76 protein-coding genes are annotated in these 96223 nt (G+C 68.8%); 38 read left to right on the forward strand and 38 right to left on the reverse strand.

Annotation, left to right across the window (positions count from 1 at the left end):
- Positions 1 to 596: 596 nt before the first annotated feature.
- Complete coding sequence (locus B1729_RS16250; RefSeq protein ID WP_163616844.1) at positions 597 to 2570, reverse strand: hypothetical protein; 1974 nt, start codon at positions 2568 to 2570, stop codon at positions 597 to 599.
- Positions 2551 to 3522 carry a glycosyltransferase gene (locus tag B1729_RS16255; protein ID WP_239539684.1) on the reverse strand — a complete coding sequence of 324 codons (972 nt, stop codon included), beginning with the start codon at positions 3520 to 3522 and terminating at the stop codon, positions 2551 to 2553. The genes B1729_RS16250 and B1729_RS16255 overlap by 20 nt, the downstream gene beginning before the upstream one ends.
- 107 nt (positions 3523 to 3629) lie before the next feature.
- On the opposite strand from B1729_RS16255, the gene B1729_RS16260 reads away from it, so the two are divergent.
- Positions 3630 to 4100 carry a GtrA family protein gene (locus B1729_RS16260; protein WP_204259992.1) on the forward strand — a complete coding sequence of 157 codons (471 nt, stop codon included), beginning with the start codon at positions 3630 to 3632 and terminating at the stop codon, positions 4098 to 4100.
- Between the two features lie 39 nt (positions 4101 to 4139).
- Here B1729_RS16260 and B1729_RS16265 read toward each other — a convergent pair whose 3' ends face one another.
- Positions 4140 to 5543, reverse strand: coding sequence for a bifunctional dTDP-4-dehydrorhamnose 3,5-epimerase family protein/NAD(P)-dependent oxidoreductase (locus B1729_RS16265; protein ID WP_163633824.1), 1404 nt, complete (start codon positions 5541 to 5543; stop codon positions 4140 to 4142).
- Positions 5543 to 6541, reverse strand: coding sequence for a dTDP-glucose 4,6-dehydratase (gene rfbB / locus B1729_RS16270; RefSeq protein ID WP_163616840.1), 999 nt, complete (start codon positions 6539 to 6541; stop codon positions 5543 to 5545). Before rfbB ends, B1729_RS16265 begins: the two co-directional genes overlap by 1 nt.
- A 67-nt stretch (positions 6542 to 6608) precedes the next feature.
- On the opposite strand from rfbB, the gene rfbA reads away from it, so the two are divergent.
- From rfbA to B1729_RS16285, 3 genes are all read left to right on the forward strand, one after another.
- On the forward strand, positions 6609 to 7481 hold the full coding sequence (gene rfbA, locus B1729_RS16275) for a glucose-1-phosphate thymidylyltransferase RfbA (RefSeq protein WP_163616838.1): 873 nt from the start codon (positions 6609 to 6611) through the stop codon (positions 7479 to 7481).
- 105 nt (positions 7482 to 7586) lie between these two features.
- Positions 7587 to 9533: a rhamnan synthesis F family protein gene (locus tag B1729_RS16280; protein ID WP_163616836.1), complete on the forward strand. Its 1947-nt coding sequence runs from the start codon at positions 7587 to 7589 to the stop codon at positions 9531 to 9533.
- Complete coding sequence (locus B1729_RS16285; RefSeq protein ID WP_239525676.1) at positions 9530 to 11458, forward strand: rhamnan synthesis F family protein; 1929 nt, start codon at positions 9530 to 9532, stop codon at positions 11456 to 11458. The genes B1729_RS16280 and B1729_RS16285 overlap by 4 nt, the downstream gene beginning before the upstream one ends.
- Here the strand turns inward: B1729_RS16285 and B1729_RS16290 are convergent.
- Both B1729_RS16290 and B1729_RS16295 read right to left on the reverse strand, forming a co-directional pair.
- Positions 11436 to 12278, reverse strand: a complete 843-nt coding sequence (locus B1729_RS16290) for an NAD-dependent epimerase/dehydratase family protein (RefSeq protein ID WP_163633826.1) — start codon at positions 12276 to 12278, stop codon at positions 11436 to 11438. The genes B1729_RS16285 and B1729_RS16290 overlap by 23 nt on opposite strands.
- Positions 12275 to 13363 (reverse strand): NAD-dependent epimerase/dehydratase family protein, encoded by a 1089-nt coding sequence (locus tag B1729_RS16295; RefSeq protein WP_163633828.1) that lies wholly within the window; start codon positions 13361 to 13363, stop codon positions 12275 to 12277. The genes B1729_RS16290 and B1729_RS16295 overlap by 4 nt, the downstream gene beginning before the upstream one ends.
- 120 nt (positions 13364 to 13483) lie before the next feature.
- Between B1729_RS16295 and B1729_RS16300 the strand changes: the two genes are divergently transcribed.
- Positions 13484 to 14395 carry an ABC transporter permease gene (locus B1729_RS16300; RefSeq protein ID WP_239525674.1) on the forward strand — a complete coding sequence of 304 codons (912 nt, stop codon included), beginning with the start codon at positions 13484 to 13486 and terminating at the stop codon, positions 14393 to 14395.
- Complete coding sequence (locus B1729_RS16305) at positions 14395 to 15603, forward strand: ABC transporter ATP-binding protein (RefSeq protein WP_163616830.1); 1209 nt, start codon at positions 14395 to 14397, stop codon at positions 15601 to 15603. The genes B1729_RS16300 and B1729_RS16305 overlap by 1 nt, the downstream gene beginning before the upstream one ends.
- Before the next feature lie 240 nt (positions 15604 to 15843).
- Here B1729_RS16305 and B1729_RS16310 read toward each other — a convergent pair whose 3' ends face one another.
- A complete protein-coding gene (locus B1729_RS16310; RefSeq protein WP_163633830.1) occupies positions 15844 to 17892 on the reverse strand; it encodes an acyltransferase family protein in 2049 nt (682 codons plus the stop codon).
- 484 nt (positions 17893 to 18376) lie between these two features.
- Here B1729_RS16310 and glf point away from each other — a divergent pair, with 484 nt between their 5' ends.
- From glf to B1729_RS16325, 3 genes are read left to right on the forward strand one after another with little or no spacing between them, the layout of a single operon-like run.
- Positions 18377 to 19513 carry a UDP-galactopyranose mutase gene (glf, locus tag B1729_RS16315; protein ID WP_163616826.1) on the forward strand — a complete coding sequence of 379 codons (1137 nt, stop codon included), beginning with the start codon at positions 18377 to 18379 and terminating at the stop codon, positions 19511 to 19513.
- A 26-nt stretch (positions 19514 to 19539) separates the two neighbouring features.
- Positions 19540 to 21369, forward strand: a complete 1830-nt coding sequence (locus tag B1729_RS16320) for a glycosyltransferase (protein WP_239539688.1) — start codon at positions 19540 to 19542, stop codon at positions 21367 to 21369.
- Positions 21366 to 23375, forward strand: a complete 2010-nt coding sequence (locus B1729_RS16325; protein WP_163633833.1) for a DUF6541 family protein — start codon at positions 21366 to 21368, stop codon at positions 23373 to 23375. Before B1729_RS16320 ends, B1729_RS16325 begins: the two co-directional genes overlap by 4 nt.
- 9 nt (positions 23376 to 23384) lie before the next feature.
- On the opposite strand, the gene B1729_RS16330 is transcribed toward B1729_RS16325, so the two are convergent.
- Positions 23385 to 24818, reverse strand: coding sequence for a glycosyltransferase family 4 protein (locus B1729_RS16330; RefSeq protein ID WP_239525673.1), 1434 nt, complete (start codon positions 24816 to 24818; stop codon positions 23385 to 23387).
- An 81-nt stretch (positions 24819 to 24899) separates the two neighbouring features.
- On the opposite strand from B1729_RS16330, the gene B1729_RS16335 reads away from it, so the two are divergent.
- From B1729_RS16335 to B1729_RS16345, 3 genes are all read left to right on the forward strand, one after another.
- The gene (locus B1729_RS16335; RefSeq protein ID WP_163616820.1) at positions 24900 to 25691 is read left to right on the forward strand and encodes an ABC transporter permease; all 792 of its coding nucleotides are present in this window, start codon (positions 24900 to 24902) and stop codon (positions 25689 to 25691) included.
- Complete coding sequence (locus tag B1729_RS16340) at positions 25691 to 26455, forward strand: ABC transporter ATP-binding protein (RefSeq protein ID WP_163616818.1); 765 nt, start codon at positions 25691 to 25693, stop codon at positions 26453 to 26455. The genes B1729_RS16335 and B1729_RS16340 overlap by 1 nt, the downstream gene beginning before the upstream one ends.
- 156 nt (positions 26456 to 26611) lie before the next feature.
- Positions 26612 to 27559, forward strand: a complete 948-nt coding sequence (locus B1729_RS16345; RefSeq protein WP_163616816.1) for a class I SAM-dependent methyltransferase — start codon at positions 26612 to 26614, stop codon at positions 27557 to 27559.
- 92 nt (positions 27560 to 27651) lie between these two features.
- Here the strand turns inward: B1729_RS16345 and B1729_RS16350 are convergent, their stop codons facing one another.
- The 6 genes from B1729_RS16350 to B1729_RS16375 form a co-directional block, all read right to left on the reverse strand.
- Positions 27652 to 28620, reverse strand: coding sequence for a glycosyltransferase (locus tag B1729_RS16350; protein WP_163633835.1), 969 nt, complete (start codon positions 28618 to 28620; stop codon positions 27652 to 27654).
- Positions 28621 to 28680: 60 nt separating this feature from the next.
- Entirely contained in the window at positions 28681 to 30114 is a 1434-nt protein-coding gene (locus B1729_RS16355) for a bifunctional cytidylyltransferase/SDR family oxidoreductase (protein WP_163633837.1), read from the reverse strand.
- 59 nt (positions 30115 to 30173) lie between these two features.
- The gene (locus B1729_RS16360; protein ID WP_163633839.1) at positions 30174 to 33266 is read right to left on the reverse strand and encodes a CDP-glycerol glycerophosphotransferase family protein; all 3093 of its coding nucleotides are present in this window, start codon (positions 33264 to 33266) and stop codon (positions 30174 to 30176) included.
- Positions 33263 to 35584 carry a CDP-glycerol glycerophosphotransferase family protein gene (locus tag B1729_RS16365; RefSeq protein ID WP_163633841.1) on the reverse strand — a complete coding sequence of 774 codons (2322 nt, stop codon included), beginning with the start codon at positions 35582 to 35584 and terminating at the stop codon, positions 33263 to 33265. The genes B1729_RS16360 and B1729_RS16365 overlap by 4 nt, the downstream gene beginning before the upstream one ends.
- A 136-nt stretch (positions 35585 to 35720) precedes the next feature.
- Positions 35721 to 37064 (reverse strand): O-antigen ligase family protein, encoded by a 1344-nt coding sequence (locus B1729_RS16370; protein ID WP_163633843.1) that lies wholly within the window; start codon positions 37062 to 37064, stop codon positions 35721 to 35723.
- Complete coding sequence (locus B1729_RS16375; protein WP_163633844.1) at positions 37061 to 38533, reverse strand: O-antigen ligase family protein; 1473 nt, start codon at positions 38531 to 38533, stop codon at positions 37061 to 37063. The genes B1729_RS16370 and B1729_RS16375 overlap by 4 nt, the downstream gene beginning before the upstream one ends.
- A 92-nt stretch (positions 38534 to 38625) precedes the next feature.
- On the opposite strand from B1729_RS16375, the gene manA reads away from it, so the two are divergent.
- From manA to B1729_RS16395, 4 genes are all read left to right on the forward strand, one after another.
- Entirely contained in the window at positions 38626 to 39774 is a 1149-nt protein-coding gene (gene manA, locus B1729_RS16380; RefSeq protein ID WP_163633845.1) for a mannose-6-phosphate isomerase, class I, read from the forward strand.
- 182 nt (positions 39775 to 39956) lie between these two features.
- Complete coding sequence (locus tag B1729_RS16385) at positions 39957 to 40283, forward strand: WhiB family transcriptional regulator (protein WP_163616798.1); 327 nt, start codon at positions 39957 to 39959, stop codon at positions 40281 to 40283.
- Positions 40284 to 40369: 86 nt separating this feature from the next.
- Positions 40370 to 43351 carry a glycosyltransferase gene (locus B1729_RS16390; RefSeq protein WP_163633846.1) on the forward strand — a complete coding sequence of 994 codons (2982 nt, stop codon included), beginning with the start codon at positions 40370 to 40372 and terminating at the stop codon, positions 43349 to 43351.
- Complete coding sequence (locus tag B1729_RS16395; protein WP_163633847.1) at positions 43348 to 44787, forward strand: DUF5719 family protein; 1440 nt, start codon at positions 43348 to 43350, stop codon at positions 44785 to 44787. Before B1729_RS16390 ends, B1729_RS16395 begins: the two co-directional genes overlap by 4 nt.
- A 45-nt stretch (positions 44788 to 44832) precedes the next feature.
- Here B1729_RS16395 and B1729_RS16400 read toward each other — a convergent pair whose 3' ends face one another.
- The gene (locus B1729_RS16400) at positions 44833 to 45273 is read right to left on the reverse strand and encodes a metallopeptidase family protein (protein WP_204318952.1); all 441 of its coding nucleotides are present in this window, start codon (positions 45271 to 45273) and stop codon (positions 44833 to 44835) included.
- Positions 45274 to 45540: 267 nt separating this feature from the next.
- Here B1729_RS16400 and B1729_RS16405 point away from each other — a divergent pair, with 267 nt between their 5' ends.
- Both B1729_RS16405 and ahcY read left to right on the forward strand, forming a co-directional pair.
- Positions 45541 to 45747 carry a DUF3499 family protein gene (locus tag B1729_RS16405; protein ID WP_163616793.1) on the forward strand — a complete coding sequence of 69 codons (207 nt, stop codon included), beginning with the start codon at positions 45541 to 45543 and terminating at the stop codon, positions 45745 to 45747.
- 22 nt (positions 45748 to 45769) lie between these two features.
- Positions 45770 to 47269 (forward strand): adenosylhomocysteinase, encoded by a 1500-nt coding sequence (ahcY, locus tag B1729_RS16410; protein ID WP_163633848.1) that lies wholly within the window; start codon positions 45770 to 45772, stop codon positions 47267 to 47269.
- A 38-nt stretch (positions 47270 to 47307) separates the two neighbouring features.
- Here ahcY and B1729_RS16415 read toward each other — a convergent pair whose 3' ends face one another.
- Complete coding sequence (locus B1729_RS16415) at positions 47308 to 48153, reverse strand: RDD family protein (protein WP_163616789.1); 846 nt, start codon at positions 48151 to 48153, stop codon at positions 47308 to 47310.
- Between the two features lie 16 nt (positions 48154 to 48169).
- Here B1729_RS16415 and B1729_RS16420 point away from each other — a divergent pair, with 16 nt between their 5' ends.
- The 3 genes from B1729_RS16420 (at position 48170) to katG (ending at position 52179) form a co-directional block, all read left to right on the forward strand.
- On the forward strand, positions 48170 to 49165 hold the full coding sequence (locus B1729_RS16420) for a stage II sporulation protein M (protein WP_163616788.1): 996 nt from the start codon (positions 48170 to 48172) through the stop codon (positions 49163 to 49165).
- A gap of 174 nt (positions 49166 to 49339) precedes the next feature.
- Positions 49340 to 49822 (forward strand): Fur family transcriptional regulator, encoded by a 483-nt coding sequence (locus B1729_RS16425; RefSeq protein ID WP_163633849.1) that lies wholly within the window; start codon positions 49340 to 49342, stop codon positions 49820 to 49822.
- A 47-nt stretch (positions 49823 to 49869) separates the two neighbouring features.
- Complete coding sequence (gene katG, locus B1729_RS16430) at positions 49870 to 52179, forward strand: catalase/peroxidase HPI (RefSeq protein ID WP_163633850.1); 2310 nt, start codon at positions 49870 to 49872, stop codon at positions 52177 to 52179.
- Positions 52180 to 52260: 81 nt separating this feature from the next.
- Here katG and aqpZ read toward each other — a convergent pair whose 3' ends face one another.
- From aqpZ to B1729_RS16460, 6 genes are all read right to left on the reverse strand, one after another.
- On the reverse strand, positions 52261 to 53058 hold the full coding sequence (gene aqpZ / locus B1729_RS16435) for an aquaporin Z (RefSeq protein ID WP_163633851.1): 798 nt from the start codon (positions 53056 to 53058) through the stop codon (positions 52261 to 52263).
- A 144-nt stretch (positions 53059 to 53202) separates the two neighbouring features.
- Complete coding sequence (locus B1729_RS16440) at positions 53203 to 54507, reverse strand: DUF58 domain-containing protein (protein ID WP_163633852.1); 1305 nt, start codon at positions 54505 to 54507, stop codon at positions 53203 to 53205.
- A 5-nt stretch (positions 54508 to 54512) separates the two neighbouring features.
- On the reverse strand, positions 54513 to 55442 hold the full coding sequence (locus tag B1729_RS16445) for a MoxR family ATPase (RefSeq protein WP_163633881.1): 930 nt from the start codon (positions 55440 to 55442) through the stop codon (positions 54513 to 54515).
- Between the two features lie 95 nt (positions 55443 to 55537).
- Positions 55538 to 56761, reverse strand: coding sequence for a DUF4350 domain-containing protein (locus B1729_RS16450; RefSeq protein ID WP_239539685.1), 1224 nt, complete (start codon positions 56759 to 56761; stop codon positions 55538 to 55540).
- Positions 56758 to 57444 (reverse strand): DUF4129 domain-containing protein, encoded by a 687-nt coding sequence (locus B1729_RS16455; RefSeq protein ID WP_163633853.1) that lies wholly within the window; start codon positions 57442 to 57444, stop codon positions 56758 to 56760. The genes B1729_RS16450 and B1729_RS16455 overlap by 4 nt, the downstream gene beginning before the upstream one ends.
- Positions 57435 to 58928 (reverse strand): glycerophosphoryl diester phosphodiesterase membrane domain-containing protein, encoded by a 1494-nt coding sequence (locus B1729_RS16460; protein WP_204318953.1) that lies wholly within the window; start codon positions 58926 to 58928, stop codon positions 57435 to 57437. The genes B1729_RS16455 and B1729_RS16460 overlap by 10 nt, the downstream gene beginning before the upstream one ends.
- Positions 58929 to 59150: 222 nt before the next feature.
- Here B1729_RS16460 and mtrA point away from each other — a divergent pair, with 222 nt between their 5' ends.
- From mtrA to B1729_RS16490, 6 genes are all read left to right on the forward strand, one after another.
- Positions 59151 to 59831: an MtrAB system response regulator MtrA gene (gene mtrA, locus B1729_RS16465; RefSeq protein WP_163616774.1), complete on the forward strand. Its 681-nt coding sequence runs from the start codon at positions 59151 to 59153 to the stop codon at positions 59829 to 59831.
- 7 nt (positions 59832 to 59838) lie between these two features.
- Positions 59839 to 61569: an MtrAB system histidine kinase MtrB gene (mtrB, locus tag B1729_RS16470; RefSeq protein ID WP_163616772.1), complete on the forward strand. Its 1731-nt coding sequence runs from the start codon at positions 59839 to 59841 to the stop codon at positions 61567 to 61569.
- Positions 61566 to 63275 (forward strand): LpqB family beta-propeller domain-containing protein, encoded by a 1710-nt coding sequence (locus B1729_RS16475; RefSeq protein WP_163633855.1) that lies wholly within the window; start codon positions 61566 to 61568, stop codon positions 63273 to 63275. Before mtrB ends, B1729_RS16475 begins: the two co-directional genes overlap by 4 nt.
- Before the next feature lie 93 nt (positions 63276 to 63368).
- Positions 63369 to 64085 carry a phosphoribosyltransferase family protein gene (locus B1729_RS16480; protein ID WP_163633885.1) on the forward strand — a complete coding sequence of 239 codons (717 nt, stop codon included), beginning with the start codon at positions 63369 to 63371 and terminating at the stop codon, positions 64083 to 64085.
- 120 nt (positions 64086 to 64205) lie between these two features.
- The gene (gene raiA, locus B1729_RS16485; RefSeq protein ID WP_163616768.1) at positions 64206 to 64865 is read left to right on the forward strand and encodes a ribosome-associated translation inhibitor RaiA; all 660 of its coding nucleotides are present in this window, start codon (positions 64206 to 64208) and stop codon (positions 64863 to 64865) included.
- Between the two features lie 163 nt (positions 64866 to 65028).
- Positions 65029 to 66258 (forward strand): amidohydrolase family protein, encoded by a 1230-nt coding sequence (locus tag B1729_RS16490; protein WP_163633856.1) that lies wholly within the window; start codon positions 65029 to 65031, stop codon positions 66256 to 66258.
- A gap of 221 nt (positions 66259 to 66479) precedes the next feature.
- Here B1729_RS16490 and B1729_RS16495 read toward each other — a convergent pair whose 3' ends face one another.
- Complete coding sequence (locus B1729_RS16495; RefSeq protein ID WP_163633857.1) at positions 66480 to 67853, reverse strand: hypothetical protein; 1374 nt, start codon at positions 67851 to 67853, stop codon at positions 66480 to 66482.
- Between the two features lie 211 nt (positions 67854 to 68064).
- Between B1729_RS16495 and B1729_RS16500 the strand changes: the two genes are divergently transcribed.
- Positions 68065 to 68472 (forward strand): hypothetical protein, encoded by a 408-nt coding sequence (locus tag B1729_RS16500; protein WP_163616762.1) that lies wholly within the window; start codon positions 68065 to 68067, stop codon positions 68470 to 68472.
- Between the two features lie 115 nt (positions 68473 to 68587).
- Here the strand turns inward: B1729_RS16500 and B1729_RS16505 are convergent, their stop codons facing one another.
- From B1729_RS16505 to B1729_RS16535, 7 genes are all read right to left on the reverse strand, one after another.
- On the reverse strand, positions 68588 to 70357 hold the full coding sequence (locus B1729_RS16505; RefSeq protein ID WP_163633887.1) for a DEAD/DEAH box helicase: 1770 nt from the start codon (positions 70355 to 70357) through the stop codon (positions 68588 to 68590).
- A 169-nt stretch (positions 70358 to 70526) separates the two neighbouring features.
- On the reverse strand, positions 70527 to 73391 hold the full coding sequence (locus tag B1729_RS16510) for an FtsX-like permease family protein (protein WP_239539686.1): 2865 nt from the start codon (positions 73389 to 73391) through the stop codon (positions 70527 to 70529).
- Between the two features lie 11 nt (positions 73392 to 73402).
- Complete coding sequence (locus B1729_RS16515) at positions 73403 to 74158, reverse strand: ABC transporter ATP-binding protein (protein ID WP_163633858.1); 756 nt, start codon at positions 74156 to 74158, stop codon at positions 73403 to 73405.
- Positions 74155 to 74802 carry a PadR family transcriptional regulator gene (locus B1729_RS16520; RefSeq protein WP_163616758.1) on the reverse strand — a complete coding sequence of 216 codons (648 nt, stop codon included), beginning with the start codon at positions 74800 to 74802 and terminating at the stop codon, positions 74155 to 74157. The genes B1729_RS16515 and B1729_RS16520 overlap by 4 nt, the downstream gene beginning before the upstream one ends.
- A 35-nt stretch (positions 74803 to 74837) precedes the next feature.
- Positions 74838 to 76046, reverse strand: coding sequence for an ABC transporter permease (locus B1729_RS16525; RefSeq protein ID WP_163633859.1), 1209 nt, complete (start codon positions 76044 to 76046; stop codon positions 74838 to 74840).
- Entirely contained in the window at positions 76043 to 76999 is a 957-nt protein-coding gene (locus B1729_RS16530; RefSeq protein WP_239539687.1) for an ABC transporter ATP-binding protein, read from the reverse strand. The genes B1729_RS16525 and B1729_RS16530 overlap by 4 nt, the downstream gene beginning before the upstream one ends.
- The gene (locus B1729_RS16535) at positions 76987 to 77916 is read right to left on the reverse strand and encodes a biotin/lipoyl-binding protein (protein ID WP_163633863.1); all 930 of its coding nucleotides are present in this window, start codon (positions 77914 to 77916) and stop codon (positions 76987 to 76989) included. Before B1729_RS16535 ends, B1729_RS16530 begins: the two co-directional genes overlap by 13 nt.
- Positions 77917 to 78148: 232 nt before the next feature.
- On the opposite strand from B1729_RS16535, the gene secA reads away from it, so the two are divergent.
- The 3 genes from secA (at position 78149) to B1729_RS16550 (ending at position 82932) form a co-directional block, all read left to right on the forward strand.
- Positions 78149 to 80983 carry a preprotein translocase subunit SecA gene (secA, locus tag B1729_RS16540; protein WP_163616750.1) on the forward strand — a complete coding sequence of 945 codons (2835 nt, stop codon included), beginning with the start codon at positions 78149 to 78151 and terminating at the stop codon, positions 80981 to 80983.
- A 251-nt stretch (positions 80984 to 81234) separates the two neighbouring features.
- The gene (locus tag B1729_RS16545; RefSeq protein ID WP_163616749.1) at positions 81235 to 82461 is read left to right on the forward strand and encodes a pyridoxal phosphate-dependent aminotransferase; all 1227 of its coding nucleotides are present in this window, start codon (positions 81235 to 81237) and stop codon (positions 82459 to 82461) included.
- A 114-nt stretch (positions 82462 to 82575) separates the two neighbouring features.
- Positions 82576 to 82932, forward strand: coding sequence for a hypothetical protein (locus tag B1729_RS16550; protein WP_163616747.1), 357 nt, complete (start codon positions 82576 to 82578; stop codon positions 82930 to 82932).
- A gap of 81 nt (positions 82933 to 83013) precedes the next feature.
- On the opposite strand, the gene B1729_RS16555 is transcribed toward B1729_RS16550, so the two are convergent.
- Positions 83014 to 83451, reverse strand: coding sequence for an Rv3235 family protein (locus B1729_RS16555; RefSeq protein ID WP_163616745.1), 438 nt, complete (start codon positions 83449 to 83451; stop codon positions 83014 to 83016).
- Between the two features lie 129 nt (positions 83452 to 83580).
- On the opposite strand from B1729_RS16555, the gene B1729_RS16560 reads away from it, so the two are divergent.
- Positions 83581 to 84189, forward strand: a complete 609-nt coding sequence (locus B1729_RS16560) for a hypothetical protein (protein WP_163633865.1) — start codon at positions 83581 to 83583, stop codon at positions 84187 to 84189.
- Positions 84190 to 84247: 58 nt separating this feature from the next.
- Here the strand turns inward: B1729_RS16560 and B1729_RS16565 are convergent, their stop codons facing one another.
- On the reverse strand, positions 84248 to 84529 hold the full coding sequence (locus tag B1729_RS16565) for a helix-turn-helix domain-containing protein (protein WP_204259989.1): 282 nt from the start codon (positions 84527 to 84529) through the stop codon (positions 84248 to 84250).
- 98 nt (positions 84530 to 84627) lie between these two features.
- Between B1729_RS16565 and B1729_RS16570 the strand changes: the two genes are divergently transcribed.
- The 3 genes from B1729_RS16570 to B1729_RS16580 are packed head-to-tail and all read left to right on the forward strand — an operon-like array spanning position 84628 to position 88078.
- Entirely contained in the window at positions 84628 to 85260 is a 633-nt protein-coding gene (locus B1729_RS16570) for an SAF domain-containing protein (RefSeq protein ID WP_163633867.1), read from the forward strand.
- Positions 85257 to 86570, forward strand: a complete 1314-nt coding sequence (locus B1729_RS16575) for a P-loop NTPase (protein ID WP_163633869.1) — start codon at positions 85257 to 85259, stop codon at positions 86568 to 86570. Before B1729_RS16570 ends, B1729_RS16575 begins: the two co-directional genes overlap by 4 nt.
- Before the next feature lie 23 nt (positions 86571 to 86593).
- A complete protein-coding gene (locus B1729_RS16580; RefSeq protein WP_163633871.1) occupies positions 86594 to 88078 on the forward strand; it encodes a PAS domain-containing sensor histidine kinase in 1485 nt (494 codons plus the stop codon).
- Positions 88079 to 88423: 345 nt separating this feature from the next.
- On the opposite strand, the gene B1729_RS16585 is transcribed toward B1729_RS16580, so the two are convergent.
- Positions 88424 to 88672, reverse strand: coding sequence for a WhiB family transcriptional regulator (locus B1729_RS16585; RefSeq protein ID WP_018171995.1), 249 nt, complete (start codon positions 88670 to 88672; stop codon positions 88424 to 88426).
- 257 nt (positions 88673 to 88929) lie between these two features.
- On the opposite strand from B1729_RS16585, the gene B1729_RS16590 reads away from it, so the two are divergent.
- On the forward strand, positions 88930 to 89349 hold the full coding sequence (locus B1729_RS16590) for a histidine kinase (protein WP_239525667.1): 420 nt from the start codon (positions 88930 to 88932) through the stop codon (positions 89347 to 89349).
- 48 nt (positions 89350 to 89397) lie between these two features.
- Here the strand turns inward: B1729_RS16590 and bcp are convergent, their stop codons facing one another.
- From bcp to aroA, 3 genes are all read right to left on the reverse strand, one after another.
- A complete protein-coding gene (gene bcp / locus B1729_RS16595; protein ID WP_163633873.1) occupies positions 89398 to 89868 on the reverse strand; it encodes a thioredoxin-dependent thiol peroxidase in 471 nt (156 codons plus the stop codon).
- A 78-nt stretch (positions 89869 to 89946) separates the two neighbouring features.
- Positions 89947 to 91008 carry a ribosome small subunit-dependent GTPase A gene (rsgA, locus tag B1729_RS16600; protein ID WP_163616731.1) on the reverse strand — a complete coding sequence of 354 codons (1062 nt, stop codon included), beginning with the start codon at positions 91006 to 91008 and terminating at the stop codon, positions 89947 to 89949.
- A 63-nt stretch (positions 91009 to 91071) separates the two neighbouring features.
- Positions 91072 to 92442: a 3-phosphoshikimate 1-carboxyvinyltransferase gene (gene aroA, locus B1729_RS16605; protein WP_163616729.1), complete on the reverse strand. Its 1371-nt coding sequence runs from the start codon at positions 92440 to 92442 to the stop codon at positions 91072 to 91074.
- A gap of 192 nt (positions 92443 to 92634) precedes the next feature.
- Here aroA and B1729_RS16610 point away from each other — a divergent pair, with 192 nt between their 5' ends.
- Positions 92635 to 93243 carry a sigma-70 family RNA polymerase sigma factor gene (locus B1729_RS16610; RefSeq protein WP_204259993.1) on the forward strand — a complete coding sequence of 203 codons (609 nt, stop codon included), beginning with the start codon at positions 92635 to 92637 and terminating at the stop codon, positions 93241 to 93243.
- Positions 93240 to 93482: a zf-HC2 domain-containing protein gene (locus B1729_RS16615; protein ID WP_163616727.1), complete on the forward strand. Its 243-nt coding sequence runs from the start codon at positions 93240 to 93242 to the stop codon at positions 93480 to 93482. Before B1729_RS16610 ends, B1729_RS16615 begins: the two co-directional genes overlap by 4 nt.
- Before the next feature lie 44 nt (positions 93483 to 93526).
- On the opposite strand, the gene B1729_RS16620 is transcribed toward B1729_RS16615, so the two are convergent.
- Together B1729_RS16620 and B1729_RS16625 are read right to left on the reverse strand one after the other, a co-directional pair.
- Positions 93527 to 94432: a diacylglycerol kinase gene (locus tag B1729_RS16620; RefSeq protein WP_163616725.1), complete on the reverse strand. Its 906-nt coding sequence runs from the start codon at positions 94430 to 94432 to the stop codon at positions 93527 to 93529.
- Positions 94429 to 96096, reverse strand: a complete 1668-nt coding sequence (locus tag B1729_RS16625) for an FAD-binding oxidoreductase (protein WP_163633875.1) — start codon at positions 96094 to 96096, stop codon at positions 94429 to 94431. Before B1729_RS16625 ends, B1729_RS16620 begins: the two co-directional genes overlap by 4 nt.
- Between the last annotated feature and the right edge of the window lie 127 nt (positions 96097 to 96223).

The raw sequence follows: 96223 nt of genomic DNA on the forward strand, positions 1-96223 counted from the left end.
ACTGGTCAGCTGCAACCGGGGCGCATGCCGTGTGGTACGGGATTCTCGCCACCTGGGCAAGCACGGGTTACGAGCGCGGACCACTTCGCTACCCGACATCAGGCGAAGGATGTGGTCTGAGGGGCGGTGGATGCGAGCAGACGTTCCAGGATGGAACGATCTATTGGGCCCCGGAAATAGGATCGTTCGCCGTCCAAGAGCCCATGAGAAGCCGCTATGTGCAGCTCGGTTCGGTCGATAGCAAGCTCGGCTACCCGACGGGAACCCGCGTCTGCGGACTACGAGTGGGCGGCTGCTTCCAACAGTTCGAGAACGGGCGAGTATATTCAGTCGCGGGTCAAAGCCACGCGGTGTGGTTTGGGATGCTCGCGGCTTGGGCGAATGCCGGGTACGAGAACGGGCCCCTCGGCTATCCAATCGGGGAAGAAACCTGTGGATCGACCGAAGTCGGATGTCAGCAGGCGTTTGAGGGTGGTCAGATACTGTGGAGCGCCCGCGACGGCGCGCGAGTCATCCTTCGGTAGGTGCGACGCGGGCGTCAGACAATCCGGAGTGCGCCGACGACGGTAGGACCGATTGCGCGGAGAACCTCCGCGCTACGCGTCGACGCGGTACACCGTGTAGTCGATCCCGCTCCACGTGAACGTGGACAGTTCAGACAGGCACGCATCATCCAGCGGTTCGCTCGATACTGCGTACTGGAACTCAGGCATTCGTGCGGCAACGGTGCAGGGCGAGGCCTTGACCACGACGGTGTCGTTGGCGGGTTGCTCGAACTGGACGCCAGACTCGTCGGTCCATTCGAACGTGACGTGCAGACCTCCGCGATCCCACATCTCTCGGTGAGCGCCGCCCGGATCGAGCCTCTCCCACTGCTGGACGTCCGGGCCGATCTGCTGGCGGGCGCTCAGAGTCGGCGTTCCGGTCGCCATCATGAGTGAGTCCACGTACTGCGAGTTGGAAGCCCACACAGTTCCGTCCTCTCGGCTCGTCGCACCCCATTCCATGAATGCCTCCGCAGATGCACTCGCTCTCAGGTCGCCCAGTCCGACCACTATCGGCGCGGTCGCGAAGGTGAGCGACGCCGCGGCGACGGAGGCGATGGTGATGGACCACCATCGAAGCGGCCAGGCGATGAGGACGAAGATCACGCCACCTGTAATCAATGCGCTGGCCCAGATCATCGCAGACGTCAACCCGGCTATCTGAGCTGTCTGAAGGGAAGATCCGGCATATGCAGAAAGGAACGCCGCAGTGCCGCCGGCGACGAGGGGTACAGCGACTCGTTTCGAAGGCTTCCACTGGCTCATGTAAAGGCAGAAGGCGAGGATCGCGATGTAGCCGACGCCGAGCATCGCGCGGTTGCTGGGAACGCGGTTCACCAGTGGAATCGCCGCTCCGAAGGATCCCCAGCTCAATGTTCCCCAACTCAGCCAGAACAGCCCGGCGGCCACCAGGGGGATGAGTGCCGCGGCGAGAAGTGTTCCCCCTCGCCATCGGCTGGTCGCGAACAACAGAACGACAATTATCAGCAGGACAGTGAACGACGTCGCAATCTCGGACTGATTGAGCGGAAGCACAGTCCCGAGGTCCTCGAGCCAGCCCAGGTTGGTGGCTCCGAACACCATGCCTGCGGTTAGCGCTCCGCCGGTGCTCTTTCGGTCTCCGGGGTAGACGGTCGACAAGCCCGCCGTCACCGCTTCGCGGTTCTCCCAGAACAGGAGGAGAGTCCAGACCAGTCCCGATGCGGCGATCGCCGCGAGACCCCCGAGACGCTGCTTCCACGAGACGTCGCGCCACAGGAGGAAACCGGCGGTGGCGAGCACCACAGGGATCCCGATCACGATCGCGAGTGGCTGATAGTACGTGGGGAAGCGGGCCAGCAGTAGTCCGGCGACGATGATCGCGAGGGCGGCCCTTACCCACCGACGGTCCGAGAGTCGCTGGGCCCCGTAGATCGCAAGCGCGCAGCCGGCGAATATGAACCCAAGCGTGTTGACGGGCCTACCGGACCACCAGACGCTTCCTGGGGCGATGAATATGAGGAAGGCCGCGAAATAACCCCATCGCAAACGGCCAGAGATCTGTCGGAACCAGATCGGCACTCCGATGAAGAGCAGAAGAGTGGGCAGCCACCATTTCGCCGCGAACAGCATCTCGTGCGGGAACCACCCGCCCAGCGCGAGCGCCGTTCCATCGAAGAAGACGACAGCCGATATCGGTCCGCTGGGAAGCTGCGCGAAGAAGTCATTGGAAACGCTGAGGGGGGTGGAGTCCTCGGCGCCGGCGCGGGCGAGCTGACCGAGCCACAGCGGCGATTCTGTGCCCCACTCGTCAGATCGGATGCCTTGCGATGCGCCGATCTGAAGTCCGAGAGGCGCCTCAGGATCCTCTCGAAGTGCGTCGAAACCGATATTCGAGTTCGTGATGCCGAGGAGGACAAGGACGAGATACGCGATCAGAGGGCCGACCCACACCGCCCGGGTCCGTGCGAAGCGACCCCATCTCACCTTGGCGGTGATCAATTCTGTCGTCGCGGATGGAGGTCGCTCAATCGTTGTGTCGGCCATCGGATCCTGCGCCGTTCGCAAAGCATGGAGCCGCGTACAGCAGATAGTTGAGGCGGCTGAACTCACGGCGCGATTTCAGCACGCCATCGAGGATCAAGCCGATCATCCACGCCAGGAAGGCGACGATAACGATGCCGACGGTCAGTATCGCGGTCGGAAGGCGCGGCACGAGTCCCGTCTGGAGGAAATCGAGGACGACGGGGATTCCAACCAGGACACCCAGGAACGCGATGGCCACTCCGGTGAGCCCGTAGAAGAGCATCGGGCGTTCGTGGCGGATGAGTCCGATGATGAGACCCAGGATGCGGAAGCCATCGTGGTACGTCCGCAGCTTGCTCTCGCTTCCCGCCGGACGATCTTTGAAACCGACGGAGACTTCCTTCTGAGGTACGCGCAGGCTCATCGCATGCACGGTCAGTTCGGTCTCGATCTCGAACTCACGCGAGAGGGCCGGAAAGCTCTTCACGAAACGGCGGGAGAAGACCCGGTATCCGCTCAGCATGTCACTCACCGGAGATCCGAAGACACCACTCACAAACCAGTTAAATCCGCGATTGCCGAGTTCGTGGCCAGGGCGATAAGCGCCTGCCTCGGTTTCTCGACGCACGCCGAGCACGTGATCGTACGGGCCTTCCAGCAACGCATCGATCATGTCAGGCAGATCGGCGGTGGCATACGTGTCGTCGCCGTCGATCAGCACGTAGACATCAGCGTCGACGTCGGCGAACGCACGACGAACGACGTTGCCCTTTCCTTTTGTGTATTCGTGTCGGACGATCGCGCCGGCGTTGCGAGCGACGTCGACGGTCTCATCCGTGCTGGCATTGTCGTAGACGTAGATGTCCATATGTGGGACAGCTGCGCGCAGATCCGCGACGACTTTGCCGATGGCGAGGGCTTCATTGTGGCAGGGCACGATGGCAGCAACGCGCATCGCGGGGGCTTCGGGCACGGCTAACGACTCCTTGAACGCGCGGCTCTCTCACGGTGTCCGGCGGCAACCAAGCTATCATGGGGCGGTCGTCGGGTCCGGCACAGGGACGGGCAGAGGAGAGCGAATTGACCAAGGCAGAGCCGGGCGTGTTACGCAAGGGTGGAGCATTCCTTGTCGTCGGCGGACTCGCTTTCGTCGTCGATGCCGCGGTCTTCAACATTCTCGCCTTCGGGTTCACAGGCACGGGGCCGCTGTACGATCTGCCCATCGTTGCGAAGATCATCGCCATCCTGCTGGCGACAGTCGTGACGTACGTCGGCAACCGGTACTGGACGTTCGGCACTCGGCAGCTGACACGCCGCTTCTCGCGATACGCGATCTTCGTCGCGCTCAACATCGCCGCGATCGGGATCCAGGTCGGATGCCTGGCGTTCTCGCGGTATGTACTGGGTCTGGAAGGGCCGGTTGCCGACAACGTCTCCGGGACACTCATCGGACAAGCTCTCGCGACACTGTTCAGATTCTTCACATACGATCGCTGGGTCTTCCCGGACGACCACGGGACAGGCCGGCGGGTAGCGCTCGAGTCAGCGTGACAACCGCTGCCGTGACCGTTGCTGGCGCACGTCGCGCGACTAGCTCGCTCCGAGATACCTCTTCAGCGATTCATCGGCCGAGTGCGAGATGAACCCCGTGCCCTCCAACTTCGTCAGATCGAGAACGCTGTTGCGGGGGCGCGGCGCCACGGGGGTGGCCGCATCCGCGAAATACGTCTCGGTCGTGACGCGATCGACGCTGTTCGGGTCGTGTCCGGTCAGGTCGAATACGCGCCGCGCGATGTCAGCCCAGGTCGTCGGCTCACCGCTCCCAGTCAGGTTGTATGTGCCGTAGGGTGCTCGAGCCTGCAGCAGATGGCGGATGCCGCGAGCAACTTCGTCGGCGAACGTCAGTCGCCCACTCTGGTCGTCGATGACCTTCGGGCTGATGCCACGTTCGGCCAACGAGGCCATCGTGCGCACGAAGTTCTTGCCGTCGCCGATCACCCACGACGTCCGCACGATGTAGTGTCGCGGAACTGTAGCGACGACAGCGTCGCCGGCGGCCTTGGTCTGGCCGTAGACGCTGAGCGGTGAGATCGGATCGTCCTCGCGATAGGGGCGGTCGAGGGATCCATCGAAGACGTAGTCGCTCGAGACGTGCACGAGGGTGATCCCGTTCTCGATAGCGATCCGGGCGAGCGTGGCGACGCCCGAGACATTCGCCGCCCATGCATCGCGGCGCCCGTCAGCGGTCTCGGCGAGGTCGACCTCGGTGTGGGCGGCGGCGTTGATGATGGTGCCGAAATCGCGCCATCGCCATGTTGGTGGCGCGACGAGGTCGAATTCGGCACGAGTCGCGAAGACGACGTTGGAGGATGGGCCGAACTCGGCACGCAATGCGCGGCCGAGCTGGCCGTTCGCTCCGAGCACCAGGGTCTTGCGTGGGGCCATCGGCGTCACGTCTGAGAGACGAGGATGGGCGAGATCCTTGGGTGAGATCTCAACGTCATCGAGGGGGATGGGCCATGCGATGGCGGATGCCTCGTCCGCCAGGTTAAGGAACGTGTAGGTCGCGTCCGGCGACCAGTGGTCGTTCACCAGATAGACGTATGCGGTGTCGGCCTCGAGCGTCTGGTAGGCGTTTCCGACGCCGCGCGGTACGAAGATCGCACGCGAAGGGTCGATCTCGGTCGTGAACACGTTTCCGAAGGTCGGTCCCTCGCGCAGATCGACCCATGCACCGAAGATCTTGCCCGTGGCGACGGAGACCCATTTGTCCCACGGCTCCGCATGGATGCCACGTGTGGTGCCGACGGCGTCATTGAACGAGATGTTGTTCTGGACCGGGAGGAAGTCGGGGAGGCCCGCGGCGACCATCTTCTCCCGCTGCCAGTTCTCCTTGAACCAGCCCCGACTGTCGCCGTGTACGGGAACGTCCCACACGACCAACCCGGGAATCGCCGTCTCGGTTGCATGGAGTGCCTTACCGAAATCGGTCATCACTGACCCTTCGAGGCGTAGAACGCCTCCGTCGAGGCCTTGGCCGGAGCCCACCACTGGTCATGGCTCCGATACCAGTCGATCGTCGCGGCCAGTCCGGCCTCGAAGTCCTGGAAACTGGGCGACCAGCCGAGCTCGGTGCGCAGTCTTGTCGCGTCGATCGCATAGCGCAGATCGTGGCCGGCCCGGTCGCTGACGTGGTCGTAGGCGTCGCGCGGCCTGCCCATCAGTTCGAGGATGAGCTCGACGACCTCTTTGTTGTTCTTCTCGCCGTCGGCGCCGATCAGGTAGGTCTCGCCGATCACACCCTTCTCGAGAATGGTGAGCACCGCCGAAGAGTGGTCGTCGGCGTGAATCCAGTCACGGACGTTCTCGCCTTTGCCGTAGAGCTTCGGTCGCACTCCGGTCAGAACATTCGTTATCTGGCGCGGGATGAACTTCTCGATGTGCTGGTACGGCCCGTAGTTGTTCGAGCAGTTGGAGATCGTCGCGCGCACGCCGAACGAGCGGACCCATGCGCGGACCAGGAGGTCGCTGCCGGCCTTCGTCGACGAGTAGGGGCTCGAGGGGTTGTAGGGGGTCGACTCAGTGAAGCGGGCGGGGTCGTCGATTTCGAGATCGCCGTACACCTCGTCGGTCGAGATGTGGTGGAGTCGCGTTCCATGCCGGCGCGCTGCCTCAAGCAGCGTGTACGTGCCGATGATGTTGGTGTCGAGGAACGGGCGCGGATCGTGGAGCGAGTTGTCGTTGTGCGACTCAGCGGCGTAATGCACCACCGCATCTGCGTCGGTGAACAGTTCGTCGACCAGCGCAGCATCTGCGATGTCCCCTTGGACGAATCTGAGACGGTCGTTGGGGAGCCCGTCGAGCGAAGCTCGATTTCCTGCGTACGTGAGCTTGTCGAGGACTGTCACGTGATCGTCCGTGGAGCCGATCACGTGGTGGACGAAATTGGAGCCGATGAAGCCGGCACCCCCGGTGACGAGGAGTCTGCGCATTAGCCCAGCCTACCGGGAGCACCTCCACCGGTTTGGAGTAGCCGTGAGGATGGCCGAGACTAGAGGAATGCGCGGCATCATTCTCGCCGGGGGCACGGGCTCCCGGTTGCATCCGATCACTCTTGGCGTCTCCAAGCAGCTGGTGCCGGTGTATGACAAGCCGATGATCTACTACCCGTTGTCGACACTGATCCTCGCTGGTATCCGCGACATCCTGGTCATCACCACGCCCCACGACGCGGACCAGTTCGCCAGGGTGCTCGGGGATGGCTCGCGGTTCGGCGTCAACATCACGTACAAACAGCAGCCTTCGCCCGACGGTCTCGCCCAGGCGTTCATTCTGGGCCGCGAGCATATCGGCTCCGACACAGTCGCACTCGTCCTCGGCGACAACATCTTCTACGGCCAGGGCATGGGCACGCGTCTTCGCCAGTACAGCGATCTGAACGGCGGAGTCGTCTTCGGGTACCGAGTCGAGGATGCGACGGCGTATGGCGTTGTCGAATTCGACGCGACGGGCAAGGTCGTATCGCTGGAAGAGAAGCCGGCGGTGCCCAAGAGCCACTACGCGGTCCCCGGCCTGTACTTCTACGACAACCAGGTCATCGACATCGCAGCCAACCTCAAGCCTTCGCCCAGGGGTGAGCTCGAGATCACGGATGTGAACCTGGAGTACCTCGCTCGAGGCGAGCTCAAGGTGCAGCTGCTGCCGCGTGGGACGGCCTGGCTCGACACCGGCACATTCGACTCGCTGAGCGAAGCGACGGAGTTCATCCGAACCGTTGAGAAGCGGCAGGGCCTGTCCATCGGATGCCCCGAGGAAGTGGCATGGCGCATGGGTTTTCTCACCGATGACGAGCTGAGGCGAATCGCCGAGCCGCTGATCAAGAGCGGTTACGGGAAGTACCTCCTGTCGGCTCTCGAACAGGGGCGGAGCTGACCCGCTCGTAGGATGGGAAGAGGCGCTGGTGCGCAGCGGGCGGCATCGCAGATGCTGACTCCGACGGCGAATTGAGGGTGAAAATTGCAGAAAAGCGCAGTCTCGGTGGATGAGCCGATCGTCTACCCTGCGAACGGCAAACGGGTCGTCTTCTATCTGTTCCACGATTCGCGGGGCGATGTCGATGACTACATCGTTCACAAATTGGACGCGCTGAGGCCGCACGTCGAGCACATCTTTGTGGTCGTGAACGGAAAACTCACCGATCTCGGCCGCGAGCGCTTGGCTCCTGTGGCCGATACGGTGTGGCAGCGTGAGAACGTGGGCTTCGATGTCGGCGGCTACAAAGACGCGCTCGAGGAGTTCGGTCAGCGTCGACTGGCCGAATACGACGAACTCATCTTGATGAATTACACGTGGTTCGGCCCTGTTCGTCCCTTCGCGCCAGTCTTCGATCGAATGAACGCATCGGCTGTCGACTTCTGGGGTGTCACGGATCACGCGGAGGAGCCGCCGGATCCGTCAACCGGAAGAGGCGGACTGCACCGTCACTTGCAGACCCACTGGATCTCCGTCCGTCGGCGGATGTTCCTCTCTCAGACGTGGTCTGAATACTGGCGCGACATGCCGAAGATGACGAGCTACGCCGATTCGATTCTGCATCACGAGGCGCGGTTCACACACCACTTCGAGGCACTCGGGTTTCGTTCCGCGGTCGCCTTCTCCTCCGCGGACTACCCATCCGATAACCCCGCGATCTTCAATGCGGACCTGCTGCTCGCAGACGGATGCCCGATTCTGAAGAGGCGACAGTTCTTTCACTATCCGCCGTTCCTCGACAGACATGCAGTAATCGGCCGCTGGACGTTGAAGGAGGCTGAGAAATATGACTACCCAGTCTGGATGATCCTCCGAAATCTCGCGCGCAATGTCGCCCCCCATACGCTCAACGCCGACCTCGCGATGCTCGAAGTCCTTCCTGATGTGGATGTCACCGCTCCGAGCAACGCGCCGATGCGCATCGCGGTCGTGGCGCACGTCGATCACCTGGAACTCGCCCGTGACCTGTTGCGTCGCGTCGCGATGTTCCCGAGTCCCTTCGACCTGTATGTGACCACGACCAATCCTGCATGGCCGAGTGAGATCGAATCGATCCTCGGCGGGATGGACGTGGCCAAGATGGAGACGCACGAGATCCGCGTCATTCCCGTGCGCGGAGGGAACGACATGAGCGCCTTCTTCGTCGGGTGTCGCGACGTGCTCAGTGCGGGAGCTTACGACCTCGTAGCCAAGGTTCGCACGATGCCTTCTTCCCGCAGGACGTCAAACGCCGATCGATATGTGGCGCGACAGCAACTCGAGAGCCTGATGAGTTCATCTGGCTACATCGCGAATCTGCTCGCCCTCTTCACGAGGGAGGTCGGTCTCGGTGTCGTCTTCCCGCCGATGGCGCACATCGGTTTCGATCGGATGGGCCGCGGCTGGGGAGTCGACGGCGCCCAGGCGGTCGAACTCATGAAAGCGCTGAAGATCCGGGTTCCTGCCGATGACGTATCGCCATTGGCGCCGGTCGCAGGGATGTGGGTGGCTCGCCCGGAGGCTCTTCGCTTGATCGCGGATTTCGACTGGTCGTATCAGAGCTACGCCAAGGGCTCTTCGAGCAAGGGCACGAGGCTTGCATACGCTCAAGAACTGATCGTCGTACATGCCGCGGGGGAGCGCGGGTACCACACGCGGACGGTGCTCAATGAGTCGCATGCGTCGATCAGCCACACCTCCCTCGAGTACAAGGTCGATCAGCTGCTCTCCACGACCATCGGTTACCCGCATGATCAGATCCAGTTCCTCCACCGCGCAGGCTGGATGGGCCGAGCAGGCCTGCCGGCCCTGTCTCGGATGTATCTGCGCCTGCATTGGCCACGCACGGCGCGGCTCCTGCTGCCGCTCAACAACGTGACGCGCCGGGCAATTTACATGCTCCGCGCTCTCCGGTCGAGCCCTGAGAATCTGTCACCCGCCGAGAATACGCCTGACGAAGGTTCACGATCTTGACCAACCTGTCCGCTGAGTCCACCAGCCGCGCACGCTTCCCCGAGGGTGGGAAGCGCATCATCATCTATGTCGTGTTCGACCGCCGGGGAGGTGTGGACAGATACATCGTCCACGCGCTGGAAGCTTTGCGTGATAACGCGGATCACATCTTCGTGGTGGTCAACGGCTCGCTGAGTGAAGAGGGGCGATCGAGCCTTGAACCCGTTGCGGATACGATCCTGGTTCGGGAAAACGTGGGTTTCGACATCTGGGGCTACAAGGCCGCACTCGACGCACTCGGCGCTGACCTCGAGCAGTATGACGAGGTCCTGCTCACCAACGACACGTGGTACGGGCCGGTTCGTTCATTCCGCGATCTCTTCGATCGGATGGACGCGGAGGCCGTGGACTTCTGGGGATTGACCGACCATCAGATGGAGAAGGTCAACCCATTCACGAACGTCGGCACGCTTCCCGCGCACATCCAGTCGTACTGGACGGTCGTCCGACGCAACATGTTCCAATCCGACGAGTGGAAGACCTACTGGCGAGACCTCCCTCCTATGGAGGGCTACCTCGACGCGGTTCTCAAGCACGAAACCATCTTCACGGAGCGGTTCGCGAACGCAGGGTTCGCCTGGGTTTCGGCGTTCCCGGAGTCTTCGTACCCGACCAAGAATCCAACTCTGTTCAATTCGGAGATGCTCATCGAAGACGGATGTCCGGTGGTGAAGCGACGCCCGATGTTCCACTTTCCACCCCTTCTGGATCGCAATGCCGTCATCGGACGCTGGACGCTCGAGGCAGTCGAACGCCACGGGTACCCCATGCCGTTGATGCTAGAGAATCTGGCTAAGAACGTCGCGCCGAGGGACTTGAACGCGGACGCGAACCTGCTCGAGGTTCTCCCGGAGGTCGACGTCTCGTATGACCCGACGCGCCCCCTCCGCATCGTTGTCGTCGCTCACATCTTCTACGACGAGATGACGGACGAGATCCTTGATCGAGCCGACACCCTTCCCGGCGCCTATGACCTCGTGGTCACGACGCCGGACTCAGAAAAGGCCGAGGCGATCGCCGACATCATCGGCCGACGCCCGCGCGAAGGCCGTCACGTCGACATCAGGGTGCTCGAGTCCAACGATGGACGTGATCAGAGTGCCTTCCTTGTGGCATGTCGCGACATCATCCTCAGCGATTCCTACGATCTGCTGGTCAAGCTGCACTCGAAGAAGACCGTTCAGGACGGCTTCAACATCGGCCGCCATTTCAAGACCCAGCAGTTCACGAACCTGCTCAACAGCGAGGGCTATACAGCGAATCTCCTCGCCCTGTTCCAGAAGGAGCCCGGCCTCGGTCTCGTCTACCCACCGACGATCCACATCGGGTATCCGACAATGGGTCGCGGGTGGTGGTCGAACAAGCCCGGCTTCGCGGCGTTGTGCGACAGACTCGGGATCCGAGTACCGCTGGACGACATCTCACCGCTTGCGCCGTACGGCTCCATGTATATCGCTCGCCCCGAGGCGCTGCGGTTGATGGTTGCGAATGAGTGGACCTTCCAGGACTTCGCCGGCCCCGACGCGTATCGCGACGGGGGCTTGGCGCACATTCTCGAGCGGATGCCGTCATACGCCGCCGGTGAGCTCGGGTTCCACACGCGCACCGTCTCGACGGCAGAGTACATGTCCATCAGTCACACGGCCTTCGACTTCAACCTGGATCACATCGCGATGACGATTCCCGGCTGGATCGATGAGCAGGTGCTGCTGATCCGTCGCGCAGGCTTCATGGGCGAAGGTCGTCTGAAGAACATCGCGCGCATGTATCTGGCCGTGAATCGACCGGAGCTTGCCCCGAAGCTCGAGCGGCTGATACCCAAGGTCGCGCGCGCGCGACATCTGTTCTGGAAGGCACGGCACCCTAGGACGTGGAGGCGCGGCTGACGATTTCGTTGATCCGCTCGGCGTCGCCCCAAATCGCAGGGGAGTCGTAGGGCCGGTCAGGGAACGCCCCGTATTCGAGTGAGATGTCAAGGCCGCGCTGGGCGATGAACTCCTCGACCTTGTCGGCGAGCGACACGGGAACTCCGGTGCAGCAGTTGACGATCCCCGTCGCATCCGGCGCCCCGAACAGCGCAGCGATCTGCACGCCGAGTTCGCTGACCTCGATGAAGTCGAACTTGTTCGTACCCGTCGTGAAGGGGAAGGTGCGCTTGCCGGCATCCGCCGCATCGAGCACTCGGGCGAAGATCGAGTTGTTCCGGCGGTCATCCCCGAAGATGTAGAAGCAGCGGGCCCACGTGAAGCTCGTCGTCGCCGAGATCGCCTGGGCGAGCGATTTGCGCAGTGCGTCCTTCGCGATGCCGTACTGCGACATCGGTGCTGTCGGGGTCGCCGCGTCGATCGCACCCTCCCAGTACCCGACCTCGTGCATCGTGCCGAGGGCGACGATTCTCGGGACGCCCGCTGCGGCAGCGGCGGTCAGAAGCCGGAAATGCGCCGAGACGTTCATCATGTGCGCGGGCGAGTTGTGTGCGAAGCCGTCCTGCCAGGCGAGGTGCACTATTCCGGAGGCTGTGGGGATATCGGTCGCGAACTCTTCCGAGAGCACGTCGATCTCGAGCACGTCGGCGCGCGGATCGAGTGTGGCGCCCGAGCCCGGGCGCACCACCGCGGTGACGGAATGCCCGCGATCGAGCAACGACTCCACCACGTGCGGACCGAGGTAGCCGCCCGCGCCGGTTACCAGGACCGGGGCGGTCATCTGCCGCCTCCGACCGGCGCCAGTGATGTGTACCAGTGCACGTAGTCGCTGATCCCATCTCTCCACCCGATGCTTGGGCTCCATCCGAGTTCGGTCCGTCCGAGCGTCGTCTCGGTCCACGCGTGCCGGACATCGCCGTCACGATACCTTCCGGTGACCGCGGGTTCGGCACCACCGACGATCGAGCTCACGAGTCGCGCGACCTCGAGGATCGGCGTTGCCTCACCCGACCCGACATCGATGACGCGTGCCGCCCCGGGGCGGGGGTTCTGCATTGCTGTCTCGAACGCCCGCGCGACATCCTCCACATGTACGAAGTCGCGGGTCATGAGTCCGTCCTCGAATACATCGATGGGCTCCCCGCGCCCGGCTATCTGAACGAAGAGCGGCAGAAGACCCGTGTACGGGTTGATCAGCGACTGGCCTGGACCGTACACGTTCTGCAGACGGAGAATGGTGAGCTCGACGTCACGCGATCCGCACCACGCAGACAGCATCGTGTCCTGCGCGTGCTTGGTGGCGCCGTAGATGCTCGTGGGGTGGGCGGGTGTCACACCCGCGACCGAGGGCTGAGGGTCGGCATCCGGAAAATCCCACTGGCCGGCGGCCAGTTGCCGATGGGTGCGCTGGCCTGGGGAGAACAAATCGCCGCTCGATCGGCTGCGCCACAGCCCCTCGCCATAGACCGCGCGACTCGAGGCGATCAGGATGTGCGCGGGGACCGCGTCGTGCTGGGCGAGCCGGTCGAGCATCACCGCCGTGCCACCCACGTTCACCGCAGCGAAACGAGTCGCGTTGTCGAGTGAGAGCCCGGTGTCGGTCTCTGCGACGAGGTGGACGACGATGTCGGGTCGGACATCCTGCAGGAGAGCGGACCATGTTTCGGGCTCGGTGATGTCTGCGATGACGAGTTCGGCGTCCTCCGTCAGCCCGGCCGGGCGGCGGGGACTCGCATGGATGCGAGGATTCAGCGAATCCACAGCGATCCACCGATCGGCGGTGGCCGCGAGCCGCGAGGCCAGTGCGCATCCCACGAAACCGGCGCCTCCAGTGACGAGGACGCTGCCCAAGTGCTGTTCGGGCATGGCACTCCTTGCTGATGACGGGAACGGTTCTCATACGAGCCTATAGGTGGCCGCCGCCGGCTTGCCGACGAGGCATCGGGTACAGTAGGTGAGTTGATCTAAGCGACATGAGTGGGGCCCTTGGGAACTTCGGAACGATTCAGCAGGCTGGCCGCGGCCCCCTTCTCGACTATTGACGCGCGCGGTTTTCGAGCCCGCGGAAGGGGCGGCAAGGTCGGGGAGATCTTCACCCGCCGACAGCTCCTCGGGCTCCTCATCCGGCGTGACCTCCAGGCGCGCTATCGCGATAGCTTCCTCGGGTTCCTTTGGACGCTGATCCGGCCGATCATCCAGTTCCTGATGTACTTCATCGTGCTGGGACAGTTCCTCGGCGCGGCGAAGGGGATCCCCGATTTCGCCATCTATCTCTTCTCCGGTCTCACGCTGTACTCGTTCTTCTCGGACATGGTGTTCGGGTCAACAGCGTCGATCCTCAACAACGCCGGCCTGGTCAAGAAGATCTACCTCCCCCGCGAGGTCTTTCCGTTGGCGAGCGTCGGCGCGGCCGGCTTCATGTTCTTCGTCCAGGTCATCGTGCTCTCTGGCGCGGCGCTCCTGTTCAACGCTCTCCCCTCGCCGATCGAAATGCTGTGGTTCGTCCCCTCCGTGATTCTCATCCTGGTCTGGGGTCTGGCCATCGGCATCCTGCTGTCCGCACTGAACGTCTATCTCCGTGATGTCCAGTACTTGACGGAAGTGGCGATGATGCTGGCCATGTGGGGATCGCCGATCGTCTACTCGTGGACGATGGTGCAGAGCGTGTTCGACAGTTTCGGCCTGCCGGCATGGGCGCTCGAGATCTACATCAACAACCCCGTCACTTTGGGCGTCCTCGGCTTCCATCGCGCATTCTGGGGTGCCGGAACCTCGGCAGATTACCCCGACCACCTCGCCTTGCGGATGCTCATAGCGGGAGTGATCGGGTTGATTGTTCTGGTCGTTTCCCACCGTGCGTTCACGCGCCTGCAGGGCAACTTCGCACAGGAGCTCTAGTGAAGAAGTCGAAAGAGACCGGACCCGAGATCGTCCGGATCACCGGAGTGACAAAGCACTTCCGTGTCCGCAAGGACAACACCCTCAAGGAGCGTGTCGTTCATCTGGGGCGCCGCGGACGAGCGCATCGCGAAGACTTCATCGCCATCGACGATGTGACCCTGGCTGTAAACGCCGGTACCACGGTGGGACTCCTCGGCCCGAACGGCTCCGGCAAGAGCACACTCCTCAAACTGATCGGCGGGATCCTCTCGCCGACGTCCGGCGAGGTCCAGTCACGTGGAAGCGTCGCCGCGCTGCTCGAACTCGGCGCCGGCTTCCACCCTGATCTGAGCGGCCGCGAGAACGTCTACCTGAACGCATCGATCCTCGGTCTGTCCCGAGCTGAGACCGACGCTCAATTCCCGAATATCCTCGAGTTCAGCGGGATCGGCGACTTCATCGACACTCAGGTGAAGTTCTACTCTTCGGGCATGTTCGTCAGGCTCGCGTTCGCGGTTGCCGTGCACACAGACCCCGACATCCTCTTGGTAGACGAAGTGCTGGCGGTCGGCGATGAGGCATTCCAGCGGAAGTGCATGGACCGGATCGCGCAGTTCCGTCAAGAGGGACGGACGATCATCCTCGTGAGTCACTCGGCTGCGCAGGTCGCAGAGCTCTGCGACCGGGGTATCGTTCTCAGCGCGGGCAAAGTGGTCTTCGACGGCGAGGCCAACGACGCCATCGGAGCACTGCGCGACATCCTCGAGGGGCGCCGGGTCGGCGAGGCGCGTCCCGAAGAGACGACGCACACGATCGAGGTGAAGCAGATCGAGCTGCTTGATGAATTCGGGGCTCCCTCCAACTCCATCAGCGAGGGCGACGCCGTGACGATTCGCATTCATGTCGACGCGTTGCACGAAGTCGAGGAGTGGGCCGCGGGCTTCAGCATCGACACGCCCCTGGGCCAGATGGTGCTGGCGTCGAACACGACCTGGTTGGAAGTGACGCTCGCGCCGATCATCGGGGAGGTCGCAGTGGACTTCCACATCGACCAAGCCCATTTCGGTCCCGGGCAGTATTACATCAACGCGAATGTTTCAGGCATCAGCGAGCCGAGCTCGCACTCTTTCATGCAGGGTGCGATGCTGACCGTGCACGGAAGTGACACAACCCAGGGCACTGTCTCGGCAGCGGTGGAAATCCGGGAGGCGACCGACCGAGTATGACCCGGTCCTACCTACTGTGGTGCGGGGAGTGAGCGGCAGTCTCCGCGCCCATAGGCTCCTGCGTTCGCCACGGTGTCGGTTGCTGGCGACGGAGTCGGCTTACGACGCGCTTGCCGCGGAACTGGTCCACCGGATTCGATGCGGTATGCGCCGCCGGAGGAGCGCTGTGCACGCAGAGCTTCGAGTGCGGTCAGCGGGTTTCGATCGGCGCCGGGCCAGCGACGAGGCGAGGCCAGATCACTACCGGCTCGTCGGGGTTACGTGCGCCGCGTCCAGCCTCTCGCCGAGCGGAGTGGCGAGGATCGTGGAAAGGGTGTTCGTCAAGTGGGAACCAGGTGTGTCCTGGTACACGATGGCGTTCCCGAGAACGAGCTTGCAGGCCGAATCATCGCAGAAGATGTCGGTCAGATCGATGAGAGGCACGCCGAGCTCGGCGCTGAGGGCAGGGAGTCCATCCGGGTACACGTCGAGCGCGTCCGCGACGGGAGTCGCGCACTTCGCTGCCGCAGCGGCGGACCCCCCGCTATCGTCAACGCACGCGTGGGAATTCGTGGGGTTGAACGGGATGTCGGCAATCAGCGCCAGCGGAACGCCCGCATCATGCAGGGCGGTGACGTAGGACACCCGAGCGTCTGCCGGTGTCGCAGACATTCTGAATGAGCTGTAGAGGACGAGATCGTAGCCACCGTGCACGATCGAGTCGAGCCATTCAGGGCTGCCCGAGCACGCCTCGCCGCTGCCGTTGTCGCAGTTCATGCCCACATAGGTCGTCAGGCGCCAGCCGCGCTGCTCTGCGAGTGCCTTGAGCCCCGGAATCAGATGTGCGGCGTGGGAGTCGCCGGCGATGGCGACTGAGAAATCGGCGTCCGGACTGCCGTACTGGCATGACGACGGCTCTCCACCGCCCATGTCGAAGCAGTCGTACATCACGGCGAAGTCGAGCTTGCGGTCAGCGACCAAGGGCGTCAGCGGCGCATCCGGCACCGTGGTCGCCGCGACGCTCGGTGCCGGCATTGCCGCCTGCTGGCGCGCTGCCGCGGCCGACGCCTGGTTCATCCCGAAGATCACGGAACCCGTGAGGGCTGTCACGGCCAGCATCCCGACAGCCGCCGGATAGAAAGATCGGCGCACGGTGACACGCCACATGGCCCCGAACCGGAAAGGATCCTCGATGAGGATTTTGCTGACGGCTGCCAGCAGAATCGTCAGCGCGATGATCCCGAGCTTGCTGAATCCGTCAAGCGCTGCGCCGAGTGCGAATGGCGCGACGATGATGAGCGGCCAGTGCCAGAGGTAAATGCCATACGAGATGTCACCGAGGTAGGTAAGTGGGCGCACGCGTGACGTGACGGCAGGCGAGAACAGTCCAGGCACGTTGCCCGCCCAGAGGAAGAGGCACGTTCCCAGTACCGGGACCAGCGCCGCGGTGCCTGGGAACGGCGTCGTCTCGGTGATGAGGAGGGCGGAGCCGAAGATGAGGGCGAGTGACGTCCAGGATGCCACTGTTCGAACCACGATCGCGCGGCGCGGGGGCCCCGTCTCGAAGCCGGCGTTCGGGATGAACGCGAGCAAGCCACCCGCCGCGAACTCCCATGCGCGGGTCGTGGTCGCGAAGTAGGCGAGGCCGGGCTCGGTCGCGGTCAGCCATAGCGACGCAGCGAGAGAGCCGACGAAGACCAAGGCGATGGCGATGAGTCCGAAGAGACGGATTCTGCTGGGCTCCGCGGCGCTGGGGGAGCCGAGCCTGGACCGCCGATCGCGCCCGGTCCTGCGGGCGATGAGGATCGCGACGAGGAGAAGGAGCGGCCAGAAGATGTAGAACTGCTCCTCAGCCGATAGCGACCAGAAGTGCTGCGAGATCACCGGCTGCTGATTCTGCTCGAGGTAGTTCACCGAACTGCTCGCGAGCGACCAGTTCTCGACATAGAAGGCGGAGGCGAGGATGTTGCGCAGGTTTGCGCGCCATTCAGATTGGGGGAGGAAAGCCAGCACCAGCCCGACCGACACAAGGAGGACCACGCTCGCCAGGGGCAGCAAGCGACGGGCGCGGTTTCCCCAGAACGAGAACAGGCGCAATCCGTCGGATTGCGTACTGCTGCGCAGAAGGTGGGAGGAGATCAGATAGCCGGAGATGACGAAGAACACGTCGACCCCCACGAAACCACCGGGCAGGCGGCCGGGCCAGAGGTGGTACACCACGACGATACCGACTGCGACCGCACGCAGTACCTGGATCTCGGGTCGGAAGCCTGACGGGGCCGACTTGCGGCTCTCAGCTCCTGCGCTCACGATCGCGACAGCTGGCTTCCGTCTCGGGGACGACAGAGCGGACTGACGATGCATCCGGTCATCTCGCCTCTCCTGCCCTCGCTTCGCACCACCGAGCGGATCGCGCGGGATCGTTACGTGACGAGTCTACCGGAGGCGGTCCTGAGAGAAGACTCCGGCCGCGGGCGTCAGCGAGGCGTGGGTCTACGACGGTGATGGGTATTATGGAGCGTGCCGAATAGCCCGGCGGCGTGACGATCGGGTGAGCAGCGTGATCGGTGAGGGCGCTCGGATCTGCCAGGAGCTCGACGCGACCGCCAGAGTGTAGGGGACGATCCGTTCATCATGAATCAGGTCTTTATCGCGCGCGATGGACACCTCCCCGAACGCGGATCTTCCGCGTCCAGCGTCATGGGTGCGGATCACGTCAATGACGCTTCGGGGCTGTCGCTGCACGATCATTTTGCAGCCGGCTCAACACCGAGACGACACCGCTAGGGGCTCCATGGATCTGCTCATCGTCGGCTCCGGCCTCTTCGGCCTCACGATCGCGGAGCGCGCCGCGGCATCCGGTCGACAGGTCACGATCGTCGAGCGACGCCACCACCTCGGCGGAAATGCCTATAGCGAAGCCGAGCCGACCACCGGCATCGAGGTGCACCGCTACGGTGCTCACCTGTTCCATACGTCCAACGCGACCGTCTGGGAGTACGTCAACCGCTTCACCGCGTTCACCCGATACGTGCATCGCGTTTACACGACGCACAACGGCGTGGTGTTCCCGATGCCGATCAATCTCGGCACGATCAACCAGTTCTTCCAGGCGGCTCACTCGCCGGATTCGGCGATGGCGCTGGTGAAAGAGCTGGCCGGTGAGTTCGACCCGAAGCGCGCCAAGAATCTCGAGGAGCGCGGCATCGGCCTGATCGGTCGCCCATTGTACGAGGCATTCATCCGCGACTACACGGCGAAGCAGTGGCAGACCGATCCGCGTGCGCTCCCCGCGGACATCATCAGCAGACTGCCGGTGCGGTACAACTACGACAACCGCTACTTCAACGACACCTGGGAAGGCCTGCCCGCCGACGGGTACACCGCGTGGCTCGACCGAATGGCGGACCACCCCCGCATCGACGTGAGGCTCAATGTCGACTTCTTCGACGACAGCCAGCCGCTGAACAAGGCGGCCATCGTCGGACAGCTTCCTGTCGTCTACACCGGCCCGGTCGACCGGTACTTCGACTTCGCTGCCGGCGAGCTGGCCTGGCGAACGCTGGACTTCGAGCAGGAGGTCGTGGCGACGGGCGATTTCCAGGGCACCAGCGTGATGAACTATGCCGACGCCGACGTGCCGTACACGCGGATCCACGAGTTCAAGCACTTCCACCCCGAGCGCGCAGACCGCTACCCAGCAGACCGGACCGTCATCATGCGCGAGTACTCGCGCTTCGCCACGCGCGATGACGAGCCGTACTACCCGGTGAACACGGCGTCGGACCGGAACAGTCTGCTGGCGTACCGAGAGCTGCAGAAGGGCGAGCCGGATGTGCACTTCGGCGGCCGTCTCGGAACGTACCAGTATCTGGATATGCACATGGCGATCGGCTCCGCGCTGTCGATGTGGAACAACCAGCTCGCGTGAGCGCCGAGGATCCCACCCGTCCCGTCGTGGCGCGCGCCGTACTGCCGGTCAGCGATACCACGGAGGTACTTCCGCTCTACTTGGACGGGGAGCTGGACACGGTCGGGTTCGAGATTCTCGGGAGGCATTCCCTGCGTGTCGACGCTGGTCGCACAGTGTCGTTCGGCTCGTACTTCAATGCGTTTCCGGCTTCCTACTGGCGCGCACACACCGGGGTGCGCGAGGTGCGATTGACCGTTCGCACCAGCGGAGCCGGAGGCGTCGTCCGGGTGATGCGATCGGATCCCGATGCCCGGCCGATGCTGGTCGAGGAACGCGGGATCACCGACGTTCGCGAGGAATTGTTCGCTCTCAGTCTTGATGGTTTCGATGACGGCGGATGCTATTGGTTCGACCTCGTAGCCGACGATGACGGACTGCTCTTCGACGGTGCCGACTGGACGGTGGCGGCCAGTCGGCCTGCGGGGACGGCATCCGTAGGTATGGCGACGTTCAACCGGCCCGCCGATTGTCTCTCCCAGCTCGACACGATTGCGCGTGACCCTACGATGCTCGCCGTGCTCGATCGGATCATCGTCGTCGACCAGGGCACTGACCTCGTGACCGCGCAGGCGGGTTTCGAGGACGTCGCGCGCAGCCTGGGCGACCGGTTGGTGCTGGTGCGCCAGGCCAACCTGGGTGGGTCCGGCGGGTTCTCGCGCGCCATGGCTGAGACCCTCGACCGCGGTGAGAGCGACTACGTCCTGCTTCTGGACGATGACGCGATCTGTGAGCCGGAGGCGATCGTGCGGGCCGTGCGGTTCGCCGACTATGCGTCGGCACCCACCATCGTCGGCGGCGGCATGATCCACATCGATGCCCGGACAGTGCTGTACGCGCAGAGCGAGCAGTGGGACACGCGGATCGGGTGGGTCGACCTCAACCGCGCAGACGCCTATGACCATGACTTCGCCCGGACTCCGTTCCGATCGACTCCCTTCGCCCACAGGCTGCATCGCTCCGACTTCAACGGCTGGTGGATGTGCCTCATCCCGGTGGAAGTGCTGCGCGCGCATGGACTATCGCTGCCCCTCTTTCTCAAGGGTGACGATGTCGAGTTCGGGCTGCGGGCCAAGGCCGGAGGAGTGGCGACGGTGAGCGTCCCCGGCATCGCCCTGTGGCATCTGGGGTGGGGCGGCAAGGCGCCGACCCGTACGTGGGAGGCATACTTCCTGCATCGAAACCGTCTGATCGGCGAGCTCTTGCACTCGCCGCAGCGTCGTCCTCATCTCGTCGTCGCGCACTCCTTCTTCGGCGACCTCAAGCCGCTGCTGACACTGCAGTACTCGGCCGTGCGCTTGCGCGCATTGGCCATCCGCGACGTGCTCGACGGGCCGGAGTCGCTGCCACGTCGCCTCGCCACCCGTGCGGGCGAGGTCAGGGCGCTCTGGGCGGGTTTCGCGGACGCGACTACGGTGGACCCCGCCGCCCACGCAGTGGGCACTGGTCGTGTGCGTGCCGTCCCGTCCGGACGGGCGGCTCAAGCGGTTCTGCTGGCAAGGCTCTGGATGCGCCAGCTCCTGGTGCCCGCTGCCGGTTCATCCCGTACTCGTCCCGACGCCCATGTGAAGGCCGACGAACTGAGCTGGTCGACGTTCACCCAGATCGACAGCGCGCTCGTGGACACTCCTGACGGCGCAGCGACGGTGTGGTATCGGCGCAGCCGCGGTGCTACTGTGCGTGCCCTCGGGCGCAGCATCCGCCTGCATGCCCTCCTGTGGTGGCGATGGCCGGCGCTGGCACGTCGGTTCCGAGGCGCCGCCGCGGAACTTTCCTCGCCGCGCCAGTGGGCTGAGATATTCGCGGAGCACTCGTGACGGGTGCTTGGTGGGCCGCCGCGCCCGCGATGCTGGTGAGCGCCGCGATCCTGCTGGTGCCGGGCTTGATCGCCACAGCGCCGCTTCGGCTTGCCTGGGTCGCACGGATCGCGCTGAGTTCCGCTGTCAGCATCGCGTGCATCGGCATCGCAGGGGTTGCCTTCTCGCTGTTCGGGGTCTTCTTCGCCGCCTGGCAGGTGGTCCTCGTAGCGCTGGTGCTTGGGGTCGTAGCCTGGCTGATTCGCGGATGGGTGCCCGACGCCCCGCGCGAGCGCGTGCGCTGGTGGTGGTTGGCCTCGGCGTGGGTGCTCTCCGCGCTCCTCATCGCGGTCGTCGCCTTCTGGGGAGTCGCCTCACCGGAGCAGTTCAGCCAGACGTATGACAACGTGTTCCACCTCGGCGCAATCTCGCACATCCTGGCGGGCGGTGATGCATCCTCGCTCACGCTGCGCACACTCATCGAACCGCAACGTGCGTGGGCGCCGTACCCTTCGGCCTGGCACTCGCTGGTCGCGCTGAATGTTCAGTTGTGTGGCGTGAGCGTTCCGGTCGCCGTCAACGCCACCTGGATCGCCGTCTGTGCCACCGTGTGGCTTCCAGGGGTCGCCTGGTTGGCGCAGCTCATCGCGCGCCCCTTCGAGTCCGGCCGTGTGGCTTTGATCGCGCTGCCGCTCGGAACGGCATTCGGCGCGATGCCGTATGCGCTGCTGTCATGGGGCACTCTCTACCCGACTTTCCTCGCGACTGCCCTGGTGCCCGCGGCGATCGCCATACCAGTCGCGGTGTGGCCGCCGCGATTCCGCGTTCGAGTGGGTCGTGCCGTGCTCGCCGGAGCGGCGGGTCTCGCCGCGGTCCTCGCGGCCATCGTGTTCGCCCAGCCTCGGGTGCTCGCGACCTGGGCCGTGATGATGGCTCCGTTCGTGCTGTACTTCGCCTGGCGTGCGTATCGGCCAGCCTGGCGCGCAGGTGGCCGGCATCGCCGACGCGCGGTCACCGCGCTCGTGGCCGCCGTCGGGGCGCTTGTGGTCGCCGCCGGAGTGGGATTCGCGTATGTGGTCTTCCGCCTCGGATTGTTCGAGCGGCCTCTCGACGATCGCCTCGGCGGTCCGCAGGCCAAAGCCTCCCAATCCGTAGCCGCGGGAATCTCCCAGGTCCTCGGTCAGGCCTGGCCGGCGGGCTCCACCGGTACCATCTCGTTCCCCTCGATTCCGCTTGCGCTCTTCGTCATCGTCGGGATCGTCGCGGTGTGGCGCGGGCGCAGGCTCCGGTGGGCGCTGGTGTCGTATCTCGCGCTCGCGATCCTGTTCGTGATCGCTGCGGGGGCGGACGACGTCTTGACCAAGCTGCTCACGGCGCTCTGGTACAAGGATCGCTACCGGCTGAGCTCCGCCCTTCCCGTGTTCGGCGTCGCGTTCGCTGCCCTCGGCATCCTGGTCTCGGCGCGCTGGCTCGGTCACCGCGCGGTTCGCCGGCGAACCGGGGCGGTCGCCTTCGCCTGGGGGACCGCTCTCGTCTCGGCGCTCACGCTCGTCGTCAGCGGGGGCTCGTCCGCGATCGCGGTGGTCTTCGCGCTTCCTGCGGCCAGCGCTGCGGACGAGGTGGTGTCAGTTCGTCAGATTCAATTCCTTCAGGATGTCGGTCGCATCGTGCCGGCTGACGAGCGGCTGCTGGGCGACCCGTGGGATGGGTCGGCGATGTCCCTGCTCTTCGGGGATCGCGAGCCGGTGTTCCCCCATGTCAACGGGCAGTGGGATCCGCACCGACTCCTGCTCGCGCAGCGCCTGGGCGAGATCGAGACGGTGCCTGAGGTCTGCCAGGCTCTCGACGCACTCCGCGTGCGGTACGTCGTCTACAACCCGCACGAGTTCGGCGGAGGAGATCCGATCGGCAACCAGTTCTTCGCGATCCACGATGCGGTCGGGGCTGGTTTGTTCGAACCGTTGCTGACCGACGGCGAGTCGACGCTGTATCGCATCGATCAGTGTGGTCGGCTGCCGGCCCGGTGAGCCGACGGCTCAGTACTCAGTCGTATCGACGACGTTGTCGAGAAGCCGCCCTCGGCGCTCACTCAACTTCTCGCGGACAAGCCTGAAACCGCCGCGTCTGAGGTAGTACGCGAAAAGCGCCGCATCGCGACGGCGGCCCTTGGGCATCAGGAGAATCCGAGCGAATCGGCTGCCGGCCGCATTGGCGCGACGTTGGGCGAGCTGTGCCCGGTCGGCAGCAGGCTGGGGATCTGCACAGAAATCGATCAACGGCCGGAGCGATTCCTTCCAAAGGAAGCGGCTGCGAAGCGCCTGCGCCCGATCGCGCGCCGCAACGAGAGCGTCGGGTGTCGACAGCAGGTCGAGGATAGCCTCCGCCAGCGCGACGGGATCCGCCGGAGGGACGATGCGTCCCGCGCCCGCGCTCCCGATGATTTCCGCGAACGCGTCGCCGTCACTGGCGACGACCGGGAGGCCAGCCCACAGATAGTCCAGGATTCGGGTGCGGAACGAGAAGCGCGTTTCAGCGTGGAGGACGTGGGCGCTCACTCCGAGGTCGGCATCGAGCAGGTAGTTGACTCTGTCGTCGTAGTCGACCCAGTCGTCGTTGAAGAACACCGATCGTCCGGTCAGGCCGAGCCGCTCGGATGCGGCGATGGTGTCGGCGACCGCCTGCATCTCGGGAACATCGGGGTTGAAGTGGGTTGCGCTAAGGAAGAAGAGCTTGATGTCGGGATGATCTGCCGCGAGCAGACCCATGGCCTCGACGAGCGTCACCGGGTCGAACCAGTTGTAGATGCCGCCCCCCCACAGCAGCACGCGGTCGTTCTCGTGGATTCCCTCTACCACGCCCTTGATCGCGGTACGCGTTCGCTGAGGCGGCTCAGCTGGGAGGCCGAAAGGCGCTATGCCGATCAGAGAGCTGAAGGTCGGGTCGTCCGTATAGGTGAGTGGGTTGAGCCGGCCCATCGACGACAGGCCACCTAGCCACAGGTCGCGCTGGCGTTCTGAGGCACACAGGAAGAAGTCTCCGCGAATGAGTTGCTCGTTGAGCAGTGAGACGGCCTTTTCGATCTCCTCCGCCCACATCGCAGCGTCCTGGTACTTGTTCTGCTCGAGCTGCTCGAGCTGGAACGGGTCATAGAGATCCGCCACGACGATCTTTTCCGACTCACGGACCGATGGGAAGATGCGAAACGCCACCCCCTGAACGACGATGACATCCGCCCACTGCTCGTGCAGCGACATTCCGTGATCGTCGGATTCATGCACGAAATGCAACTCGAACCGGTCGGAAGTTCGTGCGATCCGCTGCCATGAGACGATCCGCACATCGCACAGCTCGCTCAGCTGATCGGCCATGTTCCAGACGCGTATCCCCGGTCCGGCCATCTTCTGTTGGATGGGGTCGCCGGTGAGCAGCAGCACGTGCGGCCGCGCGGCAACTTCACCCGTTTTGGACACGGCAACTCCCATCGTGCAACCAGGAAACCCTAACAGGGCTCGGCGGCTGGGTCGGGACGGCTCAACCTCTAAACTCGTCAGGTGACCACTGCCACCGTCGGGGCTCCCGGCTCGCCCCGGCGCTACCTGCACTCCCTGTGGCTCCTCTCGTCACGCGATCTGCGTGTCCGCTACGCCACGAGTGCGCTGGGCTACCTGTGGTCGGTGCTCGACCCCCTCGTGATGAGCCTCATCTACTGGTTCATCTTTACTCAGGTGTTCGGCCGCGGCGTCGGCGAGGAGCCGTACATCGTGTTCCTGATCTCGGTGCTATTGCCCTGGACGTGGTTCAACGCGGCCGTCACCGACTTCACCAAGGCTTTCAACAAGGACGCCCGACTGGTCCGGTCTACCTCGATCCCGCGAACGATCTGGGTCAACCGGATCGTCCTCAGTAAGGGGATCGAGTTCCTCTTCTCGCTCCCGGTGCTTGTTGGCTTCGCCGTGGTGGGCGGTGCGACCGTCAACTGGGCGATCCTGCTGTTCCCGGTTGCGGTACTGCTCCAGACCGTGCTGCTCGTCGGGCTCGGACTCCTGGTTGCGCCACTGTGCGTGCTGTTCGGCGACCTCGAACGCACGACGCGCCTGATCCTGCGGGCGCTGTTTTACGCCACCCCGATCATCTACGGTGTAAGCGATCTGCCGGGCATCTTCGCCGACCTCGTTGCATTCAACCCGCTCGCCGGGATCTTCACGATGTATCGCGTCGGATTCTTCCCGGATCAGTGGAACACGTTGTCCGTGGTCGTGGGATCCCTCATGTGCTTCGTCTTCCTCGGCCTCGGCATGGTCGTCTTCCGGCGACTCGAGCGCCCCGTGCTGAAGGAGCTGTGATGACCGAGCGAGCTGGGCTGACGGCATCCGATCTGGCAATCGAAGTGCGTGACCTCGGTGTGCGCTTCCGCCGCAACAAGCGGGGTCGTCGCAGCCTGAAGGACCTGTTCGGCGACGCTTCCCGGAGGTCGAAGCCGGGGGAGTTCTGGGCCCTGCGGAACGTCACTTTCAGTGTACGCCCGGGCGAGTCGATCGGGGTCGTCGGGCGTAACGGTCAAGGCAAGAGCACTCTGCTGAAGCTCGTGGCCGGCGTGCTGATGCAGGACGAGGGCACCGTGTCGGTGAACGGCGGCGTCGCGCCCCTCATCGAGATCACCGGCGGGTTCGTCGGTGATCTGAGCGTGCGCGAGAACGTCCGGCTGACGGCGGGACTGCACGGCATGCCGAAAGCCGAGGTGGCGCGGAGGTTCGACGGCATCATCGACTTCGCCGAGCTCGGTGAGTTCCTCGACACTCCGTACAAGCACCTGTCCAACGGCATGAAGGTGCGGCTCGCGTTCTCCGTCGTCTCGCAGTTGCCCGAGCCGATCCTGCTCGTGGATGAGGTGCTCGCGGTGGGCGACAAGGCATTCCGTGAAAAGTGCTACAGGCGCATCGACGAGATCCTGGCCGAGGGGAGGACGCTGTTTTTCGTCAGTCATAACGAACGCGACCTGCGCCGGTTCTGTACCCGCGGTCTCTACCTCGACAAAGGGCAACTCGCGATGGACGCGTCGATCGACGAGGTGCTCGACCGATACGACGCGGACTACTCGGTGGGCTGACCCTCCCAGATTGCGGGCCAGGGCGGCGCGGTGGGGTTGACAACGAGCTCCGGGGTCTCGCACGCGCTGCGAGAAGGCCCGGGGGTGCACGGGCGTGTGTGCCTTTGCGGAGCGAGAGAATATGCTTGCTCGGACTCAAGTAATGGAGCAGTCCGAATGGCGTCAGCTGAACAGATTCCCGTCATCCAGCGCGAGGCAAGCGTGCCGTTTTGGTTGACGCCGCCCGCTTACTGGACCCCGACGCATTTTCCGACGTCGGCCTGGCGTACGCACGCACCTTTCGCGGCGTGGATCATGGACGCGCTCCGGCCGACCGTCGTCGTCGAGCTTGGAACGCATTACGGCTACTCGGCTTTTGCTTTCGCTGAGGCTGCGAAGCGCTTGGGGCTCCCTGTCTCGATCCATGCTCTCGACACGTGGATAGGCGATGATCACGCCGGCTTCTACGATGACGAAGTACTCCGCTATGTCGAAGCCATCTCTCAGGAGCAGTATCCGGAGTCGATGCGACTTCACCGTGGACTCTTCACCGAATCTCGCGCCCTGTTCGAGGACTCGTCGGTCGACCTTCTGCACGTCGATGGTCGACATGCCTACGAGGATGTGCTGGCGGACTACTCAGAGTGGAAGAGTAGCGTGCGCGAGGGCGGCGTTGTCCTGTTCCATGACATCGCCGAGACCGAGAAGGGATTCGGAGTCTGGCGCCTGTGGGAGGAGATCGCGACGCCCGGCAGGTCCTTCGCCTTCGAGCACGGACACGGGCTGGGCGTTCTGAGTATTGGCGAACCATCCGAGCCCTCCCTTCGCGCCCTCTTCAACGCCGACCAGGCGACGGCCGATCGCATTCGCGCGGATTTCAGCCGACTTGGTGAGCTGTGTACCCAGCAGGCGTGGTTGCTGACGCTTCCCAAAGAGCTGGAGCAAGTGCGCATGGAGGTGCGGGCGAGAGTCGAGAAGGAAGAACGGCAAGCTGCCGCTATCGACGCGCTGCAGAAGCAGCTCGACGATCTTGAAGAACGGATCGTCGCGATCCATGCGAGCAGGAGTTGGAGGATCACTCGGCCCCTTCGCGCGCTGGCCAGGTTGCTCCCGTCTCGCGCCTAGATGTTCGCGCTGCGACCCTTGTTGATTCGGTCGACAGTGGGGGTCTCCTACGTCAACAACGATCTAGGTCAGTACACCAAGGATGAATCGGGTCAGGACGTCAGCGGCGGCATCGGCTGCCAGGAGGCATCCTTCGCGATCTTGCGGCCGTCGCGCAGACCCCGGAACAGGTTCGATGTTCCCCGCACCGTGCGCTCGACGAACAGCAGGCGAATCAGCTCCTTGCCGAACGTCAGGCTCGTGCCGAGCCCGAACAGCACCGGGTTGTAGACGCCGAGCGTGCGGTAGTACTTCTTGATGTATGCCCGGTTGCGCATGATGTAGTACCGGTAGGCGTTGCTCGACGCGTTCATGTGGCGGATGCCCATGTCCCACTGCTTGATCTCGCGCGTGCGGCGGAGCACGAACTCGTCGACTATCACCGACTGCGTCCTGCGGGAGGCTAGCCAGCCGTATGTCTGGTCGTCCCAGTAGATGAAGAAGCGCGGATCAGGGAGGCCGATCTGCTGGACGATGTCGCGGTGGATGAACATGCCCTCGAAGCATCCGGAGTTCATCGGCTTGTAGCCGGACTCGTCGAATTCCGCAGGCGCGAAGGGGATCGGGATGCCTAGGGGCTCGGCGACGCGGTACTGCCAGTAGAACGCACTGCCGTCGTAGTCGTAGCGGCGGCCCTGGATGCTCTTGAACCGCGGCGCCCACTTGCCCATCTTGGCGAGGCCGTCCGGCAGCACCTCGACGTCGTCATCCATCAGCCAGATCCACTGAGAGCCGAGCTCGTAGGCGACGCGCATACCTTCGCTGAATCCGCCGGAACCGCCGGTATTGGTCTCCATGCGGCGGTAGACGAGTACGGACGGCTCGAGGCGTTCCCGGAACGCCTCGACGACGTCGGTCGTGTCGTCTGTCGACGCATTGTCGATGATCACGATGCGACCGGGCTTGGGGTCCATCACGACAATGCTCTCCAGGAGGCGCGTGAGCAGCCCGGAGCGGTTGTAGGTGACGATCGCGATGGTCGCGGTCGCGGGATCGAAAGGAGAAGTGGGCACAGAGGTCACAGGGGAGATTCTCCGAGTGTGAAGTAGAGCGGCCGTAGATGCGTCGGCCGAGTGCAAAGCCTACCTGGTCGCGGTGTCGGCTCCGCTCAGCGTTGCGGGAGCGGCGGCGACCGCGGCCCGCTGCTCCACGCGCACCGTCACGACCTGGCCGGTCATCGACGATGCCAGCACTCGGAGACTGACCTCTGCAACGTGCTCCGGCTCGAGCAGGCTCGATGGCGGCTCCTCGCCGAAGGCAGAGGAGCGCATAGGCGTGCGCGTGCGCTGCGGGTTGATGCAGTTGATCCGGACACCGCTCATTGTCCATTCCTCGGCCAGCGCCTGGGTGAGATTCACGACCGCGGCTTTGCTCGCCGAGTAGACGCCGTAGTTGGCGCGCCCGCGTGTGTATGAGCTCGACGTGAAGAGCAGGACCTGACCCTGCGTGGTGGCAAGGTACTTGTGCGCGGCCCGGGAGACGATCACAGGGGCCAGGAAGTTCGTCTCGATCGTGCTCTCGAGGTCCCTGATCCGGGTGTCGGTGAGAGCCCCCATCTGGAGCACACCCGCCGTCAGGACGACGGCATCGATGCGCCCTTCGGCCGCGAAGACCTGCTTGAGCGCACGCTTGACGAGCGCGCGCGAGCGCACATCGGTTCCCGTGGTGGACCGGCTGAACTCGTGCACCACCGCGCCGCAGACGCCGGCCAGTTCGACGACGCTGCGACCGATCCCATAGCTGCCGCCGAAGACGACGACTACCTTCCCGGAGAGATCGGGCAGGGACGCCGTCTCGGTCGAGAGGCTCTCAGACTGGAGCTGGAATAGCTTGTCTGCGATGTGCACGTCGATCGGCTCGGTGACCTTCATATTCTGGGGCGTGCCCTCGACGACGTAGATCGGCACGTCGGGAAGGTATGTGAAGACGACGCCGCAGTCGTCGGTCGCGTGGAATGAGGCATCCTGGGCGGCGCGCTCGTAGGCGCGACGGATGGTGCCCAGCCGGAACGCCTGCGGCGTTTGGCCACGCCGCAAGCGCGCCCGCTCCGGTATCGCGGTGATGTGGGAGGCGGCGTCGACCTCGATTATCGTGTCCGACGACGCGATGCCGGTGTCTACGGCGTCGTAGCTGTCGAGCGCCTCGACGCAGTCGCGGAGGATCCGGTCGTCGACGAACGGGCGCACGGCGTCGTGGAAGAGAACCTTGGTATCGGGGTCGTCTCCGAGGACGGCCAGCGCGGCCTGGGTGGAGTCGTTGCGGGTGGCGCCGCCCGGGATGATCCGGGTCAGCTTCGGGAAGCGCTCAGGGTCGACGAGCGAGTCCAGCTCATGGATCGCGCCAGCGTTCATGACGATCATCACTTCGTGAATGTATGGGCTGGCGTTCAGCACTTCGAGGGTGTGCTCGACGATCGCCTTGCCAGCGATCTTGATGAGCTGCTTCGGGATGCCGAGTCCTACGCGGACGCCGACACCGCCGGCGAGGAGGACGGCCACGGTGCGAGAAGCGGGCATGAGTTATCGGGTCTTCTTTCGGGGGCGGCAGCGGCGTAGCGGGCGCTTGCTGTTCAGGATCAGGTGGCCGGGTGGTTGTCGGATCGGGGCTTCGCCCTGCGCTCGATTGCGCGCAGCTTGCGGCGGAACCCGTACCGCCGCTGCGCCTCCAGGAGAAGGCGCGGCAGACCGGTCGTGCGCGCGAACGTCATTGGCCAGCTCCTGGTGACGGAGGCGCGCGTATCTCGGTTGAGGTAGCTGAAGAACAGAGAGACCGACAGCGCGGGCGCGAACTCGCGCTCTTCACCTCCCAGCTCCACGGCGTCGCGCAGGGGCGCGAGATGCGTCAGATACGGCGTGGCCGCGGGCCTGGTGCGGAAGTGGTCGAAGGCGAACGCGAACAGGCCTCGGCGCGTGCGAGCCGGCTGGGTCAGTTGAAGGCGCAGGAATTCGCGTGTGAACTCCGGGAGCTCGGACTCGAGAGCATCGTGCAGATCCGCATCGTTCTGGCGCGGTTCCACGACGGGCTCCCACCCTCCCGGAGCATGCCGATAGCCCTGGACGGTGCCGTGGTCGAGGTTGGCGAAGATGGCCTCGACGGGAAGCATCGAGAAGGCACTGGAGGTGAAGTTGTGGCGGGCGCATAGCGCATCGCTGCCGTAGATGCTGCGCGCATAGTAGAAGGGCAGCGTCGATGTCGAGAGGCTGGCGGCGGAGAGGATCCGCTTGAGACATTCCTGTGTGTAGCCGCGTCCCCAGTACTCGACCACTGCGAAGCTCTCGTCGAATACCATCTCCTGCTCCAGATACGCAGCGCAGGCACGTCTCTCCTCGGCCGCCCGCTCGAGAAGGTGGGCGTCCAGGGTGGCGGAGGCTGACATCGCGGCGCGGAGCGCCGCCTGTGACGCTTGCGAAAGGCGGACGTCGGGCGCGAACGCGGTAGCTTCGGGGATGACCGCAGAGAACTCGGCGACCGACAGTCCGGCGATCTCGGCCATCGCGGACACGGTCCTGGCGCCCGCGAACGTGCCGAACTCGCCGAAGAATTCTTCGTCGATGCTGTCGATCTGCGAGGCCAGGCGCCATGCCTTACGGGACCCGAAGATGTAACGCGTTCGCAGGTCGAGTCCGAGCTCCTCGATTGCGGCGTCAGCGATCCGCTTGAGGTGATGTCCGTCCCGCGAGAGGAAGTAGAGGGTCCGGTAGCCTCGTGCGACGGCGTCGTCCAGCACCCACAGCACGTACGGCACCAGGAAGAGGCTGACGTACCGGAACGCGAACGACGTGGGACCTGCGGCGGATGCAGCGAGCCGATGGTCGTGCAGCAGCCCGGCCACCCGGTAGCCGTCGCCGGTGCCCAGCGCGGTGGCCAGCGCTGACTCGTACGTGTCGAGTTCGAGTCGAGGAAGTAGCTTGGTGCTGATCCCGAGCGCCCCAGCCGCCTTGTGGTCGGCGCGCGGGTTGTCACCCGTGTGCCGCCACCCCCGATGGTCGTAGCCGACGTCGTGGTACGCGTGCAGGTACAGGTGGCCGGTCGACTTCTGCACACCGGCGGTGCTGGACAGATAGAGGGGAATGTCCTGAAAGGACGGATCCGCCTTCACGAGCAACGTGCGGACCACGGATTCCGGAAGATACATGTCGCTAAGGAACACCACTTGCTCGCCGGCCTCGCGCAGCGCGCGCACGTGTGCGGCCTCCGCCGGCAGCGGGCGGGTCGCAGCGAGCTCGGCCTCGATCTCCCATGTCATGAGGAGGTCACGTTGGTCGGCGCTGAGATCGAGGATCTCGGCCAGACGCCGGTAAATGTCCGCGAGCCTGATCTCGAATGCGCGGGACTCCCGCAGCCCCGGATCCTTCCGTTTCATCTCGCGCAACGCGTTCTCTGCAGTCTGGCGATCGCGTACGAAGTCGCGCGCGATCTCGGGCGGGAACTGTCCGCCTGCGCTCAGGATGCGGTCGCGGATGTCGACGAACACCGACACCGGGACGATGCCGCGCCGTCCGATGACCGTGTCGAAGACGTCGAAGCTGTACAGCGTCGGCAGGTCGACATCCCTGAGCGAACGTGTCAGGGCTGTGTCGACCAGCCGGGTGAAGGTGTCGTCGTCGTCATAGGCCCAGAAGTGGTCGGCCAGACGTGCGCGCTCGTCGGCGGCGACGGTATTGTCGCCGCCGAGCGCGGCGAGCAGGTCCTCGAACGTCGAGGCCAGGGTGCCTGCAGACAGGGAGAGGTAGTCGTGGCTGTGCTCCTGGACGCCGGCGTCGTCGAGATCGAACGCGTAGCGGATGAACTTCCCGACACCCGCCGCCAGCAGGTCGTAGTGGATCGACGAATAGTCGACGATGCCGAGGTCGACGTCGCCGAAGATCTCGTAGATGTCGTCGCGGTTGTCCCAGAAGCGCAGGTTCGGTTCGTCGCCGAACCGTTCGCGCAGGTGCACGAAGCCGGGGTCTTTGGCCATCGAGGGGTGCATCTTGAGGATGAGGAGGGTGTTCGCCTCGCGCAAGACGCGGATCAGCCGCTCCGGGTCGGGGAAGGCGGCTCGCAGGAACGACTCGCCCCGGTGCTCGGTGCGGTAGGTGGGCGCGTAGACCGCGATCCTGGCGTCGCGGGAGAGCCCGTGCTGCGCGCGGAGGTCGTGATCGAACGAGCTGTATCTGCCGAACAGGCGGGTGTAGATGTTCTGCGGATATCCGCCGCGGATGAGTTGCTCCTCGTCGAGCCCCACCTGCGCACGGAAATGCGCTTCCATCGCGGGTGAGGTGACGAGGAACGACATGGTGTCGTGGTAGACCTTGTTGTTCTCGATGTACTTCCTGGCGATGCGCGCCTGCAGGCGGCCCTGGGTGAGGCGACGCTCGATCGACTTCACTCCGACGCCGTGCCAGAGATTGAGCAGCAGGACGCCGTCCAACTCGTCGGGGATGCGCTCCTTCACCTGGTTCACGACGAACACGCCCGCACGCTGCTGGAGAATCTTTCCTCGGCGAGACGTCAACAGTTCCGCACGGAAGCCGAGGGAGCGGACGAATTGAACGGTCGGCTGCGAATCGGTGACCCAGACCGCCTCGATGTCGGGGCGATGACGCACGACATAGAGGAACAGCCACTTGGGGTTCCCGGAGAAGGTGTCGGCGCAGTTGAAGATCCAGGTGAGTCGGCTTCTCATCGTGTCCGTTCCGGTTCTGTCATGAAGCTCAGCAGTGAGGACGCGAGCAGCGGCGCTGCGTCCACCTCCGCATCGAGCTGAGTGAAGTTTTCCCTGACCCGTCGCAGCTGGATGTCGTCCGCGTCACCGCGGCGAATCGAGTCCACGAGATCGTCGATCGAGGCAGCAAAAGGGAGTCCGAGGTCGTCTGGATAGTTGAGGTAGAAGTCGCGTGACACGAGATACTCGTCCAGGTCGAGCGCGAGCAAGTACGACGGCACTTCGGCCACGGCGGCTTCGAACACCGCCGACGAGTAATCGGTGACGAATACGTCGGCGACGAGCATGACGTCCTGCGTCGACATTCCCGGGGCGGTGCGAATCTCTGCATGCTCCGGTGGCGCGACGAGTGGGTGCAGCTTTGTGATCACGGTGTATCCGGCGGCGTGCAGCGCTCGAGTGAGTTCCAGCGGATCGACGGGCTTTCGCGCAGCACTCCCCGGGGTCCGGAATGTCGGCGCGTACAGCACAATCGGCCTGTTCCCGAGGTCGGGGTACAGTCGCGCGAAGCGTGCCCGTGCCCGCTGTCGCGCGATCGGATCGCGGAGTCGATCGACACGCGGAAGCGGAGCGATCATGATCTTGGATGGATCGGTCCCGAAGGCCTCGGCGTATGCAGGACGGCACCGTTCCGCGCTGGCGAGGACGACATCGTACCGGTCGTGCATCCGAAGCGCTTTGGCAAGGCGCGGGTCTCGGCCTTCCGGCCGCCCCAGTATGCTGATGCCGAACTTCTTCATCGCGCCCAGGGCGTGCCAGATTTGTACGACGGTGAGGCCGCGGCCATGCCTCGCCGCAGATGCGACGAAGGAGTAACCGTCCAGCACAACCACCCGCGACGTCGCGACATGGTATAGCTCCACTAGCAGATGAAGGGCGTAGCCGAGCTTCGGCAGCACCCCTCCGGGCACCGTGCGGGAGCTGATGACAATGTGGACACGTTCGTCGGCCGCGCAAACAGCGTCTCGCAGGAGCACGAAGTCGATGGGCGGCTTGTCTGCCTCCCTGCTGAGCATCGTGATCTTGCGACGCCGTGGCAGCACGAGCATGGCGGTGCTCACTGCGGTGAGCACCATGCGAGAGGCGTGGGCTGCCACCACGTCGAGCCCGAATCGCCGCATGAGACGCGCCGGAGCGGAATCGATGCGCTTCGGCTTCGCTCGGAGCGGATCCACGATGAGCAGGTCGCGAACGATCCGCTCCGACGAGTGCCCGTCCAATGCACCGCAGAACTCACCGAGAAACGCCGTCAGCTTGGCGGAGTCCACGGTCGCGTGCGCGATCGTCCTAGCAAGTTCGGCCGGCTCTGTCACCACCGGGCCGATGGCGTACTCAGAGAACGGTCGGTAGAAGTCGCGCGAAGTCGCGTACTCCTCCAGGTCCGGGACGAAGAACACCACCGGTCGTTCCAAGAGCGCGAATTCGAAGATCACCGAGGAGTAGTCGGTGATAAGCACGTCCGCAGCGGCGAGGAGGTCGTTCATCTCTGTGCCATGCGTCGCGTCGATCACATTCGATGGCAGCTGCGACGCCGCGCGAGACGTGAACGGATGGTGTTTGACGGCCACACGCCATCCGGGACCTAGTTGCGAGGCGACGGAGCCCCAGTCGGCACTCTCATCGGTGTATGCGGAGAGCTGGCCGTTTCCGCGGAATGTCGGGGCGAAGAGAGCGAGCTTCACGCCAGGGCCTACGTCGAGCGCCGCACGCACCGATGTCCGCGTGCGTTGCAGCCGGACCGTGTCGAAGAACACGTCGCTGCGGGGGACTCCGAGCGCGTGCACCCGCTCGACGGGAATCCCGTAGGCCTCCGCGTAATCGGCCCGCACACCTGGAGAACTGACGGTTGCGGCCGTGTAGTTGCGGTGTATACGGCTGCCGGGAGTAGGTCCGCCCGGCAGTCCGGCGCGACTATGGCCGACTCGCTTGAATGCTCCGGCTGCGTGCCAGACCTGGACGAGCCGCGTTCCGCGCCGAATCCGCAGCGGGTATACGAGCGGATAGAAGTCGTCGAGCACGATGACCGCGCTCGTCGCCATGAAGTATGGCAGGCGGAGGGCGTCGAGAAACGAGCGGCGTGAGCGAAGGCTCGGCTTGAAGATGCCGATGATCTCGGTGTCAGGTTGCTGACGTCGCAACTCGTCGCGGATGTAGGCCAGGTTTCCACCGAAGCCCGGCCGGGAGTCCGAAAGGAAGAGGGCACGGTTCGTCCGGGGGCGCGCAACCGCCGACAGCAACCGATAGGGGGCTGAATAGGGCAGGAAGCGTAGTGCGCGCACGAGGGGCGAGCCTCGCAGGTGTTCACGCAACGTTCACTCGCTCGAGGTTGAAGGATCGGGTCAAGCAAGTGTAAGGGTTGGATACATCAACGTATCCTGAGCGCCCCTTCGTTGGTCACAGAGATCCCCGCGCGGCTCAACCGTCTTCCTCAGCGTGGGGAAGCCCCGCTGCCTCCGCAGGGCCGTCGCCGCCGGCATCCGTCCCGCTGCCCAGCCGCTCGCGCCACGACCGCGACTGTCCCGCCCGCACTGCGCACAGCACGAACATGAGCCAGCCGAGCCCGGTCAGCACGAAGCTCTCGAACATCGAGTCGATCAGGAGGGTGACGAGAATGAGCGGGGTCCAGGCGTAGACGACGGAGCGGCGTTCGCCGGCCACCAGCCAGGATCGTGCCAGGGCCAATGCCGCAACCGCGAGGAACAATACGAGGCCCAGCCACCCGAGTTGCAGTGCGACGTCGAAGTAGGCGTTGAGGCCGGTCGCGTGGTTGGTGTCGAGCAAGAAGTTGATGGCGTTGAACGGGTACTCCTGCTGGTCCCAGACTCCGAACCAGCCGAAGCCCTGCACCGGCTTCTGACGCAGGATGTCGACCATGAGGTTCCACAGTTCGACGCGCATCGAGAAGTCGGTGCCGGCGCCGAGCAGCGCGATGATCGGATGCCGCGCCGCGTAGCCGACGAACACACCGACGACGACGAGGGCCCCGAGTGTGAGCTGCAGGGCGGCACGGCGCTCGGCGCGGGCGTGCCGCACGAGCGCGAGCGCGCCGACGGCGAGGCCGACGCCGAGCGCGAGCACGACGACGGTGGGGGAGTCGCTGAGCGCCGCCAGGCCTCCGGCCAGCACGACGGAGGCCACCGAGACGCCGGGCCGCACCGACTGCGTCCGGTACTCGATGAGGAAGGTGATGAGGGCGATCACCGCGACGAAGCCGAGCAGGTTGCGGGTGCCGAAGATGCCCTGCACCGGCCCGAGCTGAGCGATGTTGCCCTGGATGCCGAGAAAGGTGAAGGGGATGTCGAGAAGGATGCCCGACAGCACCTCGAGCGCGAGCGACACGCTGAGGAGCAGCCGCAGCACGTCGCCGAGCGCGCGCACGGTCTGCAGCGTGTCCCGCACGTGCCCGATGACGACGGCGAGGAATGCCAGCGCCGCCATCGACACCCAGCTCCAGAACGACGCGCTCGCGTCCCCGCTCCACGCGACGCTGGCGAGCGCCCAACCGATGAAGATGAGCACGGTCGTGGGCACCAGCCGCAGCAGCGAGATCTCGCGGCGGCGCGCGATCATGACCGCCAGCCCCAGGACGCAGAGCCCGGCGACGATTGTCACGTAGGTGACGTGGCCGGCGATCCGCTCGATCGCGTACGCCGAGAAGACCGTCCCGAAGACGATGAGCGTGAAGGCGCGGGCGAAGGATGCCGAGTCCAGCAGCGCCCCCAGCCACCCGGGCGATCCCTCCCGCGGTGTGTCGGTCACGCGTCGCGCCCTGCCGGGCGGCTTCCCGCCGTCGTTCCGGTCGCCTCGGAGCCGGGCTCCCTGCCCGCGTGCTCGTCGCGTTCGACGGCGTCGCCGCGCTCGATCGCGGCGCTCTGCTCGGCGGGTCCGACGCCGACGTGCGGCGACTGCTTGATCTTGGCGCCGAGCATGACGACGAAGAGCCATCCCCAGAGCAGCAGCGGTGTGGACTCGGCGAGGCCCTGTACGAGCAGGATGGCGCCCACGAGCGTGGGCAGGAGCGTGAGCGGCGAGTAGGGGCGGTCGGCGCGGAGATCCCACCGCGGCCGGTCGACGGCGAAGAACCAGGCCCGCCACACGAAGGCGAAGTAGAGGAAGGCCAGCAGCACGACTCCGATGATCCCGAGCTGCATCGCGACGTCGACCCACATGTTGTGGGCCTGCATGACGGTCTGGCCGTGGTCGATGATCCACCCGTCGAATGCCGGGTCCGACGGCACCCACGGTGTCGCGAATCCCCAACCGGTCCAGGGGCGTTCCGCCGCGCGTTCGAGCACGTCTTCCCAGATGCCCTCCCGGCCCGTCAGGTCGGCGCTGCGGCCGAGGGCGGTGAAGATCGTGTCGCGCAGCAGCCACAGTGCGAGCAGGCCACCGACCCCGACCACCGCGTATCCGACGTAGTACTTGGTGCGCTCGCCGGGCTTGGTGGCGGTGCGCATGAGGAGCACGGTGACGAGGACGACGGCGACCGCGGCGGCGGTGAGGTAGGCGGTCGCCGATCCCGCTCGCAGGAACAGGAACGCCGAGAGCCCGACCCAGATCCACAGGAACGTCCGCCGAGGCGCACCGGATGCGAGACGGATGCCGAACACGATGATCGCGAGCAGCGCCACGGGTGCCAGCAGATTGGCGTTGCCCATGATCCCCTGGATGCGCTTGTCCCACTCGAAGAGGTTGTTGCGCGACCAGTACTCGATCGGGTCGTCCGCCGTCTCCACGACGAAGCCCGGCATCAGCGGTGCGCGCACGAAGACCCACACCCACAGCTCGAAGAGGAACGACAGCGCCATCGTCCACTTGAGCGCCGACGCGATCGCGCGCACGAGCTCGCGCCAGGTGAGCACGCTGCCGATGAACAGCGCCTGCAGCGTGGTGATCCACAGCAGCAGGAGCGTGAGCGCGCTGGCCGCCGGCCACGCCGACCACGCGAGCGACAGCGTCGCCCACACCACGTACGCGACCACGAACCAGGGGAGGCGCCGCCACTGCACGGGCGGGCGCAGGGTGATCCACAGCACGGCCGACAGCACGCCGCCGGCGATGGTGATGATGGTGGCGGTGAGCTCGCCGAACGCGTGCACCCAGGCGGTGCCCGAAAGCGCCATGAACAGCACGAGGATGCACCAGCCGCGCAGCATGAGGTGGCCGGTCTTCTCGCGGACCGGCGGTCCCGGCGGCGCCGACGCCGGATGCTTCGAGTGGACGGCCATCGCTCTCAGGGTACAGCGCGCCCCTGGCGTATCCCGGCCGTTGAGCGAGCGAGGAGCACAGGGAGACGAGTGCTCCGTCATAGGCTGTCCGGGTGCTGATCCCCCTTGCCAACGACCCCCGCGACTACGCATGGGGCTCGCTGTCCCTGCTCGCCGAACTCGAGGGACGCGCGGCGTCCGGCCGCCCCGAGGCGGAGGTGTGGTTCGGAGATCACCCGGGCGACCCGGCCGAGATCTCCGACGGCCGCACGCTCGACCGCTGGATCGCCGACGACGGGGCGGCATCGGGCATCGACGAGCCGCTGCCGTATCTGCTGAAGCTGCTGGCGGCGGCATCCGCTCTTTCCATTCAGGCGCACCCCTCGAAGGCACAGGCCGAGGCCGGCTTCGAGCGTGAGGAGGCCGCCGGCATCCCGCGGGACGCCGCCGACCGCACGTATCGCGACGCGAACCACAAGCCCGAGCTGATCGTGGCGCTGAGCGACACGTTCCGTGCGCTGGCCGGCCTGCGCGATCTCGAGGCGACACGCCGCCTCGTCGCCGGGCTCGGACCGCGTGCCGTGCCGCTTGCGCAGCAGCTGGAGGCATCGGATGCCTCGCTCTCGGCGGTCATCGGCTGGCTCCTGTCCGACGGCGCCGACGCCGCGCGCGAGGTGATCGCCGCCGCGGTCGCGGCCGAGTCCGACGAGTTCGCCGCCGAGCTGGAGCTGACACGGACGCTGGATGCCGGCTTCCCGGGCGATCCCGGCATCGTGGTGGCGCTGCTCATGAACCTCGTGACCCTTCGTCGCGGCGAGGGGCTGTTCGTGCCCGCGGGCGTGCTGCACGCCTATCTCGACGGCCTCGGCGTGGAGCTGATGGCGGCGAGCGACAACGTGCTGCGGGGCGGTCTGACGCCGAAGCACGTCGACGCGGCAGAGCTCGTGAGCGTGCTCGACCCGACGCCGGGCGTGCCGCCCGTGATCCATGCACGCGCGCTCGGTCACGGCATCCGTCAGTACGACGTGCCGGTCGAGGACTTCGCGCTGCTCGCCGTGACCCCGGCCCCGGACGGTGTGGAGGTGGCGTTGGCAGGACCGGCGATCGCCGTCGCCACCGGTGGAACACCGCAGGTCACGGGGCTGACCTCGGGCGGTGCCGCCGTGTTGACCCCGGGGGCTGCCGTCCTCGTCACCCCGGACGAAGGCGGCCTGCGGGTGGTGGGGGAGGGCGAGGTGTTCATCGCTCAACCCGGGCGCTGATCGCTCGCCGACGCGCATTCTCATCGGACTGTTATCACAGCGCGACACGCCGTCGGCGCGTCGTGAAGGTTCAAGAGGTTGTTGAGCGTTTACTATCTGCGACTTGACCTCGGTGAACTACACGGGTGTAATTATCCGTACACGCACCAGCGTGGAGCAGGATCACGGGGGGTGAGAACGACATGACGGTTTCTCAATACCGTTCCGGCGTTCCCGACGACTGGTTCGTCGATCCGGTTCAACTGGGGGTACCGGGGGTTCGCCGCAACATCGACGCGGAAGAGGACAATCCGCTCGCATGGCAGACCGACGCACTGTGTGCGCAGACCGATCCGGAGGCGTTCTTCCCTGAGAAGGGCGGCTCCACGCGTGATGCGAAGCGCATCTGCACGTCGTGCGACGTGCGAGGCGAATGCCTCGAGTATGCGCTGCAGAACGACGAGCGGTTCGGCATCTGGGGCGGTCTCAGCGAGCGCGAGCGTCGCAAGCTCAAGCGTCGAGCGGGCTGAAACGCACGCCGGTCGGCCGGTTCGATCCGGCCGACCCGGCGCGTTCGCCCGAGGTGAGGGAAGAGCGCGCCTAGGCTGACCAGGACATGCCCACCGCTGCACCGACCCCCGTGCCGCCGACCAGTCCGTCGTCGGACGGTGACACGTCGAACGCGGTCGTGGCCGACGCCAGCCGCTCGGAGACCGCCCGTTCCACTGCCGTGCCGTCGCACGCCGACGGGTCGAATCGGATCCACGCCGTAGTCGTGGTGCGTCCCGACGGGCGCACGCCAGCGGCGTTCCACCTGCGACGCACTCTCGCTGCACTCGCGGATCAGTCGCGGCCCGTCGACGTTCTGACGATCGTGCTCTGCGGCGGCGACGACCATCTCTTCGAGGTCGCCGAGGCCGCAGGCGCGGAGTCCGTCGTCAGGGCGCCCGCCTCGACGGGCTTCGCTGCGACGACCGCCCTGGTGTCCCCCGGCGGCGAAGACGGCGCGTTGTGGCTGCTCGCGCAGGACACCGCGCCGGAGCCGGACGCGCTCGCCCGGCTGGCGGGAGCGCTCGAGCTCTCGCCATCGGTCGCCTTCGTGGCGCCGAAGCTGGTGCGCTGGGACGACCGCTCCGAGATCGTCTCGCTCGGTGTCAGCATGACGCGTTTCGGCCGCACCGTCGGTCTCGCCGACGACGAGCTCGACCAGGGGCAGCACGACGCCGAGGACGATGTGCTCGGCGCGGACGTACGCGGCATCCTCGTCCGCGCCGACGCGTGGCACCGGCTGGGCGGACTGGACCGCGGGCTGACGGGCGCCGATGAGGGACTCGACCTCGGCGTGAGGGCGCGATTGGCCGGCGGCCGCGTGTCGCTCGTCCCGAGCGCCCTGGTCGCCACGGCGGGCGACGGCGTGGCCGGTCTGCCCGTGCCGCTCACCCCTCAGCGCCGACGGCGTGCGGTCTACGCCGAGCGCGTTGCGCAGCTGCGCCGACGGCTGGCGTACGCACCGCCCTTCGCCGCACCGTTGCACTGGCTGTCGCTGCTGCCGCTCGCCCTGTGGCGCACGATCGTCGACCTGGTGCGCAAGCAGCCGGGCCGAATCGCCTCGGAGTGGGCCGCGGCGGCGGTGGCCCTCATCGGCATCATGCCGGTATGGCGCGCGCGTCGGCGGATCGCGCACGCCCGTGCGGCGTCGTGGGCGCAGCTCGCCCCGCTGCGGACGACGCAGGCGGAACTGCGTGAGAGGCTCGACGACGATCCCGAGGTCACGATCGGCGGCCATCGGCGCAGCGACCTGCGGTTCTTCGCCGGCGGCGGCGCATGGCTCGTCCTCGCTGCGCTCGCGGTCTCGGTCGCCGCGTTCCCGGCGCTGCTGGCCTGGCCCGTGCTCGGCGGGGGCGCCCTCCAGCCGCTCGCGACCACGGTCGGACAGCTGTGGAACGACGCCGCGTACGGGCAGCGCGCACTGGGACTCGACACGATCGGGCCGGCTGATCCGTTCTCGGCGGTGGTCGCCGTGCTCGGTTCGCTCTGGCCGTGGGCGCCCTCGCGGGCACTCGTGCTGCTGTGGGTCCTCGCGCTCCCGCTCGCCGCGCTCGGCGGCTGGTTCGCCGCGACTCGTGTCACCGAGCGGCCGAGCCTGCGACTGCTCGGCGGCGCGGTGTGGGCGCTGTCGCCCGCGCTCCTCGTCGCGCTCACCCAGGGGCGCCCCACCGGCGTGCTCCTGCACCTGCTGCTGCCCTGGCTGTTCTACGCGGGTGCCGTCGCGCATCGGTCGTGGGCCGGCGCCGGTGCGGCCTCCCTGCTGCTCGCCGCGGTGCTCGCGACCGCGCCGTCGCTTGCTCCGGCGACGCTGGTGCTGTGGTTCGGTGCCGTGCTCCTCGCCGTCTTCTTCCGGGCCGGCCGCGGCGTCGCCCGGCTCGTGTGGACGCTCATCCCCGCCCTCGCACTGGCGCTCCCGCTCGTCTGGAACGCGCTGGAGCATGCGGGTGCGTGGGGGCTCGTCGCGGATCCCGGTGTGCCCTGGCCCGGCCCGCAGGTCGCCGCGGACGCCTCGGGCCGCGCCCTCCTCGCCGCCGGCATCCCCACATCCGACCTCGCGGGATGGGCGACCCTGCTGCCCGAAGGGCCGACGTGGTGGGTGCCCCTGCTGAGCGTGCCGCTCGCCCTGCTCGCGCTCGCCGCGCCGTTGACGCAACGGTGGGCAGCCGGCATCGGGCTGCTCGCGATCACGGCTCTCGGCCTCGGCACGGCCTTCGCCGCGGTGGGGGTGTCCGTGTCGTTCGTGCAATCGCTCACCGTGCCGCTGTGGCCGGGCACCGGGCTCAGCCTGGCGTGGCTCGGCGCGCTCGGAGGCGCGCTCGTCGCTCTCGACGCCGGCCTCGCCCCGCGCGTCGCGCTGGTGCGGGGCATCGTGGCGACTCTGGTCTTCGCCGCCGCTGTGACGCTCGCCGTGCCGTCACTCACGGCGTTCGCACGTGGCACCGCGACGATCGCGAACGGCCCGGCGAGCACGCTTCCCGCTTTCGTGGCCGCCGAAGGACGCGATGACCCCGATGTCGGCACCATCGTCCTCACGCCGCAGGCGGACGCCGGGGTCGCGGCCCAGGTCGTGTGGGGCGCGAGCGAGACCATCGGCGGTCAGACCACCACGCTGTCCACGCGCACCACGCCGACCCCGCAGGACGAGGAGCTCGCCGCACTCGCCGCCGATCTGGTCACGCCGTCGTCGGAGGATGTGGTGGCGCACCTCGCCGACCGCGGCGTCGGGTTCATCCTCCTGGCGCCGACCACACCCCCCGAGAGCGATGCCGCCCGTACGATGCGACTGTCGGCCACGACGGCGCTCGGCCAGCGCGACACGCTCGTCGTCGTCGGCGACACCGCGAAGGGCGAGCTCTGGCGGGTCGTGGACCAGATCGCGCCGCGACCGGAGGAACCGGCATCCGTCACCGGCCTTGGGCGCTGGATCGCGTTCGGCCAGCTCGCGATCCTCGGCATCGCCCTGCTGCTCGCGCTGCCCACGGCGACCTCGGTCCGCGAGGCTCGGCGCACGCCGCGCGTCGTGGGACCCCACTGGCAGGAGGGCCGATGAGCGACCGACGCGTGTTCCGCTGGGCGACGACGAGCGCCCGCCTGCTGATCGGCACCGCCGTGTCGATCGTCGCGGTCATCGCCGTCGTCACCGCCGTCTCGGTGCCCTGGCCGACGCTGGTGCGTGAACCGCTGAGTGTGCCGGCCACGCCGGCGCCTGCGGCGTCGGTGATCGCCTGTGACGGTGCGCTGCTGTCGATCGGACGTGATCCGGCGGATGCCGCCGCCATCACGATCACCGCCCCCCAGTCCGTCGTCGTCGGGGTGGGCGAGGGCCCGCCGCCCGCGGAGCAGCGGCTCGAGACGACCGACGTCGGACCCGGCCCCCTGGCGTTCACCGCCCCGCCGATCGGCGACCGGGCGATCGACGTGGCGGCGATAGGCGCCGCGACCGCGTCGGCCGACGACCTTTCGGGCTTCGCCGCTTCGGCGTGCCGCCCGCCGCTCCTGGACTCGTGGCTGGTCGGCGGCTCGGGCGCGACCGGCGCCGCCGACCTCGTGCTGCTGGCGAACCCGGGGACGGTTCCGGCGACCGTGCAGCTGACGGTGTACAGCGCAGCCGGGGCACAGGCCCCGCCGGGAGGTGTGGACCTCGTGGTCCCGCCCGGCACGCAGCGCGTGGTCCCACTCGCGGGCATCGCGCTCGGTGAGGAGACGCCGGTGGTGCGCGTCTCGGCCGTGGGTGCGCCGATCCGCGCGTCGCTGCAGGCGAGCATCATCCGCACCCTCACACCCGGCGGTGTCGACCAGGTCGGTCCGGTGGCGCGGGCCGCGACATCGGAGGTCATCACCGGCATCACCGTGATGCGTCGGTCCGCCGGGGAAGACGGGGCCGGCGGCGAGGCCGGCGCGCTGGATGACGTGGCCGACGACGTGACGGTGCTGCGGATGCTGGCGCCTTCGGCCGCTGCGACGGCTCGTGTCACGGTGACCGCGGTGGGCAACGGCGCGCCGGTAGGGGAGCCCCAGGAGGTGGCACTCGAGGCCGGCAAGCCGCTGGAACTGGCGCTGGACGCACTCACCGCCGGGTCGTACACGGTCGCCGTCGATGCAGACGCGCCCGTCGTGTCCGCGGTGTGGCAGGCGACCGGCGTTCGAGCGGGCGACGACTTCGCGTGGTACACGCCGGCGCCGGAGGTGTCGGTCGATTCCCTGTTCGCGACGCCCGGAGGACCGACGCCGTCGCTTTCGGTGGTCAACCCGTCGAGCGAACCGGTGGCCGTCGCGGTCACCGCGATCGACGGCGGGTCGCCGATCGCGCTCACGGTGCCGGCGAACGGATCCGTCGCCGTGCGTCTCTCGGCGCGTACCGTGTACCGGCTCCAGCCCGAGGCGCCGGTGCATGCGGGTCTGTCGTTCGCGGGCGACGGCGCGCTCGCGGGTGTGCCGTTGTGGCCCGCAGATGTGGCGACTCCCGAGGTCGTCGTCTACCCCTGAGACTGGGCAGCGCGCGCGCCCGCGCTCACTTCCGGCCGAGCCGTGTCAGAAGTACCGGAAGCGCTCCGGGCCGAGGTCCCACGGGTCGCGATCGAGGTACTCGGCCGCCGCCCGGAAGACGGCGCCCTCGACGAGCATGCGCCGGTGCAGTTCGTCGTCGCGGTGCAGGTGGCTGAGGCGCTCGATCGGCAGGCGGTAAAGGATGATGCGGCCCGCATCGGGCAGCACCGTCCAGCGGGGGATGCCGTCGTCATCCGTCGCGGCCGGCATGTCGGCCACCTCGAACCGCACGTCGCGCAGCTCCGGCCACGCCGAGCGCAGGAACTCCGCCGCGGTGCCGACCGAGAGGTCGAAGCGGTCGACCCTGGTGTCGAGGGGCGGCAGGGGAGGCCGCACGACAGGGCTGCGTCCTTCGCGGCCGTGGCGTCCGTGACGGGACGCACGCGGCTGCGTGCGTTCGCTGGTCCGGGTACGCCGCCACGCCATGCTCCCATCCTAGGACGGCGTGCGCGCCCGGGCTTTTCGGTCGTTGAGCGAGGGAGCGCCGGCGACCGACACGAAACGCCTCGGATCGAGGTCGGCGCCGGGTGCGCGCGTTTCGTCTCTGCGTTTCGACTCGCAAGCTCGCTCAACGACCACGTTCCTCGCTCGCTCAACGACCGGGGAGTTTCATCCCGCTTCCGCTGGCCGACGACGAGACGCTGCGGCGCGGCATCCACCCGCGTGTCGTCCGTGCACGATAGCGTCGACCCGATGCGTGAGAGAGTCTGCTCCAAGGTCGGCTGCGCCCGTGAGGCGGTGTCGACGCTCACCTACGACTACGGCGACCAGATGGCGGCCCTCGGGCCGCTGGGCGCCGGGGGCGATCCTCACGCGCACGACCTGTGCGCCATCCACACCGATCGCCTGTCGGTGCCCAAGGGCTGGGTGGTCGTGCGGCACGAGACCCTGCGCGCCTGAGCCGGCGTGGGAGAATGGGCGGATGCCGACCCACACGCCTGCCGCCACGCTCTCCGACTCCGCGCTCTCCGACTCTGTCGAGGGGTTCGAGTACGAGGTCGCCGATCTCTCGCTGGCCGAAGCCGGACGCCATCAGCTGCGCCTCGCCGAGAACGAGATGCCGGGCCTCATGGCCCTGCGGGAGGAGTTCGGTGCGTCGCAGCCGCTGAAGGGCGCACGCATCGCCGGATCGCTGCATATGACCGTGCAGACTGCGGTGCTCATCGAGACCCTCGTCGCTCTGGGCGCCCAGGTGCGGTGGGCGAGCTGCAACATCTTCTCCACCCAGGACGAAGCGGCCGCGGCCGTGGTCGTCGGGCCGGCCGGTACCGTCGACGCTCCGGCCGGCGTGCCGGTGTTCGCGTGGAAGGGCGAGACCCTCGAGGAGTACTGGCGCCTCGCCGATCGCATCTTCGACTGGTCGGCCGAAGGCTTCGACGGTCCGAACATGATCCTCGACGACGGCGGTGACGCCACCCTCCTCGTGCACAAGGGCGTCGAGTTCGAGAAGGCGGGCGCGGTTCCCGATGCCGCCGCCGACGACAACGCCGAGTACCGCATCATCCTCGACACGCTGCGCGCCAGCCTCACCCGCGACCCGCAGCGCTTCACACGCATGGCGGCGGACCTGCTCGGCGTGACGGAGGAGACGACGACCGGTGTCCACCGGCTGTACGAGCTGGCGGCGGCAGGGGAACTGCTCTTCCCCGCGATCAACGTGAACGACTCGGTGACGAAGTCGAAGTTCGACAACAAGTACGGCATCCGCCACTCCCTTCCCGACGGCATCAACCGCGCCACCGACGTCCTCATGGGCGGCAAGGTGGCCTTCGTGTGCGGCTACGGCGATGTCGGCAAGGGCGCTGCCGAGGCGCTCCGCGGCCAGGGTGCGCGCGTCATCGTGAGCGAGGTCGACCCGATCTGCGCGCTGCAGGCCGCGATGGACGGCTATCAGGTGGCGCGCCTGGCGGATGTCGCCGGCCAGGTCGACATCGTCATCACCGGCACCGGCAACAAGGACGTCGTCACCACCGACGATCTGCTGAAGCTCAAGCACCTCGCGATCGTCGGCAACGTCGGCCACTTCGACAACGAGATCGACATGGCCGCGCTGGAGTCGCTCTCCGGGATCGAGAAAGTCGAGATCAAGCCGCAGGTGCACGAATGGCGCCTGCCGAACGGACGCAGCGTGCTCGTGCTGAGCGAAGGCCGGCTGCTGAACCTGGGCAATGCCACGGGGCATCCGTCGTTCGTCATGAGCGCTTCGTTCACGAACCAGGTGCTCGCGCAGATCGAGCTGTTCACCAAGCGCGACGAGTACCCGACCGCCGTCTACACGCTGCCCAAGCACCTCGACGAGAAGGTCGCGCGACTGCACCTCGACGCGCTCGGCGTGCAGCTCACCGAGCTGACCCCCGAGCAGGCGGCCTACATCGGCGTGCCGGTCGAGGGCCCGTACAAGCTCGACCACTACCGCTACTGACGGCTCGCCCCGTCACGTTACGAGCGTCGCGAGGCGACTCACCGCGTCGGGAACCCGCGCGGCGCGGAGGAGACCGGACCCGCCAGTGCATCCGCGCGCGCGGTCTCGAGCTGGAGCGCGCGCAGCTCTCGCTCGCGGCGCACGGCCACGACGCCGATAAGGAACGTCTCGTTGTCGACGGCAGGCACGGGGGACACGTGCTCGGACGCCTCCTGCGCGAGGGATGCCGCGACCCGCGCGCGTGCGGTGGGCTCCATGTTCACCGCTGAGCGTGCGAACTGCGCCAGGCGCCGCGAGAGCCGCTCCGGCAGTCGCGCGACGTCGGCCACGGCGGCCCACTCCGTGAGCGTCAGCGGGATGCCCAGGTTCACGTCGGGCAGTCGCGGGGTGCGTGTGCGTTCCGAGTAGGTGCCGGCGAGCAGGTCGCCGAGCCGCTGCGAGCGCGGCGTGAAGGCGCCGACCAGTGCGGCGACGGCGCCGACGGTGAACCACAGCTCGAAGACGCCGACCAGTGCGCGGATGAAGGCGTGGCGGAAGCCGGCGGCTCCGCCGTCGACGCGGACGATGCGCCCGCCGACCGCGAGGCGTCCCAGGCTGCGCCCGCGGGTGGTCGTCTCGACCACCGTGGGAATCACGACCATGACGAGCACCAACACGACGATCGTGAGGATCGGCACCACGGCGGGGTCCACGGCGTCGATGCTCAGCAGCCACCCGACCCCCCAGGCGAACAGCAGCAGCACGACGACGCCGAGCACCATGTCGATGAGCACGCCGAGCGCGCGCAGGAAGTAGCCGAGCGGCTGCACGTCCAGCGCGACGGCCTCGCCGGTGAGCACCTCGTCCTGATGGATGTCGACGATCGCGGGGCGCTCAGCGGTCATGGCTACAGTGAAACACATGGATCTCGACGCGCTCACGGCCGCTCGCCGCGAGGAGTGGGAGCGGCTCGACGAGCTCAGCCGGTCCCGGCGTCTCTCGGGCGCAGAGGTCGACGAGCTCGTCACGCGCTACCGAGCGGGATCCGCCGACCTCGCCGACGCCAAGACATCGGCAGGACGCAGCATCCAGGGCGACCACATCTCGACGATGCTCGGGAGGGCGCGGTTGCGGCTCACCGGCGCGCCCGAGAACGTCATGCGTCAGATCCCGCGATTCTTCGCCCTGCAGCTGCCCGCGGCGCTGTACCGCGTGCGCTGGGCGACGCTCGCCATCGCGCTGGGATTCGTGGCAGTCGCCGTCGTCGTTGCGCTGTGGGTGGCGGGCGATCCGGCGCTGGTCGCGAGCCTCGGGAGCGAGGCGCAACTGGAGCAGTACGCCGAGAACCAGTTCACGGAGTACTACAGCGAGAACCCGGCGGCGGTGTTCGCCGGCACGGTCTGGACCAACAATGCCTGGATCGCCGCGCAGTGCGTGCTGTTCGGCATCACGGGGGTATGGCCCGTCATGGTGCTCGTGCAGAACGCGGTCGGCGTCGGCACCGCCGCGGCGATCATGGCGGCCTTCGATCGCGGCGATGTCTTCGTGCTCTACATCCTCCCGCACGGCCTGCTCGAGCTCACCTGCATCTTCGTGGCCGGGGCGGCGGGACTGCAGATCTTCTGGGCCTGGGTCGCGCCGGGTCCGCGCTCGCGCGGCGAGTCGCTGGCGGCGGCCGGCCGGTCGCTCGCGACCATCGCGATCGGGCTCGTCATCGCGCTCGGCGTCTCGGGGATCATCGAGGGATTCGTGACCGCGCAGCCCTGGCCGTGGCCGCTCAAGATCGGCATCGGCGCGGCGGCGCTCGCGCTGTTCCTCGTCTACATGCTGGTGGTCGGCCGCCGCGCGCACCGCCTGGGCGAGAGCGGCGACCTCACCGAGTACGAGGCCGGCACCCCGACCCTCGTCGCCGGCTGATCCGCCTCGCGTGCGGCGTCTTCCCCTGTCTCCCATCGTTCACTTGCGCTGATCGTACGCTCCACACCGAGATCGACGTACGTTCAGCGCAAGTGAACTCGGGGGCGGGGAACGAGGGGGCGGATGCCGCATACCACTGTTTTGAATGGATCAAAACAACGGTAGGCTGAGGGCATGCACCCGCACGCAGCCGTCGACACTCATGCGGTCGACACGGCGGCGCGACTGCGCGCGGCCGGGCTGCGGGTCACCGAATCCCGGCGCGCGGTCGTCGAGGCCCTGATCGAGCGCCCGCACGCGAGCGCCGACGAGCTGTTCGGCATCGTCGCGCGGACGGTCCCCGGCACGAGCCTGCAGTCGGTGTACAACGCGCTCGGCGACTTCGTCGACGCGGGGCTCGCACGTCGCATCGAGCCCGCGGGGCGACCCGGCCTGTTCGAGCTGCGCGTCGACGACAACCACCACCACCTCATCTGCTCCGAGTGCGGCGCCGTGCAGGATGTCGACTGCGTCGTGGGCGAGGCGCCCTGCCTGACGCCGTCCAATGCGCACGGCTACGCGCTGCAGGCGGCCGAGGTGACCTTCTGGGGCGTGTGCCCCGCCTGCGTTACGGCCGGGGCGAGCACCGCCGAGCCGCTCGTCGCCGCACGCCCCTGACATCCTGTCCGACCCTCTGATAGCCCATCCCGATTGGAAGGAAGCTCATGACCGACACCAACGACACGATCCCGGAGATCGGCGAGAACCCCACCGACGCCGACCAGGCGGTCACGCCGATCGACACGCCGGTCGACGAGCGCGCGGACGGCGAGACCCGCCCGCGCCCGAACGAGTCGGAGAGCTGCCCGGTGATCCACGGCGGTCAGCCGCACCCGACCACCGGCAACGCCAATAGTGTGTGGTGGCCCAACCAGCTGAACCTCAAGATCCTGGCCAAGAACCCCGCGGTGGCGAACCCGCTCGGCGAGGACTTCGACTACAAGGCGGCGTTCGAGGCGCTCGACCTCGCGGCGGTCAAGGCAGACATCGCCGAGACGCTGAGCACGTCGCAGGACTGGTGGCCCGCGGACTTCGGCAACTACGGCCCCCTCATGATCCGCATGGCCTGGCACAGCGCGGGCACCTACCGCGTCACCGATGGTCGCGGCGGCGGCGGCGCCGGACAGCAGCGCTTCGCTCCGCTCAACAGCTGGCCCGACAACGTCAACCTCGACAAGGCCCGCCGCCTGCTGTGGCCGGTCAAGAAGAAGTACGGCCAGTCCCTGTCATGGGCCGACCTCATGATCCTCGCGGGCAACGTCGCGCTCGAGTCGATGGGCTTCGAGACGTTCGGCTACGCGGGCGGTCGCGCCGACGTGTGGGAGCCCGACGCCGACGTCTACTGGGGCCCTGAGACCACCTGGCTGGACGACGAGCGATACTCGGGCGACCGCGAGCTCGAGAAGCCTCTCGCGGCCGTGCAGATGGGCCTCATCTACGTCAACCCCGAGGGCCCCAACGGCAACCCCGACCCGCTGGCATCGGCCCGCGACATCCGTGAGACCTTCGGCCGCATGGCGATGGACGACGAGGAGACCGTCGCGCTCATCGCGGGCGGCCACACGTTCGGCAAGACGCACGGCGCCGCGCCCGACACGAACATCGAGCACAACCCCGAGGCCGCCGGCCTCGAGCAGCAGGGCCTCGGCTGGAAGAACAACCACGGCACCGGGCACGGCGACGACACCATCACGTCCGGCCTCGAGGTCACGTGGACGTACCACCCCACCCGCTGGGACAACGAGTTCTTCCACATCCTCTACGCGTACGAGTGGGAGCTCATGCGCAGCCCGGGCGGCGGCCACCAGTGGCGTCCGATCAACGGCGGCGGTGCCGACATGGTGCCGCTGGCGCACTCGAACGGCCGCCGGGAGCCGCGCATGCTGACCAGCGACCTGGCGCTGCGCACCGACCCGGCGTACGACGCCATCTCGCGCCGCTTCAAGGACGACCCCGAGGCGTTCGCCGACGCGTTCGCCCGCGCCTGGTTCAAGCTGACGCACCGTGACATGGGTCCGATCGACCGCTACCTCGGCCCCGAGGTGCCGGCCGAGGAGCTGCTCTGGCAGGACCGCGTTCCCGCCGTCGACCACGACCTGATCGACGCCGACGACGCGGCGGCGCTCAAGGCGCAGATCCTCGAGTCGGGCCTGAGCATCTCCGAGCTCGTCGAGACGACGTGGGCTGCGGCATCCTCGTTCCGCGGCAGCGACAAGCGCGGCGGCGTCAACGGCGCCCGCATCCGCCTGGCCCCGCAGAAGGACTGGGAGGTCAACAAGCCCGCTCAGCTGCAGACGGTGCTGGCCAAGCTCGAGCAGATCCAGGCGTCGTTCAACGACGGTCGCACCGACGGCAAGAAGGTGTCACTGGCCGACCTCATCGTGCTCGCGGGCAACGCGGCGGTCGAGAAGGCCGCTGCAGACGCGGGCGTCGAGGCCGAGGTCGTCTTCCACCCGGGCCGCACCGACGCCACGCAGGAGCAGACCGACGTGCAGTCGTTCGTGTTCCTCGAGCCGATCGCCGACGGGTTCCGCAATTACTATGGGCCGCGCGCGTTCATGCCCGAGGAGCACCACCTCATCGACCGGGCGAACCTGCTCACGCTGAGCGCTCCGGAGCTCACGGTGCTCGTCGGCGGGCTGCGGGTGCTCGGTGCGAACTGGGACGACTCGGACTACGGCGTCTTCACCGGCCGCAAGGGCGTGCTGACGAACGACTTCTTCGTGAACCTGCTCGACCTCGGCACCACGTGGAAGCCGCTGGACCCGGGGGCGCACGCGTTCTCGGGCGCTAAGGACGGCTCCGGTGAGCCGGCCGGCATCGGGACCCGCGTCGACCTCCTGTTCAGCTCGAACTCGGAGCTGCGCGCGGTCGCCGAGGTGTACGCCTCGGACGACGCGAACGAGAAGTTCGTGCGCGACTTCGTCAAGGCGTGGGGCAAGGTGACCGAGCTCGATCGCTTCGACCTCGTCTGACCTCATCACACGTGAGAGCGGCCCGTCCCCGGAAGGGGGCGGGCCGCTCTGCGGTACGTGCCGTGACTGCGGGTGCCGTGCCTACGGGAGGCGTGCGGTGGCCTGTACCGGCGGCAGCGTGCCCTTGGGCTCGAAGAGCGCGCGGTGCAGGACGCCCGCGAGCAGACCGCCGACGATCGGGAACACGATGAACACCCACAGCTGCGACAGCGGGCCGGGGCCGCCGTAGATCGCCGCCGCGATCGAACGTGCCGGGTTCACCGACGTGTTGTCGATCGGAATCGAGATCAGGTGGATGAGGGTGAGCGTCAGGCCGATCGCGAGCGGCGCGAGTGCCGCGGTGCCCCGGGCGGAGTGGGTCACGCCCAGGATGATGAGCACGAAGATCGCCGTCAGCAGCACCTCGGCGATGATCGCGGCGCCGAGGCCGAACCCGCCGGGGGAGCCGAAGTCGCCGGTGCCGTAGCCGTTGGACGCGAAGCCGCCGTCCTGGGCGTTCGCGAGCCAGTTGTCAGTGCCGAAGATGCCGATCAGCACGATGAGCGTCGTGCCGAGGGCGCCGCCGATCAGCTGCGCGATGATGTAGCCGATCGTCTTATTCCACTCGAAGCGGCCCGCGGCGGCGAGTCCGAGCGTGATCGCCGGGTTGAAGTGGCCACCCGAGACGGGGCCCCACGCGTAGGCGCCGACGACGACCGTCAGGCCGAATGCCAGGGCGACGCCGACGAAGCCGACCCCGAGGGGATTGCTCTCTGCGTCTGCCGGGAAGTTGGCTGCGAAGAGGGCGGTGCCGACGCCGCCGAAGACGAGCAGAAACGTTCCCAGAGCCTCCGCGACGAGCCTGTTCGCCGTGGTGGGCGGGATGGTGGTATCCGACATGGCGGACTCCTTTCCTCGTCGCGAGGCTAGCGGTCCGCACAGCGGATTCCCAGGAACCCCGCGCGGAGTGTCGGCGTGTGACGCCCGATCTCACGCGATTTCCCTTCGTGTTCAGGCATTCGTGGCCGGCTGTTCCGCTGCGACTCAGAGGCGTCCGGCCGCCTTGAGCGCGAGGTAGCGGTCGGCGATGCGGGGCGGCAGGTCCTCGGGCGTGGCGGCGATCGCCTCGCCGCCTGCGCGGCCGATGGCGGCGGCGACGACAGCGGCGTCCTGGGCCGCGCGCTCGATAGCCGCGGCGCGATACACTTCGGCGGCGTCCGGACGTTCCGGCAGCGGTTCCTGCTCATCCGTGACCGCGCCGACGAGCACGTGCGCGCCGCGCGCGAGCGCCGGCAGCGAGCCGAGGAACCCGCGCGCGGCTTCCGCGGCATCCTGCGCCGTGAGGAGCACCACGAGCGAGGGCCGGGAGGTGAGCACGCGCACCTGGGCGAACGCGGCGTCCCAGTCGGTGTCGATGAGCTGCGGCTCGACCGGAGCCATCGCGTCGACGAGCGCCGGCAGCAGGCCAGGGCCGTCGACGCGCGTGACGCGGGCCCGGATGGTGCGGTCGAACATCAGCAGGTGCACGTGGTCGCCGGCCCGGGTCGCGAGGGCCGCCAGCAGCAGCGCCGCCTCCATCGCGGCATCCATCCGCACGCCGTCGCCGACGCGCGCGGCCGCCGTGCGTCCTGTGTCGATCACGATCACGACGTGGCGGTCGCGCTCGGGGCGCCAGGTGCGCAGCATCGTCGTGCTCGACCGCGCCGTCGCGCGCCAGTCGATCGAGCGCACGTCGTCGCCGCGCACGTACTCCCGAAGGGAGTCGAACTCGGTGCCCTGTCCGCGCACCTGCACGCTCGTGTTGCCGTCGAGCTCACGCAGCCGCGCGAGCCGTGAGGGCAGATGACGCCGCGCCGTGAACGGCGGCAGCACCCGCAGTGCTCCGGGCTCGTCGATGCGCGCCTGGCGTCCGGCGAGGCGCAGCGGGCCGTCCGAGCGCACCACGACGAAGCGTGACCGCAGTTCGCCGCGACGACGGGGCAGCAGCGGGATGGCGATCGTCCGCGACTCGCCGGGCGGGATGTCGATCCCCGGGCGCTCGGGCGGCGCGCCCGCGGTCGGCTGCCAGGCGTCGCGCACGCGTCCGCGCACGGTGCGGTCGTTCGCACCGTTGCGGAGCACGAGCTCGGCGCGCACGGCTTGTCCGAGCAGCACGCGGCGCGGCAGCCGTCGCTGCACGGTGATCCGGCGGGGATCCGGCGCTGCCGCCGCGTCGCCGAGCGCCGCGATCAGGCACAGCAGCACCCATGCCGCCGCCGCGAGCCACGCGTCGACGCCCGCCGCCGAGAGCAGCACGACGGGCACCGCTCCGAGGGCGAGGAGCAGCGGCAGGCGACCGGTCACATACATGGGCGTCAGATCGGGACGCGTGTCTGCTGCACCACCGAGCCGAGCACGGCATCGACCGAGACGCCCTCGAGCTCCGCGTCGGGCCGCAGCCGGATCCGGTGTCGCCAGGTCGGCAGCAGCATCGTCTGCACGTGGTCGGGGGTGATCGCGGGGTACGCGCCGAGCCACGCCCAGGCCTTCGACGCCGCCAGGAGCGCGGTCGCCGCCCTCGGGCTGACGCCGAGCTGCACCGAAGGACTGCTGCGGGTGGCCTGCGCGAGATCGACGATGTAGCCGAGCACGTCGTCCGAGACGGTGACGGATGCCGCGGCCCGCTGTGCCGCGCGGATCTCGGCCGCGCTGGCGGCGCGGCCGAGGCCGGCACCGGCGAGGTCACGGGGGTCGAAGCCGCTCGCGTGGCGGCGCAGGACGGCGAGCTCGGCATCCCGTGCCGGCACGTCGACGATGAGCTTGAGCAGGAAGCGGTCGAGCTGCGCCTCGGGCAGCGTGTACGTGCCCTCGTGCTCGATCGGGTTCTGCGTGGCAGCGACGAGGAACGGGTCGGGGAGCGACCGAGTCACGCCATCGGTCGAGACCTGGCGCTCCTCCATCGCCTCGAGCAGCGCCGCCTGCGTCTTGGGGGGCGTGCGGTTGATCTCGTCGGCGAGCACGACATTCGTGAACACCGGGCCCTCGCGGAACTCGAACTCGCCCGTCTTCGCGTCGTAGACGAGCGAGCCCGACACATCGCCCGGCATGAGGTCGGGCGTGAACTGGATGCGGGTGGTGTCCAGGCCGAGGGCAGTCGAGAACGCCCGCACGAGCAGCGTCTTGGCCACCCCCGGAACGCCCTCGAGGAGCACATGCCCGCGTGCGAGCAGCGCGATCAGGAGTCCGGTCACGGTGCCGTCCTGGCCGATGACCGCCTTGCCGACCTCGAGGCGCACGCGGTTCATCGCCTCGCGGAGTGCGGCATCGTCCAGTGCCTCGGGCGCAGACGTGGGGGCGGTGCCGTCGGGCGTGGTCGTGCTCGGTGCCGGTGGCGTATCCGTCATCGGGGACTCCTTTCGGGGCGGACGGCCGCGCGGGCGGCGTCCTCGAGGTCTCTCAGGCGTGTGCTCAGGGCGACGAGGTCGGCGTCGCTGCGGGGGATCTCGTCGAGCAGGATGCCGCGCACCGCCCGGCGGTCGAGTCCGGTGCGCCCGGCGACGGCGTCGGCGATCTCGGGGGCGGCGGCGTTCGCGGCCAGCCCGAGCAGGGCGGCGAGGCGCCGCAGCGCGCCGATCCGGAGGCGGTCGGCGGCGTGCAGCGGATCTCCGGCGCGTGCGTAGAGGCGCGCACGGCCCTCGGTCGTCTCGGACGCCCGGACCGTCACCGGCAGGCGCTCGGCGACGAGCGGGCCGAACCGGCGGCCGCGCCAGATGCCCGCGGCCACACCCGCGACGAGCAGCAGGACGATGACGGGGCTCACCCAGGGCGGGGTGAGCTCGCCCAGCGAGGGGTTCGCGTCGGCGAGGTCGGTGTCGCCCAGGCCGGGCACGTACCAGACGGCGAGCGGATGCCGCCCCATCAGGTTCGCCGCGAGCGCGGCGTTGCCGTTCTCGGCGAGGTGCTCGTTCGTGAAGAGGGCGCCTGCGTCGACGGCGGCGACGCGGCCGCCTTCGATGGACCGGACGAGCAGCCCGAAGCCGTCGGCGGCCGGATAGCAGGCGGCTGCGCCGTCGCCCGCGCTGTAGAGGCCGCCCGGGGCCACCGCGCCGGCACGGACGGCGTCCTCCACCTCGCAGTCGGGTTCGACGCTCGCGGCATCCGTGCCGCCCGGGGCGACGCCGGCAGGGGCCGACCCCGGCAGCAGGAGGTCGAGCGTCCGAGCACGCGGTTCGATGAGCACGACATCGTCGGCGGCCTCGGCGAGGCCGGCCACGGCGTCGTCGGACAGCGCGGGTGCGTCGGGCAGCACGAGGGTCGCCGGCCCCGCTCCGAGGGCCTCGGACGCCGCGGCCCGATCGCGCGCGACGACGACATCGATGCCGTGATCCCGCAGCACCTCGACGATGGCGCGCGTCCCGGCGGGGCCTGTGGAGTCGGGGTCCAGTGCGCCGCGCTGGGCCCACTGATTGGCGGCCGACACCGCGCCGCCGATGCCGCCCACCACGAGAAGGGCGAGGGCGATGGCGACCCACGCGGTGACGCGGCGGCGGCGCGAGAGCGCGGGCGCCGCGGTGGTGTCAGGCAGTCCGGTCTCGGGCAGCGGGGGACTGGCCGTCGCGCTCACGCGGGCACCTCCTCGCGCGCCGTCGGCCGCGCCGAGACGACCGCGTCGTCAACCCCGGCGACGAGGCGGTAGAGCTCCGCCGTGCCGGGGCGCCGCAGGTAGCGAACGTCGTCGAACGCCGTCGCGGCGTCTTCGAGCCGGGTGGCGAGCGCAGGGAAGGCGCGCGCCGCGGCGCGCGCGAAGGCGTGCACGGTCGCGCCCGGGGGCGGGTCGACGACGCCGCGTTCGAGGCACCCCCGCGCGAGGGCGCGGAAACGGAGCACGATCGCCGCGTCCCAGTCGGACGCCCGGGCGCGCTCGCCGGCGGCGTCGCGCAGCTCGGCCGCGGAGCGGTGCTCGGCATCGCCGAAGAGAAGGGGAATGCGCGGGGCCGAACGGCGCGTCACCCGCGGCACACCCCACACGAGGAACGCCGCCACGATGATCACCACGACCACGATGGCGGCGACCAGGGCGAAGGTCGAGCCCCACCCGCCTGACACATCGGGGTTCAGCAGCGACGCGATGAAGTCGCCGATCGCACGCGCGATCCGGTCGAACGGTGTCGGCTCGGCGATGTCATAGGAAGGATCCGACAGCTCCTCCTCCGCCCAGCGCCGCGCTTCGTCGCCGTCCGGCATGAGAGGCGGCACGGCGTCGGCGGTGCGCCGGAGCGCCGGCAGCACGAGGGAGGTCAGGCCCACGGCGCGTCGCGGTCGGTGCCGCCGGGCGCGGCGCCGGGTGCGGTCCAGGCGGTGGACGAGGGCGGCTCCGCGGGCGGGGCGGCGTCGGGGAAGTCCGGGGTCGCGTCGGTTGCCGGGACCGCATGTTCTGCGGCGCCGTCCGGCGGCGACGAAGTCTCTGCCCCGGCGGCCGCCGCAGCCGGGGAGCCGGACGGACTCGAGACCCCTGGCTGAGCCGGGGATGCGGGAGGCATCGGCGCTGCGCCGTACGCGGGTGGTGCGCCGTACGCGGGTGGTGCGCCGTACGCGGGTGGTGCGCCGTACGCAGGTGGTGCGCCGTACGCCGGGGGGACGCCCTGCCCGGGCTGCGCGCCATAGAGCGGCTGTGCGGGCGCCGGGTATCCGGGCGGGTACGTCGGGTAACCCGCATACCCCGGGAACGCGCCCGGGACGCCCCGCGGTGCGATCGCACGCCCGATGTGCTCGCGATAGGGGTCCGCGAGGCCGGTGGCCCCGGCATCCCGCCGCTCCACATATGCCAGCAGGTCGAGATCGAGTCCCTCGCGCCGCATGCGGCAGTCGATGTAGATGAAGGCGGTCGCGGTCGACTGCACGACGACCGCGACGGACTGGAGCAGCAGGGTGAGCACCTGGGTCAGCAGGGCCGCCGCGATGAAGCCGATGATGGCGGTCGGCTCGGGGTCGCCGGTCGGCGCGATGATCGTGGTCAGGCCCATCGACAGGAAGCTCATCGGCAGGCTCACCACCTGCGCCACGGCGGCGAAGATGACGCTGATGACGACGATGACCCCGAGGGCGGGCCAGAAGCGCCGGCGCGTGAGCGTCCAGGAGCGCGACACGGCCTGCAGGATCGTGGCGTGCTCGACGATGATCACCGCGGGCACGAGCAGCAGCTTGACCATCAGCCACCACGTGAGCGGTATCGCGGCGAGGATGACCAGGATCGTGAGCGCGATCGCCGCCGGCAGCGCCGCCATCGCGATGCCCACGATCGCGAGCACGACGACGGTGACGAGGGCCGCCACGGCGAGGATCACCAGCAGCGAGTACCCGATCAGCCGCCACGCGATCGGCTTGACCTGTCGCCACAGCGCGCCGAGCGAGAGCTTCTCGGCGACCGCCGCGTGCGTCACCTCGACGACCACGATGCCCTGCACGATGACGCTGAGGGCGCCGGCAGCAAGCGACAGCACGATGCCCGCGATCGCGGTCAGGGCGATCGAGCCGGCCAGGATCGTGTCGTACTCTTCGGTGCCCTGCGGCACCGTGTCCAGGCGCGAGAACGTCGCCCACGTGACCGCGAGCACGCCTCCCAGCACCACGACGTAGGCCAGGGTCTGCACCACCAGTGCGAAGCCGAGGAGCACGCGCGGGTTCTGGCGCAGGGCGGCGAACGAGCGGCCCAGGATCGTCCCGAACGACAGCGGGTGCAGCGGGATGATCCCGGGGCGGGACGCCGGCGTCCAGGCCGGGTACGCGGTCACGGTTCCCCTCTCCGTCGGCGCCGGGCGGTCGGTGCGCGGCGATGGTCGGCTGTTCCTATCGTTCCACATCGACCGGATGCCGCACCCGCCGCGCGCGCGGCGCTCCCGGCGTGTGTTCGGGCGAGGCACGGCCGGTGCACAGCCCGTGTCGACTACTCTGTGGGAAGCGCATGGGGACGGCGCGTGCCGTCTGTGCCTGGAGAGAAGGAACGAGCGCGCGCGATGACTTCACGCATCCTGGTGGTCGACGATGACACCGCCCTCGCCGAGATGATCGGAATCGTGCTGCGCACGGAGGGCTTCGAGACGGTGTTCTGCGCGGACGGCGCCCAGGCGGTCGACGTCTGGCGCACCGAGCGCCCCGACCTCATCCTGCTGGATCTGATGCTGCCCGGAGTGGACGGCATCGAGATCTGCACCCGCATCCGCGCCGAGTCCGGCATCCCCATCATCATGCTGACCGCACGCACCGACACGGCCGACGTCGTGAAGGGCCTCGAGTCGGGAGCCGACGACTACATCGTCAAGCCGTTCAACCCCAAAGAGCTGGTCGCCCGCATCCGCACGCGACTGCGCCCGGCGAGCCAGCAGGTGAACGACTCGCTGCGCATCGGCGATCTGACGGTGGATGTCGCCGCCCACGAGGTGCGCCGCGGCGACGGACCGATCGCGTTGACGCCCCTCGAGTTCGAGCTGCTGGTGGCGCTGGCGTCGAAGCCGCAGCAGGTGTTCTCCCGGGAGATGCTGCTCGAGCAGGTCTGGGGCTACCACTACAAGGCCGACACGCGCCTGGTGAACGTGCACGTGCAGCGCCTGCGGGCGAAGGTCGAGAAGGATCCCGACAACCCCAAGATCGTCACGACGGTGCGCGGCGTCGGATACCGCGCCGGCGCCGTCGTCTAGGCGCGCCATGACAGCGCCGATCACGGGCGTGGCCCCGACCCGTGCGCGCGTCGCGTGGTGGCGCCTGTGGCGCGCGTGGCCTGGCAACATCGCCGGGCTGTGGCGGCGGTCGCTGCGCTTCCGGACGCTGCTGGTGACGATCGGCCTCACCGCGCTCGCCGTCGTCGTCGCCTGCGTGTGGATGGGCCTGGCGATCCAGAACGACCTCTTCACCTCGCGCAAGGATCAGGTCCTCATCGATGCGGAGCAGGCGCGCGCGGCGGCGCAGCGCACCCTCGACGCCGCGGTGCAGAGCGATGCCGTTCCGATGCAGAACGTCATGACCCTGGCGTTCACGACGCTCCGCGACCAGTCGTCGGCCGCGATGGTCGCCGCCTATCGGATCGGGCCTCCTGTGCCGAACGCGCCCCAGGACTTCAGCACGGCCGAAGAGGTGATGTCCGACCTGCTCACCACGTCCATGCGCGCGCTCGTGCGCACCAACCCCGATCAGCAGATCTGGCAGCCGGTCGCGCTGCCCGACGGTGCCGACACGAGCGTGCCCGGCATCATGGTCGGCCAGCAGCTCGCCATCGACGGCGTCGCCTCGTACGAGCTGTATCTGGCGTACGACCTCGCCAACGCTCCGCAGACGCTGACCTTCGTGCAGCGCACGCTGTGGGTCGTGGGCATCGGGCTGGTGCTGCTCATCAGCGGAATCGCGTGGTTCGTGCTGCGATCGGTCACCGTCCCCATCAGCGAGGCTGCCGACACCAGCGCCAAGCTCGCGGCCGGGCAGCTGGACGTGAGACTCGAGGTGCACGGCGAGGACGAGCTGGCCACTCTCGGCCGCTCCTTCAATGCGATGGCCGACAGCATCGAATCGCAGATCAAGGAGCTCGCCGAGCTCTCGCTCGTACAGCAGCGATTCGTGTCGGACGTCTCCCACGAGCTGCGCACGCCGATGACGACGATCCGCCTGGCCGCCGACATGATCAACGACCAGCGGGCGGACTTCGACCCCGCCACCGCGCGGGCGGCCGAACTGCTGAACGCCCAGGTGCAGCGGTTCGAGACGCTGCTGACCGATCTGCTGGAGATCAGCCGTTACGACGCGGGATCGGTGCAGCTGGAGCTGGAGCCGACGAGCCTCGCACACCTGGCCGAAGACGTCATCGGCTCGATGCAGCAGCTGGCCGAGCAGCATGGCACCGACGTCCGTCTGGTGGCGCCCGGCGGGTACTCCCCGGTCGAGATGGACCCGCGCCGCGTGCGCCGCGTGGTGCGCAACCTGCTCGGCAACGCGATCGAGCACGGCGAGGGCCGGCCGATCGTGGTCACCGTCGACAGCGATCAGCAGGCCGTCGCCATCGGGGTGCGCGACTTCGGGATGGGCATGAAGCCGGAAGAAATCGAGCACGTCTTCGATCGCTTCTGGCGTGCAGACCCGTCACGCAAGCGCACCATCGGCGGTACGGGCCTCGGCCTGTCGATCGCCCTGGGGGACGCGAAGCTCCATGGCGGCGAGCTGGCGCTGTGGTCGGAGCCCGGCCGGGGCACGAACTTCGTGCTGACGCTGCCACGCCAGGCAGTGCCCCTCAACGGCGCGTCCCCGATCCCGATCGATCCAGGCGAGGACGCGGTCGCCCCGCTGGATGATCTGGGAATCACCGCGCCGATCGATGTGCCCCCGGCATCGGGCGCCGGCGGAGGCCCGGGGCTCGGTACCGCCGCCGCACCGCGAGGAGGAATCGCATGACACGGACACGCGGCATCCTCGCGCTCCTGCTGGCGCTGTGCACGGTGATCGTCACGGGCTGTGCGGGATTCCCGACGGGCGGCCCGCCCGAGTACGGGATGGAGAACGGCGGAACGGGCGACGGCTCGCAGAACGTGGCGTTCATCCCGAACCGGCCGCAGCCGGGTGCCACGCCGCAGCAGATCGTCGAGGGCTTCATCGACGCCGGTTCCGGGCCGGGTGTCACCGGCAACTGGGACGTCGCCCGGGAGTTCCTCGCGCCCTCGATCGCCGACGACTGGGCGCCGGAGGTCAGCGTCATCGTCGATGAGCGTGCCGAACGCGACTACGTCGAGACCCAGGAGGGCGTGGTCGACTTCGCGTCCGAAGTCGTCGCCAGCGTCGACGACAAAGGCGCATACGAGCGCGCGGACCTCTCGCCGGGAAGTTGGTCGTTCCGCCTCGAGAAGCAGTCCGACGGCGAGTGGCGCATCACGGAAGCCCCCAACGGCATCTGGCTCGACGAGGCGCAGTTCCCCACGGTGTTCCACCGCTACCCGCTGATGTACTTCGATCGTTCGTGGCAGTATCTGGTGCCCGACGTCCGCTGGTTCCCGGTGACCAAGGCGGCGGGAAGCATCGCCGACGCCCTCGTGAACAAGCCCCCGAGCGAGTGGCTGGTGGATTCGATCTACACCGCCTTCCCCGACGGTGTGACGGTGGTGCCGTCCGTCCTCGTCGACGACGACGGAGTGGCGGAGGTCGCGCTGTTGGGCGGCGTGCTCGGCGCGAATCGGGAGGCGCTCGACCGCATGCTCACGCAGCTGGAGGAGAGCCTGAGGACGGCCGGCGTGACGGAGGTCGTGATGACCGTCGAGTCCACCCCGGTCGACGCGGAGCCGGTGGCTGTGCGCTCGACCCGTGTGCCGGCGGCGCCACTGGTGCTCACCGAGGCGGGCTTCGGCTTCCTCACCGGCGACGAGATCGACAAGATCCCCGGGCTCTCCGCGGCGGTCGAGAACGTGCCGGCCATCAGCGTTCAGGTCGGCCCGGAGCGGGACCTCGCGGCCGCGAGACTGGATTCGGGCGCCGTGGTCCGGCTCAACGCCGGCGGAACGGAAGCCGAGACCCTCGACACACGCAGCGGGCTGGTGGACCCCACGATCGACGGGTACGGGACGGTGTGGAGCGTTCCACGTGACGACCCCGGTGCGGTGCATGCCTACCTGCCCGGCGGCGATGTGGTGGAGGTGGCTGACGCGTGGAGCGGGGCCACCGAGATCGCGGCCATGGCGCTCTCGCGAGACGGCACGCGCATCGCCGCCGTCGTGAGCGCCGGCGGGCGCGCGGCGCTGTGGGTCGCGGGAGTGGTGCGCAACGAGGACGGACTGCCCGTACGACTGGGCACCCCCGTGCCGCAACTTGCGGTGGTCGGCGGTGCGGTGATCGGTGTCACGCGGATCGGGGTCACGTGGATCGACGATGTGACGGTCGGCGTGCTCAGCAGCGGTGACGCCGAATCCGCCGTCCTCGAACAGGTCGTCGGAGGACCGACGTCGTTCTCGACGGCCGCGTCCGACATAGCGTCGATCGCGGGTGGCACCGGCATCTCGAGCCTGCGCCTGCGGGCCGACGACGGCACACTCTACGTCAAGCGGGGCACGGCCTGGCAGCCTACGGCCACCGGCATCCTCCTGCTCGCGACGCAGCAGGGGGCGCCGCAGTAGCGCTCCTCCCCAGCGAGGAGCTTCGGCGGATTCTCCACCGGAGGCGGCTTCGGGGCCTCTGAGAGGCATCCCGACCGCCAGGCTGTTCCCGTGATGAGGGAGCTTTCGATCGTCCTGCGCGAGGCATGCGCCGACGCGCTGGCGCTGCTTCTGCCGGTCTGGTGCGCGGGCTGCGACGAGCCCGATATCGCCCTCTGCGAGCGGTGCGCACTCGCGCTGCAGCCCGACGTCCGACGTCGGGTCGTGGAGGCGCCCGGGGGAGCAATCGAGGTGTGGAGCGGGCTCGCGTTCGACGGTGTCGCGGCGCGGGTGCTGCGAGCGATCAAGGAGGATGGCCGCACCGGCCTCGCCGCCGCACTGGCGCCGACGCTCGCCGCCGTCCTCGATCGGGCGGGCGCGGCCGGCTGCCTGGTGGTGCCGATGCCCACGTCGCGGGCGGCGTACCGCCGCCGCGGGTTCCGGGTGCCCGAGCTGCTGCTCCGCCGGGTCGGTCGCCCCGGGCGTCGCCTGCTGCGCTACGCGCGCCGCACGGCCGACCAGCGCGGCCTCGATCGCGACGGTCGGCACCGCAATGTCGGGCACAGCATGGTGACGACGACGTCCCGCTCCGCTCCCCAGGGCGGCGAGATCACGGGGGATTCCGGTCACCCGGGGCCGGGCGCGGCTCTGAGGGTCGTGGTGGTCGACGACGTCGTGACGACGGGTGCCAGCCTCGCAGAGGCGGTTCGTGCGCTGCGGGCCGCGGGCGTCGAGGTGGTGGCTGCGGTCGCCCTCGCAGCGACCCCGCGGCGGCATGGCAGACCTGAGTGAACGGGACCCGTCGCATTCGAAACTCACAGGTGACAGAGTCCGGACGCCGGGCTACCGTGGGGATGACAAGGCGACTGATGGTCCGCCCTTGGCCGGGCGGACCGGAACAAGGAGGCAGGGATGGAAACCAGCATCGTCGGCGTGGGAGTGGGGATCACGGATCGCTTCCGCGGGGTCGTCGAAGAGAAGGCCGCCCGCATCGAGAATCTCGCCCCCCGCGCGCAACGCGTGGATGTCAAGGTCACGCACCGCGCCTATCACAACGGCCGTGTCGAAGACGAGACAGTGGAGCTCACCGTCAACGGCAAGGGCCCCGTGATCAGGGCCGAGGCGACGGACGGCGACAAGTTCACCGCTCTGGACCTCGCGGTCGACAAGTTGTGCGAGCAGCTGCGTCGTGCGAAGGACAAGCGCGTCGACGCGCGCAACCATCCTCGCGGAGCCAAGTTCGAGAAGGGCAGCGGCGCAATCCAGGGGATCGATCTGCAGCCGGCGTCCGTCGACGTGCTCCGTGCCGTCGCGACCGGCGAGATCCCGATCGTCACCGGCAACGAAGAGGAAGAGGGCTATACGCCGGTCGTCATCCGGACGAAGGAGTTCCACCCCGAATGGATGTCGGTGGAGGAGGCCGTCGACCGCATGGAGCTGGTCGGGCACGACTTCTTCCTCTTCATCGACGCCCGCAGCGACCACCCGAGTGTCGTGTACCGCCGCAAGGGCTGGGACTACGGTGTGATCTCGCTGACCACGCAGGCGCAGCCGGAGGAGCTGGCCTCCTGAGCCGGCGCCGATCCGTCCAGCCGGCGGTGCGCTGAGGAGCGAACGACCTGGCGGAGAATGTAGGGGTGCGGCCGGTTCGGTCGCACCCCTCGCGCTGTCGGTGCGCGGACCAGGCTCCCGGCCGCGCCGCGGCCGGCGGCATCCCCCTCCGGAAGGACTCCCCGTGATCATCCGCAACGTGCGCCCGTGGGGCGCTGACGTCGCCGACATCGTCATCGAAGGCGGCCGCATCGCCGCGATCGCGCCTCACGACGCGGCGACGGCACCGGCGGCGGACGACGTCGACGGGCGGGGACGCCTGGCGCTCCCGTCGTTCAGCGACGTGCACGTGCACCTCGACTCCTCGCGCATCGGCCTCCCCTTCCGCCCGCACAGTGCCGTTGGCGAGAATGGGCGAGCGCCGGGGGTGTGGGGGATGATGCTCAACGACCGGGACAACTGGCGCCACACCGACGTGCCGCACGCCGAGATCGTCGCGGGCACGCTCGAGCAGATGATCGCGAAGGGCACGACGCGTGTGCGCACGTACGCGCAGGTCGACGTCGACTGCAAGCTCGAGAAGTTCGACTCGGTGCTGGCCGCGAAGGAGAAGTTCCGCGGCCACGCCGATGTGCAGATCATGACGTTCCCGCAGGCCGGCATCCTGCGCGAAGCCGGCACGGTCGACTACCTCGAGGAGTCACTCAAGCAGGGTGCCGATGTCATGGGCGGCATCGATCCGAGCCAACTCGACCGGGACCCCGTCAGGCACCTCGACATCGTGTTCGGGCTGGCCGAGAAGTACCAGATCGAGGTCGACATCCACCTGCACGAGCCGGGTGCCCTCGGCGTCTTCAGCACTGAGCTCGTGCTCGAGCGCACGCGTGCGCTCGGCATGCAGGGCAAGGTCACGATCTCACACGCCTACGACCTCGGCTCGGTGTCGGACGCCGTGAGCCGACGCCTCATCGACGAGTTCGCCGAGCTGGATGTCGCAATGGCCACCATCGCCCCCTCCACGACGGGGCACCTGCGCCTGGTCGACCTGATCGAGGCCGGGGTGCGGGTGGGCCTCGGGGAGGACGGCCAACGCGACTACTGGAGCCCCTACGGCAACTGCGACATGCTCGACCGCACATGGCAGCTCGCGTTCGTCAACGGCTTCCGTCGAGATGACCACATCGAACTCGCGCTCGCGGTCGCCACGATGGGTGGGGCGTCGATCATGAGCAATGCCTCGCCGCGCGTGACGGGCGTCGGCGATCGTCCCGGCGTCACCGTCGGCGACCGCGCCGACCTCGTGCTCGTCGACGGCGAGACCCCGACGAGCGCCGTGATGGACCGCGGTGCCGACCGCACCGTCCTCCACGACGGCCGGGTCGTGGCCGACGGCCTGCGCGTCGTCGCCATCTGAGAGCCCAGTCGTCACCGGGGAGCGTTGCGCCGCGCAGGCGCGGCGGGTTCCCCTCAGTCAGTGGGGCTGCAGACCAAGGGCTGGTCACCGGACACGCCGAGGACGGATGCCGTGGCCCGGCGTGTCGCCGTGACCGACCATGCTTTTCGCATCAGGGCAGGACGCGGTGGACCCACGCACACGATGGCAGCGCCTCAGAGCAGCGGCGCCGTCGGCCGGCGTCAGTCGATGAAGCCGTCGAGGAGGCTGCCGATCACCAGACCGCCGAGGATGCCGCCCATGAGGTCGCTCCCGCCGCCCCGGCGACCGCCGCCCCAGCCCTGCTGACCGTAGCCCTGCTGACCGTAGCCCGGCGCACCCCACTGCTCAGGCTGCGGGCGGGCGGCGTCGATGTCGCGCTGGGCCAGCTGCAGTGCTTCGCTTGCGAGGAACGCCGCGCGGCGGGCCATGGCGAACGCCTGCTCCCGGTGGTCTTCGTCGATCGTCGTGACTGCGGCGGCCGAGGCGCCGAGGTAGCGATCGAGGTCGAGACGAACGCGCTCAGCCTCGGCGAAGCGGGTGCGGGCATCGGCCCCGATCCAGCCCCGGTGCCCGGCGATCACGTCGCGCGACACGGCGAGCTGCCGGTCGGCGTCGTCGATCGCGTGCCGGACGTGCTCGAGCGGAGGAATCGGGCGCGCGGCGCGCTCGCGGGCCTTGGCGATCGCGGCGTCCAGTCCGGCATTCGCCTCTCGCAGGAGGGTCAGCTGCTCGAACGGATCGGTGTTCACCCCTGCCGCCGGCAGCGCGGCGAGGGCGGCCTGGAGCTCGCTGATCGCGGCGCTGACGGCGGGGGTCTGCGGCTCTCTGAGGGCGACCACGAGGTCGCCGCGCGAGTCCTCGACGATGGCGGCGAGCGTCGATTCGGCGCGCAGCGCCTCGACCTCGAACGTCTCGACGGCGTCGAGCAGCGTCTCGGCCCGGCGCACCGACTCGGTGGCGGCCTCGAGGGCCATGTTCGCCTGCTCGCGCTGCCCAGCCTCACGGCGCCGCTCCGCCACGCCGGCGCTGTGCTCGGCGAAGCCGAGCAGCTGCTCGGCCTCCGCCGGGTTCGCGTCGATCTGAGCGAGAGCGTGCGACGAGTAGCGGACCGCCAGGCGCTCGACGGTCGAGCGGGCATCCGGAAGACGCAATCGCAGCCGCGCGGCATCCGCACGGACCCGCGCGATGATCTCGGGAGCGCGACGCGCCCGCTCGATCTGCGCCGCGAGCGTCTCGGTGCGGTCGTCGAGCAGATCCTCGGCCCACTCGCAGAGCTGCGCGATGCGCGCGTTGCGCGTCCGGAGCTCTTCGGGGGTGTCGGGGATCTCGTCGTGGTTCAGCTGGTGCAGGTGGAACGCCTCCTGCAGGTGGGTGCGCACCGCCGCCACCGCCTCGCGGAGATCCGACGTGGGACCGGCGCCGAGTTCGGCCTCGGCGAAGGCGAGCTCGTCGGTGGTGAGTCGCAGGCGCTCGTCCGCAGCTACCAGCGCCTGCTGCGCCCGGCGCGCCAGATCGGCGTCCTGCGTGTTCAGCTCTTCCTGCTCGCGCTTGCGTTTGCCCCAGAATCCGGCCATGGATCGATCCTACGGGCGCCGCTGGGAGCAACCTGAAGCGCGGGGGCCGCGGAGTGGGATGTTCGCGCACAGCGTGGGCGGAAGCGGCATCGGGCGGCGTCCGGCGACGGCTGCGGCATCCGTCCCGGCTCGTTGTATCAGGAGGGCGCCGAGCATGCTCTCGCAACCGGGTGGGGCGTGTCCATGCGCCCCGGGGAGAAACGGAAACACCATGATCCGCAAGATCATCGGGGCCACGGCCCTGAGTGCCGCGCTCGTCTTCGCCGGCGCGGGCGTCGCATCGGCGCACGAGTGCTACATCCCGCACCGCTCCGACGAGGGCAACGCGGGCGCCAGCCACTCGAAGAACTGGGTGACGCTCGACATCTCGGAGCTGTTCGTGGGCGCGCACGAATTCCTCGGAGGGGAGGCGCTCACGCCCGAGCAGGTGCAGGAGGCCGTGGAGATGACCGCGGCACGGGGCATCCCGACGTCACTCACGACGTTCGCCCGCGACACCCTGCCCAAGGGCAATGCGCCGGAGTCGCACTCGACCGACGGGAAGGGCATCGATCACTATTTCCACGCGTTCGAGGACGACCTGATCAACATCTTCCTCACGGTGCGCGGCGACATCTGACATCGCGGACGCGGAAGGCGGGCGGGGCCATGGTGGTCCCGCCCGCCCGCCTTGCGCGCGCTGTCGCGCACGGCGCCCGATCCGCCGTCACGTACGGGGGAGGACGACGGATGCCTCAGCCGTCGGTGCGCTTGTGCCGGGGCTTGCGCGCCGGACGGTCGTCGTACGAGCCGCGTGCCGCCGAGTCGCCGTAGCCGCGGCCGCTCGAGCCCCGGTCGTCGCGGGGGCGGGATGCTCCGTCGGTCCGGCGCTGGGGGCGTCCGCTGTCGGGACGCAGCTCGATGAGCTGCCCCGAGATGCGGGTGTCTGCAAGCCGGTCCAGAGCCTCGCGCGGCAGGTTCGCAGGGAGCTCGACCAGCGAGAAGTCAGGCATGATCTTGATCGCGCCGAAGTCATCGCGGCGGAGGCCGCCCTCGTTCGCGAGCGCGCCCACGATCTGGCGGGGCTCGACGCGCTGACGCTTGCCGACGGCGATCCGGTAGGTCGCGAATCCCTCGCGCGGGGCGCGGCGCTCGCCGCGCTCCGGACGGTCGCCGCGATCGGGGCGCTCGGTGCGCTCTCGTGCGGCGGGCGCGGCGTCGGGCTCGAGGAGCAGCGGGGTGTCGCCCTGCGCGACGACGGCGAGGGCCGCGGCCACGTCGGCCTCGGGCACGTCGTGGTTGCGGACGTAGTGGGCGACGATGTCGCGGAACGCCTCGATGCGCTCGGCCTCGCCGAGGGCCGCGGTGATGCGGTCGTCGAAGCGCGAGAGGCGGGTCACGTTGACCTCGTCCACGCTCGGCAGCGGGATCTCGGTGAGCTGCTGACGGGTGGCGCGCTCGATCATCTTGACCAGGCCGCGCTCGCGCGGCGTGACGAAGCTGATGGCGTCGCCGGTGCGGCCGGCGCGACCGGTGCGGCCGATGCGGTGGACGTAGGACTCGGCATCCGTCGGGATGTCGTAGTTCACGACGTGTGAGACGCGCTCGACGTCGAGGCCGCGAGCGGCGACGTCGGTCGCGACCAGGATGTCGAGCTTGCCCGACTTCAGCTGGTTCACCGTCTTCTCGCGCTGCGGCTGGGCGATGTCGCCGTTGATCGCGGCGGCGGAGTAGCCGCGTGCGCGGAGCTTCTCGGCGATCTCCTCGGTGACGCTGCGCGTGCGGCCGAAGACGATCATGCCGTCGAAGTTCTCGACCTCGAGGATGCGCGTGAGGGCGTCCATCTTCTGCTGCCAGGCGGTGATGAGGTAGCGCTGCGAGATGTTCGCCGAGGTCTGGGTCTTGGACTTGACCGTGATCTCTTCGGGGTCGCGAAGGTACTGCGACGCGATCCGTCGGATCTGAGCCGGCATGGTCGCCGAGAACAGCGCGACCTGCTTGGTGGCGGGGGTCTCGGCGAGGATGGTCTCGACGTCCTCTGCGAAGCCCATCTTGAGCATCTCGTCCGCCTCATCGAGCACCAGGTACTGGAGCGCAGAGAGGTCGAGGGTGCCCTTCTCGAGATGGTCGATGATGCGGCCGGGCGTTCCGACGACGATGTGCACGCCGCGTCGGAGCGCCGACAGCTGCACGCCGTAGCCCTGGCCGCCGTAGACGGGGAGGACGTGCACGTCCTTCAGGTGGCCGGCGTACTTCTCGAACGCCTCGCACACCTGCAGCGCGAGCTCGCGTGTGGGGGCGAGCACGAGGGCCTGCGGGGTCTTCTGCGACAGGTCGAGGCGATCGATGATCGGCAGCGCGAACGCGGCGGTCTTGCCCGTTCCGGTCTGTGCCATGCCCACCACATCGCGGCCGCCCAGCAGCGTCGGGATGGTCGCCGCCTGGATCGCCGAGGGAGTCTCGTAGCCGATGCCCTTCAGCGCCTTGAGGACGGGCTGGCTCAGCCCGAGGTCGGAGAAGGTCATCGCTGCGGGCTCGGTCTGAGCCTCGTCTTCGATCTGGTCGGCGTTCGTGTGCACAGTTAAGCGTAGCGGGACACGCCTGTGAGGCGACAGGATGCCGCACCATCAGGTGATCTGGGTGGCCTGGAGGCCCGGCATCCGCCGTCGCCGTGCGAGCGTGGAGCGCACCCCGTCAAGTGATCGCCGTGCGGCGGGTGAGGTCGGGGCGCCGCGGCGGCACGAGCCAGTTGACGAGTGCGATCGCGAGCGACAGGCCGAGACAGAACATCACCAGGAACTGCCACGGGATGTCGCTGAGCACGAGCGCACCCCGCGACTGGATCGCGAAGCCGATCGGCGGAAGGATGCCGGCGATGGCGCCTGCCATCGTGCCGAAGCCGGCGATGATGAGGCCCTGCCAGAATCCGATGTTCCGGCGCAGCACCGGCGTACCGCCGACCGCGGCGAGGGTCGCGTCGTCGGGCCGGCGCTCGAAGCGGGCGAGACCCAGCGCCACGGCGCTGGCTCCGAGCACGAGGACGCCGACGACCGACAGCAGAGGGACCATCCAAGTGGCGTCGCTCGGCGGCCCTGCCTCGAAGCTGTACGACAGCGTGAAATCGTCACCGCTCGCAAGCTCCAGCTGCGCCTGCAGGCGATCGCGCCCCTCCGTCGATGGCGGCGCCTCGACGGTGGCGATCACGCGCTCGGGGAAAGCGGCGATGCCCAGCCGGTCGGCCGTCGTCGGGGCGATGGCGATCGCGGTCGGCTGCAGCGGGGCGTCGACGAGGATCGCGTCCACCCGCTCCTCCCATATGGGGTCGGCGATCCGCTGACCGGTCCAGGGGATCCACACATTGCTCGGCATCCCGTCGATCAGGTCGCCGCCGGACCACGCCGCGATGGAGATCTCGCCGTCGGTGACGAAACGGCGGTCCGCGACGATCGCCGCGCCGTCGCGGTAGGCGGCGCGCTGGCCGGCGGTCAGCGTGACGCCGAGCACCGTCTCGAGGTCGTCGGGTCGCACGACCGAGAGCGGATTGTCGGGATCCTGGCCGTTCGAGGTGTAGCTGTCGTCCACCTCAGGGTCGAGCAGGTGCTCCGGCGGAAGCAGCGCGATCGCGAGGGTGAGCTCGTCCGGAACCTCCGCGGGCGAGCCGTAGTTCCAGTGGGTCGGCGACTGTCGTGCGACGACGGCGACGTCGGTCGCGCCCGCGTCTTCCGCCACGTCCACCGCGGCGGCCGCACCGGTGCGGGCAGCATCCGGGTCGACCACCCCCATCGTGCTGGCGGCACCCGGCCAGATGCTGATCGAGAGACTCCCGAGCGGGGCGGCGTAGTACCAGGTGCGGGCATTCTGAGCCGTCTGCATCGAAGACTGCCCGACCGCGAACACCCCGATGAACACCGTCGCCGCGATGGCCGCGAATGCCGGCACCGTGCGGCCCGCGTTGGCCGCGGCATCCCGCGACGCGATCCTCGCCGCAAGCCCGACGCGCGAGAGGAGGCGGGACGTCGTCCACAGGAGCCAGCCGCCCGACATGAGAATGCCCACCTGGGTGAGGATCGGACCGACGACGATGCCCAGGGCGGGGATGTACCGCAGCGGGGAATCGCCGGTGAGGTCGGACACGTTCACGGCAGCGACGACGAAGGCGCACACGATCGTCGTCGCGACGCCGACGAGCAGCACGATGGATCCCCACACCGGCCGCGCCACTCCCGGCTTCTGCGGGCGGCGGGCGCCCCGCAGCGCACGCAGCGGGTCGGTGCGCGCGACCGTGCGCGACGGCCCCAGAGCGGCCGCGGTGCCGACCACCACCGCGAACACGAAGATCGCAGCCAGGCCCGGCCAGGGCACGTGGAAGCCCCAGTACTGCGTGGCGCTGCCGTCCGCCGTGACGGCGACGACGAGCGCGGCCACTCCGACGCCGAGGATCAGTCCCGTCACGCCCCCGAGCGCGCCGAGGGTCGTGCCCTGAAGGAGGACGATCCGCGACAGGTCGCCGCGATTCGCCCCGACGCTCGCGGCCACGGCGAGCGACCGCTGCTGACGGCGCGCCGCGACCGCGAAGGCGGCGCCGGCCAGCATGACGACCACATACGCGGCGAACAGGCCGCCGGCCGACACCACGAGCACGGTCGGCCAGACGTTCGCCCACTGGTCGAGCACCGAGCCGCGCACCTCTTCACGCAGCGCGGTCGGCGGATCGAGCACGACGGCACGCGAGTAGGCGACGACGCCCTCTTCGTTGAGCGTCTGCACGTCCGCCCACGACAGCGCGGGCTCGGGCAGGTACCACCTTCGTTCGCCGCCGATCACGCCGCGCAGTTCGGCGGTGCCCGGCAGAAACACCGCGCCGGCGGCATCGGGCAGGATCGCGGCATCCAGTGTTCCGACGATCTCGAAGGTGCCGGCGCCGTCGGCGAGGGTCAGATCTCCGCCGATCAGGACGCCCAGCCGCTCGAGGGTCGCCGGGGTCACCATCGCCTCGGTGGCGTTGGTCGGACGCTCGCCCTCGACGAGGTCGAACGCGCCGGAGAAACGGGGATCCCAGGCGTCGCCCGTCCACGCCGCAACGAGGCCCAGTCCGGCGCGTGTCTCGATGCGCGCACTGGCGCTCGTGAGCAGGATCGTCTCGGTGCCCGCCGGCAGCGCGGCCATCGGATCGTCGGGGATCGCGCCGTCGGGCACCTCCCAGCTGCCGTCGGCGCCCGCCGGATATCCGGTCCACTGCGGCTGGGTGGGCGCCTGCCAGAACCCCTCGCCCGCGACGCCCGCGGGGGTGATCCACGCCTGCATCTCACCCAGTTCGGCCCGCACCCGGTCTGCGGGCGTGCCGAGGGTGCTCGCCGCGAAGATGCCGTAAGCGGTCATCGCCGCGATGGGAAGCGCCACGAGCGTCACGACGAGCAGGCTCGACAGCTTGGTGCGGCCTACCTGCCGGCGCGCGAGCCGGATCGCCACGCGCCACCGGCTGGCGGCTGAGCCGAGGGTCGCGGTGACCGGCCGTGCCTGCGTGCCGCTCACCTTCGGCGCGTCGAGCACCGCGGTCATCGGGCCGTCCGTCACCGCACCCCCGACAGCAGTGTCTCGGCGTCCGGGCGGCGCGACTCGTCGATGATCCGCCCGTCGCGCAGGAACACGATGCGGTCGGCGAAGGCGGCATGCCGGGCTTCGTGCGTGACGAGGATGCCGGCGGCTCCGGCATCCACTCGCGCACGCAGCACCTTCAGCACCATCTCGCCCGTGATCGAGTCGAGTGCGCCGGTCGGTTCGTCGGCGAGGATCAGCCGCCGCCCGCCGACGACGGCGCGCGCGATCGCGACGCGCTGCTGCTGACCGCCCGACAGGTCGTCGGGGTACGCGTCCGCCTTGGCTTCGAGCCCCACCGAGGCCAGCGCGTCGCGGCCGGCGCGGCGGGCGACGCGCAGGCGGAAGCCGTCGAGCTCGAGGGGGAGCGTCACGTTTTCCAGCGCCGTGAGCGTCGGGATGAGGTTGAAGTCCTGGAAGACGAAGCCCAGCGACCGCCGCCTCAGCCGGGCGAGCTCCCGCGGCGACTGCTCGCTGAGGTAGGCCCCTTCGATCACGACCTCGCCCGTCGTCGGCATCGCGAGCCCGCCGGCGATCGTGAGCAGGGTCGACTTGCCCGAGCCGGAGGGTCCCATCACGGCGACGAGCTCGCCCGGCTGCACCTCGAAGTCGACGCCCGACAGCGCCGAGACCGCGGTCGCGCCGGTGCCGTACTGCTGCGTCACGCCGACCAGGCGCAGCACCGGAGCCTGCGCTTCGACAGGCTCAGCAACCGGTCGGACGGCGGTCATCGCCCCGCGCCCGTGGCCGTGGGCGTGTCGTCCCGCTTCGCTCGCCCGACGACCGCGGGCTCCTTGGCGGGGCGTCCGCGCTTGGGCTTGTCGGTCGACAGCTCCAGGGTCATGGCGTGATCGGGATGCAGCGCCAGGCGCTGCTCGGAGTGATCCAGCCACCGCACCTCGGCCTCGGCGGCGAAGATCATCGAGTCGACCACGAGCGACCAGGCGAGCTCCTCCGGGCCGTCCGGATTGGCACCGGCGTACTTCGCGCGGTTCAGCTCCTGCAGCTGCGCCAGCGACGCGCGGCGCTGCGTCTGGACGATGTCCGCCACGTCGACCCCCGGCAGAGTCGCCGCCACAGCCAGCTTGATCGCCAGCTCGTCGCGCGTGCCGTGCCCGCGCTGGACCGGCGAGGCCAGCCACGACCTCACCTCGTCGGCCCCGGCATCCGTGATCTCCCAGTAGACGTGACCATGCTCGTCGATGTCGCCCTTCTCGACCAGCCCGTCGCGTTCGAGGCGGTCGAGCGTGTTGTAGATCTGGCCGACGTTGAGCGGCCACGTCGAGCCGGTGCGGCGGTCGAACTCCGCGCGCAGCTGGTAGCCGTAGCACGGCCCTTGATCGAGGATGGCGAGCAGACTCTGACGAACGGACATGGGTTCTCCTTCGGGATGGAGCGTCGGCGCCTCGGCTAGAAGCGCAGCGCGTCGATCACGTTCGAGCGGACGGCGACGAGGGCGGGGATGAATCCGGCGAGGGCGCCGATCGCGACGGCGGCAACGAGACCGATGACGGCGGCACGCATCGGGAACGGCGGGATGTCCTGCATCCCCTGGAACATGTCGAGGACGAACGGAGCCTTGAGGATCGCGACGGCGATCGCGATGCCGACGATGCCGGCGACCGCAGTCGCCACGACCGACTCGAGCATGACCGACGAGAAGATTCGGCTTCCCGTCGCCCCGAAACTGCGCCGCACGCCGATCTCGCGGATGCGCTGGCGCATGGCGACGAGCTGGATGTTGACGAGCCCGAGGCCACCCAGCAGCAGCACGAGCCCCGCGATCCCGCCGGTGACCAGCTCGAACGTCTGGGCGTACTGGGCCTGATCCGGTCGCGACGCCCAGTCGGTGCGGCTCACCATGACGTCGATTCCGTCGAGACCCGCGCGGAGGTCGGCGGCGAGCGCCGGGCCGATATCCGCCGCCATGTCTTCGGGCACCCACGCCTCCCACATGACCGCCATGTCGGGAGGAAGGATGCCGCGGCGCTCGGTGTAGTCGCCGAACAGCATCGTCACGTGCTTGTCCTCGTCGCCGATGTACTCCCGCGGCGTCACGCCGACCACGGTGTACGACCCGCCCACGTCGCCCTGGAGCTGCAGCGCGAAGCCCGTGGCGAGCGCAGGGCTGCCGTACACGTTCCACAGCGCCTCGGTGATGACGACCGGGGGAGAGGCGAGGTCGGCGTCAGCCTCGGTGAACCAGCGCCCCTCGAGGAGCGGCGTGCGGTGGATCACCGGATAGGCCGGGTCGACGAGACGCGTCGACACCTGTCGCACCTGCTCCGGAGTCTGGACCGGGAGCATGACGGGATCGACGATCCGCGTGAAATGAGAGAACTCGTATCTCTCGACCACCCGGTCGACGTGCGCCCCGAACTCCTCCCAGTCCATCGGCGCGCCGTCGGTGCTGTTCGCCATGAACTGGATCGTCGCCGGGCGCCCGCCGAACCGGTCGGACTGCTCCGTCATCTGCTGCTGCTGGTACTCGCTGAGCGCGACCACCGCGGTGATCGCCCCGACCGACACCGCGATGCCGATGAGGCTCAGCAGCACGCGCAGCTTGTGATGACGGATCTCGGACCACGCCTCGCCCAGCGCGCCGACCAGGCCGCTCACGACGCCACCTCGAGGGGGTCGGCCGCCTTGGCGGCGGGCTGGGGCTCGGCGCCGTCGGGCTCGGTGTCGGCGACGGCATCAGGCTCGGCGTCGGGGACGGGAGCCGGATCAGCGTGGCCGCCGGAATCGGGCTCGGTGTCCGCGACGGGGTCAGGTCCGGGGCCGTCGGGCACCGGCTCGGCGCTGCCCGGGACCGGCACCTCCTCGACGCTGGCGGCGAGCCCCGACGCGTCTGCCGCGGCCGCGTTGGCGGGCACGTCGAGCGCGAAGGCGGTGAGCACGCCGGCGTCCAGGCGGTAGTGGCGGCGGGCGCGGGCGGCGACGTTCAGGTCGTGGGTGATCGTGACCAGCGCAGCGTCGGCCTCGGAGGCGATCTCGTCGAGCAGAGACATCACGGATGCCCCGGTCTCGACGTCGAGCGCGCCCGTGGGCTCGTCCGCCAGGATGAGCGCCGGCCGGCGCACAAGTGCCCGTGCGATGGCGACGCGCTGCTGCTCGCCGCCGGAGAGCTGCTCCGGGGTGGACTCGATGCGGTGGCCGAGTCCGACGCGCTCGAGCATGCGGGTCGCCGCCGTGCGGCGCGTCCAGAAGTCGCGTCCGCGGGCGTACCCGAGCGGCATCATCACGTTCTCGAGCGCGGTACGCCCGGCGAGCAGGTTGAACTGCTGGAAGACGAAACCGACGTTGCGTCCGCGCAGCCGGTCGAGCCGGGCCTTGCGCATGCGCCGCACCGGCTCGCCGCGGAACGCGACACTGCCCTCCGAGGGGGCGTCGAGCATGCCCATCAGGTTGAGCAGGGTGGACTTGCCCGAGCCGCTGCGTCCGACGATGGCCACGTGATCGCCCGCCGCGATCTCGAGGTCGATGCCGCGGAGGATGTCGAGGCGCGTGTCGTCGGGCAGGATCACATGCTTGGCGACCCCCTCGAGCCGGACGAGGCTCACCAGTTCCATCCCTGCGGCTCGCAGTACTCGCCGCCCATGCCGTCGTCATAGCAGACCGGTTCGTCGTCGGCGGCGATCCCGGGAACGTACTGGCGCACCTCCTCGCCCTCCTGCAGGCCGCTCGTGACTTCGACGATGGTGCCGTCGTTCACGCCGAGCGCGACATCCCGCTCCTCCATTTCGCCCGCGCCGGCATCCACCCACACGACTCCGGTGCCGTCCCCGCCCTTCACCGCGGTCGTCGGGACGACCAGCACGTCCGACACGGTGCCGAGGTCGATGTCGAGCTGCGTCTGGAGTCCCGCGAACACCGTCTGGTCGCCGGGTACCGCGCACGTCACGGTCGTGGTGCCGTCCTCGGCGACCTCGACCCTCAGCCCGGTGCAGGTGAACGGCGCGGGGCCGCCCTGGATCGTCACCGACCCCTCGGCGGGCGCTCCTTGCAGGCGGTACAGCTGCACCGGCTCGACCGTGGCCTGCACGTGATAGCGCGCCGGCGTCAGCTTCGCCAGCTCACCCCCGATCGACGCGGGCTGACCCTTGACGACGGCGAGCTCGCTCACATCTCCCGCCTCGGCCGCGACGACGTCGACGTTCTTCACGGGGTCGGCCTGCTTGATGGTGAACAGCTTCTGTCCGGCGACGACCGCCTGGCCGTTGGCGACATGCACGGCGGTGACCGTCCCGTCGATCTCGGAGCGGAGCGGGTAGGCGGCATCCCGCGCGATCGTTCCCGGCAGGCTCAGCGCATTGGCGACCTCGGCGCGCTCCACGGCCACCACGGGATCGGCGATCTGCGCGGAGGGGCTGACGGCGGCGGCCGGTGCGGCATCCGGGAAGAACGCGATCTTCACGAGGGCGGCTGCTGCCGCCCCGAGGATGACCACCATCAGGATCGGGAAGATCCATCGCCGCCAGACAACCATGTCGTACCTTTCGGTCAGGGCATACCCAGTATGTAGTCACCGAGTATATGCATACCCGGAATGCAATGACATCGACGGGTTTCCCGCGCGTCGCGCGGCGGGGACGACTCCACACCCAGCGCACACCAAGGTCACGGGTGGATAACATAGGCAGGTATGCCTGGGGCCATGCGCCCGGGCAGCGTCGGCGGCGTTGCAGCCGCACCCCGAAGCTTGAAGATGGAGACACTCCGTGGCCAACCCCCTCGAGAAACTGCTTCGCGCCGGTGAGGGTCGCATCCTCCGGCGGCTCCAGCAGGTCGTGAAGGCCGTCGGCGCCCTGGAAGAGGACTACGAGCACCTCACCGACGAAGAGCTCCGGGGCGAGACCGCCGAGCTGCGGGCCCGCTATCAGGCCGGCGAGACACTCGACCAGCTCATGCCCGAGGCGTTCGCCGCGGTCCGCGAGGCGGCCAAGCGCACACTGGGCCAGCGCGCCTACGACGTGCAGATCATGGGCGGCGCGGCCCTGCACCTCGGCAACATCGCCGAGATGAAGACCGGTGAGGGCAAGACGCTCACCGGCGCCTTCCCCGTCTACCTCAACGCGATCGCGGGCCAGGGCGTCCACGTCATCACCGTCAACGACTATCTCGCGTCGTACCAGTCCGAGCTCATGGGCCGCATCTATCGCGCGCTCGGCATGACCACCGGCACGATCGTCGCCGGGCAGACGCCCGAAGTGCGGCGTGAGCAGTACAACTCCGACATCACGTACGGCACGAACAACGAGTTCGGCTTCGACTACCTGCGCGACAACATGGCGTGGCGCAAGGAAGACCTCGTGCAGCGCGGCCACTTCTACGCGATCGTCGACGAGGTCGACTCGATCCTCATCGACGAGGCCCGCACCCCGCTCATCATCTCGGGTCCGTCGTCGGGCGAGGCGAACCGCTGGTTCGTCGAGTTCGCGAAGATCGCCAAGACCCTCGAGGCGGGCGTCGACTACGAGGTCGACGAGAAGAAGCGCACCATCGGCGTCCTCGAGCCCGGCATCGAGAAGGTCGAGGACTACCTCGGCATCGACAACCTCTACGAGTCGGCGAACACCCCGCTCATCTCGTTCCTGAACAACTCGATCAAGGCGCTCGCGCTCTTCAAGCGCGACACCGACTACGTCGTGATGAACGACGAGGTCATGATCGTCGACGAGCACACCGGCCGCATCCTGGTCGGCCGCCGCTACAACGAGGGCATCCACCAGGCGATCGAGGCCAAGGAGGCCGTGCCGGTCAAGGCCGAGAACCAGACGCTCGCCACGGTCACGCTGCAGAACTACTTCCGCCTGTACGACAAGCTCGCCGGCATGACCGGTACCGCCGAGACCGAGGCGGCCGAGTTCATGTCGACGTACCAGCTGGGCGTCGTGCCGATCCCGACGAACAAGCCGATGATCCGCAAGGATCAGGCCGACCTCGTCTACAAGAACGAGACGGCGAAGTTCGCCCAGGTCGTCGAAGACATCGCGCGCCGCCACGAGTCCGGCCAGCCGGTGCTGGTCGGCACCGTGAGCGTCGAGAAGAGCGAGTACCTGTCGCGCCTGCTCGCGAAGAAGGGCATCAAGCACGAGGTCCTGAACGCGAAGAACCACGCGCGCGAGGCCGAGATCGTCGCCCGCGCCGGGCGCCTGGGCTCCGTGACGGTCGCGACCAACATGGCCGGCCGCGGCACCGACATCATGCTCGGCGGAAACGCCGAGTTCCTGGCGGTGCAGGAGCTCAAGGCCAAGGGGCTGGACCCGGAGGAGACCCCGGAGGAGTACGAGGCCGCGTGGGGCTCGGTCTACGAGGCGACCCGCGACCTCGTGGCATCCGAGGCCACCAAGGTCGTAGAGGCTGGCGGCCTCTACGTGCTCGGCACCGAGCGCCATGAGTCGCGCCGCATCGACAACCAGCTGCGCGGTCGCTCCGGCCGTCAGGGCGACCCGGGCGAGAGCCGCTTCTACCTGTCGCTGACGGACGACCTCATGCGGCTGTTCCAGTCGGGCGCCGCCGAGGCGATCATCGCCCGCACGAACTTCCCCGACGACGTCGCGATCGAGTCGGGCATGGTGACGCGAGCGATCAAGTCCGCGCAGAGTCAGGTCGAGGCGCGCAACGCCGAGATCCGCAAGAACGTCCTCAAGTACGACGACGTCCTCAACCGGCAGCGCGAGGCGATCTACTCCGACCGCCGCCACATCCTGCAGGGCGACGACATCGCCGACCGCGTGCAGCATTTCATCGAAGACGCGATCAACACCGTCATCGACGACCACACCGGGTCGGGTCACAGCGAGAACTGGGACTTCGACGCGCTGTGGACCGAGCTGAAGACGCTCTACCCGGTCGGTGTGACGATCGACGAGGTGGTCGCCGAGGCAGCGGGACGCAAGGGCGGCATCACCGCCGAAGGACTCAAGCGCGAGATCCTCTCCGACGCGCGCATCGCGTACGAGAATCGCCAGACGACCCTCGGCGAGGCGGCGACGCGGGAGCTCGAGCGCCGCGTGGTGCTGCAGGTGCTCGACCGCCGCTGGCGCGACCACCTGTACGAGATGGACTACCTCAAGGACGGCATCGGCCTGCGCGCCATGGCCCAGCGCGACCCGCTGATCGAATACCAGCGCGAGGGCTACCAGATGTTCCAGGCCATGATGGGGCAGATCAAGGAGGAGTCGGTCGGCTACCTCTACAACCTCGAGGTCGAGGTGCGCCGTCAGGGCGAAGCCGGCGCCGAGCAGGTCACCCAGGTCGAGGCGAAGGGCCTCGGCGCGCAGCCCGTCGAGAGCCAGCGGCTGCAGTACACCGCGGCGAACGACGCCGGCGAGGTCGAGGTGCGCAACGACCGCGGGCAGGTGGAGCAGGCGGCGACGCGGCTGCGTCAGGCCGCTGCGGCCGCTGCCGCCACGCCGGCGCAGCAGCAGGCCCCCGCGGCCGAGCCGCAGCGCGGCGCCTTCGGCCAGCGCACGGAAGCCGACGCTCCGGCGGCGCAGCAGGCTCCGCTGAACCGCGCCCAGCGCCGCGCCGCCGAGCAGCGCAAGAAGTAAGGGAGGATGCCTCGGCACGGCGTACGACGTCGAGCCGAGGCATCCCGTCTCCACGACCGGCCTCGTCGACGTCGGCCGCGCTTCGACGCCGGCTCGCGGCATCCACGCCTCCAGATCAGGTGATTTCGCGGAGGTAGGACGATTTCGCGCAGATCGTCCTACGCCGGTGAGATCACCTGATCTCGCGACCGCCTGGGTCGCGAGCCACGGGGCGTTCATTGGCCCTCGCCGGCCGCGGATATCCTGAAGCGATGAGTCCCCTCCGCACCCTCGATCAGTCGAGCAAGCTCCAGAACGTTCTCTATGAGATCCGTGGGCAGGCACTGGCCGAGGCCGACCGGTTGGAGGACGAGGGCTACACGATCCTCAAGCTCAACACCGGCAATCCGGCGGTGTTCGGCTTCGAGGCGCCGTTCCAGATCGTGCGCGACATGATCGAGGCGGTCCCGCACGCGCACGGCTACAGCGACAGCAAGGGCATCATGTCGGCCCGGCGCGCCGTCGTCTCTCGGTACGAGCAGGTGGCCGGCTTCCCGCAGTTCGACCCCGACGACGTGTACCTGGGCAACGGCGTCTCCGAGCTCATCACGATGACGATGCAGGCGCTGCTCGACGAGGGCGACGAGGTCCTCATCCCGGCGCCCGACTACCCGCTGTGGACCGCGATGACGAGCCTCGCGGGCGGCACGCCGGTGCACTACCGCTGCGACCCCGACGACGACTGGCAGCCCGATCTCGAGGACATCCGCGCGAAGGTGACGCCGCGCACCAAGGCGATCGTCGTGATCAACCCCAACAATCCCACGGGCGCGGTGTACACGCGCGAGGTGCTCCAGGGCATCGTCGAGATCGCGCGCGAGCACTCGCTGCTGCTCCTCTCGGACGAGATCTACGACCGGATCCTCTTCGACGACGCCCAGCACATCCCGCTCGCGACGCTCGCGCCCGACCTGCTGTGCCTGACCTTCAACGGCCTCTCGAAGACCTATCGGGTCGCGGGCTATCGGTCGGGCTGGCTTGTGATCACCGGGCCGAAGCGCCACGCCGCGGGCTTCCTCGAGGGCATCCAGCTGCTCGCCTCGACACGGCTGTGCCCGAACGTGCCCGCGCAGCACGCGGTGCAGGCGGCCTTGTCGGGGGTGCAGTCGATCGACGCGCTCATCGCCCCCGATGGCCGGCTCCACGAGCAGCGGGATGCCGCGTGGGAAGGCCTCGAGCGCATCCCCGGCGTGACCTGCTCCAAGCCGAAGGGCGCGCTCTACGCCTTCCCGCGACTCGATCCGAACGTCTACGAGATCCGCGACGACGCCAGGCTCGTCTACGACTTCCTCGTCGCCGAGCACGTGCTGCTCGTCCAGGGGACCGGCTTCAACTGGCCGACTCCCGACCACCTGCGCATCGTCACGCTGCCGGAGGCTCGCGTGCTCTCGGAGGCGATCGAGCGGCTCGGCAACTTCCTGTCGTCCTACAAGCAGTGAGGATGGGGTCGGCTCGGCGAGCGGACCCGCAGATGAGCAGGGGAGAGGATGCCGCGGGCCGCGGCGTCCGTCAAGAGCCTCGCCGACAGCCGGCCGCCGACATACCGTCGCAGCATGTCCATCGAACTGAACCAGCCGGCGCTGCGCCACGCGCGAGCGCTCATCCGGGACGGCAAGGTCGTTCGCGACGAACGCGACGATTGGTCGGAAGCGGCACCCACAGCCGAGGAGGAGAACTCGTTCATCGAGCGAGAAGGATGGACCCAGTACTCCCACTGGCATCTCGGGGTCGACCGACGAGAGAACGATGAGACCAAGAAGGCGTACTCGTTCCCCTTCGGCGACTTCACGCGCGTGCATCGATCGGGCGTGATCTCGGCCGAGAGCCGCGCCGGCCAATACGACCACTATGAGATCCGCGACGCGCTGCGGTCGCTCCTCGAGCTCATCGACAAGGACAAGGGGGACTGACGGCGGGGCCGGCCGCATCGTCGAGGCCGGCTCCGCCGCCGGGTCAGCTGCCGCGTCGTCCGCGGCGGAGGGTGCGCGGTCTCAGAGGAGCGCGAGGGATGTCGCGCGCCAGCGCCCGTCCATGCCCTCGATCCGCACCGCGAGGGCTCGCGTGCGCGCGGGACCCCGCACGACGACGACCGCTTCGATGATGCCGTCGGCGGGCGAGGACTCGTGCACCGACAGGATCGTGTGCACCGGTCGCTTGGCCGCGACGCCGCGCGCGCTGCGCGCTCTCGCCGCCAGGTTCGCTCGCGCGACGAGCTTGCGGTACGCGTCCTCGGTGAGCCAGCGCGCCAGCTGATCGACTTCGCGTACTCCGGCGAACACCTCGAGCACGCCGACGGTGAGGTTGCGCAGAAATGGCTCCGGTACGGGGAGCGCTGTGGAGGGCGTCCGCTGCGGCGCGAAGAACTCCGCGAGCTGCGTACTGCGGAACGCGTGGGGTGCGCGGGCGGTGCCCGCGGGCATCGTTGCCATGGGTTCCTATCTCGACAGGGGGGATGTCTTCCGCACAGTAGAACACACGGCGAACTCACAGGAAAATCGGCACGGCGCACCTGTGGATAACTCACCGGGCGATTCCGTGGCCTGCCCTACTCTCACTGAGTGCGCTGGGACCGATTCTTCGACGACCTCGAGGATCAGCTCGCGTCCGAATGGGAGGCCGAGCGCGCCGCCCTCGACACGGAGGCCGAGCGCCTGCGGCTCTCGCGCGTGCAGCTCGCCGAGCGGCTGACCCTGCTCACGGCACGTGACGCGCCCGCCCCTGCCGTGGCGTCGTTCGACCTCGCGGACGGCGCGACCGTGCGCGCCGTGGTCACGGGAGTGGGTGCGGACTGGGTGGGGCTCGCGCTGGCGGAGGGGCCCGGCGGCGCGGTGATCGTGCCGTTCTCGGCGATCTCGTCGATCGGGATGCCGCATGCCGATCTGCTGCGCACCGCACGACCGGCGCCGCCTCGATCCCCGCTGGCCGACCGGCTGACCTTCGGGTTCGTGCTGCGCGACCTCGTACGGCGCCGTGCGGGAGTGGCCGTGCACCTCGTGTCGGGGCGACTGCTCACCGGCACGATCGACCGCGCCGGCGCCGACCACCTGGACCTGGCGCTGCACGAGGCCGGGGCGCCACGGCGGAGCGACGCCGTCGCGGGCTACCGCCTAGTGCCGTTCGGTTCGATCGCCTGGATCCGGGCGGACGAGGCGCCCTCGCTGCCCTGACCGGCCCACCGGGTCGCCCGCGGGCAGCGTCGGCGGCCACACGGGGAGGTGAGTCGGCTCAGTCCTGCTTGCGGACGAAGCCGCTGCCCCACAGTTCCGGGAAGCTGGCGGTCTGCGACTGCCGCCACAGCGCCATCCGCCGCGCCTCCTCCGCCTGCTCGTCGAGGTATTCGCCCACGCTCGCCGCTTCCACGCGCCAGCGCGCGGGAGCGCCCACCCGAAGGCCGCGCAGGCGACCCTCGAGCACGAGTGCCATGACCTCGTCGACGGAGACGCCGAGCACCTCGCCCACCTGAGCGGGGGCGAGCAGACGCACGTTCGACGTCGGGTCATCGGACATGCCCCCATTATGGACCCGCCCCCCTGAGGAGGATCCGGGGCCCGGCGCCCTGTGGATAACGGCCGACGTCGTCTGGCCGAGTCGAGGACGATGGACCCATGACGGCCCACAGCGACCCTGTCCGAACCCCGCGACGCGCCTTCTGGGGCGACGCGCGCTTCTTCCTCGGCGTGCTTCTCGTGGCGGCATCCGTCATCGGCGTGTGGCTCGTGGTCTCAGCCGCGCGGCAGACGGTGCCGGTGTACGCGGCCGCCCACACGATCGTGCCCGGCGAGGCGATCGGTGCGGGCGACTTCACGGTGGTCGACGTCGCGCTCGGGCCGCTGGCGGGCACCTACCTCACCGCCCACGACCTGGATGGGTCGCAGGTCGCCACGCGCACGATCGAGGCGGGCGAGCTGGTGCCGGCGGCATCCGTCGGCGATCCGGCCGACGCACGTACTACGAGCGTCGTCGTCCGCAGCGCCGTCGATGTGCCGGCGTCGGTCGAGGCGGGCACCGTCGTCGAGCTGTGGTCCGCTCCGCTCCTCGAGCAGGGTGCGTACGACGAGCCGCGGATCCTGGTCGCGGACGCGACCGTGGTGTCGGTGACGCGCGACGACTCGATGATGGGGGGCGGTGCTGCCGCCCTCGAACTGGTCATCCCCCGGGGGGACGTGCCGGCGACGCTCGCCGCGATGTCCGACGAGTCGGCCCTCTCGATCGTGCCGACGATGGGCGCCGGCTCGTGAGAGTCGTCGTGGCCGTGGATGACGCGGCGCTGCTCGTCGAGGGACTGCGCCGCGAGGGCATCGACGTGATCGCGGTGGTCACGGCCGGCGCGCCCGCCCTCGCCGCGGCGGACGGGATGCTGGGCACCGACGCCGAGACGCTGCTGCGAGCCCTCGCCGACGCTGACGCCCTGGTCGTCTCGGTGTCGCGCGCGACCATGTCGCCGACCGTCGTCGCCCTCTGCGACCGTGCGGGCACACGCGTCGTGCCGCTGGTCGACGATGCGGCGGGGGAGCGCGTCGCGGCGGCGTGCGGGCTGGAAGCGCCGCTGAGCCGGCACATCGAGCCGTGGCGCATCGCCGAGGCGCTCTCCGCCGCTCCGGCTGCGTCGGCGCCCTCGCCCGCACCCCGCCCGCAGCCGCGCGTGATCGCCGTCTGGGGAGCGGCCGGTGCTCCCGGGCGCTCCACGGTCGCCACCGAGCTCGCCGTCGAGCTCGCGCGCGGAGGCCGCCACGTGGCGCTGGTCGACGCCGACACGCACGCGCCGTCGCTCGCTCTCACACTGGGCCTCGCCGACGAGGGGCCCGGATTCGCCGCGGCCTGCCGGCAGGCCGAGCTCGGCGGCCTCGACGCCCGCGAGCTCACCCGCATCGCGGTGCCGCTCGGTCGCACCGGTGTCGACGTCCTCACCGGCATCAACAGGCCGTCGCGCTGGCCCGAGCTGAGCGATCGGCGCGTGGCCGCGGCGCTCGCCGCCTGCCGCGAATGGGCCGACTACACCGTGGTCGACGTCGCGTCGTCGCTGGAGCGCGACGAAGAGATCGTGAGCGACCTCGACGGTCCACGGCGAAACGCGGCCACCCTCGCCGCACTGCGCAGCGCCGATCTCGTCGTCGCCGTCGTTGCCGCCGATCCCGTCGGCATCGCGCGCTTCCTCCGTGGTCACGCCGACCTGCGGGCGACGATCGGCGCCACGCCCGTGGCGGTCGTCGCGAACCGCCTCCGTCCCGGCACGCTGGGCATCGACGCCCGCGGGCAGGTGCGCCGCACCCTTGATCGGTTCGGCGGCATCGAAGACGTCTGGTTCCTCCCGCAGGATCCCAGATCGACGGATGCCGCGATCCTCGCGTCGCTCCCGATCGCCGAGGTGGCGCCGCGCTCGCCGCTCACCCTGGCGCTGCGTCGCTTCGTCGGCGAGGCGGTCGTGCCCGCGCCCGAGCCGCAGCGGGCGGCGAGCAACGGCCGCCGCGGCGTCGGCAGTGGGCGCGGCCGTCGCGCCGCGCGCCCGGGCGCCGACGAGGTCGCTCGCGTCGGCGCGCCGGTGGGGTGAGCCCGGCGCTCTAGGCTGGATGGGTGTCGACCCTCAGCGATCTCGTCTACGCCCAGGGCCGCTCCAGCGAAGAAGACGTGGAGTGGCTGCACCGTCTCGCGGGGGATGGTCAGCTCCTCGCCGATCTGGCCTTCGCCGACATCGTGCTCTGGGTGCCGACATCCGACGACTCGTTCGTCGCCGTGGCCCACACGCGGCCGGGGGGCGCGGCCACTCTCTTCTACCGCGACATCGTCGGCGACCGCGTGCGGCCGCAGTGGCGCACGCAGGTGCGCGAGGCGTTCCAGTCCGGCGGCATCGTCGACTCCTCTTCGCCCGACTGGTTCGAAGAGACGCCGACGCGGGTGCGCGCCGTTCCCGTCACACGCAAGCGCGGCACGGCCGCGACGGTGATCGGGGTGCTCACCCGGCACACGAACCTCGGCGAGGCGCGCATCCCCTCACGCCAGCAGATCACCTTCAACGACTGCGCGGACGACCTCTTCGGAATGATCGCGTCGGGCGACTTCCCCGACCTCGCCGCGCCCACCTCGCCGCGCCGCGGCGCCCCTCGCGCATCCGACGGCCTGGTGCGGCTCGACGTGGACGGCATCACGACGTTCGCGAGCCCCAACGCGCTGTCGGCTTTCAACCGACTCGGGTTCGACGATGAGCTCGAGGGGGAGTCGCTCGTCGAGGTCGTCACCGCCATCCTGCCGACGAAGCGCCAGTTCGACGAGTCGCTGCCGGTGGTCGTCACCGGGCGCGCCCCCTGGCGCGCCGACCTCGAGGCGCGGGGCGTGACGGTGTCGCTGCGCACCATCCCGCTACGCGATCACGGCACGCGCATCGGCGCCATCGTGCTGTGCCGCGATGTGACGGAGATCCGCCACCAGGAGCAGGAGCTCATCACCAAGGACGCCACGATCCGCGAGATCCACCACCGCGTCAAGAACAACCTGCAGACCGTCGCGTCGCTGCTGCGCATCCAGGCGCGGCGCTCGCACAGCGAGGAGGCGCGCGAGGCGCTCACGCAGGCGATGCGCCGCGTATCGGCCATCGCCGTCGTGCACGACACCCTGTCCGAGGGACTGGCGCAGAACGTCGACTTCGACGAGGTGTTCGCGCGCGTGCTGAAGCTCGTCGCCGAGGTTGCGGCGGCTCCCAACACCCGTGCGCGCACGCACTCGTCGGGACGCTTCGGCACGCTTCCGAGCGAGTACGCCACGCCCCTGGCGCTCGCTCTCACCGAGCTCGTCACCAATGCGGTCGAGCACGGGCTGGCCGGTCAGGAGGGCGACGTCGAGATCATCGCCGAACGCGGCGACGAGCGGCTCGAGGTGCGCGTGCGCGACACGGGCTCGGGACTGCCGGAAGGCCAGGTCGGCCGCGGTCTGGGCACGCAGATCGTGCGCACGCTCATCCAGGGTGAGCTCGGCGGCACGATCGACTGGCACACGATCATGGGCAGCGGCACCGAAGTGACGATCGACATTCCGCTGCGCTACATCGACCGCACTCCCGGCTGAGCACGAGAGAAGCGGATGCCGCGGCGCCCTGTGGCGCCGCGTTCGGCGAGGCCGCGGCCCGCCGCCGCCAAGGTCCGCGTGTGCTCGCCCGGCGTAGCCACGGCCCCGGCGTGTGCCTCGCCCGGCGGTCGCCCGGGCCCCCGGCGTCCGTAGATTCTGGCTCGTTCTCACCGAGCCGGGGGATTCGCGGCGAGACCGGGGACATCGCGCTCGGTATCGACGGGAATCTCCTGGCTCGCCGAAGCAGCGGCCCTGGCGTCCGGAGCGAGGAGGCTCCGCGCGCGCAGGCCGCACACGCGACGACACCCGGGCGCCGAGGCGGCCGGGTGTCGTCGTGAAAATGCGTCAGGAGGCGCGGCGGGCGCGAGCCGCGCGGCGCTTCAGGGCGCGGCGCTCGTCCTCGGAGAGGCCTCCCCATACGCCCGAGTCCTGTCCGGTCTCGAGGGCGTACTGCAGGCAGATCTCGGTGACTGTGCATCGAGCACACACCGACTTGGCCTTCTCGATCTGATCGACGGCCGGACCGGTGTTCCCAACGGGGAAGAACAGTTCGGGGTCGACGGTCAGGCAGGCGGCCTTGTCGCGCCAGTCCATGGTGGTGCTCCTTGTAACAGAGGGGTGGGATTCGGGTTCGGTTCGGGTCCGATACCCTGTGGGATGTGCGAGATTGACTCGCCCCACGTCGCTGTGGGAGCACACGGCTTCACCAATCGTCCCATAGCGGTTTACCTGAATCAAGGGTTGATCGGCGGGTTTGTGTAGGACTTGCTGAGTGTTCCCCCTGTGGTGTGGAGGGTTCGCACAAACCACTGGCCGGCGTGAGAGGAAGTCGACGGAGAATGCGGACAAACGTGTCCGGAAAGATCGCCGCGGTGCTGGTCGGGCTCGAGGGACTGGGCCTGATGGCGCTCACGGTGCGCGAGGTCGTCGCCATCGCGGCGGGCGATACCGGATCGATCGAGAGTGCGATCGCGCTCGCCGTGCTGACGCTCGTGGGCGCCGCGGCCGTGCTGGCCTTCGCCCTGGCCATCTGGCGCGGCCAGTCCTGGGGGCGTTCCGGCGGCATCGTCACCCAGCTGCTGATCCTGGCGGTCGCCTTCGGTGCAGCCACCGGCAGCTTCGCCGATCCGTCGATCGCCTGGGCGCTCGCCATCCCGGCGCTCATCGTGCTGGTGCTGCTCGTGCTGGCAGTGCGCGACGCCGGACGTGCGGCACGACGGCAGGACAGTCGCGAGACCGACGGCGATGCGCCGGGTGCGGCATCCCGCTGATCCCGTCTCTGCACCGACGGCTCGGCCGCCGTCACGGAGCGTGAGCCGTCAGACGCCGAGCAGTGCGCGGACGCGCGCCACGTGACCGGTCGCGCGCACGTTGTACAGCGCGTGTGCGATGCGCCCCTTCTCGTCGATGACGAAGGTGGACCGGATGACGCCCATGAAGGTCTTGCCGTAGTTGACCTTCTCGCCCCACACGGCGTACTTCTCGTGCACCTTGTGGTCGGGGTCGCTCAAGAGGTCGTAGGTCAGGCCGTCGCGCTCGCGGAATCGCCGGAGCTTCTCGGGCTGGTCGCGCGAGATGCCGAAGATCGTGTAGCCGGCGGCCTGCAGCGGCGCGAGGCTGTCGCGGAAGTCGCACGCCTCCTTCGTGCACCCGGGCGTCATCGCCTCGGGATAGAAGAAGAGGATCACCGGCCCACCCCGGAGGTCCTTCAGCGTCACGGCCCGCTCATCCTGATCGACGAGGGTGAAGGCGGGCGCGAGGGAGCCGGGTTCGAGGCGCGTCGTGGTCACGCTTCCACTCTAGGCGCGGGCTCGCCGACGAACCGCTGAGCCAGGCAGGGCCGGCCGGGTATGTGTCCGGGCGGCGGATTATGAGCCGGACTTGTGGGACTTTTCGGCGAACGTCTCGAGGAGTCGCTGCAGCGAGTCCAGGCGTGCCGGCCCGCCGGGGCCGAGCCGCCCCTCTTCGACCGCCTCGACGATGGCGCAGTCGGGAGCGTCGGGCAGGTGCGTGCAGCCGCGAGGGCACTCCTCGGCGACCTCGGCGAGGTCGGTGAACGCACGCAGGATGTTGGTGGGGTCGACGTGGCCGAGGCCGAACGAGCGGACCCCGGGGGTGTCGATCACCCAGCCGTTGCCGCCGTCGCCCCGGTAGCGCAGCGACACCGTCGAGCTCGAGGTGTGACGACCCCGCCCGGTCACCACGTTCACGTGGCCGGTCGCCCGCCGTGCGTCCGGCACGAGGGCGTTCACGAGCGTCGACTTGCCGACGCCCGAGTGCCCGACGAACACGGTCGAGTGCCCCTCGAGCGCTGCGCCGATCCGACCGAGGGGCATTTCGTCGCGCCCGCTGGTGAACACCACCAGGTCGAGCCCGTCGAAGTGCGCGAGAAACGCCGCGGGGTCGGCGAGGTCGGTCTTCGTCACGACGAGGAGGGGACGGATGCCGGCATCCAGTGCCGCAACGAGGTACCGGTCGACGAGCCGCGGTCGGGGTTCGGGGTCGGCAGCGGCGACCACGACGAGCATCTGGTCGGCGTTGGCGACGACGACGCGCTCCACCTGGTCGGTGTCGTCGGCGCTGCGCCGCAGCAGCGACGTGCGCTCCTCGATGCCGACGATGCGGGCGAGGGTGCCTTCGTCGCCGGTCGCGTCGCCCACGACGCGGGCGCGGTCGCCATTGACGATCGGGGTCTTGCGCAGCTCTCGCGCACGCACGGCGAGCACCGTGCGCTCCTCGGGCAGGTCTTCGTCGAGGAGAACCGTGTAGCGGCCGCGGTCGACGCCGAGCACGCGGGCGATCTGGGCGTCGCTGTGCGCCGGCCGCCGCTTCGTGCGGGGGCGGTTCGCCTTGGGGTTGGGCCGCATCCGGATGTCGGCCTCGTCGAACTCGGAATCGTCGTCGTCGTCGAGGTCGTCGAGCCAGCTCATTCCGTCGTCCTGGGTCGCTTCACCGTGTCATCCCGATCGCTCCGCCACCGACTCCGCTGCCGCTCACGAGGCGCGCATCGTCTCCTCGGACACGCCGTCCGCATGCTCGCCGTCGAGCATGCGCTGCCAGATCTGCGGGAACTCGGGCATGGTCTTTGCCGTGGTGCCGATGTCGTCCACCTCGACGCCGGGCACGGCGAGCCCGATGAGGGCACCGGTCGTCGCCATGCGGTGGTCATGCGAGGCGTGCCACACACCGCCGTGCAACGGCCGCGGCACGATGCGGATGCCGTCGGGCAGCTCTTCCGCCTCGCCGCCGAGGCCGCGCAGTTCAGCGACCAGCGCCGCGATCCTGTCGGTCTCGTGCCCGCGGATGTGGCCGATGCCGTGGAGGGTCGAGGGCGACTCGGCGAAGGCGGCCAGCGCGAAGATCGTGGGGGTGAGCTCGCCCGCGGCCGACAGGTCGAGGTCGACGCCCTGGATGCCCGTGCTCCCGGTGACGGTGAGTGCGCCGCCGCGGCGGACGGCGCGGGCGCCCATCAGCGACAGTATCTCGGTGAGCATGGCGCCCGGCTGCGTCGAGTGGGCCGGCCATCCGGTGACGGAGATCGATCCGCCGACGATCATCGCCGCGGCGAGGAATGGCGCCGCGTTGGACAGGTCGGGTTCGATCGCGACATCCTTGCCGCGGATCGCGCCTGCCGGCACGATCCATTCGCCGACGCCCGGACGCTCGACGTGCACGCCGCGGTGGGCGAGTGCTTCGACCGTCATGTCGATGTGCGGGATGCTCGGAAGCCGCGCGCCGGCGTGGCGGAGCTGCAGGCCGACGTCGAATCGCGGGGCGGCGAGCAGCAGGCCCGACACGAACTGGCTCGAGGCGCTGGCGTCGATCGTGACCTCGCCGCCGCGGACGTGACCGTGCCCGCGGATGCTGAACGGCAGGGACCAGTGGCCACCGTCGTCGATGTCGACGCCGACGTCGCGCAGCGCCGTGATCATCGCGCCCATCGGGCGGTGCAGGGCGCTCTCGTGCGCCGTGACGGTGACGTCGCCGCGGGCGAACCCGCCGAGCCCGGCGACGAAGCGCATGACGGTGCCGGCTTGTCCGCAGTTCACCTCGGTGCCGCCGCGCAGCGGCCACACCGGCGTCACCTCGATGTCGTCGCCGTACAGTCCGGCGCCGGGGACGAGCTCGATGCCGACGCCGAGCGAGCGCAGGGCGTCGATCATGCGCGCCGAGTCGTCGGAGTGCAACGGCGCGATCAGGCGGCTCGGAGCGTCGGCGAGTGCGGCGAGGATGAGCTCGCGATTCGTCAGGGATTTCGAGCCGGGGACGGTCACCGTCGCATGCAGCGGACCGTCCGCGACGGGGGCGTGCCAATGGCCGCGCTCGATCGGCGCGGAGGTCGGGGAATACGCGTCGGCTGTCATCGGGTTCTACCCTACTGAACGGCTCCGATACGACGCGTAATGCAGGTCGACACGGGCCGCGAGCCACTCACCGAATGGAGCTGGATGTTCGCCACTCTCGACCGCCTCGACCTCGAGGCGCCGCCGTTGCACAGCGGGCCCGTCGCGCCGGGCCCCGGCGGCCTGGAGGCCGCCGCCGTAGACTGGCGCGTGATGAGCGACCCGATCGACCAGACGGACCAGGTGCAGGATCCGCGCGCGCAGTTCGAAGAGCAGGCACTGCCCTTCATGGACCAGCTGTACGCCGCCGCCATGCGCATGACTCGCAACCCCGCGGATGCGGCCGACCTCGTGCAGGAGACCTTCGTCAAGGCTTTCGCCTCGTGGAAGACGTTCACGCAGGGCACGAACCTCAAGGCGTGGCTGTACCGCATCCTGACCAACACCTACATCAACACCTATCGCAAGAAGCAGCGCGAGCCGTACCAGGGCACGATCGACGACCTCGAGGACTGGCAGCTCGGCGGCGCCGAGTCGACCACCGCGTCGAGCACCCGCTCGGCCGAGGCAGAGGCGATCGACCACATGCCCGCGTCGGTCGTGAAGGACGCGCTGCAGTCCATCCCGGAGGACTTCCGGCTGGCGGTGTACCTCGCCGACGTCGAGGGCTTCGCCTACCAGGAGATCGCCGACATCATGAAGACCCCCATCGGCACGGTCATGAGCCGTCTGCATCGTGGCAGGCGGATGCTTCGTGAACTACTGGCCGACTACGCAAAAGAGCGCGGCATCGCGACTGCCGCCACGAGGAGCACGAAATGACCGACTGCGGCTGTGAGAAGGCGCGGCGCGACCTGGAGGAGTACCTGCGACACGAGGTCTGCAAGACCGAGCAGGGCGACATCGCCGAGCACCTCGAGAACTGTGCGGGCTGTCGAGACGAGGCTCTCGTCGCACGGACGCTCACCGAGGTGATCGCTCGGGCATGCAAGGAGAGCGCACCCGAAGAGCTCCGCGATCAGGTGCTGGCCAAGCTGCGGGCGGTCCAGGCGACGCACTGACGCGCGGCGTTCGCAGCCGCGGTGCGGCGCGGTGGCGCCGGCCGTCAGCCGGACGGTGTGAAGATCGTGAGCGCGCCGGGCACCACGTCGATCGTGAGCGGCAGCGCCCCGATCGGGTCGCCGTCCGCGTAGGCCGTGACGCCCGGTGACGAGAGTCGCACCGAGCGCACGCGCCGGATCGACACCTCAGGCACCCCGACGTGCGTGCCGCGGTAGACCCGCGGCAGCAGCCGCAGCAGACGCAGACGGCCGGCCGGGCGCACCAGCACGAGATCGAGCAGCCCGTCGGCCGGGTCGGCGTCCGGGCAGATCGGGATGCCGCCCCCGTAGGTGCGCCCGTTGCCGACCGTCGCCATCACGAGGTCGCCGCTCAGAGTTTCTCGTGTGCCGTCTGCCAGCTCGACGTCGACCTCGTACGGGATGCCGGCGAGAGTCAGGAACTCGACGAGGATCGCGATGTTGTACCGCGAGCCGCCGCGCGGCCATCGCATCGCGTTGGCGCGGTCGTTGACCTTCGAATCGAAGCCGCTGGCCAGCACCGAGCCGAAGTACTGCGTCGAGCCGTCGCCCCGGGTCACGCGGGCGAGGTCGATGCGCCTCGTGCGCCCACCGGCGATGGTGTCGGCGGCCGCCGTGACGTCCAGCTCACGCAGCCCGAGGGTAGCGGCGAAGTCGTTGCCGGTGCCGGACGGGACGATGCCCAGCGGGATGCCGGTGCCCGCGACCTCCTGGATCGCGAGGTTGACGGTGCCGTCGCCACCCGCGACCGCCACGGCGTCCACGCCGACCTGGATCGCGGCGCGCAGCAGCGCGGAGGATTCGGCTGCGCTGCCGCCGCTGAGGATGGACGTCTGCACGCCGTGGGTGCGCAGGCGTTCGGCCGCGCGGGTCGCAGCGCCCGTGTGCGCCCCGGCGCGTGCAGCGGGATTGACGAGGAGCGCGACCCTCATGCGCGGTCGGCCGTCGGGGCCGGGGTCACGAGAGCGCCGGGGTTCATGATGCCGGTCGGATCGAGGACGCCCTTCACCGCACGGAGCACCTCGACCCCGAGCGCGCCGATCTCGGCTTCGAGGTACGGGCGATGGTCGCGCCCCACGGCGTGATGGTGGGTGATCGTGCCGTGGCTCTCGGCGATCGCGCGGGACGCGGCATCCTTCGCCGTCGCCCACTGCGTCTGCGGATCTTCGGTGAGCGCGGCGACGACGGTGAAGTACAGCGAGGCCCCCGCGGGGTACACGTGGGAGATGTGGCACAGCACGATGGGCTTGGTGCCGATCTCGGTGAGAGTCTCGGTCAGCGCGGCCGTGACGGCGCGCTTGAGCGCGGGCAGGTGCGTCCAGGTGGTCGCGGTCTCGAGGGTCTCGGCGAGGATGCCACTGTCCATGAGTGTGTCGCGCAGCGCCGGAGAGGCGAACCGGCCGCGCTCCCACGATCGGGCGGGATCCTCGCCGCGCGAGGTCGCGCCGTGTGCGGTGAAGACCGCGTCGAGGTCGTCGCGCGTGCCTTCGGCCTCGGAGGCGGTCGCTCCCTCGAAGGTGGCGACGGCCAGGCTCCCGCGCAGGCGGGTGAGATGCCCGCCCATCGCGGCGTTCACGCGCGTCTCGGTCTCGTCGCTCAGCCGCAGCACGGTGGGACGGATGCCGCGCTGCGTGGCTTCGCGGAACGCCGACGCTCCACTGGCGAAGTCCGGGAACGACCATGCGCGGTAGACGGTCGCCGCCGGAATCGGGCGGACGCGGACCGTGACCTCGGTCAGGACACCGAAGGCGCCCTCCGATCCCAGGAGGAGCTGGCGGAGGTCGGGGCCGGCAGCGCTCGCGGGGGAGCGGCCGAGGGTGAGATCACCGGCCGGCGTGGCTACGCGGAGAGCGTGGACGAGATCGTCGAAGCGGCCGTAGCCGCGCGACGCCTGACCGCTCGACCGCGTCGCCGCGTAACCGCCGAGCGAGGCGTACGCGAAGCTCTGCGGGAAGTGGCCGAGGGTGAGGCCGCGCGCTCCGAGCAGCTCCTCGGCTTGCGGACCGGTGGTGCCGGCCCCGAAGGTCGCGAGGAGGGAGACTTCGTCGAGCGCGAGCAGGGCGGCGGTGCGGGTGAGGTCGAGCGCGATCACTGCGCGGTGCGCGCCTCGCGCGGGGTCGACGCCGCCGACGACCGACGTGCCGCCGCCGAAAGGGACGACGGCGATATCGCGTTCGGCGCAGAGGCTGAGCACCGCGGCGACTTCGTCGTGGCCGGCCGGCGAGGCGACGGCGTCGGGGGCGGCCTGGGGGTCGTCCAGCCGGCGGCGCAGCAGGTCGGGGGTGCTCTTGCCTCCGAGGTGCTGCAGCCGCACCTCGTCGTCGGGCGTCACCTGATCACGGCCCACGACCCCGGCGAGGGCGTCGAGATCGGCGCCCGACAGCCGCGACGGCGTCAGGGCCGGCACGGCGCGGCGCCGCACGGGATGCGCCTTGCCGGGCAGGACGGTCGCGACGATGGCTTTTGCCGCCGCGGGCAGACGGGCTGCTTCCGAGCCCCAGGCGTCCCAGGCGCCCCGGGGACGCGGTGCCGGCACCGCGAGGGGACGCGGGGGAGCAGCGTCGCTGGGGGGATCGGTGTGCGCCGTCGCAGCCATGGCGACAGTATGACACGATCTGTATGGTTGTCACATGGCCGATGGAGTGCCCGACACCGAGACCGCGATCCTCGACGCTGCGCTCGAGGAAGTGCTGGCGCACGGAATACGCCGGACGACGGCATCC

The organism is Microbacterium sp. B35-04, from assembly GCF_010634885.1.
Lineage (GTDB): Bacteria > Actinomycetota > Actinomycetes > Actinomycetales > Microbacteriaceae > Microbacterium.

Bases quoted from the DNA above. Each gene is read 5' to 3' on its own strand.
- B1729_RS16250 (WP_163616844.1), bottom strand. From the start codon at position 2,570: ATGGCCGACACAACGATTGAGCGACCTCCATCCGCGACGACAGAATTG.
- B1729_RS16265 (WP_163633824.1), bottom strand. From the start codon at position 5,543: ATGACCGATTTCGGTAAGGCACTCCATGCAACCGAGACGGCGATTCCC.
- rfbB (WP_163616840.1), bottom strand. From the start codon at position 6,541: ATGCGCAGACTCCTCGTCACCGGGGGTGCCGGCTTCATCGGCTCCAAT.
- rfbA (WP_163616838.1), top strand. From the start codon at position 6,609: ATGCGCGGCATCATTCTCGCCGGGGGCACGGGCTCCCGGTTGCATCCG.
- B1729_RS16290 (WP_163633826.1), bottom strand. From the start codon at position 12,278: ATGACCGCCCCGGTCCTGGTAACCGGCGCGGGCGGCTACCTCGGTCCG.
- B1729_RS16295 (WP_163633828.1), bottom strand. From the start codon at position 13,363: ATGCCCGAACAGCACTTGGGCAGCGTCCTCGTCACTGGAGGCGCCGGT.
- glf (WP_163616826.1), top strand. From the start codon at position 18,377: ATGGATCTGCTCATCGTCGGCTCCGGCCTCTTCGGCCTCACGATCGCG.
- B1729_RS16340 (WP_163616818.1), top strand. From the start codon at position 25,691: ATGACCGAGCGAGCTGGGCTGACGGCATCCGATCTGGCAATCGAAGTG.
- B1729_RS16345 (WP_163616816.1), top strand. From the start codon at position 26,612: ATGGCGTCAGCTGAACAGATTCCCGTCATCCAGCGCGAGGCAAGCGTG.
- B1729_RS16355 (WP_163633837.1), bottom strand. From the start codon at position 30,114: ATGCCCGCTTCTCGCACCGTGGCCGTCCTCCTCGCCGGCGGTGTCGGC.
- B1729_RS16360 (WP_163633839.1), bottom strand. From the start codon at position 33,266: ATGAGAAGCCGACTCACCTGGATCTTCAACTGCGCCGACACCTTCTCC.
- B1729_RS16375 (WP_163633844.1), bottom strand. From the start codon at position 38,533: ATGGCCGTCCACTCGAAGCATCCGGCGTCGGCGCCGCCGGGACCGCCG.
- B1729_RS16385 (WP_163616798.1), top strand. From the start codon at position 39,957: ATGACGGTTTCTCAATACCGTTCCGGCGTTCCCGACGACTGGTTCGTC.
- B1729_RS16390 (WP_163633846.1), top strand. From the start codon at position 40,370: ATGCCCACCGCTGCACCGACCCCCGTGCCGCCGACCAGTCCGTCGTCG.
- B1729_RS16395 (WP_163633847.1), top strand. From the start codon at position 43,348: ATGAGCGACCGACGCGTGTTCCGCTGGGCGACGACGAGCGCCCGCCTG.
- B1729_RS16400 (WP_204318952.1), bottom strand. From the start codon at position 45,273: ATGGCGTGGCGGCGTACCCGGACCAGCGAACGCACGCAGCCGCGTGCG.
- B1729_RS16405 (WP_163616793.1), top strand. From the start codon at position 45,541: ATGCGTGAGAGAGTCTGCTCCAAGGTCGGCTGCGCCCGTGAGGCGGTG.
- ahcY (WP_163633848.1), top strand. From the start codon at position 45,770: ATGCCGACCCACACGCCTGCCGCCACGCTCTCCGACTCCGCGCTCTCC.
- B1729_RS16415 (WP_163616789.1), bottom strand. From the start codon at position 48,153: ATGACCGCTGAGCGCCCCGCGATCGTCGACATCCATCAGGACGAGGTG.
- B1729_RS16420 (WP_163616788.1), top strand. From the start codon at position 48,170: ATGGATCTCGACGCGCTCACGGCCGCTCGCCGCGAGGAGTGGGAGCGG.
- B1729_RS16425 (WP_163633849.1), top strand. From the start codon at position 49,340: ATGCACCCGCACGCAGCCGTCGACACTCATGCGGTCGACACGGCGGCG.
- katG (WP_163633850.1), top strand. From the start codon at position 49,870: ATGACCGACACCAACGACACGATCCCGGAGATCGGCGAGAACCCCACC.
- aqpZ (WP_163633851.1), bottom strand. From the start codon at position 53,058: ATGTCGGATACCACCATCCCGCCCACCACGGCGAACAGGCTCGTCGCG.
- B1729_RS16440 (WP_163633852.1), bottom strand. From the start codon at position 54,507: ATGTATGTGACCGGTCGCCTGCCGCTGCTCCTCGCCCTCGGAGCGGTG.
- B1729_RS16445 (WP_163633881.1), bottom strand. From the start codon at position 55,442: ATGAACCGCGTGCGCCTCGAGGTCGGCAAGGCGGTCATCGGCCAGGAC.
- mtrA (WP_163616774.1), top strand. From the start codon at position 59,151: ATGACTTCACGCATCCTGGTGGTCGACGATGACACCGCCCTCGCCGAG.
- mtrB (WP_163616772.1), top strand. From the start codon at position 59,839: ATGACAGCGCCGATCACGGGCGTGGCCCCGACCCGTGCGCGCGTCGCG.
- B1729_RS16475 (WP_163633855.1), top strand. From the start codon at position 61,566: ATGACACGGACACGCGGCATCCTCGCGCTCCTGCTGGCGCTGTGCACG.
- B1729_RS16480 (WP_163633885.1), top strand. From the start codon at position 63,369: ATGAGGGAGCTTTCGATCGTCCTGCGCGAGGCATGCGCCGACGCGCTG.
- raiA (WP_163616768.1), top strand. From the start codon at position 64,206: ATGGAAACCAGCATCGTCGGCGTGGGAGTGGGGATCACGGATCGCTTC.
- B1729_RS16495 (WP_163633857.1), bottom strand. From the start codon at position 67,853: ATGGCCGGATTCTGGGGCAAACGCAAGCGCGAGCAGGAAGAGCTGAAC.
- B1729_RS16500 (WP_163616762.1), top strand. From the start codon at position 68,065: ATGATCCGCAAGATCATCGGGGCCACGGCCCTGAGTGCCGCGCTCGTC.
- B1729_RS16505 (WP_163633887.1), bottom strand. From the start codon at position 70,357: ATGACCTTCTCCGACCTCGGGCTGAGCCAGCCCGTCCTCAAGGCGCTG.
- B1729_RS16510 (WP_239539686.1), bottom strand. From the start codon at position 73,391: ATGACCGCGGTGCTCGACGCGCCGAAGGTGAGCGGCACGCAGGCACGG.
- B1729_RS16515 (WP_163633858.1), bottom strand. From the start codon at position 74,158: ATGACCGCCGTCCGACCGGTTGCTGAGCCTGTCGAAGCGCAGGCTCCG.
- B1729_RS16520 (WP_163616758.1), bottom strand. From the start codon at position 74,802: ATGTCCGTTCGTCAGAGTCTGCTCGCCATCCTCGATCAAGGGCCGTGC.
- B1729_RS16530 (WP_239539687.1), bottom strand. From the start codon at position 76,999: ATGGAACTGGTGAGCCTCGTCCGGCTCGAGGGGGTCGCCAAGCATGTG.
- B1729_RS16535 (WP_163633863.1), bottom strand. From the start codon at position 77,916: ATGGTTGTCTGGCGGCGATGGATCTTCCCGATCCTGATGGTGGTCATC.
- B1729_RS16545 (WP_163616749.1), top strand. From the start codon at position 81,235: ATGAGTCCCCTCCGCACCCTCGATCAGTCGAGCAAGCTCCAGAACGTT.
- B1729_RS16550 (WP_163616747.1), top strand. From the start codon at position 82,576: ATGTCCATCGAACTGAACCAGCCGGCGCTGCGCCACGCGCGAGCGCTC.
- B1729_RS16555 (WP_163616745.1), bottom strand. From the start codon at position 83,451: ATGGCAACGATGCCCGCGGGCACCGCCCGCGCACCCCACGCGTTCCGC.
- B1729_RS16565 (WP_204259989.1), bottom strand. From the start codon at position 84,529: ATGTCCGATGACCCGACGTCGAACGTGCGTCTGCTCGCCCCCGCTCAG.
- B1729_RS16570 (WP_163633867.1), top strand. From the start codon at position 84,628: ATGACGGCCCACAGCGACCCTGTCCGAACCCCGCGACGCGCCTTCTGG.
- B1729_RS16585 (WP_018171995.1), bottom strand. From the start codon at position 88,672: ATGGACTGGCGCGACAAGGCCGCCTGCCTGACCGTCGACCCCGAACTG.
- rsgA (WP_163616731.1), bottom strand. From the start codon at position 91,008: ATGAGCTGGCTCGACGACCTCGACGACGACGACGATTCCGAGTTCGAC.
- aroA (WP_163616729.1), bottom strand. From the start codon at position 92,442: ATGACAGCCGACGCGTATTCCCCGACCTCCGCGCCGATCGAGCGCGGC.
- B1729_RS16610 (WP_204259993.1), top strand. From the start codon at position 92,635: ATGAGCGACCCGATCGACCAGACGGACCAGGTGCAGGATCCGCGCGCG.
- B1729_RS16615 (WP_163616727.1), top strand. From the start codon at position 93,240: ATGACCGACTGCGGCTGTGAGAAGGCGCGGCGCGACCTGGAGGAGTAC.
- B1729_RS16620 (WP_163616725.1), bottom strand. From the start codon at position 94,432: ATGAGGGTCGCGCTCCTCGTCAATCCCGCTGCACGCGCCGGGGCGCAC.
- B1729_RS16625 (WP_163633875.1), bottom strand. From the start codon at position 96,096: ATGGCTGCGACGGCGCACACCGATCCCCCCAGCGACGCTGCTCCCCCG.